This window comes from Rhodococcus sp. SORGH_AS_0303 (assembly GCF_030819335.1).
Lineage (GTDB): Bacteria > Actinomycetota > Actinomycetes > Mycobacteriales > Mycobacteriaceae > Rhodococcoides.
Window position 1 is genome coordinate 1,258,602 of sequence record NZ_JAUTBO010000001.1, and the last position, 115,343, is coordinate 1,373,944.

The 115,343-nt window shown below is 68.3% G+C and carries 106 protein-coding genes, 2 pseudogenes and 1 riboswitch (1 of these 109 only partly in view); of the genes and pseudogenes, 50 read left to right on the plus strand and 58 right to left on the minus strand.

All coding sequences use genetic code 11. The annotated features are described in order from the left end of the window. The 5 genes and pseudogenes from mmsA to QE449_RS05875 all read left to right on the plus strand — a co-directional run. On the plus strand, positions 1-777 hold the 3' portion of the coding sequence (gene mmsA, locus QE449_RS05855) for a multiple monosaccharide ABC transporter ATP-binding protein (RefSeq protein ID WP_285184593.1). 762 nt of this gene lie to the left of the window's left edge; the window shows 777 of its 1,539 coding nt (coding positions 763-1,539); its start codon lies off the left edge, out of view; it ends in the stop codon at positions 775-777. Then, positions 774-2,108 (plus strand): multiple monosaccharide ABC transporter permease, encoded by a 1,335-nt coding sequence (mmsB, locus tag QE449_RS05860; protein WP_222649590.1) that lies wholly within the window; start codon positions 774-776, stop codon positions 2,106-2,108. The genes mmsA and mmsB overlap by 4 nt, the downstream gene beginning before the upstream one ends. An 84-nt stretch (positions 2,109-2,192) precedes the next feature. Next, a pseudogene (locus tag QE449_RS05865) lies at positions 2,193-2,783 on the plus strand (LacI family DNA-binding transcriptional regulator); the annotation flags it as partial. 133 nt (positions 2,784-2,916) lie between these two features. Continuing rightward, complete coding sequence (locus tag QE449_RS05870) at positions 2,917-3,180, plus strand: substrate-binding domain-containing protein (RefSeq protein ID WP_307109687.1); 264 nt, start codon at positions 2,917-2,919, stop codon at positions 3,178-3,180. 61 nt (positions 3,181-3,241) lie between these two features. Further along, a complete protein-coding gene (locus tag QE449_RS05875) occupies positions 3,242-4,987 on the plus strand; it encodes a TerD family protein (RefSeq protein WP_307108437.1) in 1,746 nt (581 codons plus the stop codon). Between the two features lie 81 nt (positions 4,988-5,068). Here the strand turns inward: QE449_RS05875 and QE449_RS05880 are convergent, their stop codons facing one another. The 8 genes from QE449_RS05880 to QE449_RS05915 all read right to left on the minus strand — a co-directional run bounded on the left by QE449_RS05880 (position 5,069) and on the right by QE449_RS05915 (position 13,272). Then, positions 5,069-5,776: an HD domain-containing protein gene (locus QE449_RS05880; RefSeq protein WP_307108438.1), complete on the minus strand. Its 708-nt coding sequence runs from the start codon at positions 5,774-5,776 to the stop codon at positions 5,069-5,071. A 20-nt stretch (positions 5,777-5,796) separates the two neighbouring features. After that, complete coding sequence (locus QE449_RS05885; RefSeq protein WP_307108439.1) at positions 5,797-7,137, minus strand: hypothetical protein; 1,341 nt, start codon at positions 7,135-7,137, stop codon at positions 5,797-5,799. Between the two features lie 132 nt (positions 7,138-7,269). Then, on the minus strand, positions 7,270-8,085 hold the full coding sequence (locus tag QE449_RS05890) for a CoA ester lyase (protein ID WP_307108440.1): 816 nt from the start codon (positions 8,083-8,085) through the stop codon (positions 7,270-7,272). Next, positions 8,082-9,245, minus strand: coding sequence for an acyl-CoA dehydrogenase family protein (locus tag QE449_RS05895; RefSeq protein ID WP_307108441.1), 1,164 nt, complete (start codon positions 9,243-9,245; stop codon positions 8,082-8,084). Before QE449_RS05895 ends, QE449_RS05890 begins: the two co-directional genes overlap by 4 nt. 26 nt (positions 9,246-9,271) lie before the next feature. Further along, on the minus strand, positions 9,272-10,642 hold the full coding sequence (locus QE449_RS05900) for an MmgE/PrpD family protein (RefSeq protein ID WP_222639093.1): 1,371 nt from the start codon (positions 10,640-10,642) through the stop codon (positions 9,272-9,274). After that, on the minus strand, positions 10,639-11,853 hold the full coding sequence (locus QE449_RS05905; protein WP_204868763.1) for a CaiB/BaiF CoA-transferase family protein: 1,215 nt from the start codon (positions 11,851-11,853) through the stop codon (positions 10,639-10,641). Before QE449_RS05905 ends, QE449_RS05900 begins: the two co-directional genes overlap by 4 nt. Continuing rightward, the gene (locus tag QE449_RS05910) at positions 11,850-12,401 is read right to left on the minus strand and encodes a MaoC family dehydratase (protein ID WP_027504875.1); all 552 of its coding nucleotides are present in this window, start codon (positions 12,399-12,401) and stop codon (positions 11,850-11,852) included. Before QE449_RS05910 ends, QE449_RS05905 begins: the two co-directional genes overlap by 4 nt. 136 nt (positions 12,402-12,537) lie before the next feature. Continuing rightward, positions 12,538-13,272 carry a FadR/GntR family transcriptional regulator gene (locus QE449_RS05915; protein ID WP_027504876.1) on the minus strand — a complete coding sequence of 245 codons (735 nt, stop codon included), beginning with the start codon at positions 13,270-13,272 and terminating at the stop codon, positions 12,538-12,540. A 370-nt stretch (positions 13,273-13,642) separates the two neighbouring features. On the opposite strand from QE449_RS05915, the gene QE449_RS05920 reads away from it, so the two are divergent. The 7 genes from QE449_RS05920 (at position 13,643) to QE449_RS05950 (ending at position 22,451) form a co-directional block, all read left to right on the plus strand. Continuing rightward, positions 13,643-15,724, plus strand: coding sequence for a hydantoinase/oxoprolinase family protein (locus tag QE449_RS05920; protein WP_307108442.1), 2,082 nt, complete (start codon positions 13,643-13,645; stop codon positions 15,722-15,724). Then, positions 15,721-17,538, plus strand: a complete 1,818-nt coding sequence (locus tag QE449_RS05925) for a hydantoinase B/oxoprolinase family protein (protein ID WP_082042838.1) — start codon at positions 15,721-15,723, stop codon at positions 17,536-17,538. The genes QE449_RS05920 and QE449_RS05925 overlap by 4 nt, the downstream gene beginning before the upstream one ends. Continuing rightward, the gene (locus QE449_RS05930) at positions 17,484-18,794 is read left to right on the plus strand and encodes an amidase (protein WP_307108443.1); all 1,311 of its coding nucleotides are present in this window, start codon (positions 17,484-17,486) and stop codon (positions 18,792-18,794) included. Before QE449_RS05925 ends, QE449_RS05930 begins: the two co-directional genes overlap by 55 nt. Positions 18,795-18,970: 176 nt before the next feature. Beyond that, positions 18,971-19,987 carry an ABC transporter substrate-binding protein gene (locus tag QE449_RS05935; RefSeq protein ID WP_027504879.1) on the plus strand — a complete coding sequence of 339 codons (1,017 nt, stop codon included), beginning with the start codon at positions 18,971-18,973 and terminating at the stop codon, positions 19,985-19,987. 27 nt (positions 19,988-20,014) lie between these two features. Then, entirely contained in the window at positions 20,015-20,824 is an 810-nt protein-coding gene (locus tag QE449_RS05940; RefSeq protein ID WP_307108444.1) for an ABC transporter ATP-binding protein, read from the plus strand. Further along, complete coding sequence (locus QE449_RS05945) at positions 20,821-21,633, plus strand: ABC transporter permease (protein WP_027504881.1); 813 nt, start codon at positions 20,821-20,823, stop codon at positions 21,631-21,633. The genes QE449_RS05940 and QE449_RS05945 overlap by 4 nt, the downstream gene beginning before the upstream one ends. Before the next feature lie 11 nt (positions 21,634-21,644). Beyond that, positions 21,645-22,451, plus strand: coding sequence for an ABC transporter permease (locus tag QE449_RS05950; RefSeq protein ID WP_307108445.1), 807 nt, complete (start codon positions 21,645-21,647; stop codon positions 22,449-22,451). A gap of 16 nt (positions 22,452-22,467) precedes the next feature. Here QE449_RS05950 and QE449_RS05955 read toward each other — a convergent pair whose 3' ends face one another. The 9 genes from QE449_RS05955 to QE449_RS05995 all read right to left on the minus strand — a co-directional run bounded on the left by QE449_RS05955 (position 22,468) and on the right by QE449_RS05995 (position 29,579). After that, positions 22,468-22,851: a DUF1801 domain-containing protein gene (locus tag QE449_RS05955; protein WP_307108446.1), complete on the minus strand. Its 384-nt coding sequence runs from the start codon at positions 22,849-22,851 to the stop codon at positions 22,468-22,470. Positions 22,852-22,924: 73 nt separating this feature from the next. Continuing rightward, positions 22,925-23,389 (minus strand): hypothetical protein, encoded by a 465-nt coding sequence (locus QE449_RS05960; protein WP_027504884.1) that lies wholly within the window; start codon positions 23,387-23,389, stop codon positions 22,925-22,927. A gap of 195 nt (positions 23,390-23,584) precedes the next feature. Continuing rightward, entirely contained in the window at positions 23,585-24,010 is a 426-nt protein-coding gene (locus QE449_RS05965) for a DUF4262 domain-containing protein (protein WP_056695792.1), read from the minus strand. Between the two features lie 202 nt (positions 24,011-24,212). Continuing rightward, a complete protein-coding gene (locus QE449_RS05970) occupies positions 24,213-24,974 on the minus strand; it encodes an HpcH/HpaI aldolase/citrate lyase family protein (protein WP_307108447.1) in 762 nt (253 codons plus the stop codon). Positions 24,975-24,984: 10 nt separating this feature from the next. Then, entirely contained in the window at positions 24,985-25,947 is a 963-nt protein-coding gene (locus QE449_RS05975) for an aldo/keto reductase (RefSeq protein ID WP_307108448.1), read from the minus strand. Continuing rightward, the gene (locus QE449_RS05980; protein ID WP_307108449.1) at positions 25,944-26,777 is read right to left on the minus strand and encodes an ATP-binding cassette domain-containing protein; all 834 of its coding nucleotides are present in this window, start codon (positions 26,775-26,777) and stop codon (positions 25,944-25,946) included. The genes QE449_RS05975 and QE449_RS05980 overlap by 4 nt, the downstream gene beginning before the upstream one ends. After that, complete coding sequence (locus tag QE449_RS05985; protein WP_051613142.1) at positions 26,774-27,601, minus strand: ABC transporter ATP-binding protein; 828 nt, start codon at positions 27,599-27,601, stop codon at positions 26,774-26,776. The genes QE449_RS05980 and QE449_RS05985 overlap by 4 nt, the downstream gene beginning before the upstream one ends. Position 27,602: 1 nt before the next feature. Further along, entirely contained in the window at positions 27,603-28,544 is a 942-nt protein-coding gene (locus QE449_RS05990; protein ID WP_042575606.1) for an ABC transporter permease, read from the minus strand. Then, complete coding sequence (locus QE449_RS05995) at positions 28,545-29,579, minus strand: ABC transporter permease (RefSeq protein ID WP_307108450.1); 1,035 nt, start codon at positions 29,577-29,579, stop codon at positions 28,545-28,547. Between the two features lie 241 nt (positions 29,580-29,820). Between QE449_RS05995 and QE449_RS06000 the strand changes: the two genes are divergently transcribed. The 5 genes from QE449_RS06000 to QE449_RS06020 all read left to right on the plus strand — a co-directional run bounded on the left by QE449_RS06000 (position 29,821) and on the right by QE449_RS06020 (position 36,284). Next, positions 29,821-31,398, plus strand: coding sequence for an ABC transporter substrate-binding protein (locus tag QE449_RS06000; RefSeq protein ID WP_307108451.1), 1,578 nt, complete (start codon positions 29,821-29,823; stop codon positions 31,396-31,398). Between the two features lie 14 nt (positions 31,399-31,412). Continuing rightward, positions 31,413-32,594 carry an exo-alpha-sialidase gene (locus QE449_RS06005; protein WP_307108452.1) on the plus strand — a complete coding sequence of 394 codons (1,182 nt, stop codon included), beginning with the start codon at positions 31,413-31,415 and terminating at the stop codon, positions 32,592-32,594. After that, the gene (locus tag QE449_RS06010; RefSeq protein WP_307108453.1) at positions 32,582-33,265 is read left to right on the plus strand and encodes an SDR family NAD(P)-dependent oxidoreductase; all 684 of its coding nucleotides are present in this window, start codon (positions 32,582-32,584) and stop codon (positions 33,263-33,265) included. The genes QE449_RS06005 and QE449_RS06010 overlap by 13 nt, the downstream gene beginning before the upstream one ends. Positions 33,266-33,341: 76 nt before the next feature. After that, positions 33,342-35,507, plus strand: a complete 2,166-nt coding sequence (gene pdxA / locus QE449_RS06015; RefSeq protein WP_307108454.1) for a 4-hydroxythreonine-4-phosphate dehydrogenase PdxA — start codon at positions 33,342-33,344, stop codon at positions 35,505-35,507. Between the two features lie 9 nt (positions 35,508-35,516). Next, positions 35,517-36,284 (plus strand): DeoR/GlpR family DNA-binding transcription regulator, encoded by a 768-nt coding sequence (locus tag QE449_RS06020; protein ID WP_285184611.1) that lies wholly within the window; start codon positions 35,517-35,519, stop codon positions 36,282-36,284. A gap of 85 nt (positions 36,285-36,369) precedes the next feature. Here the strand turns inward: QE449_RS06020 and QE449_RS06025 are convergent, their stop codons facing one another. From QE449_RS06025 to QE449_RS06050, 6 genes are all read right to left on the minus strand, one after another. Further along, positions 36,370-36,618: a LuxR C-terminal-related transcriptional regulator gene (locus QE449_RS06025; protein WP_027504894.1), complete on the minus strand. Its 249-nt coding sequence runs from the start codon at positions 36,616-36,618 to the stop codon at positions 36,370-36,372. A gap of 214 nt (positions 36,619-36,832) precedes the next feature. Then, positions 36,833-37,642 (minus strand): alpha/beta fold hydrolase, encoded by an 810-nt coding sequence (locus QE449_RS06030; protein ID WP_307108455.1) that lies wholly within the window; start codon positions 37,640-37,642, stop codon positions 36,833-36,835. A 5-nt stretch (positions 37,643-37,647) separates the two neighbouring features. Next, on the minus strand, positions 37,648-39,087 hold the full coding sequence (locus QE449_RS06035; protein WP_307108456.1) for a GntP family permease: 1,440 nt from the start codon (positions 39,085-39,087) through the stop codon (positions 37,648-37,650). A 28-nt stretch (positions 39,088-39,115) separates the two neighbouring features. Further along, positions 39,116-39,748 carry a bifunctional 4-hydroxy-2-oxoglutarate aldolase/2-dehydro-3-deoxy-phosphogluconate aldolase gene (locus tag QE449_RS06040; RefSeq protein ID WP_037184881.1) on the minus strand — a complete coding sequence of 211 codons (633 nt, stop codon included), beginning with the start codon at positions 39,746-39,748 and terminating at the stop codon, positions 39,116-39,118. Then, the gene (locus QE449_RS06045; protein WP_307108457.1) at positions 39,745-41,355 is read right to left on the minus strand and encodes an amidohydrolase family protein; all 1,611 of its coding nucleotides are present in this window, start codon (positions 41,353-41,355) and stop codon (positions 39,745-39,747) included. The genes QE449_RS06040 and QE449_RS06045 overlap by 4 nt, the downstream gene beginning before the upstream one ends. Positions 41,356-41,357: 2 nt before the next feature. Next, positions 41,358-42,629, minus strand: coding sequence for an amino acid deaminase (locus QE449_RS06050; protein WP_307108458.1), 1,272 nt, complete (start codon positions 42,627-42,629; stop codon positions 41,358-41,360). 127 nt (positions 42,630-42,756) lie between these two features. Here QE449_RS06050 and QE449_RS06055 point away from each other — a divergent pair, with 127 nt between their 5' ends. From QE449_RS06055 to QE449_RS06075, 5 genes are read left to right on the plus strand one after another with little or no spacing between them, the layout of a single operon-like run. After that, positions 42,757-43,773, plus strand: coding sequence for a sugar kinase (locus QE449_RS06055; protein WP_307108459.1), 1,017 nt, complete (start codon positions 42,757-42,759; stop codon positions 43,771-43,773). Then, complete coding sequence (locus QE449_RS06060) at positions 43,770-44,534, plus strand: IclR family transcriptional regulator (RefSeq protein ID WP_307108460.1); 765 nt, start codon at positions 43,770-43,772, stop codon at positions 44,532-44,534. Before QE449_RS06055 ends, QE449_RS06060 begins: the two co-directional genes overlap by 4 nt. Continuing rightward, positions 44,531-44,932: a RidA family protein gene (locus tag QE449_RS06065; protein WP_027504901.1), complete on the plus strand. Its 402-nt coding sequence runs from the start codon at positions 44,531-44,533 to the stop codon at positions 44,930-44,932. The genes QE449_RS06060 and QE449_RS06065 overlap by 4 nt, the downstream gene beginning before the upstream one ends. A 33-nt stretch (positions 44,933-44,965) precedes the next feature. Further along, entirely contained in the window at positions 44,966-46,309 is a 1,344-nt protein-coding gene (locus tag QE449_RS06070) for a DUF2254 domain-containing protein (protein ID WP_307108461.1), read from the plus strand. 21 nt (positions 46,310-46,330) lie between these two features. Beyond that, on the plus strand, positions 46,331-47,011 hold the full coding sequence (locus tag QE449_RS06075; protein ID WP_307108462.1) for a DUF998 domain-containing protein: 681 nt from the start codon (positions 46,331-46,333) through the stop codon (positions 47,009-47,011). Here the strand turns inward: QE449_RS06075 and QE449_RS06080 are convergent. Genes QE449_RS06080 through QE449_RS06090 form a run of 3 tightly spaced genes read right to left on the minus strand, consistent with a single transcriptional unit; the run spans position 46,973 to position 50,202 of the window. Continuing rightward, positions 46,973-48,661 (minus strand): alpha/beta-hydrolase family protein, encoded by a 1,689-nt coding sequence (locus QE449_RS06080; RefSeq protein ID WP_307108463.1) that lies wholly within the window; start codon positions 48,659-48,661, stop codon positions 46,973-46,975. The two genes, QE449_RS06075 and QE449_RS06080, sit on opposite strands and share 39 nt — an antisense overlap. A gap of 9 nt (positions 48,662-48,670) precedes the next feature. Then, positions 48,671-49,120, minus strand: a complete 450-nt coding sequence (locus tag QE449_RS06085; protein WP_051613146.1) for an SRPBCC family protein — start codon at positions 49,118-49,120, stop codon at positions 48,671-48,673. 41 nt (positions 49,121-49,161) lie between these two features. Next, entirely contained in the window at positions 49,162-50,202 is a 1,041-nt protein-coding gene (locus QE449_RS06090) for a ferredoxin--NADP reductase (protein ID WP_307108464.1), read from the minus strand. A gap of 113 nt (positions 50,203-50,315) precedes the next feature. On the opposite strand from QE449_RS06090, the gene QE449_RS06095 reads away from it, so the two are divergent. Genes QE449_RS06095 through QE449_RS06120 form a run of 6 tightly spaced genes read left to right on the plus strand, consistent with a single transcriptional unit; the run spans position 50,316 to position 56,526 of the window. After that, positions 50,316-51,359, plus strand: a complete 1,044-nt coding sequence (locus QE449_RS06095; RefSeq protein ID WP_307108465.1) for an alpha/beta hydrolase — start codon at positions 50,316-50,318, stop codon at positions 51,357-51,359. Further along, the gene (locus QE449_RS06100) at positions 51,359-52,228 is read left to right on the plus strand and encodes an SDR family NAD(P)-dependent oxidoreductase (RefSeq protein ID WP_307108466.1); all 870 of its coding nucleotides are present in this window, start codon (positions 51,359-51,361) and stop codon (positions 52,226-52,228) included. Before QE449_RS06095 ends, QE449_RS06100 begins: the two co-directional genes overlap by 1 nt. A 2-nt stretch (positions 52,229-52,230) precedes the next feature. Continuing rightward, entirely contained in the window at positions 52,231-53,151 is a 921-nt protein-coding gene (locus QE449_RS06105) for a hypothetical protein (RefSeq protein WP_027504905.1), read from the plus strand. Further along, on the plus strand, positions 53,148-54,641 hold the full coding sequence (locus tag QE449_RS06110; protein WP_222632788.1) for an NAD(P)/FAD-dependent oxidoreductase: 1,494 nt from the start codon (positions 53,148-53,150) through the stop codon (positions 54,639-54,641). Before QE449_RS06105 ends, QE449_RS06110 begins: the two co-directional genes overlap by 4 nt. Before the next feature lie 44 nt (positions 54,642-54,685). After that, positions 54,686-55,444 carry a MerR family transcriptional regulator gene (locus tag QE449_RS06115; RefSeq protein ID WP_222632787.1) on the plus strand — a complete coding sequence of 253 codons (759 nt, stop codon included), beginning with the start codon at positions 54,686-54,688 and terminating at the stop codon, positions 55,442-55,444. A gap of 35 nt (positions 55,445-55,479) precedes the next feature. Continuing rightward, positions 55,480-56,526, plus strand: a complete 1,047-nt coding sequence (locus QE449_RS06120) for an SMP-30/gluconolactonase/LRE family protein (protein WP_307108467.1) — start codon at positions 55,480-55,482, stop codon at positions 56,524-56,526. A gap of 292 nt (positions 56,527-56,818) precedes the next feature. Here the strand turns inward: QE449_RS06120 and QE449_RS06125 are convergent, their stop codons facing one another. Next, positions 56,819-57,040, minus strand: coding sequence for a hypothetical protein (locus tag QE449_RS06125; RefSeq protein ID WP_307108468.1), 222 nt, complete (start codon positions 57,038-57,040; stop codon positions 56,819-56,821). Positions 57,041-57,157: 117 nt separating this feature from the next. Then, entirely contained in the window at positions 57,158-57,604 is a 447-nt protein-coding gene (locus QE449_RS06130) for a DUF3558 domain-containing protein (protein ID WP_051613148.1), read from the minus strand. Between the two features lie 320 nt (positions 57,605-57,924). On the opposite strand from QE449_RS06130, the gene QE449_RS06135 reads away from it, so the two are divergent. Continuing rightward, positions 57,925-58,290, plus strand: a complete 366-nt coding sequence (locus tag QE449_RS06135) for a hypothetical protein (RefSeq protein ID WP_307108469.1) — start codon at positions 57,925-57,927, stop codon at positions 58,288-58,290. Between the two features lies 1 nt (position 58,291). Here the strand turns inward: QE449_RS06135 and QE449_RS06140 are convergent, their stop codons facing one another. Continuing rightward, positions 58,292-58,945, minus strand: coding sequence for an NUDIX domain-containing protein (locus QE449_RS06140; RefSeq protein WP_307108470.1), 654 nt, complete (start codon positions 58,943-58,945; stop codon positions 58,292-58,294). A 61-nt stretch (positions 58,946-59,006) separates the two neighbouring features. Here QE449_RS06140 and QE449_RS06145 point away from each other — a divergent pair, with 61 nt between their 5' ends. Continuing rightward, positions 59,007-59,930: an ADP-ribosylglycohydrolase family protein gene (locus tag QE449_RS06145; RefSeq protein ID WP_307108471.1), complete on the plus strand. Its 924-nt coding sequence runs from the start codon at positions 59,007-59,009 to the stop codon at positions 59,928-59,930. After that, entirely contained in the window at positions 59,927-60,436 is a 510-nt protein-coding gene (locus QE449_RS06150) for an O-acetyl-ADP-ribose deacetylase (RefSeq protein ID WP_056448287.1), read from the plus strand. Before QE449_RS06145 ends, QE449_RS06150 begins: the two co-directional genes overlap by 4 nt. A 4-nt stretch (positions 60,437-60,440) precedes the next feature. On the opposite strand, the gene QE449_RS06155 is transcribed toward QE449_RS06150, so the two are convergent. From QE449_RS06155 to gabT, 4 genes are all read right to left on the minus strand, one after another. Further along, positions 60,441-60,866, minus strand: a complete 426-nt coding sequence (locus tag QE449_RS06155) for a DoxX family membrane protein (protein WP_056448542.1) — start codon at positions 60,864-60,866, stop codon at positions 60,441-60,443. A 10-nt stretch (positions 60,867-60,876) separates the two neighbouring features. Next, a complete protein-coding gene (locus QE449_RS06160) occupies positions 60,877-61,122 on the minus strand; it encodes a hypothetical protein (protein ID WP_027504915.1) in 246 nt (81 codons plus the stop codon). 87 nt (positions 61,123-61,209) lie between these two features. Beyond that, the gene (locus tag QE449_RS06165) at positions 61,210-62,664 is read right to left on the minus strand and encodes an NAD-dependent succinate-semialdehyde dehydrogenase (RefSeq protein ID WP_307108472.1); all 1,455 of its coding nucleotides are present in this window, start codon (positions 62,662-62,664) and stop codon (positions 61,210-61,212) included. After that, positions 62,661-64,007 carry a 4-aminobutyrate--2-oxoglutarate transaminase gene (gene gabT, locus QE449_RS06170; RefSeq protein WP_307108473.1) on the minus strand — a complete coding sequence of 449 codons (1,347 nt, stop codon included), beginning with the start codon at positions 64,005-64,007 and terminating at the stop codon, positions 62,661-62,663. Before gabT ends, QE449_RS06165 begins: the two co-directional genes overlap by 4 nt. Positions 64,008-64,362: 355 nt before the next feature. On the opposite strand from gabT, the gene QE449_RS06175 reads away from it, so the two are divergent. From QE449_RS06175 to QE449_RS06185, 3 genes are all read left to right on the plus strand, one after another. Further along, complete coding sequence (locus tag QE449_RS06175; RefSeq protein WP_307108474.1) at positions 64,363-65,883, plus strand: PucR family transcriptional regulator; 1,521 nt, start codon at positions 64,363-64,365, stop codon at positions 65,881-65,883. Positions 65,884-66,064: 181 nt separating this feature from the next. Then, entirely contained in the window at positions 66,065-66,538 is a 474-nt protein-coding gene (locus tag QE449_RS06180; RefSeq protein ID WP_222649548.1) for an OsmC family protein, read from the plus strand. 136 nt (positions 66,539-66,674) lie between these two features. Beyond that, complete coding sequence (locus QE449_RS06185; protein ID WP_307108475.1) at positions 66,675-67,085, plus strand: SRPBCC family protein; 411 nt, start codon at positions 66,675-66,677, stop codon at positions 67,083-67,085. On the opposite strand, the gene QE449_RS06190 is transcribed toward QE449_RS06185, so the two are convergent. Beyond that, complete coding sequence (locus QE449_RS06190) at positions 67,078-67,788, minus strand: alpha/beta fold hydrolase (protein WP_307108476.1); 711 nt, start codon at positions 67,786-67,788, stop codon at positions 67,078-67,080. The two genes, QE449_RS06185 and QE449_RS06190, sit on opposite strands and share 8 nt — an antisense overlap. A 161-nt stretch (positions 67,789-67,949) precedes the next feature. Here QE449_RS06190 and QE449_RS06195 point away from each other — a divergent pair, with 161 nt between their 5' ends. Beyond that, positions 67,950-68,156: a hypothetical protein gene (locus QE449_RS06195; protein ID WP_027504928.1), complete on the plus strand. Its 207-nt coding sequence runs from the start codon at positions 67,950-67,952 to the stop codon at positions 68,154-68,156. A gap of 98 nt (positions 68,157-68,254) precedes the next feature. Here the strand turns inward: QE449_RS06195 and QE449_RS06200 are convergent, their stop codons facing one another. Genes QE449_RS06200 through QE449_RS06210 form a run of 3 tightly spaced genes read right to left on the minus strand, consistent with a single transcriptional unit; the run spans position 68,255 to position 72,269 of the window. Continuing rightward, positions 68,255-68,905 carry a DedA family protein gene (locus QE449_RS06200; protein WP_222645872.1) on the minus strand — a complete coding sequence of 217 codons (651 nt, stop codon included), beginning with the start codon at positions 68,903-68,905 and terminating at the stop codon, positions 68,255-68,257. A gap of 20 nt (positions 68,906-68,925) precedes the next feature. Continuing rightward, positions 68,926-71,199 (minus strand): excinuclease ABC subunit UvrA, encoded by a 2,274-nt coding sequence (locus QE449_RS06205; protein ID WP_307108477.1) that lies wholly within the window; start codon positions 71,197-71,199, stop codon positions 68,926-68,928. 32 nt (positions 71,200-71,231) lie between these two features. Beyond that, positions 71,232-72,269, minus strand: coding sequence for a GTP pyrophosphokinase family protein (locus tag QE449_RS06210; RefSeq protein WP_056448346.1), 1,038 nt, complete (start codon positions 72,267-72,269; stop codon positions 71,232-71,234). 36 nt (positions 72,270-72,305) lie between these two features. Here QE449_RS06210 and QE449_RS06215 point away from each other — a divergent pair, with 36 nt between their 5' ends. Then, positions 72,306-72,755, plus strand: coding sequence for a hypothetical protein (locus QE449_RS06215; protein WP_307108478.1), 450 nt, complete (start codon positions 72,306-72,308; stop codon positions 72,753-72,755). On the opposite strand, the gene QE449_RS06220 is transcribed toward QE449_RS06215, so the two are convergent. The 3 genes from QE449_RS06220 to QE449_RS06230 all read right to left on the minus strand — a co-directional run bounded on the left by QE449_RS06220 (position 72,752) and on the right by QE449_RS06230 (position 75,331). Further along, on the minus strand, positions 72,752-74,113 hold the full coding sequence (locus QE449_RS06220) for a dicarboxylate/amino acid:cation symporter (protein WP_056448351.1): 1,362 nt from the start codon (positions 74,111-74,113) through the stop codon (positions 72,752-72,754). The two genes, QE449_RS06215 and QE449_RS06220, sit on opposite strands and share 4 nt — an antisense overlap. 187 nt (positions 74,114-74,300) lie before the next feature. Beyond that, positions 74,301-74,612, minus strand: coding sequence for an AzlD domain-containing protein (locus QE449_RS06225; RefSeq protein ID WP_307108479.1), 312 nt, complete (start codon positions 74,610-74,612; stop codon positions 74,301-74,303). After that, complete coding sequence (locus tag QE449_RS06230; RefSeq protein ID WP_307108480.1) at positions 74,609-75,331, minus strand: AzlC family ABC transporter permease; 723 nt, start codon at positions 75,329-75,331, stop codon at positions 74,609-74,611. Before QE449_RS06230 ends, QE449_RS06225 begins: the two co-directional genes overlap by 4 nt. A gap of 74 nt (positions 75,332-75,405) precedes the next feature. Between QE449_RS06230 and QE449_RS06235 the strand changes: the two genes are divergently transcribed. Further along, a complete protein-coding gene (locus QE449_RS06235) occupies positions 75,406-75,960 on the plus strand; it encodes a helix-turn-helix domain-containing protein (protein ID WP_056448549.1) in 555 nt (184 codons plus the stop codon). Here the strand turns inward: QE449_RS06235 and QE449_RS06240 are convergent. The 3 genes from QE449_RS06240 to QE449_RS06250 are packed head-to-tail and all read right to left on the minus strand — an operon-like array spanning position 75,944 to position 79,759. Then, a complete protein-coding gene (locus tag QE449_RS06240) occupies positions 75,944-76,894 on the minus strand; it encodes an asparaginase (RefSeq protein ID WP_307108481.1) in 951 nt (316 codons plus the stop codon). The genes QE449_RS06235 and QE449_RS06240 overlap by 17 nt on opposite strands. Next, complete coding sequence (locus QE449_RS06245) at positions 76,891-78,354, minus strand: amino acid permease (protein ID WP_222639145.1); 1,464 nt, start codon at positions 78,352-78,354, stop codon at positions 76,891-76,893. Before QE449_RS06245 ends, QE449_RS06240 begins: the two co-directional genes overlap by 4 nt. 7 nt (positions 78,355-78,361) lie before the next feature. After that, positions 78,362-79,759 carry an aspartate ammonia-lyase gene (locus tag QE449_RS06250; protein ID WP_056448361.1) on the minus strand — a complete coding sequence of 466 codons (1,398 nt, stop codon included), beginning with the start codon at positions 79,757-79,759 and terminating at the stop codon, positions 78,362-78,364. Positions 79,760-79,916: 157 nt separating this feature from the next. Between QE449_RS06250 and recC the strand changes: the two genes are divergently transcribed. The 5 genes and pseudogenes from recC to QE449_RS06275 all read left to right on the plus strand — a co-directional run bounded on the left by recC (position 79,917) and on the right by QE449_RS06275 (position 91,146). After that, positions 79,917-83,252: an exodeoxyribonuclease V subunit gamma gene (gene recC / locus QE449_RS06255; RefSeq protein WP_307108482.1), complete on the plus strand. Its 3,336-nt coding sequence runs from the start codon at positions 79,917-79,919 to the stop codon at positions 83,250-83,252. Between the two features lie 25 nt (positions 83,253-83,277). Beyond that, positions 83,278-86,592 carry a UvrD-helicase domain-containing protein gene (locus QE449_RS06260; protein WP_307108483.1) on the plus strand — a complete coding sequence of 1,105 codons (3,315 nt, stop codon included), beginning with the start codon at positions 83,278-83,280 and terminating at the stop codon, positions 86,590-86,592. Positions 86,593-86,597: 5 nt separating this feature from the next. Further along, positions 86,598-88,467, plus strand: a pseudogene (gene recD / locus QE449_RS06265) (exodeoxyribonuclease V subunit alpha). A 203-nt stretch (positions 88,468-88,670) separates the two neighbouring features. Next, positions 88,671-90,113, plus strand: a complete 1,443-nt coding sequence (locus tag QE449_RS06270) for a hypothetical protein (protein ID WP_307108484.1) — start codon at positions 88,671-88,673, stop codon at positions 90,111-90,113. A 46-nt stretch (positions 90,114-90,159) separates the two neighbouring features. After that, the gene (locus tag QE449_RS06275) at positions 90,160-91,146 is read left to right on the plus strand and encodes a hypothetical protein (protein ID WP_307108485.1); all 987 of its coding nucleotides are present in this window, start codon (positions 90,160-90,162) and stop codon (positions 91,144-91,146) included. Positions 91,147-91,150: 4 nt separating this feature from the next. On the opposite strand, the gene QE449_RS06280 is transcribed toward QE449_RS06275, so the two are convergent. The 3 genes from QE449_RS06280 to QE449_RS06290 form a co-directional block, all read right to left on the minus strand. Further along, positions 91,151-92,587, minus strand: a complete 1,437-nt coding sequence (locus tag QE449_RS06280; RefSeq protein ID WP_307108486.1) for a DUF2079 domain-containing protein — start codon at positions 92,585-92,587, stop codon at positions 91,151-91,153. Positions 92,588-92,681: 94 nt separating this feature from the next. Further along, positions 92,682-93,485 (minus strand): ABC transporter permease, encoded by an 804-nt coding sequence (locus QE449_RS06285; RefSeq protein ID WP_027504944.1) that lies wholly within the window; start codon positions 93,483-93,485, stop codon positions 92,682-92,684. Then, positions 93,482-94,489, minus strand: a complete 1,008-nt coding sequence (locus QE449_RS06290) for an ATP-binding cassette domain-containing protein (protein WP_307108487.1) — start codon at positions 94,487-94,489, stop codon at positions 93,482-93,484. Before QE449_RS06290 ends, QE449_RS06285 begins: the two co-directional genes overlap by 4 nt. Positions 94,490-94,678: 189 nt before the next feature. Between QE449_RS06290 and QE449_RS06295 the strand changes: the two genes are divergently transcribed. Then, positions 94,679-95,860, plus strand: a complete 1,182-nt coding sequence (locus QE449_RS06295; RefSeq protein ID WP_307091880.1) for an NAD(P)/FAD-dependent oxidoreductase — start codon at positions 94,679-94,681, stop codon at positions 95,858-95,860. Positions 95,861-95,901: 41 nt separating this feature from the next. On the opposite strand, the gene malQ is transcribed toward QE449_RS06295, so the two are convergent. Then, on the minus strand, positions 95,902-98,001 hold the full coding sequence (gene malQ / locus QE449_RS06300) for a 4-alpha-glucanotransferase (protein WP_307091882.1): 2,100 nt from the start codon (positions 97,999-98,001) through the stop codon (positions 95,902-95,904). A gap of 109 nt (positions 98,002-98,110) precedes the next feature. On the opposite strand from malQ, the gene QE449_RS06305 reads away from it, so the two are divergent. The 4 genes from QE449_RS06305 (at position 98,111) to QE449_RS06320 (ending at position 101,585) form a co-directional block, all read left to right on the plus strand. Further along, positions 98,111-99,211 (plus strand): hypothetical protein, encoded by a 1,101-nt coding sequence (locus QE449_RS06305; RefSeq protein ID WP_307091884.1) that lies wholly within the window; start codon positions 98,111-98,113, stop codon positions 99,209-99,211. A gap of 106 nt (positions 99,212-99,317) precedes the next feature. Further along, positions 99,318-100,706 carry an OFA family MFS transporter gene (locus QE449_RS06310; protein WP_307091886.1) on the plus strand — a complete coding sequence of 463 codons (1,389 nt, stop codon included), beginning with the start codon at positions 99,318-99,320 and terminating at the stop codon, positions 100,704-100,706. Continuing rightward, on the plus strand, positions 100,703-100,828 hold the full coding sequence (locus QE449_RS06315) for a hypothetical protein (RefSeq protein ID WP_307091888.1): 126 nt from the start codon (positions 100,703-100,705) through the stop codon (positions 100,826-100,828). The genes QE449_RS06310 and QE449_RS06315 overlap by 4 nt, the downstream gene beginning before the upstream one ends. Next, on the plus strand, positions 100,821-101,585 hold the full coding sequence (locus tag QE449_RS06320; RefSeq protein WP_307108488.1) for a YqjF family protein: 765 nt from the start codon (positions 100,821-100,823) through the stop codon (positions 101,583-101,585). The genes QE449_RS06315 and QE449_RS06320 overlap by 8 nt, the downstream gene beginning before the upstream one ends. On the opposite strand, the gene QE449_RS06325 is transcribed toward QE449_RS06320, so the two are convergent. From QE449_RS06325 to QE449_RS06370, 10 genes are all read right to left on the minus strand, one after another. After that, positions 101,582-102,805: an SfnB family sulfur acquisition oxidoreductase gene (locus tag QE449_RS06325; protein WP_307091890.1), complete on the minus strand. Its 1,224-nt coding sequence runs from the start codon at positions 102,803-102,805 to the stop codon at positions 101,582-101,584. The two genes, QE449_RS06320 and QE449_RS06325, sit on opposite strands and share 4 nt — an antisense overlap. Further along, a complete protein-coding gene (locus tag QE449_RS06330) occupies positions 102,802-103,983 on the minus strand; it encodes an LLM class flavin-dependent oxidoreductase (protein ID WP_307091892.1) in 1,182 nt (393 codons plus the stop codon). The genes QE449_RS06325 and QE449_RS06330 overlap by 4 nt, the downstream gene beginning before the upstream one ends. Positions 103,984-104,048: 65 nt before the next feature. Continuing rightward, on the minus strand, positions 104,049-105,194 hold the full coding sequence (locus QE449_RS06335) for an alkaline phosphatase family protein (RefSeq protein WP_307091894.1): 1,146 nt from the start codon (positions 105,192-105,194) through the stop codon (positions 104,049-104,051). Between the two features lie 31 nt (positions 105,195-105,225). After that, positions 105,226-106,599, minus strand: a complete 1,374-nt coding sequence (locus QE449_RS06340) for a hypothetical protein (RefSeq protein WP_056448399.1) — start codon at positions 106,597-106,599, stop codon at positions 105,226-105,228. A gap of 47 nt (positions 106,600-106,646) precedes the next feature. Beyond that, positions 106,647-106,940: a GNAT family N-acetyltransferase gene (locus tag QE449_RS06345; RefSeq protein ID WP_027504953.1), complete on the minus strand. Its 294-nt coding sequence runs from the start codon at positions 106,938-106,940 to the stop codon at positions 106,647-106,649. 9 nt (positions 106,941-106,949) lie between these two features. Continuing rightward, a complete protein-coding gene (locus QE449_RS06350) occupies positions 106,950-107,696 on the minus strand; it encodes an ABC transporter ATP-binding protein (protein ID WP_307108489.1) in 747 nt (248 codons plus the stop codon). Continuing rightward, entirely contained in the window at positions 107,693-108,487 is a 795-nt protein-coding gene (locus QE449_RS06355; RefSeq protein ID WP_307091899.1) for an ABC transporter permease, read from the minus strand. Before QE449_RS06355 ends, QE449_RS06350 begins: the two co-directional genes overlap by 4 nt. Beyond that, positions 108,465-109,499 carry an ABC transporter substrate-binding protein gene (locus QE449_RS06360; RefSeq protein ID WP_056448409.1) on the minus strand — a complete coding sequence of 345 codons (1,035 nt, stop codon included), beginning with the start codon at positions 109,497-109,499 and terminating at the stop codon, positions 108,465-108,467. Before QE449_RS06360 ends, QE449_RS06355 begins: the two co-directional genes overlap by 23 nt. Next, positions 109,496-110,248, minus strand: coding sequence for a TenA family protein (locus QE449_RS06365; RefSeq protein WP_307091902.1), 753 nt, complete (start codon positions 110,246-110,248; stop codon positions 109,496-109,498). The genes QE449_RS06360 and QE449_RS06365 overlap by 4 nt, the downstream gene beginning before the upstream one ends. Next, a riboswitch (TPP riboswitch) is annotated at positions 110,242-110,337 on the minus strand. Its footprint overlaps the gene before it by 7 nt. 29 nt (positions 110,338-110,366) lie before the next feature. Further along, on the minus strand, positions 110,367-111,764 hold the full coding sequence (locus QE449_RS06370) for a sugar porter family MFS transporter (RefSeq protein ID WP_027504958.1): 1,398 nt from the start codon (positions 111,762-111,764) through the stop codon (positions 110,367-110,369). 148 nt (positions 111,765-111,912) lie between these two features. Here QE449_RS06370 and QE449_RS06375 point away from each other — a divergent pair, with 148 nt between their 5' ends. Together QE449_RS06375 and QE449_RS06380 are read left to right on the plus strand one after the other, a co-directional pair. Further along, positions 111,913-112,302: an SRPBCC family protein gene (locus tag QE449_RS06375; protein ID WP_222632754.1), complete on the plus strand. Its 390-nt coding sequence runs from the start codon at positions 111,913-111,915 to the stop codon at positions 112,300-112,302. Positions 112,303-112,348: 46 nt separating this feature from the next. Further along, positions 112,349-113,893 (plus strand): carboxylesterase/lipase family protein, encoded by a 1,545-nt coding sequence (locus QE449_RS06380; protein ID WP_056448415.1) that lies wholly within the window; start codon positions 112,349-112,351, stop codon positions 113,891-113,893. A gap of 6 nt (positions 113,894-113,899) precedes the next feature. On the opposite strand, the gene QE449_RS06385 is transcribed toward QE449_RS06380, so the two are convergent. Continuing rightward, on the minus strand, positions 113,900-114,199 hold the full coding sequence (locus QE449_RS06385) for a DUF1540 domain-containing protein (protein WP_027504961.1): 300 nt from the start codon (positions 114,197-114,199) through the stop codon (positions 113,900-113,902). Positions 114,200-114,366: 167 nt separating this feature from the next. Between QE449_RS06385 and QE449_RS06390 the strand changes: the two genes are divergently transcribed. Then, complete coding sequence (locus QE449_RS06390; RefSeq protein WP_307091906.1) at positions 114,367-115,341, plus strand: LppP/LprE family lipoprotein; 975 nt, start codon at positions 114,367-114,369, stop codon at positions 115,339-115,341. Positions 115,342-115,343: the final 2 nt, after the last annotated feature.

The window sequence follows — 115,343 nt, forward strand, 5'->3', positions numbered from 1 at the left end:
TCCACGGTGGGAGAGGAGGTGCTGCGGATCGAGGACTGGACCGTGCACAGCCCCACCCAGCACGGTCGGACCGTCGTGGACAAGGCGAATCTGACGCTCCGTCGCGGGGAGATCGTCGGTCTCGCCGGGCTGATGGGTGCCGGCCGCACGGAACTGGCCATGAGCGTCTTCGGGCGCAGCTACGGCACGGATATTTCCGGACGGTTGTACAAGTACGGCAAAGAGATTCACGTCAAGTCCGTCAACGACGCGATCGAGCACGGTCTCGCGTACGCGACCGAGGATCGCAAGCGTTACGGCCTCAATCTGATCGACGACATCAAGCGCAACATCTCCACCGCGGCCCTGGACAAGTTGGTCGCACACGGATTCGTCGACGACAACCACGAGTACGAGGTTGCCGAGGGCTTCCGCAAGAGCATGAACATCAAGGCTCCCAACGTGGAGGCCGTCGTCGGCAAGCTGTCCGGCGGCAACCAGCAGAAGGTCGTGTTGAGCAAGTGGATCTTCAGTGATCCGGACGTGCTCATTCTCGACGAGCCGACGCGAGGAATCGACGTCGGCGCCAAGTTCGAAATCTATTCGATCATCAACAGCCTCGCCGATGCAGGCAAGGCCGTTCTCGTGATCTCGTCCGAGCTGCCCGAACTGTTGGGGCTGTGCGATCGGATCTACGCGCTGTCCGCAGGCCGCATCACCGGTGAGGTGACTCGGGAGGACGCAACGCAGGAATCTCTCATGCATCTCATGACCCGTGGAACAGGAGTACTTCGATGAATCAGCTGTCGACCGTCCGGGGGCTGCTCACGCGAAACCTCCGCCAGAGCGGAATTTTCATCGCCTTCGCGTTGATCATCCTGCTCTTCACCGCGCTCACCGGTGGACAACTTCTGGTGCCGCAGAACATCAGCAACATGGTGGTGCAGAACTCCTACATCCTGATCCTGGCCATCGGCATGGTCGTGATCATCATCGCCGGCCACATCGACCTGTCGGTGGGATCGGTGGTCGCGGCCACCGGCGCCATCGCGGGTGTCCTCATGGTTCAACAGAACGTGCCATGGCCGCTGGCAGTGCTGATCACGCTGGTCGTGGGCGGACTGATCGGAGCGTGGCAGGGCTACTGGGTCGCGTACTTCGGCATCCCCGCGTTCATCGTCACGCTGGCCGGCATGCTCGTCTTCCGCGCCGTCACCCTCATCGTGCTGGGCAACCAGGGCATCGGGCCGTTCCCCGGACCGGTGCGGACGCTGTCCAACGGCTTCCTCCCCGGATTCCTCGGCAACGTCGGCCTCGGACCCCTGGGCGGAGCCGACATCTTCACGCTGCTGGTCGCCATCGCTGCCATCGTCGGAATCGTGTTCAGCCAGTGGCGGACCCGCATGGGCCGGCAGAAGTACGGTCAGGTCGTCGATGCGTTGCCGCTGTTCATCGCCAAGCTCACCTTCGCCGGACTTCTCGTGCTCGCCATTGCTGTTCAGCTGGCGCGCTTCAAGAACCTGCCGTACGTCTTGATCCTCCTCGCCGTGCTCGTCATGGGGTACTCCACGCTGGCCGGTCGAACGGTGTTCGGTCGCCACGTCTACGCCATCGGCGGCAACATCCACGCCGCATCGCTGTCGGGCATCAAGGTCAAGCCGGTCACGTTCTGGCTCTTCGTCAACATGGGTGTGCTGTCGGCCCTGGCGGGAATCATCTTCGCCGGGCGACTCAACCAGGCCGGCCCCACTGCGGGTAACGGATTCGAGCTCGACGCCATCGCGGCCGCCTTCATCGGTGGTGCAGCGGTGCAGGGCGGTGTCGGTCGCATCGTCGGCGCTCTGACCGGCGGACTGATCATCGCCGTCATCAACAGCGGAATGTCCCTCATCGGATCACCCAGCGAGCGAGTCCAGTTGGTCAAGGGCCTCGTCCTTCTCGCGGCCGTCGCCTTCGACATCTGGACGAAGCGTCGAGCCGCCAGCGGACGCGGGGGTGGACCGGACAAGGCCGAGAAACCGGCACCGTCCACTTACATGGGTCTCCCGGTTCCGGCCGAGATGTTGGGCGGTTCCACCGACACGAAAGCTGCCCCCGCAGCCACCGCGTCGCCGCCCGTGTCGAGGTAGATCGGCGCGGCGGGGCAGAACCTGCGATCCTGGACGACGGACGAGTGAACTGGGGGGACTGTGACGCCGATTCGAGGGCCGGCCATGACGGACGTGGCCAAACTTGCCGGGGTGTCCCATCAGACCGTCTCGCGGGTGATCAACGGTCATCCCCACGTCACCGACGCGACCAGGGCGCGGGTCACGCAGGCCATCACCCAGCTGGGCTATCGGCCCAACACCGCGGCTCGGGCTCTGGTCACCGGAAGCAACCGCACCATCGGCATCGTCGCGACGGGAGTTGCTCTGCACGGACCGGTCTCGACGCTGTACAGCGTCGAGCGGGCCGCCCGGCACGCCGGCTACTCGGTGCTGGTGGGGGTTCCGACCTCGCTGGAGGAGGACGCCATCAACGCGTGCGTTCGGAGTCTGCACAAGCAGGGTGTCGACGGTGTGGTGGTGGTCGCGCCGCTGCGCACCGACAACGGCGACATCGCGGGGCTGGCCGGCGAACTGCCGCTCGTCGCGGTCGAGGGGTCGCCCGCCGGAGATCTCGCGGTGGTGTCCGTCGACCAGGTCCTCGGAGCGAGGGACGCCACGTCGCATCTCCTGGAACTCGGGCACCGAGAGGTGTGGCACGTAGCCGGGCCTCTGGGGTGGTACGAGGCCGCGGACCGGGTGAGCGGGTGGCGGTCGGTGCAGGAGGAGCGGGGGATCGATCCGCCGCCGATGATGAACGGGGACTGGACCGCCCGGTCGGGCTACGCCGCCGGCACCGTCCTCGCGCAGATCAAGGGTGTCACCGCCGTGTTCGCGGGGAAACGACTCCATGGCGCTCGGAGTGCTGCGCGCGCTCGACGCCCACGGGCGGCGGGTTCCCGAGGACATCAGCCTGGTCGGTTTCGACGATGTTCCGGACGCCGAGTTCTACTCACCTCCGCTCACCACGATCCGCCAGGAGTTCAGCGAGGTGGGCGTGCGGAGCGTCGAGATCCTGCTCGAGCAGATCGAGTCCGGGAAGTCGAGCACCCGACGCTTCAGCATCGCCCCCAGCCTGGTCACCCGAGCGAGCACGGCTGCGCCGGACAACTGAGATGTCGTAGTCGTCGTGCATAGTGACCGGGCAGTCTGTTTCCTCACGAAGGTGGATGTCCATGCGCAGTGCAACCTCGGTGCCCGACGACCGCTGGGTCGTGGTCGACGTCGAGACGTCAGGGCTGAAGGCGAACCGTGACCGGGTGCTGAGTGTTGCTGCCCTGACGCTGGACGATCACGGACGCGTCGCGAGTGAGATGTCGACTCTCGTCAATCCCGGGTGCGATCCCGGCCCGGTCCACATCCACAAGCTGACACCCGCGCGGTTGGCCGGCGCTCCGCGCTTCGAGGACATCGCGCCGCAGCTCATGTCGATGCTCGACGGACGCACGATGGTGGCGCACAACGCGAGCTTCGATCACGGATTTCTGAAGCTCGAATCCATGCGCGCCGGTCTGGACATGCCGACGCGTCAGAGGTTGTGCACGTTGGCTCTGTCCCGACGACTCCAGCCCGACCTCTCGAATCACAAGCTGTCCACCCTCGCCGCGCACTGGAAGGTGATGCAGTCGCGGGCGCACGACGCCTACGACGATGCCCACGTCCTGGCGCAGATCTTCACCCACAGCTCTCGGCTGGCACGCTCACTCGATCTGCCACTTCCCGTCGTCACCTGCAGTGACCGCCTGACGCTCTACCCGGACTCCATCCCTCGAACACAGTGCCCCTGGGAGAACCCCGGACGGCTCGACGTCGCACACGGGCTGGTTCAAGGAATGCGCGTCGTCATCAGCGGCGAGACGCGCATCCCACGACTCCGTCTGGCCGAGCAGTTGACCGAGGCCGGCCTCGACGTCATGAACTCCGTCAGCAGGTACACCAGTGTCGTCGTCTGTACCGATCCCGCGTCGGAGAGTGTGAAGGTGACTCGGGCTCGCTCACAGGGCATTCCGGTGATCACGGAGCACGTGCTGCACGATCTGGTGCGCGTCGTTCGCCCCGGCACCCGGAAGGGCCCACGGAAGCCCGTCGTGGCGACGATGCCTCTGCCCGCGCCGTCCGCCGCACCGTGGGCGACTCGCCGTGTCCTGGTGATGGGAGGCTCCCACGCGGAGTCCGTGCTCATGCGGTCGCGACTGATCCAGCTGGGAGCCACCCCCGCCGTCAATCTGAGTGCGGGCGTGACCGACGTACTCCTGCTCTCCCACGGCGACGGTGACCCGCGCATGCCACGCGTACGGGAACGACAGCTGACGACACTGTCCTCGATCGACGTGGACAGGGCTTTGAACCTCGACGAGGTGACGCCGCGCGCCGAGGTCATCACCCGGCCGTCGATGGCCCCGCTCGTTCCGCGCGGAGGCGTCGTCGATCTGCCGGAGAACACCACTGTGGTGACGGTGGACGCATCGTGGCGCGCCGCCGACACAGATCCCATCGCCGTCGACGTGGTCGCATTCCTGACGACAGCGGATGAGGTGGTGTCCAGCGACGAGGACTTCGTGTTCTACAACGCCCCGTCCACGTCCGACGGGGCCGTGGTGCTGTCCCTCGACGGGGACAGTGAGCAGGGCGTCCGCATCGACCTGAGTGTCGTGCCGGACGACATCGAGCGCATCGTGATCGCCGCAGCGATCGAGAACGAGCACACCTTCGGTGATGTCGGTGCCGTGTCGATCTCGCTCTCCACGCCTGAATCGCGCGTCGCCACTGCAGTGTTGGACGCCGCGACCACCGAGCGGAGCCTCATTCTGACCGAGATCTACCGACGGGGCACCGCATGGAGGTGTCGAGCAGTGGGGCAGGGGTACGACGACGGCCTCGCGGATCTGGCGACTCGGTACGGGGTCGTCGTCGACGACTGATTCGCGCCCGCATCAGCCGTCCGCGCGCGGCGCAACCCTCGCGGCTGACCGGAAGTCGAGCGGATCGGAGGAGGCGGGACGTCAGCCCGCCGTCTGTTCCTTGATCGACGCCAGGTGACCGCGCAGATTCGCCATTCCGTCCGCCGTCAGTCCGAGCGCCTCGCCGTGCTCTGTGGCCGCCGCCTCGACGATCTCGACGAGCGGCGCGTACTTGCTCAGCAGCTTCGTGCGCTTGGCGTCGTCCGCGAGATACTCGAGACTGCCGGCGTTGTCGACGAAGTCGGACACCTTGACCAGAAAGACCTTCGGGTCGCGGATCACGGTCGTCACGTGTTCGACGTACTGCGCGGCACGGTCCTCGCCGGTGCGCGGCGGGGTGGTGACGGCCTCGATGAGGCGTGCGACCTCCGCACCGAAGTGTGCCTCGAGTGCGCCGAGAGCCTGGCTCCCGCCGAGTAGATCGACGATGCGGTCGGACTGATCCTCGACGGTGTCGTGCAGGGCTGTGGCCACGAGTACGTCGAGATCAGCACATCCGTACCTCATGAGGCGCAGCACGTTTCGAGACGGGTGCGTGATGTACGGATCGTTGATCTGATCGCCGCGAGTGGTGCGGCGCTGCATCAGATGGGCGTAGGACGCCACGGCGAAAGCATCCTCGAGCGGTGAGGTCTCCATTCCTCGACCGCGTGCCTCGTACCGGATGGCGTGGGCGAGCAGTGACGGGTCCATCTCCTTCAACGGCACGTCATTCAGTGCGCGAGTGAGGGCGTCGGACGTCGATGTCATGGGGTCCTCTCGTGGGACTATCAGGAGGTGCGGGGGAGTTCGTCGACGAACTCGTACGAGCAGCCCAGCGCACTGCGCTCATCGGTCACGCCGTTCTGCCGGAACCACGCGACGCACGCGTTGGCGATGAGCTGGGTGTCGCGGCTGAACAGATAACCGTCCGTGCAGTCGTCGAAGTGGTCGTCGTGATGCCAGTGGTCCAGCTCCAACCCCTCGACACCATGGTCGACCAGTCGGAGTCGCTGGAGAACGGCTCGCGATCGGCGCACCATGTACACGCCGTCGTCGAGGACGTGGATCTGCGCGTTGAACACGTCCCCCTCGTCGTCGGGGTCGTAGTCGCTGGGACCGAGTTCGATGATCAGGCCGGCGGGCTTGTCGAACATCGATTCCATCAACCATGCTGCGGTGCCCTCGGAGTCGTCGACGGGCAGAACTCGGCCGTATCCGTCGGTGATGTTGTCGAGGAGTCCACCGCGGGGCAAGGGAGCGATCCATGCGTCGATGGCGTCGCCGTTCCTCCGTAGGTTCGCAACGCCGTCGTCGGTCAACCAGGCGGGGCCGTGGAAGAACTGCTCGACGCCCGACATGCCGTCCGAGTTGGTGTACTTCGCGTACCAGTTGTCCAGGTCGACATCCTTGTCGGTGACGACGACGCATCTGGTGCCGTCGATGCGGAGTGCGTACTGCCACTCCGGGATTGCCGTCGGCCGATTGTCGACGCGCGGACGAGAGTGCTCTCGTTTCCATACCGCGGTCTCGATCGTCCTGATGCGTGTGATGGACCACGCATTGCTGATGGCATGGAGGGATTTGGCGGTGAGTTGGCAGGCCCAGGAGACGTCCCAGTCGCGCCTCGACACGATGATGTGCCGACGCCCGTTGTCGGCGACGACGACGTCCGCGCGTTCCCTGGACCGGAAGTAGTCGGACAGCTCCACGTCATCGACGAGCTCGTCGTACGGCTCGATTTCGATGATGACGGTGTACCGCGTGCCCTCACTCGCCGGCAGTCGGCGAGTGCGGGGGAGGCGACTGTCGGCTATGTGCGGGCTGGCGGACCAGAGGTCCGATCGGCTCGTCTCGACGCCGAGGACGGTCCACTCCTCTGCCAGCCTGTCGACGGCGTGGAGGGCGGCCTGTCCGGAGACCCACCAGCCGCTGCCGGGTACGTCGAGGACGACGCGTGCGTGACCGAGTAGGGACCGGTCGATCCTGGCCGCGTCGTCACCGACCAGGTGCAACAACCGGAGGTACTCGTCCGGTTCGATCTGGTCGAAGGGCCGGTCGATCTCGACGGCGACGGTGAATCCGGGATTGCCGGCGGGGATACCGCCCAAGCCGCGACTGTCGTGGTCCATGGGTTCTCGATTCTGTGCGAACAGCTAGCTCGACGTCGGAGAACCGAGCGTCGGTGGCAGGAATCATCCGTCTGCCTACTCACTGTTTACAGCAGGGCACCGACATGTTTCGGGCCCGAACCCACTTGCCCTCTACGCGCGCTCCATCACCCGTCGTGCCCGCTTCGCGACTGCCTCGTCAATGAGGTGACCGTCCTGGTCGACCCCGGCCCCACCGGACTCGAGGGCGGAGAGCACGGCGCGTGCTCGGGTGACGTCCTCGGGCGTGGGCTCGAACACCGCGCGCGCCGCCGGGACCTGGGCCGGGTGGATGCACGCGCGGCCCACGAAGCCGAGACGCGACAGCGACTGCGTGTCCGCGGTGAACGCGTCGAGGTCGCGGAAGTTGCGGGACACGGCCCCCAGCGGGGGGAGGAGGCCTGCGGCGGCGCTGGCCGCGACCACCTGTGACCGCGCGAACAGCAGCGCGCTGGGGTCCGATTCGCCGTCGATACCGAGGTCGACGGCGAGATCGGCCTCACCGATCTGCAGGAAGCGCACGCGGGGTCCTTGCGCGATGGCGAGCGCGTCGAACAGCGCCGCACCCGTCTCGAGCAACGGCGACACCGCGGCGTGTGGACACACGCCGGCGAGCACCCGATCGGCGATCGCGATCTCCTCGGGTGACCCCACCTTGGGGAGCCACACCCCGGTCAGCCGGGCATGCGCCACCGCGCGAATGTCGGCCTCCTGCAGCGGGCCCGGGTTGACGCGCACCCACACCTCGACGTCACCGGGCTCGCACGTAGCGACCCAGGCGGCCACCTCCGCGCGTGCGGAGTCCTTGTCCCGCAGAGCGACTGCATCCTCGAGATCGAGCACGACGGCGTCCGCACCCGAGGCGAGCGCCTTGTCGAAGCGGGCCGGCATGTCGCCGGGGACGTAGAGGTAGGTGAGCGCCCCACTCACCCGATCACGCTCGATCCCGCGACCAACGACTTCGCGATGACGGTGCGCATGATGTCGTTGGTTCCCTCGCCGATGGCCATGAGCGGCGCGTCGCGGTAGAGACGCTCGACGACGAACTCGGTCGAGTAGCCGTAGCCGCCGTGAATGCGCATGGCCTCGAGGCTGGCGGTGATGGCGGCCTCCGACGCGAAGTACTTGGCCATGCCCGCCTCCATGTCGACGCGCTTGCCCGAATCTGCCTGCGATGCAGCCCAGTAGGTCATGAGTCGGGCCGCCTGCAGCTGCGTGGCGATGTCGGCGATCTTCAACTGGATCGCCTGGAACTCGGCGATAGGCTGCCCGAAGGCGGTGCGCTCCTTCGCGTACTGCAGCGCGGCGTCGTAGGCCGCCTGCGCGATTCCCACACTGCGACCCGCGATGTTGAGTCGACCGATCTCGAGTCCAGACAACGCCTGCTGCAGTCCACGGCCCTCGACGCCGCCGAGGAGTGCGTCGACCGGCACCCGAACGTTGTCGAAGCTGATCTCACACGACTCGGTGCCCTTGTAACCGAGCTTGCCCATGTCACGCTGGACCTCGAAACCCTCACTGGTGGTGTCGATGAGCAGCAGGCTCATGCCCTTGTGGGAAGGGGTGGCGGAGGTGTCGGTCTTCACCAGCACGGGCAGGACGTTCGCATGCCGCGCGTTGGTGATCCACGTCTTCGCGCCGTTCACGACGTAGTGGTCGCCGTCGCGCTTGGCGGTGGTCTTGATGCCCTGCAGGTCCGTGCCCGCACCTGGCTCGGTGAGGCCGACGCCGGTGCGCCACTCACCCGTGGCCAGCTTCGGGAGGAGAGACTGCTTCTGCTCGTCCGTGCCGTGCTTGGCGATCATCCAGCACGAGAGGTTGTGGCTGCCGACGATGCCGGCAATGCCCATCCATCCACGCGCCAACTCCTCGTAGACGAGAGTGAAGGAGACCTTGTCGAGTTCGAGGCCGCCGTACTCCTCCGGCGTCGTGATCCCGAACAGGCCCATGGCCTTCATGTGGTCGACGATCTCCGTGGGGTAGCGGCCGGTCTTCTCCCATTCGTTCGCGACCGGGACGATCTCCTTGTCCACGAAGGTGCGCAATGCCTTACGGAACGCCGTCTGCTGTTCGTCGTACGTGAAATCCATGGTGGTGTCCTTCTTCCAGGCGAGGGTCAGGGGGCGGGCGCGATGGCCGCGGCGAGATCGAGCACGGCGGAGAGGTCGTGTTCGTCGGCGAGTCCGAGAACGCGATCGGCGAGTTCGTCCGCACGAGCGTCGTGGCCGCAGTTGCCGAGAAACTTCTCCCGCAGTGCCGCGTCGTCGAGTGGGAATGCGGCACTGCCGCGACTTCCGCCGACGTCTCCCACGAGCACACGGCCGTCGGCGAGGGTGATGGTGGCGTGTCCGGGAGCGGCGGCCGCGGGCCCGTCGGTGGGACGTTCGACGACGCGGACCGTGCGCGCCGTCGTCAGCACGTCGGCTCGGGCGATCGACGCGTCGGTGTAGGTGGAGACGTCGACTGCCCCGTCGCGCAGCAACGCGGCCACGCTCCACGGCAGATCGAACTTGCCGTCGTACGTGCTGCGCGGGGAGGCGACGCCCGTGTTGGGTCCGCACACGAACGGGGTGGAGTCCGGGTGGACCAGCACTTCGATGTCACGGATGTCGTCGACGTGGACGTCGTGGCCCGCGACAGCGGCGGACACCGCGTCGAGGGTGACGTGCATCAGCTGGCAACTGGGGTAAGGCTTGATGCCAATCCCCATTGCTTCCCAGCGGGTTCCGAATCCGTCGGTCAGAACGGTCAGGTCGACGGGTCGATCGGTGAGTGCCGCATAGACGCCCCGTCGCCCTTCCAACACGGAGCCCGGTCCGGTGGCGCCGGCGGCTGCGAGGCGGGTGGCCAGGATGCCGTTGAAGCTGGCCGTGCCGGGGTGCAGCGCTTTCGTGTCGGCATCGGTGTCGAGGAACTCGAGGAGACCGGAGCTCGACGATCCAGCGATGCCGAGCGCATGGACCAGAGTCTCACTGTCGAACTTCCCGAGCCGCCCGGCGACGACGGCCGCGGCGAACGGGCCCACCGCCGCGGTCGCGTGGATCCCCCGAGCGTGGAACCCGTGGGGACTGACAGCGCCCAGTCGGCAGGCCGTCTCGAGGCCGAGTGTCGCGGCTGTGAGTACCTCGGCACCGGTGGCGTGGGTCTGCTGGCCGACGGCGAAGGCTGCCGGCAGGGTGACGGCGGTGGCGTGGACGAGCGCCCCGGCGTGCGTGTCGTCGAAGTCGAGCGCGTGCACCAGAACGCCGGTGGCCAGGGCGGCGGCCGGCGCGGACAGGGCGCGGGTTCCCGTCAACGGGCGGGCCTCGGGAGGGCCGCCCAGACCGTCGGCGACGGTCCATGCGGCGCGTCCGTGGCCCAGACGCTGCGCGGCCACCGCGGTACCCACCGAATCGAGCAGGTGACGAGCGGTCGCGTGCCGCACGGCCGGCGGCACATCGTCGAGGGTCACTCCCGTCGCCCACTCGGACAGCACTGTGGAGGTCACGCGTGTGCCTCGGCCGTCACCTCGCCGAAGGCGCCGCTACGGCGCAGGCTGGCGATGGTCTCCTCGTCGTAGCCGAGGTCGGCCACGATCTCCTCGAGGTTCTCCCCGCGCTGCGGTGCACGTCGGTATTCGGGACGCTGCGGCCCGAAGTTGACGGGGGAGGCGAGTTGGCGCACCGTGTCGTACACCGGGTGCTCGGTCTCGACGATGAGATTGCGTGCGAGCGTGTGGGGTTCGGTGAGCGCGTGCGCCACGTCGTTGATCGGTCCGGACGGAACGCCTGCCGGGCCCAGCAGCGACAACCAATGTGCGACGGTGTCGGTGGCGAACACGTCCTCCAACATCGGCAGCAGAACGTCCTTGTTCTGCCCCCGCAGGGAAAAGCTCGCGAAGCGAGGATCGGCACCGAGATCGGGTCGGCCGATGGCGACGACGAGCCGTTCCCAGAACTTCTCCTTGGCGCAGCCGACGATGAGCCAGCCGTCCGTGGCCTCGAAGGCCTGGAACGGGACCAGCGACGGGTGGGCCGAATTCTTGGTTCGCACCGGCTCGAAACCCGCGTTGAGATGCCACGTCGCGGGATACGTCAACAGCGACATCGCGGTGTCGTACAGCGACACGTCGCAGTCCCCGCCGACACCGTCGCGCCGCGCGGCGTGCAGACCGGAGAGCAGGCTGATCGCGGCGACGAACCCGCCCGAGTAGTCCACCAGCGAGAGACCGGATTTGGTGGGTGGGCCGTCGGGATCACCGGTGACGCTCATCCAGCCCGCGAGTCCCTGCAGGATGTAGTCGTAGCCGGGTTCCTTCGCGCGCGGACCGGTCATACCGAACCCGGTCAGGCTGCAGCAGACGATGGCCGGGTTGAGGTGTTTGAGATCGTCGTACGTGATGCCGATCTTGGCGGGTACGTCACCGCGCAGGTTCGAATAGACTGCGTCGCTAGATTTCACGAGGTCCTCGAAGACAGAGCGCCCGGCGGGTGTGGAGAGATCGAGCGACAGACTGCGCTTGTTGCGGTTGAACGTCTCGAAGAAGAGCGAGTCCTCGCCCTCGTTGAACGGCGGCACGTACCGGCCGACGTCACCGCCGACGTTGGGGTCCTCGATCTTGATGACGTCGGCACCGAGATCAGCGAGGTGAAGACTGCCGAACGGGCCTGCGCCGTACTGTTCCAGCGAGATGATGCGGACATCCTCGAGTGGTTTCATCGTGCGTCGCCTTTCGTGTCGGACGGCAGCTGCAGCGGACCGCTCTGCGCCTCCGGGAAGTAGTTCTGGCCGATGCCGCTCTCACGCGTCGCCACCATGACGGAGCGCTTCCACGAGATCACCTCCACGCCATCCTGATTGAGGCCACGGGTGATCATCGAGACGATGCCGGCATAGGGGCGGGACTCGGAGAGTCGCAGGCCCGTGCAGATGCTCTCTGCGTACAGCGTGTCGCCCTCGTACACGGGGTGAGACATCTTGATGTCGGTGAACGCGAGATTGGAGATCGCGTTCTGGCTCATGTCGAGTACGGAGATGCCGAGAATCACCGCAACCGTGAAGCCCGAGTTCACGATGACGCGCCCCTCGGTGATCGGGTTCTGCGCCGCGAGATGTGCGTTGAAATGGTTCTGGTTCGTGTTCATCGACAGCAGCGTGATCCAAGTGTTGTCGGCCTGCGAGACGGTGCGTCCCAGAGGGTGTTGGTAGACGTCACCCACCACGTAATCCTCGAAGAAGCGCCCTAGAACGGCCGGATGGACTGCCACGGTGTCTCCCTGTGTCGGTCGGCGATGCCTGCACCTGAACCATAAACATCAGATGATTAGACCGTCAAGGGGGAGTTCTGACCGGATCTGCGAGATCTGATGCGGTCAATTCTCACGAAAGAGCAGATGTTTGGTGCTACTGAGTGCGCAGCTTGTCCATCTGTCGGTAGGAGCCGCCCAGATGGTCGAGGTGGCGACGCATCATGTCCATCGCGGACATCGAGTCGCCCGCGGCGACGACGTCGAGAATCGCCCGATGGTCGTGGTCGACGCACTGCCAGAAGCCCTCCGGCGCGTGATCACGACCGAAACGCTTCGACAGCACCCGGAACACCGGTGCCGTGATGAGTTCGAGCAGGGGATTCTGCGCAGCGCGCAGCAGGACGAGGTGGAACTCCTGGTTCTTGACGAAGGTCTCCGGCCCCTGGGCGTCGGTGGGATCGAAGATCGAGGCGCGCAGTTGATCGAGGTGGTCCTCGGTGCGGCGGAAGGCGGCCATGCCCGCCGCAGGCACCTCCATGAGGTTGCGTACCTCCATCAGCTGGTCGACAGTGACGGCATCGGCCGTGGTCATGAGCGCGACACCGGTTTCGAGGTGCTCGCTGATGTGGCCGACGCTGGGCACCGCCACGAAGCTGCCGCCCGTGACGCCGCGAGTGGTGAGGATCAAATTCTGGCTAGCCAACGACCGTAGGGCTTCGCGGATGGTGCTCCGGCCGACGCCGAACTCCGCCGTCAGTTCCGTGTCGCTGGGGAGGCGCTCACCCGGCTGCAGTTCGCCCGACAGGATGCGGTCGCGCAGTCGTGTCGCGAGTGCGGCGTAGGCCGGCGTGCTCTTGGCGCTCGGATCGGCGGTCGAGGATTCGGGCACTGAGGCGGGCCTCTCGGTCGGTCGTCCGGCTCGTGACGACGGGCGATCACGTGGGGCGACGGTGGCGGAACAGCACGAGCGTAGCGCGAGCGACTGCGGCGAGCAGCGGCATCCGAAGATCGGGCACCATGGCAATACATCGGCTGTTTAGGGTGTCGGATGCCGTCGAGTGGGACTGAAGGGCACCTGACGAGGCGTCACCTGCCCAAAACATCAGAGGTATTGCATTCGGGCACAGGGTGGCGCACTATGACTCGGGTCACCTTCGCAGGGTGCATAGAGACCCCGCACGGACTCCCGGACTGCAGCGACGCGTCCCGGTCGTCCCACTCCTGCTCCCCACGTGAGAGCCGACAGAATTGGATGGCACATGAAACGAATCGGAGTCGACGTCGGTGGAACCTTCACCGACCTCGTGTTGTGGGACGACGACGGCACCGTGGTGGTGCACAAGACGCCGTCGACCAACCACGATCCCTCGATCGGCACGATGGACGGCATCGCTGTCCTGGCCAAGCGGGCCGGAATCGACCCGGCCGAGATCGACATGTTCTTCCACGGCACGACGGTGGCCACCAACATCGTCCTCGAGCACAACGGGTGCGACGTCGGAATGATCACGACGGAGGGGTTCCGCGACCTCCTGCACATCGCGCGCAAGAAGCGACCCCTGAACTACTCCAACTACCAGGATCTGCCGTGGCAGAAGTGGCAACTGGTACCGCGGCGGAACCGGCGCGTCGTTCCGGAGCGTATCGACGCCTCCGGCGCCGTCCTGACACCCCTGGACGAAGATGCTGTGCGGGAACAGGTTCGGCTCCTGCGCGAGCGAGGTGTCGACGCCATCGCCGTCGCTTTTCTGCACTCCTACCGCAACCCGACCCACGAGCAGCGGGTCAAGGCGATCATCGCCGAGGAGTTCCCCGGCGTCTTCGTGTCGCTGTCCAGTGAGGTCGCTCCGCAGTACCGCGAGTACGAGCGCTTCTCCACCGCCGCGCTCAATGCGTTCATCGGGCCGAAGACGTCGCAGTACATCGAGAACCTCGCACAGAAGGCGAGCGCGGCACAAGTCGGCGAGGACGTGCACCTCATGACCTCCGCCGGCGGACTGGTCACCTCCCGGAGCGCCAGTGAGATTCCCGTGTCACTGCTGACCAGCGGTGTGGTCGCCGGTCTCCTCGGCGGCTGCGCCATCGGCAAGGCGTCGGGCTTCCCCAGCGTCATCACCCTCGACGTCGGCGGCACCTCGGCGGACGTGGGAGTGGCGCCCGACGGCGCACTGCGGATGAAGCACCTCCTGGACACCCGCATCGGCGACTACCACGCGATGGTGCCGATGGCGGAGGTCGACACCATCGGCGCCGGCGGTGGCTCCATCGCGGTGGTCGACGACGGCGGCATGTTCCGCGTCGGACCGCGCAGCGCCGGTGCCGTTCCCGGACCTGCGTGCTACGGCCACGGCGGTACCGAGCCGACCTCGACCGACGCGATGGTCATGATGGGGTGGCTGCGCGAGAACAGTTTCCTGTCCGGCACCATGCGGGTTCAGCCGGAACTCGCCCGCACCGCCATCCAGTCCCACATCGCCGACAAGCTGGACGCGCCTCTCGACGAGGCGGCGATGGGCATCTTCAAGATCCTCGCGCACTCCATGACGGAAGCCATCAGCCTGCACTCGGTGCGCAAGGGGTACGACCCCCGCGACTTCTCCCTCATCGCGGAAGGTGGAGCAGGGCCGCTGTTCGCGTGGCAGATCGCCGATCAGCTCGGTATCCCGCGCGTCATCGTGCCCGGCCACCCCGGCATCACGTCCGCGGTCGGTCTGCTCACCACCGACATCCGCTACGAGGAGCCCACCACGGTGTGGACCTCGTCGGCCGACCCGGACATCGAGCTGCTGCGTCAGCAGGTCGAGCGGCTGTCCGAGCAGGCAGTGGCCCAGTTGCGGGCGGACGGGGTTGCACCGGAGAACATCTCGCTCGAGCGCAGCGTCGACTGCCGCTACGTGGGGCAAGGGTACGAGCTCCGCGTGCAGGCACCCGACGGCGAGATCGACGACGTCTGGGTTAAGACGACGGCCGAGGCCTTCCACGAGGCGCACGGGCGCACGTACTCCCAGCGCTTCGACGACAAACCCGTGCAGCTGATCAACGTCCGTGTCACGGGCGTCGGTGCGGTGCCTCACGTGCGCATCGCCGACATCGAGAAGGGCACCGCCGACGCTTCCGCCGCGATCAAGACCACGGCCCGCGCGCTCTTCTGGAAGGACGACACCGCGAAGCCCGAATGGGTCGAGACCCCGGTGTACGAGCGATCGCTCCTGCTGGCGGGCAACCGGTTCGACGGACCCGCCATCGTCGAGCAGTTCGACTCGACCACCATCGTCGGAATGAATCAGCACGCCACCGTCGACGCCGTCGGCCACATCATCATCGAGAGGAACCTCGCATGAGCAAGACGCTGATGCCCACCACCGGAGTCTCGTTGGCGGGTGACTCCACGCGCACGTGGAACGACGTTGAGGTCGATCCGATCACGCTGCGGGTGATCGGCGGTGCTCTGCAGTCGATGGCCAAGGAGATGGCCCAGGTGCTCTACCGGATGGCGTACTCCAGCCTCATCCGCGAGTCGGAGGACCTCGGCGCCGGCATCTTCGACATCAACGGGCGTGAGCTGTGCGAGTCGGATTCCACACCGATGCACTGCGGTTCGATCCCCGCCTACATCCGGGGTGTCAACCGCAGGCTCGCGGGAACGTACGAGCCGGGTGACGTGATCCTGCACAACCATCCGTACCACGGCGCCGCACACTCGCCGGACTACGGCGTCATCATCCCGATCTTCTGGCAGGGCGAACACATCGGCTTCGCGGGCTGCACCGGCCACGTCTCCGACGTGGGGGGCAACTTCCCCGGACTGTGCATGGACGTCGTCGACGTGTGGGCCGAGGGCAAGCTCATGGACTCGATGAAGATCTACCAGGCGGGCGTCCGCAACGACTACCTCATCCAGCACATTCTCGACAACGTCCGCACCCCCGAGCAGAACCGTGGCGACCTCGAGGCCCTCATTGCGTGCTCGCGGATCGGCGAGAAGCGCTTCACGGAGCTGCTCGAGAAGTACGGTCTCGACACCGTCATGAGTGCGGGCGAACGGTGGATGGACTACTCCGAGTCCATGCTGCGTGCCAAGATTCGTGAGATCCCCGACGGCAGCTATGAGGCACCCATCGGGTACCTGGACGACGACGGCAAGAACCGCGACGAGCCGCTGAAGGTGGCCGTGCGGGTGCAGGTCGAGGGGGAGGACATCCTGATCGACCTCACCGGCTCCAACAGTCAGGTCCCCACCGCGTTCAACGTCCCCTTCGAGGGGTCGGTCCTCCCGGTCGCGGTCTCGGCCATCCGGACCATCCTGTTGGACGAGGACCTCACCGAGGACTTCGTTCCGCAGAACGACGGCTGCTTCCGACCCGTCAAGGCGTACGCACCCGAGGGCACCATCTTCAACCCGGACTTCCCGGCGTCGTGCTTCGCGCGGTTCTCTCAGGTGAACCGTGTGTTCGACTCGATCAATCTCGCTCTCGCACCGGTCCTTCCGGACCATGCGATCGCAGGGTCGTCCGCGGCGCTGTGTGCCATCGCGTACTCCGGCATCGCGCCCGACGGCGAGTCGTACTGGGTGTACATCGAGATCAACGAGGGGTCGTACGGCGGCCGCAACGGCAAGGACGGCATGGACGCCGTCGACGCGCTGATGGCCAACACCCGCAACAACCCCATCGAGGAGCTCGAGCTCAACCATGCCATGCGGGCGCTGCGCTACGAGCTGCGCGACGAGGCACCGGCTCCCGGCAAGTGGCGTGGCGGTATCGGGAGTGTGCGCAAGTGGTTGATGGAGACCGACACGTTCCTGGGCTCCGAGGCGGACAACCGATCGGATCCGCCGGCGGGAGCTCTCGGTGGGCACCAGGGCGTCTCGGGTGCGTTCACTCGTAACGCCGGGACCGACCGCGAGGAGGTGCTCTACTCCAAGGTGACCCAGGAGACCATTCGTGCCGGGGAGACCCTGGAGATCAAGCTCCCGTCCGGTGGCGGCTTCGGCGATCCCTTCGAGCGCGACCCGTTCCAGGTGCTGAGCGACGTCTGGGACGAGTACCTCACCGAGGAGGACGCGCGACGCGATTACGGTGTGGTCGTGAACACCGCATCGTGGACCGTCGACGAGGACGCGACGGCGGAGCTGCGAGCGCGGAGCGCAGCCTGACCGAGAGTGGGGGACAGGCCGGTGAGACACCGGACCTGTCCCCGCTCGCTCTCGACCGTCGGTTGGGGAGCGTCATCCGGTGGATCGATGCACCCCCGGCCGGCGAGGGGCCTCTCGCGGGTAAGACCGTCGGGGTCAAGGACAACATCGACGTCGCCGGCATCGAGACCACCTGTGCCTCGGCCTACTTCACCGACCACCGGGCGGACCACGACGCTGACGTGGTGACACGCCTGCGTGCGGCCGGCGCTCGGGTGACCGCGAAACTGAACATGGCCGAGTTCGCCGTCGGCGTGACGTCGCAGAACTCGGCCGCGGGGCCGTCCCGCAACCCGTGGGACCTCGGCCGGGTTCCGGGTGGCTCCAGCGGAGGCTCCGGTATCGCCGTCGCGGCGGGAATCGTGGACGCTGCGCTGGGTACCGACACCGGCGGTTCGGTCCGACTGCCCGCCGCTGCGTGCGGTGTCACCGGCCTGCGTCCGAGTAGAGGGTCGATCAGCACGGCCGGTGTTCACCCCGTCAGCGAGGAGTTCGACACGGTGGGCCCGATGGCGCGCACGGTCGGGGAGGTGGCCGCCCTGTTCGACGCACTGTCCTCCCGCTCGACCGAGAACGTCACGGGCACAGTCCGTGTCGGAGTGCCGGACGTGTTCATCTCCTCCGACCTGGACGAGGGTGTGGCCCGTACCGTCCGAAACGCCGTGAGCCTGTTCGCCGAGCTGGACGTGACGATCGTTCCCGTGTCGCTGCCCTTCGCGGCCGACGCCCAGGACATCGTCTACACGATCGTCTACAGCGATCTCGCGCGTCACCATCGAGCGAGGCTGCGTACGCAACCGTCCCTGTTCCAGGCGGCAACCAGAGAACGAATCATGCTGGGACTCGGCATCACCGACGAGGATCGCGCCGCGGCGCACGAGGCGGGCGAACGGTTCCGAGCCCTGCTGCGTCCGGTCCTCGAGGACGTCGACCTGGTGCTGACCCCGACGATGCCCGTGGACGTGCCGCCCCTCGCCGGCGGAGACGACGTGGTCGCCCTGTCTCGACGGATGGGTCAGTTCACCTATCCGTGGTCGTTGCACGACGGACCGACTCTCGCGCTGCCGGTGGGGTTCCACCCACTGTCGGGGATGCCGGTCGGTGCCCAGCTCACCGCTGCGCGAGGTCGAGAGGGTGTGCTCTTCGAGGCAGGGATGCGGTATCAGGGCACGACGGACTGGCACGAGCGACGCCCTGGCCCGCCATACATCAGATGATTGAGCGGTAATTGTCGGAATCGCGGTGATAAATCACCACGAACGCTGTCAATCATCGTATGTATCCCGTAAAGTCGGTGTTGCGTGGATTTCCAACCGCACTGCAGCCGAACGGATCAGGCGTCGGAGACGCCTCTCGTGGTCCGTCACCACATCGACCAGCCAGCGAGGAACAGATGTACAGACGCAGAGTCGCGCCGCTCCTGGCGGTACTCGGACTGACCGTCGGACTGACCGCCTGCAGTTCGGGACCGGGCCGCGACGCAGACCCCGCGAACCCCGTCACCATCGACGTGACGGTGTCGGCTGCCGCCGAGATCTACAGCATCCCGTGGCTCGTTGCACAGAAGCAGGGACTGTTCGAGAAGTACGGCGTCATCGTCGAGAACATCGTTCCGGGCAAAGGCGGCAGCGCGACCATGCGCACCCTCCTCGACGGCAACATCCCCATCGGTGAGGTCAGCTACCCCTCCATCGTGCAGGCCGACGCCGGTGGGTCCGAGCTGCGTATCGTGGGTGGCGGTACCCAGGGTCCGTATCCGATGAATTTCTATGCGCTGGCGTCGAACTCGGCGGTCGACTCGATCGACGACGTCCGCCGGTGGGCGTACACGCGACCGAACTCCGCGTCGGACGCGCTCACCCGATTATTGCCCTCCCTCGCCGGCGCAGATCCTGCGCGGATCGAGCGCGTGTCGTCGGGTGGAATCGGGGAGGGGTTGGCCCTGCTCGAAGCGGGTTCCGTCGACATCGCCCTGATTCCGTCCATCGTCGCCGAACAGCGGCCGGAGGACTTCAAGCTCATCGTCAGCAGCCCCGACTATATGAAGAGATTCCTGCAGTCGACCATCACCACGACCAAGGACTACGCCGCGAGCAACCCCGGCGTCGTCCGCGCCATCAACCACGGGTACACCGACGCGGTCGCCTCGATCAAGGCAGACCCCGTCGCAGCCGCCCGAATCTATGCGGACTACACAGGATTCGACGTCGAGTCGGCCACCGCCGTCGTCGAACGTGCCTCGTCCGTGGACACCTGGGGCGGCGGATTCGACGCGGCATCCGTCGAGGCCGCCCAGTCGGGTGTGGACGCGTCGGGCAGCGACCGTGTGCCCGATTTCTGCACCCTGTTCGATCCCGAGTTCCTCGCCCCCGACGTCGACGCCGACGTTCCCGGCAACTGCCCCGCCTGACCTGCTCCTCGAGAAGAAGGTATCGACGTGACCCACGCTGCGACCAGACCCCGACCCGAGACGTCGTCGGCCATAGCCATCGCCTCCTCGGTCTCCCGACACTTCGGTGACGTGACCGCCCTGCACGAGATCGACCTGACCATCGGGCGCGGTGAGTTCGTGTCGATCGTCGGTCCGAGTGGATGCGGGAAGTCGACACTTCTCGAGATCTTCGCAGGCCTGCAGGATCATGACAGCGGTACGGTGACCATCGACGACCAGCCGATGAGTGGACCGCGCACCAAGACGGCAGTGATCTTCCAGGAGTCCGCGACGTTGCCGTGGCGCACCATTCGCGACAACGTCGCCTTCGCACTCGAAGTGCGGGGAGTCGGCAAGAAGGAGCGCCGCGAGCGCGCGGACCAGTTGCTGGCGACCGTCGGGCTCGCGCGATTCGGCGACCACTACCCGACGCAGCTGTCGGGCGGTATGCGACAGCGCGTCGCCATCGCACGGTGCCTGTCGATGGAGCCCGATCTCGTTCTCGCCGACGAGCCCTTCGGCGCTCTCGACGAGCAGACCCGGCTCGTGATGTCCTACGAGTTGTTGAAGATCGTCGAGAAGCTCACCTGCGGAGTCCTGTTCATCACGCACAGCATCCAGGAGGCCGTGCTGCTCTCCGACCGCGTGCTCGTGATGAGCGCCCGCCCGGGCCGATTCATCGACGAGGTACCGATCGATCTGCCGCGGCCCCGGTCTGAGGACGTGCTGGCCAGTCCCGATGCCGTCGCGTTGCACGAGCGCATCTGGTCGACGCTGCGGGACGAGGCCAAGAAGACGATGAGCATCGAGCCGTGAGCACCACCGAACGCAGCTCCGTCGTTCCCGGTTATCTGCGGCCGGCACCCGCCACGTCACTGGGGTTACCGGCGTGGGGGTGGACGGTGGTCATCCTGGTCGCTGCATTGGTGGCCGTCGACATCGCGGCACGATTCTTCGCGTCCCCCCTCGACATCGTTCCGGTGTCCGACATGTTCTTCACCGCCCTCCGACTGTTGACCGACACGGACTTCCTCGTCGACGCTCTCGGGCGGACGCTCGGCATCATCGTGGTCGCGTTCGTGCTCAGTTCCGTGTCCGGGGTGGCCGCGGCCTACGTCCTGTGGCGATTCGAGCTGTGGGACAGAGCGTTCCAGCCGTACCTGAACGTGTACTACGCGGTGCCCACCTTCGCGCTCTACCCGATCATGGTGGTGCTGTTCGGTGCCGGCGTCGCACCCATCGCCATCCTGTCGACCATCTTCGCGTTCGGTGTGGTGGCCCTCAACGCGCGCACTGGCTTCAACGCCGTGTCGCCCATCGTCACCAAACTGGGCACCACGCTGATGCTCAGCCGCTGGCAGTACTTTCGGTCGATTCTCTTACCGTACGCGTTGCCCAACATCGTGACAGGCCTCAAGCTGGGGCTCTCCTACGCGATCATCTCGGTGCTCGCCAGCGAGTTCATCCTGTCCACACAGGGTCTCGGGCATTTCATCTCCATCGCGTACGACAGCTTCGACATCGCCGACATGTACGCAGGCATCCTCGTGGTCGCGGCCATCGCCCTGATCGCGACGTTCGGCATCTCCGCCGCCCTCAACCGATTCGATTGGAGGCGTCGCTGATGAGTCGCTCCGTGGCCACTCTGCCCCCGACCATCGCCGCGCCGGCCGTAGCGCCCCGGCGTCGAGGTGTGCACACCGCACGTCGTGTGGTGCCGCCGCTCGTGGTGGCAGTGCTCGCCGTGGTGATCTGGTGGGTGTCGGCTGTCGTCGCCGACAGTCTGATTTTCCCGACGCCGCTCGAGGCGATGCGATCCTTGGTCGCCGATCTCGGGAATCCGGACTTCCGTGCCAACGTGCTCGATTCGCTCCGCATCCTGGTGCTCGCCTTCCTGGGCAGCACGATCGTCGGGTCGCTCCTGGGCCTCGCGCTCGGGCTCACCCCGTTCTGGGCCCGCACGGTGGTCCCGATCTTCTATGCGATCAACAGCATCCCGAAGATCGTGCTCTACCCGATCTTCCTGTCGTTCCTGGGTATCGGGGAGCTGAGCCGCGCGGGCTTCGCGTTCTACGCGGCCTTCATTCCCATGTTCCTGGTCGCCGTGGAGAGCACGGCGTCCGTGCAGCGGATCCACCTGAAGATGGCCGCGTCCCTGCAGGTGAGTTGGCCACGGCTGGTGCGGCAGATCGTCGTTCCGTCGGTGCTGCCCTCGCTCGCGACGGGTATGCGCATGACGTTCGGTCTGGCGTTCCTGGGTCTACTTCTCGCTGAGATGTTCTCGGCATCGAGCGGCATCGGGTACGAACTGTTGCGCAACGTCAGCCTGATCCGCATGGAGAACATCATGGGAACCGTGGTGCTGATCCTGGTGATGGCGCTGCCGCCCACCATGGCGTTGCAGTGGTTAGAGAACCGGGTGACGTCCAAGTACGGGGGCTGAGTGTAGGGCTGCGGGGCTATCTCTTGCGCGACTCGGCCTTCGTGTTCCGATTCCGCTCGATCGCCGCACGGACCAGTCCGGCTAATGCCTCCGCGTCGACGACGTCACCTTCGAAGAGTTCGTACGAGCGCCGCTGCTTCCCGCCGAGCTCACCGTTGAAGATGCCCTTCGGGTCGTCCAGCGACGCCCCGTACTGGAAGCCGAGCTTCACTTTCGCTTTGAAGATGTCGCCGACGATGAGCGGCCCGTCGAGATCCCGGGCGGGGGAGCCCATGTACTTCCAGCCCTCGATGATGCCGTCGTCCACCGACAGAATTACCCGTCGTGCTTCCGCCAGGGCGTCACCGCGCCAGTCGGGGTGTCGGGCGATCAGGCCGTCGATCTCGGCACTCGGTTCCATGGCTGCTCCTCCGTCCACTGCGCGATCACAGTAGTACGGCGGCTCCGATCCGAAGTGACTCGCTGCGTTCAGGTCAGCTCAACGTCATGTACGGCGTCCACACCGTGAACGAGTGACCCATCGAGGAACAGTTCAGCGATCCCTTGAAGCCGATGTAGCAGGTGGCCCCGCCGTAGCTGAGCGAGCCACCGAGGGGAGTGCTCCCGGCACGCCCACGCGGGCCGCCGATCCCGAAGGTCGGGTGAGCCGGGAACCACGGCACGTCGATCGCCACGTCGTAGACCACGGGGGCGAAGGGGATCTGGGTGAGGTACTCGCCGCCCGGAAGATCGCAACCCACGACCCCCGCCGGGGTGATGGAACAGTTGGCGGCGCCGGTGGAGAAGTACGCGACATCGCCCTGCAGGAAGGCCGCCGGATCGACGGGCACCGGTGCGGGGTAGTCGACCGCGGACGCGGTGCCGGCACCGACGACGGACATCGTCGCGGCAGTGATGCCGACGAACGCGGCTCCGGCGAGCTTCGTGAGCGAGCGCATGAGGATCCTCTCGGGTGGTCTGGTGTCCTCAGTGTGTCTGCATCTCCGGGCGACTCGTTACTCGGCCGAATGGTTTGTGACCATTTCGTTGTTCTTCCGCGCTGGGCGTGGTGTCCCTTTCCTCCGATGTCGGACGCGGGAACCCGCTCGACAGGGCGGACAGTGGAACACCACGCCCGGGTCAGGCCCGAACCGTCATACCCACCCCACGCCCATCAGTGGCTGGTGGTGGGCACAGATGGAGTACTCGGGCTCCCACGGGAAGTGGCCGTCGACGTCCGGCCACACCAGTTGCAGCGCAGTGAAGTCCGAGTACAGCGCACCGGTGACCACCATGTCCGCGGTATTGACGGCCTGAATGACCACGATGTCCGGTTCGTCGCCGGTCGCACTGCGGATCGTGATCCCGGACGACAGTGCGAGACCGGCGACCATCTGCGACGCCATGTCGTGGAGCAGGCTCCCCGACAGATGGAACGGCAGTCCGTAGACGATCAGTTCGGGCAACGACCTGCTGGTGAGGCCCGTCGTGTACGCGACGTCGGGTACCTCGTGATCCGACCCGGCCACGGCGGTCACCGCCCACCCGTGGCGCGCGATCTTCCTCTTGATGTCCGGCACTGAGACGCACCCTCTGCACATAGTTTCCCCCCGGAAGTCGATGCGGAGGAGGAAGGTAACGCGGCGGTACGACAGGCGGTGCAGCTCTGGTCGTGGTGTTCCACGTGCGTGTCCTGCGCGCGGGATCCCGCTCGCACGGCTCACGAGTGGAACACCAGGCCCACTCGCGCTCCTCTCGGCGCGGATCGCTCGACCGGAACCCCTACCCCCGCGCAGCCTTCAGGTGCCCCTCGGACACAGCTTTGAGGTGGGTGAGGTCCGAGGCCACGGTCGCGAAGGTGTAGCCCTGCGCCAGGCGCTTCGCCGCGACCTCGCCGGAGGGGGTGTGGATGCCGGCCGCGATCCCTGCCGCGGCGGCTGCTTCCTGCACACGCACGAGTGCCGCGTCGAACACGTCGTCCACGGAGCTGTCCGAGGGGGAGGCGCCACCGACGGCGATGCGCAGGTCCGACGGCCCGACGTACACGCCGTCGAGTCCGGGCACGGCGCAGATGGCCTCGACGTTCTCGAGGCCGTCGGGGGTCTCGATCATCGCGAGCACGACGACACTGTCGTTCGCGTCGGCGGGAAGCGGTCCGACGCGCAGCTGTGAGCGCATCGGACCGTATGAGCGCACGCCGGCAGGGGGATAGCGCACGTAGGAGACGGCGCGGGCGGCGTCCTCGGCGGTGTCGATCAGCGGCACGATGACGCCGCGCGCACCGGCGTCGAGTGCTTTGCCGATGTAGGTCTGGTCGTTGGACTCGACCCGCACGAGTCCGGCCGGGCCCTGAGCCGCGTCGATGGCGGTGAGGCCGCGCAGCATCCCGTCGTAACCGATGAGGCCGTGCTGCAGATCGAGGCAGATGTAGTCCCACCCGACGTGGGCGAGCCACTCGGTGGAGACGGGGGAGTCGATGACGGACCAGTAGCCCAGTGCCCGTTCACGGGAACGGATGCGACGGGCGAAATCGGCGGCAGACATGAAAGGTTTCCTATCGGTTGTAGGCAGGCATCGGACCGCGCAGTGCCGCACCGACCTCGTCGCACGCGGCGACGACGTCGTCGGACAACGGACCGCGGCCCAGTGCGTCGATGTTGGCCTGCAGGTGGCTGGTCTTGGAGCCGCCCAACAGAATCGGTCCGGTGAGGGGCTTCGATCGCAACCAGCGCAGGGCGAGCTCGGTGAGCGGCATGCCGGCGTCCGACGCCACCGCGGACAAGCGCGTGATCGCGTCGAAGATCTGGGTGTTCCAGTACCGCTCGCGGTACATCTCGGCCAGCCGCGAATCGCCGAACCGTCCCTCGCCGGGAGCTTCGTCGAACGAGTGCTTGCCGGTGAGGAGTCCGCCGCCCAACGGGTTGTAGACCATCGTGGTGATACCGCTGACGGCGGCGAACTCGGCGTACTCCTCCTCGACGCGGCGGGCCAGCAGGTTGTAGAGCTGCTGCGCGACGACGGGCCGCGGCGCACCCACCTCGTCGCACACGCGATTCACCTCGGCGATCTGCCAGGCGGCGAAATTCGAGACGCCGAGCGCTCCCACCTTGCCCTCGGCCACGAGCTTCGCGACGGTCCCGAGGGTGTCCTCGAGCGACGACGCGCGGTCGGGCTGGTGCAGGTAGAAGAGGTCGACGTGGTCGGTGCCGAGCCGGCGCAGGCTGGCCTCGAGTCCGAGCCGCAGCCCCTCGGGCGACAGGGGCGAGTGGCCGTCGGCGTCGCCGAGGAACATGCCGCCCTTGGTGGCGAGGGTGATCTCGTCGCGTCGACCGGCGAGCAACTGCGCGAGGATGCGTTCGGACTCTCCGCCCGCGTACCCGTTGGCGGTGTCGATGTGGGTGATGCCGGCGTCGAGTGCCGTGTCGAGCAGAGCGCGCGACCCGTCGAGATCGACAGTGTCACCGAAGGTCATGGTGCCCAGCACCATCGGGCCGAAAGGCAGGGAGCCGAACATCATGCGGGTACTCCAGAGGTAGGTGCCGGTCGACCCGACAGAACGTAGCGCGGCTTGACGCCCTCCATCGTGGAGGGGTCGAGCGCCGCGGCGCGCAGTGCCGCCGTGTACGGGTGCTGCGGGTTGGTCAGAACGTCTGTGGTGGCGCCGCTCTCGACCACGCCGACCTTGCGCATCACGACGACGTTATCGCTGATCTCCCGCACCACGCCGAGGTTGTGCGAGATGAAGACGTACGTGATGCCGGTGTCGTGCTGGATGGTGCGCAGCAGGTCGAGCACCTGCGCCTGCACCGACACGTCGAGCGCACTGGTGGCCTCGTCGCACACGAGGATCTCGGGTTCGGACGCCAGGGCACGCGCGATGCCGATGCGCTGACGCTGGCCCCCCGAGAACTCGCCGGGACGGCGGTGCAAAGACGACGCCGGCAGCTGGACCTGGTCGATCAGCTCGGCGGCACGTCGGGCCCGGTCCGCCTTGGAGCGAACACCTTTGAGGCGCAGCGGCTCACCGACGATGTCGACGGCCGTGAGATGCGGATCCAGCGAACCGTACGGGTCCTGGAAGACCATCTGCACGCGCGAGCGGAAGGGCTTGAGGGCCCGCTCCTTCATCCCGGCGATGTCGACCCCGTCGACGAGGATCCGTCCCGACGTCGGTGTCAGCAGCCGGACGATGGCCTTGGCGATGGTCGACTTCCCGCAGCCGGACTCGCCGACGATCGCGAGGGTCTCGCCCTTGTCGACGCTGAAGCTGACACCGTCGACAGCGCGGAAGGTGCCGGTGGCGACGGGATACTCGACGACCAGGTCGTCGACGGTCAACAGGCTCATGCCGGGACTCCTTGATCGGCGGGTGCGCCCGACCAGGTGCCCAGCTGGGGGACCGCGTCGAGAAGCTTCTTGGTGTAGGCGTTCTGGGGATTGCGGACCATCGACTGGGCGTCGCCGCTCTCGACGAACCGGCCCGACTTCATGACGTGGATCCGGTCGGACATCAGCCGGGCCACACCCAGGTCGTGGGTGATGAGCAGCATGCCGATGCCGGTGCGCTCCTGCAGTTCGAGCATGAGGTCGAGGATGCTGGCCTGGACGGTGACGTCGAGTGCACTGGTGGGCTCGTCGGCGACGATGAGGTCGGGATCGGCGGCCAGGGCACATGCGATGAGGACACGCTGCAACATGCCGCCCGACAACTGGTGTGGGTACCTGTTCAGCTGGTCCGCCGGGTTGACGATGTGGACCTGATCGAGCAGCTCGACGGCGCGGGTGGTCTGCGCGGACTTGCCGCGGACACCGCTGTGGTGGATGGCCTCTCGCAGCTGCGACCCCACCGTGTGGACAGGGGAGAGGGCCGTCATCGGGTCCTGGGGAATCAGGGCGATGTCGGCACCTCGGATCTTCCGCAGCGCCTTGTCGTCGCCGAGGATGTCGGTGCCCTTCCAGCGTGCGCGGCCGGAGAGGACCGCGAGATCGTCGGGCAGCAGCCCCAGGATCCCCATCGCGGTGGTCGACTTGCCGGAGCCGGATTCGCCGATGATGCAGACGGTCTCGCCCGGCGCGATGTCGAAGGAGACCCCGTCGACGGCGCGGACGATGCCGTTGTCGGTGACCAGCTCGATCTGCAGTTCGTCGACGGTGAGCAGTGACTCGGTCATGTCAGGCCTTCTTTCCCGAGATGGCGAAGCGCCCCAGCAGAGCCTTCAGGCCCGAGCCGGCGGGACGGTCGCGCAGACCGTCGCCGAGGAGGTTGACGCCGATGACGAGGAGCACGATGACGAGGCCCGGCAGGGTGACCAGCCACCACGACGTCGTGATGTAGTCCTGTCCGTCGGAGATGATGCGGCCCCACGTGGCGAACGGCCGCTGCGGTCCGGCGCCCAGGTAGCTCAGGGCGGACTCCAGGAGCACCGCCTGGGCGAGGAGGAGCAGCACCACCAGCGAGGTCTGCTTGATGACGTTCGGGATGATGTGGCGGGTGAGGATGGCGACCTTGCCGAGTCCGAGTACCCGCGACGCGGCGACGTAGGGCTTCTCGCGCTCCACGAGCACCAGAGAGCGTGTCAGGCGAGCGATTTCGGGCCACTGGGCGATCGCGATGACGAACGTGATGACCGGGATGGACGGCCCGAAGAGGGCGACGACGAGGAGCAGCATCATGAGCAGCGGCAGGGACAGCTGCGCTTCGAGCAACCGGCTGATGACGGTGTCGACCCAGCCGCCGAAGTAGCCGGCCATGGAGCCGAGGGTCAGGCCGATGAGTCCGGAGACCAGCACGGCGAGGATGCCGACGAGCAGTGACACCTGGCCGCCGTACAGAACGCGGGCGAGCAGGTCGCGTCCGAGCTGATCGGTTCCGAACAGGTGGCCGTCGGTGAGCGGTGCGAGACGGCGGGCACCGAGGTCGGTGGCGTCCGGATCCTGCAGCGGCAGTACGCGAGCGAACGCGACGGGGAGGATCACGACGAGTGCGCAGACGCTGCCCACCCAGATCTTCAGTCGGCTGTCGCGGGCGCGCCGAGTGGAGCCTGCCTTGGCGATGTCCTTCGCGGTGACCGCCGACGGGCGCTCCGCCTGCGGGGGCTCGAGTGTTGTGGTCATCTAGGACGTTCCCTTCCCCAGGCGGACACGGGGGTCCAGAAGCGGGTAGCAGAGGTCGACGAGGAGCTGGACGAGGACGGCGAGCACCGCGGTGACGAGCACGGTGGCCTGGATGAGGGGGTAGTCGCGGGTCTCGAGCGCGCGGACGACGAGCGATCCGACACCGGGCCAGGCGAACACGACCTCGACCACCACGACACCGTTGAGCATCGACGCGAAGCGTGTGCCGAGGGCAGTGAGAACTGGGATGGACGAGTTGCGCAGGGCGTAGCGCCAGATGAGTTTCCGCTCCGACACACCGCGTGCGCGCGCCACCGTCGCGTACTGGGACCCGAAGGCGCCGACCATCTCCCGACGCACCATGCGGGAGATCAGGGCGATCTGCAGGATGGCGACGGTGACCATGGGCAGGACGAGCGACGACCACGTGGCGAAGCCGGCGGCCGGGAAGATCGGGATCACCACGGCGAAGATGGTGATGAGCATCAGGCCCGTCCAGAAGTCGGGCATCGACTGTCCGGCGATCGTGACGACGTTGGCGCCCAGTTCGCGGCGGGTGTCCGCGCGGCGTGCCATCCAGACGCCGAGGGGGATGGCGAGCAGTGTCGTCAGTCCGATCGAGGCGACGGTGAGCGTCAGTGTGTAGGGGAGGCGATCGAGCACCACGTCGAAGGCGGGCGCCTGGAACGAGTACGACGTTCCGAGATCGAGCTGCAGCAGTCCCTGCAGGTACTTCAGGTACTGCGTGATGATCGACTGGTCGAGACCCATGCTCTGGCGGATCCGCTCGATGTCCTCGCTGGAGGCCAGCGGGCCCGCCATCGCGTAGGCGGGATCGCCGGGTGCGAGACGGATCAGCACGAACACCGTGGTGAGCGTCAGGAAGATCGCGAGCGCGCTCTGACCGAGCCGCTTGACGATGTAGCGCGCCGTGCCCGCGGACTTCGACTTCGTCTTCGCGGGTTCGGCGGCCGGCACGTCGGCGGGCGTGATCATGCCGGCGGTCACCGGGTCACCGTCCGTCGGACCGCGCATGTGTTCGTGGTGTGCATCGAACGACCTTTCGGGAGACGCCTCTGCGCTGGCTGGTCACGAGCGCGGGCTTCGATGTAACTCAGCTCACAATGGCACTTGTGCGCGAATCACGCAAGTAGCAATTCGTAGTTGCGTGTTGTGTGCAGACCTGCGTACAGTCCAGGTGTGCTTGCGGTCACAGTGCAGCTCCGCTCCTGACCCGCAGCCCTCATGACGCTCGAAGCTCGAAGAGAGGTCGACGATGACCAGATCGCCGTTCAACCAGCAGTTCTCCCGCCGCAATCTCCTGCGCGGCGGGATGCTGCTCGGTGGTGGCGTGGTGTTGGGCGCGGGTGCCAGTGCGTGCGCCACGCCTACCGGCACACCGGGCCCGACCACGGTGAGCCTGGCGCTCAACAGGTCGCTGGTGAGCCTGGACAACAAGCTCAACCAGTTCGACGCCGCCCTCACGGTGCAGCGCGGCGTGCGCCAGGCCCTCACCGAGATCGACGCGAACCTGAAGCCGCAGCTCGTCCTCGCCGACCGCTTCGATCTGGTCGAGCCCACCCGCTGGTTCGTCCACCTGCGGCAGGGTGCCGTGTACTCCGACGGCTCGCCCGTGCAGGTGCAGGACGTCGCCACGGCCATCCGGATGTACAGCGAGGTCGACGGATCGTTCGTCGGCGGCTTCTTCCCCGAATGGCCGACGGTCGAGCAGATGGACGACACCAGCTTCTCGTTGCTGACCACCAAGCCCGTTCCGGTGCTCGACTACCTGATGTCCAACATCCTCATCACGCCGGCGGCCGACAACAAGCCCGAGGAACTGCAGACCGGGCTCGGCTCCGGCCCGTACGTCGTGACGTCGGCTGACCGCGGTACCGGCAACTACACGCTCGAACGCAACACCTCCTACTGGGGCCCGGCGCCGAACATCGAGACGGTGCGCGTGCGCTTCGTCCCCGAGGAGTCCTCGCGCGTCGTCACGCTGCGCAGCGGCGAGGTGGACGTCATCGACTCCATCACGCCCGACGCGGCGGACCAGCTCGAGGGCCTGTCGAACGTCGTGGTCGATCGTGTCGACGGCGTGCGGCTCAATCAGCTCTTCTACAACTTCCGCAAGCCTGCCGACCATCCGCTCGCCGATGCTCGGGTGCGCCGCGCGCTGACGTACGCCATCAACGGTTCGGCGCTGATCGACCAGGTGATGCAGGGATCGGCGACCGCGTCCAAGGGCGTCATCCCGGCGATCCTCGACGGCGCTATCGAGACCGGGGAGTACACGTACGACCCGGCACGGGCGCGTGGCGAGCTCGACGCGCTCGGCATCTCCGATCTGCAACTCAAGATCATCTGGGAGTCCGGCGAGTTCGCGGCCGACACCGACATCATGGAGTCGGTCGTCCAGATGTTCTCGGCGATCGGCGTCCGCACCACATTGCAACAGTTCGAGCCGGGCGGCGACATCATGCAGTGGCGTCAGGGCAAGGCGGGCGACTGGGACATCCTGGGCAACGGATTTCCAAGTCCGACCGGGCTCGCGATCACCATCATGCAGGGCATGTACGCCGGCACCCCGGAGAAGGAACAGACCCGAGACACGTACCACGGGTACATGTTCCCCGAGATCGCTGCGGCCATCGCGCGTGCTTCCGAGGAGGTCGACGAGACCCGACGCACTCAGCTTCTCGCCGACGCGCAGCGCCAGATCTGGGACACCGTGCCCTGTCTGTGGTCCTTCGTTCCCAAGTCGGTGATGGCGCGTCGCGAACGCATCCAGGATGTGACCCTGCGTCCCACCAACTCCTACAACCTGTCCGCCGCGACACTCGTCCGTTGATCGAGGAGATCCCCGTGACCACCACACTGGATGCCGACGGCATCGTCCGCCCCACCGCCGAGCCCGGGCGCCGTGATGCGCTGTTGACCCCGCCCGAGGTGCAGAACCACGCGGCCAATCTGGCTGTGCTGCCGGACGGTTCACTTGCGTGCGTCTGGTTCGCCGGCACACAGGAGGGCGTTCCGGACATCAGCGTGTGGTTCTCCCGACGGGACGGCGACGAGTGGTCGCAGCCGATCCGGCTGTCGGACGACGGGACGCGGTCGGAGCAAAATCCCGTGCTGAACGTGCGTGAGTCCGGTGAGATCTGGCTGCTGTGGACCTCGCAACACGCCGGCAATCAGGACACCGCACGGGTGCTGCGGCGGAGCTCGCCCGACGGCGGGCGCACCTGGGGCGAGACCGACGTCCTCATCCCGGAGACCGAGGCCGGTGGCGTGTTCGTGCGCCAGCCCATGGTCACGCTGCCGTCCGGCCGAATTCTGTTGCCCGTCTTCCACTGTGTCCGCATCGAGGGACGCAAGTGGGTGGGCGACCGCGATTACTCCGGCGTCATGGTGTCGGACGACGACGGTGCCACGTGGCGCGAGGTGGTCGTTCCCGACAGCATCGGCTGCGTCCACATGAACATCGGCCGCCTGTCCGACGGCCAGCTCGTCGCGCTCTACCGCAGCCGGTGGGCGGACCACGTCTACCGTTCCGTCTCCGACGACGACGGTGACACGTGGAGCGCTCCCGTCCCCACCGAGCTGCCCAACAACAATTCGTCGGTGCAGTTCGTCGTGCTGGCCGACGATCGACTCGCCCTGGTGTACAACGAGTCCAGTCGTGAGGACGCCACGGCGCGTCGACTGTCGCTGTACGACGAGATCGACGATCACGGCATCGCGGACAAGCAGGAAACGGTCGAGGAGGACTCGCCTCTGGACGACGGCGACCCGCGGCATGCCTTCTGGGGCGCACCCCGAGCCCCGATGGCCCTGGCGATCTCATCCGATCGCGGTGTCACCTGGCCGGTGCGCCGGAACCTCGAGGAGGGCGACGGGTACTGCCTGTCGAACAACTCCCGCGACGGACTGAACCGCGAGTTCTCGTACCCGTCCATCGTGGCCGACGGCCCGACGCTGCACGTGGCCTTCACGCGCTTTCGTCAGGCCATCGAGTACTGCGAGGTGCAGCCGGAGTGGCTGTCGTGAAGCACGCCGTCGTCACGGGCGTCAGCTCCGGAATCGGTGCGGCCACGGCAACCTCGCTTCTCGACGACGGGTGGCGTGTCACCGGGCTGAGTCGTCGGAAACCGGAGATCGAGCACGAGAACCTGACGTGGGTCGAGTCCGACCTGGGTGATCTGGACTCGGTGGCGGAGATCGCGTCGGGTCTGTCCGCGGTCGACGCCGTCGTTCACGCTGCGGGACTGCAGCGTTCGGCTCCGCTCGGGTCGCTGAACGTCGACGACCTCCGCGACATGTGGCAGGTCCATGTCGCCGCGGCCGAGGTCCTGGTGAACGGCGTGGTCGACGCTCTGGAACCCGGTGCCCGAGTCGTTCTCGTCGGAAGTCGCACCATGACCGGCAATGCCGGCAAGAGCCAGTACGTCGCCACGAAGTCCGCGCTGACGGGCATGGCACGGTCGTGGGCCATGGAACTGGTGTCCCGCGGCATCACCGTCAACGTCGTTGCGCCCGGGCCCACGGACACCGCCATGCTGGGGGATCCGTCGCGCGCGCACACTCCGCCCAAGCTCCCGCCTCTCGGAGCCTTCATCGACCCGTCGGAGGTCGCGGGGCTCATCCGCTTCCTGCTCGGCCCTCTCGGCCGCAACATCACCGGCCAGGCGATCGTGCAGTGCGCGGGAGCGTCGTTGTGAACCACCTGCGCGAAACACGCAATTGGGCTACAGTTGTATGCGTGGTTCGCGCAACAAGGGGAAGGGTGGTACGAGGATGACCTCACTCGTCGTACTGGCCGACGACCTCTCGGGCGCCGCGGAGGTCGCCGGGGTGTTCCTCGACCGCACGTCCGATGTGTCTCTGACCCTTGATGCCGTGATCGGTTCCGCCACAGTGTCTGTCGTGGACCTCGATACCCGAGCGCTGGCTGCCGAGCAGGCGGAATCGTTGGTGTCCTCTGCACTGCGTTCCGTACCCGCAGGCGCACGCGTGCTCGCGAAGATCGACTCGCTTCTGCGCGGGAACGTCGCCGCCACGGTGCGCGCGTTGTCGGTCCGCGGGCCGGTGGTCGTCGCGGGCGGTCTGCCACTGCTGGACCGCGTCGTCCGTGGCGGCGTGCTCCACGTCGACGGAGCGCCGCTGGGCGACACCGACCTGTGGCACGCCGAGTCCGGCGAGCCCCCGGAGTCGGTGCCGCACATGCTCGATGCTCCGCTCGTCACCATCGACACGCTCTCCGGCGCGGCCGGGGTCGTCGTGTGCGACATCGAGTCCGACGCCGATCTCGATGCGGTGGTGGCGGCAGTGGCGGAGAGGCCCGACATGATCCTGGTGGGTACCTCGGCCCTCGCTGCCGCCGTCGCCCGCGGTCTCGACGGGTCGGCCGAGCCTCGGACCGTTGCTTGCACAGGCGATCCCGTCCTCGTCGTCGTGGGCACCGCCTCCTCGGTCGCCGTCGAGCAGGTTCGTCGTCTCGTCGAGGACGGGGTGCGGCTGCTCACCGTGGACGCGGGTGACGTGCTTGCCGGCCTCGCCGACGCACGGGAGCTCTCCTCCGCCCTGCGTGACGGCTCGGTCGCGCTCACCGTGACCGGGTCCGTGGACGTCGCGCGTACCCGTGACCTGTCCGTCACCCTGGCCGAGTACGTCCGAGCCGGCACCGACGGACTGTCGGTCGACCTCGCCCTCACCGGCGGTGAGACGGCACGGGCCGTCATCACCGCGCTCGGCATCGACACCCTGCGCCCGCTCGGGCATGTGCACTACGGCGCTGTCGTGTCCGTCGACCCGCGGGGCCGACGCGTCGTCACGCGGCCGGGCAGTTTCGGTGACCGAGACAGCCTGTCTGCCATCCACTCCTACCTCACCGGCGGCTCGCCGGACACCACGCTTCGACCGAAGGGCACAGCCATGACATCGACCGATCTCCCGACCCTCGACCTGCCCGTCGTGGCCCTGACGATGGGCGACGGCGCGGGCATCGGCCCCGAGGTCATCGTCCCCGCCGTGCTCGACGCCAAGGTGGCGGGGTGGTGCAAGCCCGTCGTCATCGGTGACGCGGCGCGTCTGCGACTCGCGGCCGACGTGCTGGGTGTGCAGTGCGACATCGTCTCGATCGAGCGCATCGCTGATGCCGAGTTCACCAGCGGGCGCATCAACGTCATCGACCTCGGGTTGCTGCCCGCGGATCTGGCCTGGGGCGAGCTGTCCGCAGTGGCGGGACATGCTGCCTACGAATACATCCGTGTCGCAGCCGAACTGGCCGTCGCAGGTGACGTCCAGGCGATCTGCACCGCGCCGCTCAACAAGGAGGCGCTGCACGCCGCCGGACACATCTTCCCCGGTCACACCGAGCTGCTCGCGCACCTCACCGGTACCGAGGAGGTGTCGATGATGCTCTCGACGCCCAAGCTCAAGGTCATCCACGTGACCACCCACATCGGACTGCTCGACGCCGTCGCGAAGATCGAGCCGGGTCTCGTCGAGCGGACCGTCCGCCGCGGGTACGAGGCGCTGGTGCGATCGGGCAACAGCAACCCGAAGATCGGCCTGTGCGGTATCAACCCGCATGCCGGCGAGAACGGCCTGTTCGGGTACGGCGAGGAGGATCAGAAGATCGTGCCGGCCGTCGAGAAGCTGCAGGCCGACGGAATCGACGCCGTCGGACCGCTGCCCGCCGACACCGCCTTCTTCCTCGCGGGTCGCGGTGACTACGACCTCATCGTCGCTATGTACCACGACCAGGGCCACGGACCGGTCAAGGTTCTCGGCATCGAGGCCGGCGTGAACATCACCGTGGGACTCCCCGTCATCCGTACCTCCGTGGATCACGGCACCGCGTTCGACATCGCGGGCAAGGGCATCGCCGAGGCCGGCAGCATGGTGGAAGCCCTGCGACAGGCCGCCGAACTGGCGACCAGCACCGCCGACGTCGGCTAGGTTTCGGGTATGGCGCTCAGGGAGTCACAGGCGCGGCGCGCGGAGATCGTCCGCCTGGCCAAGACGAGTGGTCTGGCGAGTGTGGAAGACCTGTCCGTGCAGTTCGGCGTGACGGCCTCGACCATTCGTCGGGATCTGTCGCAGCTGACCGCCGAGGGGCTTCTCGCGCGCACCTACGGTGGCGCGATCGCGCTCGACCCACACCCCGAGTCGTCGCTGCGACAGCGTGCGGTCGAGGGCTTCGACGCCAAGCGTTCGATCGCGAAGTGGGCTGCGGGAGAGGTGCGCCCGGGCGAGACGGTGCTTCTCGACGCCGGCACCACCGTCGGTGCCATGGGGGAGTACCTCCGTGACTCGACGGGCCTCACGGTCATCGCCGCGGGTCTCACTGCGCTCGAGGCGCTGGCGGATGCCGACGACGTCCGCGTCGAGTGCCTGGGCGGTACGTTGCGTCACCTGTCGCAGGGATTCGTCGGGCCGCTCGCCGAGGCGTCGTTGGCACGGGTGTCCTTCGACCGCGCCTTCCTCGGTGCGGACGCGGTCACCGCCGACCGCGGCATCTGCGAGGCCGAGCTGGAGCAGACGCGGCTCAAGGAGTTGATGATCGAACGCGCCGGCACGGTCTACGTGCTCGCGCACGCGGCGAAGCTGGGTCAGCGTCCGTTCCACGCCTGGGCACCACTCCCCGAGGGCGTCACCCTGGTCACGGATGCCGGCGCGACCGAGGAGCAGGTGCAACCCTTCCGCGATGCCGGGTTCATCGTCGTCGTGGTGTGACCGGTGGAGGTTCTGCTCCCCTCGGCGCCCTGTCGCGCGGGATCCCGCCGATAGGTGGCGTGAGCGGAGCGAAAGCACCAGCGGATTACAGCTCGTCCAACCCCACGTGACCGTCCTGCAGTGCTCGGGCGACCAGCGAGGCCTTGGACCCGGCCGAGCGGCCTACCGCCTCGTACTTCTCGCGAATGCGCGCGATGTGGGTGTTGACCGTGGCGGGGGAGATGAAGAGCGACCGTGCGACGGTGCCCTTCGAGTCGCTGATGATCCACGCCCGCAGGACCTCCACCTCCCGCACGCTGAGGGCCGGTCTCACGATGTCGTCGTCGGTCATCATTGCCTGCATCTGTATCGGTCCCCCTGCTCGACGCAGCAGCGCTGCGCTGCTGTTCTGGGAGGACCGTACGTTTTGTTCCGGGCAGCTCGGTAGCCACGACTTCGGGGGCCCCCGACGTCGGGGGCATGCTTCGCAGAGCTCACCATCTGCGGACTGTGACCGGTCCATGCAATCAGACGACGGGCATCTTCACTGTCCGTCGCGCAGACGACAGTCAGTACCCGATGCCGCGCAGGAAGGTCAGCACGGCCTCGTTCACCTCACGTGGACGGTCCATGTTCGCGGCGTGGCCGCTGTCGATCAGCGCGACCTGACCCTGCGCGGTGTCGCGCGCGGTGACAACTGCGTGATCCGAGGGCCAGAACTGGCTGTTCCGTCCCGCGATCATGAGGATCGGTACGTCCGCGGCCCGGATGTCCGCGCGCCAGTCCTGGCGGGCGTGGTCGTCGAGAAGTGCTCTCATGGGCGGTGTCTCGGACGACACCATTCTGGGCATCGACCGCAGGCGCAGAATCAGTTTCGCGACGGGGAGGAGCGAGGCGAATGTCGAGGGTCCGTGTCCCGTGGCGGGAATGCCCTTCGCGAAGAACCCGTCGACGGTGGCGTCGGTCAGACCGTAGAAGCCGTGCGGCCACGAGGCGTCGTTGATCATCTTCGGCGTCTGATCGACCGAGACGACACCGCGGACCCTCGACGTCCCGGTCGTACGGATGTAGGACCAGACGGTGCTCGCGCCCATGGAGCCACCCATCAGCACGGCAGTCTCGACGCCCACCGCGGTGAGGAAGTTGTCGAGGTCCCGGCCGTGCCGCGCCATGGTGGCGCCGTGATCGGGTGCCTCGGAGTCGCCGTGGCCGCGCCGGTCGAGCGCGAGCACGCGATACCCGGCCCGCACGAGCGCATCCTGTTGGAACACCCACGTGGTCGCCGGAGCGCCGAACCCGGCGACCAGGACGACGACGCGACCGCTGCCCTCGTCGAGGTAGCTCAGGGTCACGTCGTCGTCCGTCACGAAGGTGGGCATGATCGTCAGCTTACGATCGCGAACAACACCCCTGCCACGGCGAAGCTGACGACCGACAGCACGGTCTCCAACACGGTCCACGTCTGCAGCGTCTGCTTGACGGTGAGGTTGAAGAACTTGGCGATGATCCAGAACCCGCCGTCGTTGACGTGGCTCAGGATGATGGAGCCGGCAGCGATGGCCATGGCGATGAGCGCGACCGACATCTGCGAGTAGTCCTGCGCCGCGACGAGCGGTCCGACGATGCCACCGGTCGTGACGATGGCGACGGTGGCCGACCCCTGCGCGATGCGCAAAGCGCAACTGATGATGTAGGCGAGCACGATGATCGGCAGTCCCGCCGCGGACATGGTGTCCGCGAGTGCGGTGCCGATGCCGGTGGCCGAGATGACCTTGCCGAAGAACGCGCCGGCCCCGACGACGAGGAGCAGCATGCCGACCGGGCGGAGCGATTCGCCGGTGAGAGTGGACAACTCCTGCACCGTCGAACCGCGGCGGATGCCCAGGACGTAGAACGCGATGAGCACCGCGATGAGCAGAGCGACCGCGGGGGTGCCGAAGAACGTGAGGACCTGGAGCAGGTTGCCCTCGTCGAGCAGAATGGTGCCGAACGTGGCGCCGAGGATGAGCACCAGGGGCACCGCGATGATGGCGCCGATGGTCGCGACGGACGGGGGAGTGGTGACCACGGGACGCTTCGTCTCGACGGCGGTGCCACCCGACGTGTGCGGTCCGTCGTCGTCGGCATCGTTGACGAAGTCCTCGGGCACCTCGACGATGATGCGCTTGCCGATGTAGCTGCCCCACACGAGACCTGCCGCGATGAAACCGGGGATGCCGCAGATGAAGCCCATGAGAATCAGCCAGCCCAGGTTGACCTCGAGCAGGCCGCCCAGAGCGACGGGACCGGGGTGCGGAGGCAGGAACGCGTGCGTCATCGACAGGCCCGCGAGCATCGGAAGTGCATACAACACCAACGACTTTCCGCCGTGTCGCGCCGCGACGTAGACGAGCGGGGCGAGAACGAAGATGCCGATGTCGAAGAAGACGGGGATGCCGAAGATGAGGCCGAGCAGACCCATCGCGATGGGTGCGCCGCGATCACCGAAGACGCCGAGGAGCTTGGCGGTGAGTGCCTGCGCACCACCGGACCTCTCGAGGATGGCGCCGAGAACGGTGCCCAGTCCGATGATCACGGCGATGTGGCCGAGGATGCCACCGAAGCCCGTCTCGAGAATCGAGTCGCCGCTCTTGATGGCGGTACCCACGATCTGCGACACCGGGAGACCTGCTGCGACAGCGAGTCCCAGGCCGACGATGAGGAGGGCGATGAACGGTTCGAGCTTGACCTTGATGATGACGACGAGCAGGACCGCGATCGCGATACCGCACAGAACGAGGAGTCCGGGAGTGGACGTCCTCAACCAGTCGACGACGGAACCCATGAGGTTGCCTTTCGAAGTGTGTGGAGAGTCAGCGGGAGAGTGAGTGGACGAACGAGGTGGCGCGAGCGGTGATGTCGTCCCAGAGCCCGGCCGCGACCGCGGCCGGTGGAACGACGTCGGTGCCCGCGGTGACGGCGACGGCGCCGCGGGCGAGGTAGTCGGCGGCATTGTCGGCATTGACGCCGCCGGACGGAACGAGGGGGACGTCGGGGAACGGTCCGCGGAGATCACCGAAGTAGCTGGGGCCGAACAGCTTCGCGGGGAAAACCTTCACCGCGGCGGCGCCCAGATCGAGCGCCGCCATGATCTCGGTGGGCGTGAGCGCGCCCATCATGACGGGCACGTCCCGTTCGTGCGCCACCGCGGCGACGTCGGGACGCAGTCCGGGAGTGACGAGGAAGCGTGCGCCGGCGTCGATCGCGGCGCGCGCCTGGTCACCCGTCATCACGGTGCCCGCGCCCATCACGGCGCCGGACGACGCCGCGGCGCGCAGGCAGTCCAGCACGTTGGGTGTGGTGAAGGTCAGCTCGACGGCGCGTAGTCCGCCGGCCACGAGGGCATCCGCCAACGCCGCGGGATCGGGGATGGACGGGGCGCGGACCACGACGAGCGCGCGGTCCTCGAGAATCGTCGCAAGTGCGTCATCGAAACGGGTCGTCATGAGGTTCTTCCGTGAGAGGTGCGGCGGAGGGAGCGGCCGGCGAGTGTCCCGGTAGGGACGCCGTCGCGCACGGCGAAGGAGCCGTTGACGAGAACGTGCGCGATGCCGACGGCCTGCTGCTTGGGGTGGTCGAAAGTGGCGGTGTCCCGGACGGTGGCCGGATCGAAGACCACGAGATCTGCTGCGTGGCCCTCGCGGACGAGACCACGATCGGTGAGACCGAGTCGTGCGCCGGGCCGTCCCGTGAGGTGATGGACGCAGTCCTCGAGCGACATCAGGCCCTCGTCGCGGACGTAGTGACCGAGGTAGCGCGGGAACGTGCCCCAGGCCCGCGGATGCGGACGCTCGCCCACCAGGATGGCGTCGCTGCCGCCCATGTGGTGGGGATGCACCATGATGGCGCGCACGTTCTCCTCGTGCCCGACGTGCTGCAGGATGGTGGTGCTCAACGCATCTCGCTGGAGCACGTCGAAGAACACGTCGACGGGTGCGCGGCCCTCCTCGGTCGCGATGTCGAGGACGGTCTTCCCGACGTAGCGGTCGAGATCCGCGTTCGCGACGCCGCTGAGCTGGATCGTCTCCCATTCCACCGTGACGCCGTGGCAGCCGTCCGAGCCGTAGCGATTCACGTCGTCGGTGATGCGGCGCCGCACGTCGGGATCGTCGAGACGGCCCAGCGCCGCATCGGGTCCGCCGGACATTGCCCAGCTGGGCAGCAGCGCGGACAGGGTGGTGGCGCCGGGCAGGTAGGGATAGGTGTCGAGCGTGATGTCGCACCCGTCGTCGATCGCGGCGTCGACCATGTCGAGGAACTCGCCGGCGCGGCCCTTATTTTCGCCGAAGTTCATGGTGGCGTGGGTCAGGTGCAGGGCGCAGCCGGTCTCACGGGAGAGGTCGATCATCTCCCGGTATGCGCCGAGAGCGTTCTTGCCGTAGGAGCGGGTGTGCGGAGCGTAGAAGCCGCCGAACTCGGCGACGACCTCGCACAGCGCGCGAAGTTCGCCCGTATCGGCATACATCCCGGGCGTGTAGGTCAGTCCGCTGGACATTCCGACTGCGCCCTCGGACATGCCTTGTGCCACCAGCTCTCGCATGTGCTCGACCTCGGCGGCGGTCGCAGGACGCTGATCCGCCCCGACCGCCAGATATCGCAGCGTTCCCTGCGGCACCAGGTACGCGGCGTTGGGGGTGATGCCCCGGTCGAGCCGGTCCAGATACTCGGCGACCGAGCGCCACGTGATGTCGAGATCGGTGGGATTGCCGTTCCACCCGGAGATCTGACGGCGGATCACCGCGAGCGTCTCGTCGGAGACGGGTGCGTAGGAGAGGCCGTCCTGACCGAGCACCTCGGTGGTGACGCCCTGGGTGATCTTCGGAACGTGTCCAGGTGCGGTCAGCAGGCCGAGGTCGGAGTGGGCGTGCATGTCGATGAAACCCGGTGCGACGACGTGGCCCCGTGGCACGTCGACGACGGTCTGCGCGTCGGCGACAGTGCCCGGTGCCGCGACCCGCGTGATGCGTCCGTCGTCGACGAGAACGTCGGCGCGGACTCGGTCGGACCCGGTGCCGTCGACGACGTCACCGCCGCGAAAGAGGATGTCCGCCATGATCAGAAGAGGGTGTGGACGAGGTCGACGATGCGCGGGTTCGCCGCGTCGGCGTCGTCGACGACCGGAAGCAGACGCCACTTGTCGAACGCCGTGCAGGGATGCGACAGGCCGAGCCGTGCGACCGTCCCGACGGGAACGTCGTCGCGGGCCGTGCCCGGCGTCCGGAGGAAGGCGTGCTGATCGTTGAGCGCCGAGATGTGGTGCCCCGCCTCCGCGTCCCGGCCGCCGATGCGCTGCGGTGTCGGCAGCCCCTCGTCGAACGGGAAGTCACGCTTGCCCGCATCGAGCAGTGCGAGTTCGGGTTCCGGACGCGACACCACCCGCGCCCAGCCGTGCATCGCGGAGGACAGGTGCTCCTCGCCGACGCGGGAGGCGATGAGCGGGGAGATGTCGGCGTAGAAGCCGTCGTCGTGCACCACGTAGGCGCCCGAGCGCAGCACGACGGCTGTGTGCTCGTCGACGACCGACGAGAGCCGCTCGACCACCAGGTCCTGGTAGGCGCTCCCGCCCGCGGTGACGATCGCCCGTCCCTCGTACAGGCCGTCGGCGGCGAGACCGGCGTGCAGGGCGGCGACCTCGTCGAGGTAGGCGCGCACGGCGTCCAGACCGGCGGGTGTGCGGTCGTGGGCCAGCGCGCCCTCGTATCCGCCCACGCCCGCGAGGGTCACCGACGGCGACGAGGAGATCGCGGCCGCGACGCGTCGCGCCTCGTCCACGCTGCGTGCCCCGGTGCGGCCGTGCGGCCCACCGAGTTCGACGATCACCGGGATCGGTCGTGTCACGGCGCCCAGGATCTCCGTCATGCGTGCCACGGTGTCGACACTGTCTGCCCAGCAGACGAACTCGACGTCGTCGTGAGCGTCGAGATCCGCCGAGATCCAACGGAGCGTCACCGGGTCGATCAGGGCATTGGCGAGAAGGATGCGCTGCACGCCGAACGCGCGAGCGAGCTGCACCTGCCACCCGGTGGCGAGGGTGATTCCCCAACTGCCCGCCTCGAGCTGCTCGGCCCACAGCTGCGGCGCCATCGTGGTCTTGCCGTGCGGTGCCAGACGCATGCCGGCCGCATCGGCCCACCGCGCCATCACATCGATGTTCGACGTGAGGTGGCGGCGATCCAGCGTGACGACCGGGGTCGCGAACTCGGCGAGAGTGGGCGCCGTCGCCAGATAGTCGCGCACGGTGAGGCCCCACGCGGCGGGTGGGACGGACTTGTACTCGGGGCCGAGAGTGCGGTCGTGCAGCGCCTCGACGGCAGCCTTGTCGATCATCGAATCCTCCTGCGCCGGATATGGCGCCGTAGCGTTGCGTATTTTGCAACGCTGATTGCAAACTGTGTTCGGTGTCGTTAGTCTGCAACGAACAGGGACAACTCGCAAGACATCGAAGGGAATTGATGTGAGATCACCCGGCGCGGCGACTCCACGGGTGGTGTGTGTCGGTGAGGGACTCGTGGTCATGGTCGCTCAGCCCGGCCCCCTCGAACACTCGGACACGTTCGAGCGGTCGGCCGGGGGAGCCGAGGCGAACGTCGCGCGGGTCCTCGCCCAGTTGGACGTTGAGGCGTCCTGGCTCTCGCGCGTCGGTGACGACGGCTTCGGCCGCTACCTGACGGAAACGCTGCGCGCGAGTGGGGTGGACACGTCGGCGGTGATCGTCGACCAGACCCGCACCACCGGGATGTACGTCAAGGAGCGTGGTTCGGGCAGCGGTCATGCGTCCGACCTACCCGCCGGGGAGAGCCGAATGACCTACTTCCGCAGCGGTTCCGCCGCCAGTGCGCTGTGTGTCGACGATGTCGTCGGTGCGACGCAGATGCTCGCGGCGGCCGACCTCGTGCACGTCAGCGGCATCACGCTCGCCCTGTCGGACACCGCGCGCGACGCTGCGGCCGCGCTGGCGTCGTCGCCCGGTCTGCTGAGTTTCGACCTCAACCACCGTCCCCGACTCTGGACCGCCGAGAGCGCCGATGTGGTTCTTGCAGAGCAGGTCCGACGCAGTGACATCGTGCTGATGGGCGCCGACGAAGCACACGCGGTGTTCGGTACCGGAGACCCCGACGCGCTGCGTGGCCTGTTCCCCGAGCCGCGCCGCCTGGTGATCAAGAACGACGCCCACGTGGTCGTGGGATTCGACGGCGCCGAGCGTGTCGACGTCCCGGCCCTGCGGTTGTCGGTGGTCGAGAAGATCGGTGCGGGAGACGCGTTCGCCGGTGGCTACCTGGCCGGTGTCCTCCGCGGCGACGATCAGCAGCGTGCGATCAAGCTGGGGCACCTGTGCGCCGCCGGCGCCCTCACCGCGCACGGCGACGCCGCCCATCTGCTTCCGCTGCACCGTCTCGATGCACTGGTGACATCCTCGGACGAGGAGTGGTCGAGCATCGACTACGACGCCGAGAGGGGAATCGCCGTATGAGTCAGAGTGTGTCCCGCGCGCTCAGCCTGCTCCGGGTGCTGGCGGACGGTCCGCGATCGCTGGACGAGTTGGCTGCCCACCTCGACGTGCACAAGACCACGGTCCTGCGACTGCTGCGGGCGATGGAGGCGGAGCGGTTCGTCCAGCACGACCACGAACACCGGTATCGCCTGGGATCGACACTGTTCGAACTGTCCAATCGCTCGTTGGAGCAGCGCGACATCCGGACGTTGGCGCGGCCGCATCTGGCGACACTGAACGCAGAGACCAAGCAGACGATCCATCTCGCCACCTACGAGTCGGGGGAGGCCGTCTACATCGACAAGTTCGACGCCACCCAGAGCGTGCGGATGTACTCGCGTGTCGGACGCCCGGCACCGTTGCACTGCACCGCCGTCGGCAAGATCCTGATCTCCGGACTGCCTGCGGACGAGCAACTCCGCGTCGCCCATCGCATCGAGTACACCCGCTTCACCGACCGCACCATCGACACGCCCGAGCGCTACCTCGAGGAACTGGCCCTCGTGACCCGTCAGGGATACGCCGAGGACCACGAGGAACACGAGTCGTTCGTCAACTGCATCGGCGTGCCGGTGCGCGACGGGACCGGCTCGATCGTGGCCGCGGTGTCGATGTCCGTGCCCGACATGCTGCTCGACCACGCCCGCGTCCTCGGCACCTTGCCGCAGGTGCGCGCGGTGGCCGAGACCATCTCCGCCGAACTCGGCTGGAGTCCGACCCCGACGAAGGAACCCGCATGACCGACAAGATCGCCGTCCTCACGACCGACGCGCCTGCACCCGCCCACACCTTCTCGCAGGGCGTGCGCAAGGGCCCGTTCGTCCAGGTGTCCGGGCAGGGACCCGTCGACCCGGCGACCAACGAGTACCTGTACCCCGGCGACGTCGCGGCGCAGACCACGCGGACGCTGACCAACGTCAAGGCCATCGTCGAGGCGAGCGGTGCAACCTTCGACGACGTCGTGATGCTGCGGGTGTACCTGACGAAGCGTGAGGACTTCGCCGTCATGAACGAGGCGTACGGCGCCTTCGTGCTCGAGCATACGAAGGGTGACGTCCTGCCCAGTCGCACAACGGTCTTCACAGGACTCCCGCGCGAGGAGATGCTCGTCGAGATCGACGCGATCGCGGTGGTCTGACACGTCGACCCACCGTCAGGGCACCATGAACCCATGAGACGACGGTGGGTACGGCTGCAGGGCACGTTCTGGTTCGTTCCCGCGGTCATGGGCGTCGTCGCCGTCGTCCTGGCTCAACTCCTGGTCGCCCTGGACCGGTGGCTCCTCGATCGGGGCATCGGGATCGGCGGGTCGCTGCTCTATCACGTGGGCGCGAGTGGCAGCCGGGACATCCTCGGCGCCATCGGCGGGTCGATGCTCGGCGTGGCGGCGACGTCCTTCTCCATCACCATCTCCGTTCTCGCGACGGCCAGTTCGACCTACGGCCCGCGACTGGTGCGGAACTTCATGGCGGACCGCGGGAACCAGGTGGTGCTCGGCATCTTCGGAGCGACCTTCCTCTACGCACTGATGGTGCTGCGCTCGATCCGGTCGCTCGACTCGGACGGCGACGTCTTCGTACCCGACATCGCGGTGAACGTCGCCGTGCTCCTCGCGGTGCTCGACGTGGGCGTCCTGGTGTACTTCATCCACCACATAGCCCAGTCGATCCAGGTGGCGACGCTGTCCTCGCGAGTGCGCGACGAACTCTCCGCAGCCGTCGACGAGCTCTACCCGACGGAGCCGCCGCCCGACGCGGCGTCGGATTCCGAGGTGACGCTGCCCGAGCACGTCGACACGGTGCGTGCTCCGCGTTCCGGAGTCGTCGTCGACGTGGACGAGGACGCGGCGTTGTCCTCGGCCGTCGACGCCGATGCCGTCGTGGTGCTGCTCTGCAGACCGGGTGAGCACGTGATCGAGGGAGACGCCATCGCGGAGTTCCGACGGTGGAGCGGATCCGCCTCCGCGTCGCACCTGCGCGAGATCGAGTCCGCGGTCGAGATCGGCGACGAGCGGACTCCGCAGCACGACATCGAGTTCGCCGTCGAGCAGCTGGCCGAGATGGCGGTGCGGGCTCTGTCCTCGGGTACCAACGACCCGTACACGGCTCGCAATGCCCTGGACGATCTGTCCGTCGGGATGGCGACTCTCGTCGGCCGTCCGCCGCCGTGTGGTGCCCGGACCGACGATGCCGGGACGGTACGGATCGTTCTGCGTCGGGTGCCCGTGGTCGACCTGATCGACCACGCACTCGGCGCGGTACGGATCTACGCGATGGCGAGCCCCATGGTGGTCGCTGCCGGTATCCGGATGGCGGAGCGGCTCGGTGCGGCAGCGACCGCGACCGCGTCGATCGACCGCGTCCGGTACCACCTCGACCTCCTCGACGAGGCGTGTCGGCGGGAGATGACGGATCCGGCAGGGCGGGCCTCGTGCCTCGACCAGATCGACCGTGCGCGTGAGCGTCTCCCGACGGTCGCCGTGTCCGGCTCACCGTCAGGCACAGTGGAGTCGTAGATCCGCTGCCGAAAGGACCCTGTGCAGACCCGCCTCGCCTCCCTCGGGCTTCTTTCCATCCTGCTCGGCGCCGCGACGGTCGTCGTCCTCGATGTCGTCACCGCGCTCGGGTCGCCGTCGCATCTGCGCCGCACCATCAGCGAGTACGGGTTGGGCGCGCAGCAATGGGTGTTCACGGCCGGGGTGCTGCTCCTCGCCGTCGGGTCCGGCGCCGTTCTCGTCGCTGCCGTCCGGCGGTCGTTACTGCGCGCGTCGTCGGTCGCCGCGGTGGCGATGACACTGTGGACGGTGGGACTCGTCGCCGTGGTCGCGGTTCCCAAGCAGGACTGGAGCAACGACGCGACGCTCGGACTCGGCGGCGCGGTGCACCGCGCGGGCGCCGCGGTCGCGTTCGTCAGCATCCCGGTGGCAGTGATCGCCCTCGCCGCGCGGTGGATCCGGTCGAGCGAGTGGGCCCGTCACGCCCGACGGACGTTCGTGCTGGGTGTGCTGTCCGTCGTGGCCATCGCGCCCATCGGGTACGCGTTGCTCGTCGGCATGACCACCTCGACACCGTGGTACCGCGTCGTCACCCTCGGCCACGTCGAACGGATCCTCGTCGTCGTGGAGGTGATCGCGCTGATCTCGCTCGCGTGGTGGGTCCGCGCGAGCGCGCTCAGGGAGTCACCGCATCGCGTCGGTGACGCGGTCCACCAGCTCTGAGTCGTCGACGTCCAGAATGGGCGCCCACATGGAGGCCGCATCGGCGCCGTAGGCGTGACCGTGGCCTTCCGGCACCTCGGCGGCGAGCGCCATGTCGAGCGTCACCTGCCAGAAGGTGACGAGAGGGATCCACGTCATCCCCTTGTCGACGTCGACGCCGCGCGGCTCCCGGAGCCAGTCCGGCTTGCCGAACAGCAGGTCGAACGACCACCATACGATCGGATCGCTCGGGTGCTGCCAGTACACGATGCGCGGGCTCTCCCAGTCCACCAGACCGGGTGCGTCGAGATCGGACGGCTCCGCGGCGAAGCGGACGTTCTGCCCGCCGTAGATCACGGGCATGATCTCGGGGCTGCCCGGGTCCCGTGAGTCGGTGACACGCGACCACTGCTCGGAGAAGTTGGGCGTCCCCACCCACAGCGCGCCGTCGGTGCGCGCCAGCATGTCCTGCACTCCGGAGAAGGCGTCCTGGCCGCCGTACGACCCGAGCGATTCACCGAACGTGAGGAGCTTCGGGCGGTCGTTCTCGGGACGGTCCTGCACGCGCTGGTAGACGGCCTCGAAGACGGCGCGGCCCGCGATGAGCGGGGTGTCGCGATCGGCGAGGAACGCCAACGGACTGGGCAGGTACGAGTACTGGACCGCCGCAATCGCCGTGTCGCCGCCGGCGAGGTACTCGAGTGAGGACGCGACGGACGCGTTGACCCACCCTCGACCGGTGGTCGTCGCGATCGCCAGGTACTTGCGATCGAAGGCGCCGGTTCGGTCCAGTTCGGCGACGAGTCGGTCGGCGAGCGAGTCGACGGTGTCCCGGCCGAGGCCGAGCCCGTCGGCGTCGACGGACTTGCGTCCCGCATAGACCCGGATCGGGGTGAGGGCGGGCCGTCCCGTGACGGATGCGATCTGGTCCGACGTCGGGCCGCCCGCGACGAAGGTGCGCCCCTCGCGGCCCAGGGTGTCCCACTCCTCGTTCGACTCGGGCGAGCCCGACCGTTCGGGCGCCGACGGCGGTTCCACGCCCTCGGCGCTCCCGGTGTCGGCCGCAGCGGCGGACCCGTTGGAGATGCGTGAGATCCCGGTGGCAAGGAGCCCCTCGACGGCGAACACCAGCACCACACCGACGGCGACGACGGCGAGACCGCGCGAGACGGGCGGCGGGAGAACACGACCGATCAGTGCGATGAGAAGGTCTGTGACGCGGCGGATTCCGCGTGCCAGCGTGATCACCAGGACGACGACGATCGCGGCGACGACGAAGACTCCGGCGTAGTCCCACGACTGGCTCGGTTCGATGCCCACGAGTTCGCGGGAGATGTTCTGCCACCACGCCCCGAGGACTAGGAACAGCGGGAGCACGACGACTGCGGCGGCGCCGATCGCGTACCAGCCCCACCGCCTCAGTCGTTCGGGCCACTCGCGAGTGAGCTCCATCCGCCGGACGCCCCACACGACGAGAACGCCGACGCCGTAACCGCATGCGACCGAGAGGCCCGTGGCGACGGCCTGCAGGTACCACGGTCGGGGGAGAAGCGACGGGGACATCGACCAGCAGTAGAAGACCAGTCCGACGACGAGGCCGATCGGCTCGAAGCGGGAACACCACCGCCACAGTGCGGTGGCAATGCGTCCTCGCTGGTCCTTCGTGGTCACCGGGTGAGTCTAGGTGCTGCGCGGCGACTCCAACCGGGAGCGCAGGGTGCGATCGGTGACGGAGATCCCCTGGTTGATGAAGGGTTCGACCACCTTCGCGAGTGCCTTGCCCGTGAACCCGCCGGGGAACTCGTAGCGGAACTCGACGTCGGCGACGCAGTGTCCGTCGTCCACGGGGGTGACCACCCAGCGAGAACTGGTCTCGAAACCCTTCACCGACGACAACGCGATGACGGAACCGTCGACCCACTCGACGATGTCCACCGTGGAGTGCAGAGCTTTGGGTCCGAGCTTCATCTCGGCGTCGAAGCGATCGCCGGTGCCGCGCGACACCGGTCCGACGGGGACGAACGAGGTGACGCCGAACATCCAGTCCGGCACGTTCTCGTACGAGGACAGGTAGTCGAAGGTCGCCGACGCCGGTGCGGCGATCTCGACGTGCTTGGTGATGACGGGCATGAGGTCTCCTGGTGCGGCTGTGGTGTGAGGGATTCGGTCGGTCAGTCGATGCGGATGGTGAGAGCGTCGGACACGGGCACCGACTGGCAGGCCAGGCGCACTCCCCGGTCGAGCTCGTACTGATCCAGCGTGTCGTTGACGCGCATGTGCACGTCACCGCTGACGAGAGTGAACGCGCAGGCGCCGCAGTTGCCCTCGCGGCACACGAACGGGGCGTCGATTCCCTCGGCGAGCATGGCGTCGAGCAGCACGGTGTCGGGTGCGCAGTGGAACGAGTGATCGTCGCCCTCGACCTCCGCGGACACGGGAACGCCCGTGGCCGAGGACGTCTCGACGAGGGTGGTGTGGAACGGGTCGGTGGTGATCGACGTGAACACCTCACGGTGGATGTTCTCGGGCGACACCCCCGCCGCGAGGAGCCCCTGCTGCGCCACCTCCATGAACGGCTCCGGCCCGCAGAGGTACGCGTCGGCGTCGGCGATGCCGGAGACGGCGTCGGTGAGACCGGTGGCAGTGGGCAGGCCCGACGCCGACTCGTGCCAGTGCCGCACCGTGAGGCGGTCCGGATGCTGCTGCTGCAGATCGTCGAGGGTGGCGGCGAACATGACCGAGTCCGGATCTCTGTTCGCGTAGAACAACACGACCCGTCCGTCGTGCGACGCCAACGCGGTCTTGAGGATGGACATCACGGGCGTGATGCCGCTGCCGGCGGCGACCAGGACGAGCGGGCGATCCCATCGCGCGGGAACGAAGGTGCCCGCGGGAGCCAGTGTCGTCAGTGCGGATCCTGCCGTCGCGGTGTCGCACAACCAGGTGGACCCGAGGCCGCCCGCGGTGCGCTTGACGGAGATCGCGGGGCGCTCGCCGGTGTCGGGACTGCTCGACAACGAGTAGCACCGTGCGGCGGAACCGCCGTCGCTCAGAGGAATTTCGACCGTGAGGAACTGGCCCGGGCGGTAGCGCAGAGCCTTGCCGTCGGCGGTGGACAGGACCAACGTCACCGCGTCCGCCGTCTCGCGGATCACCTCGTCGACCTGCAGTCGGAGTGTGCGGACGGCGGTGTCCGCGGAGTCGATCGCCACGATGTCTTCCCCTCGTCGGCCGGGTGTGTCCGGCACTCCGGACTACACCGAAGATTGTTTCATTGAACTATAGGCCATTGACAAATGGCACAGTCATCCGTGACGCTTCCGGCATGACATCGACGCGTCCGATCCCCGAGCGGGGGTCCCTGCGGTCCCGCGCCGCGGCCCGAGTCACGCAGTCGACCTTGCGACCGATCGCGTCCCGACTGCCGTTCGGGCGCGGCGGCGAACGCGTCGCCCGCATCCTCGTCGAGGTGGCCATGCGTGCCTGCGGCGGAATCGCACCCGGCACGGTCGTCCGCACCGTGCGCGAGGACGGTGTGGTCGGGGAGTGGGTCGACACCCGGGCAGGCCGGAGGCCGGTCGAAGATGGGGCAGGCCGGAGGCCGGTCGAAGATCGGGCAGGCCGGAGTCCGGTCGAAGGTGGGGACGGTTCCGTGGACACCGCCGGCCCGATCCTCTATCTGCACGGCAGCGCGTACGCGATCTGTTCCGCACGGACGCACCGCGGCTTGGCGTCGCGGCTCTCCCGCGCGACGCAGCGTCCGGTCTTCGTGGTCGACTACCGACTCGCCCCCGAGTTCCCTTTCCCCGCCGCAGCCGACGACGTCGAGCGGGCGTACCGCTGGCTGCTGTCGAGCGGCCACGCACCCGAGTCGGTCGTCGTGGCCGGTGACTCGGCGGGCGGTCACCTCGCGCTGGACCTGGTGCTGGACAACGCCCGACGATCGGTTCCGCAGCCGAGTGCGGTCCTCCTGTTCTCGCCGTTGATCGATCTGACCTTCACCCTCGCGCAGAACCGGGAGCGCATCCGTCGCGACCCGATGATCTCCGCAGCGGCGGCGCGGGCACTCACCGCGCTCTACACACGCGGCGAGGATCCCGACGGGCGGCGCCTACGACTCGCGGTCGAGGCGGGAACGGCACTGCCGCACTTCGTGGTTCAGGCCGGCGGTGCGGAGATGCTCGTTGCCGACGCCGAGCACCTGCGCGATCTGGTGGTCGATGCCGGTGGCACCTGCACGCTCGAGATCTGGCCCGACCAGATGCACGTGTTCCAGGCTCTGCCGCGCATCAGCCCGGAAGCGGACCGGGCACTCGCCCGCGCCGCACATGCCCTGACAGCCCTCCATCGAACAGAGACGAGACACTGATGTTCTCTCGATCCAGACCACGCCTCACTCACGGGGCGGACGCCGTGGTCACCGGCGCCGGCAGTGGCATCGGCCGCGCCTTCGCGCTCGAGATCGCCCGCCGCGGTGGCCGCGTCGTCTGCGCGGACATCTCGCTCGAACGCGCCGAGGAGACGGTGCGGATGCTCGACGGCCCCGGCTTCGCCGTCCAGTGCGACGTCGCCGTGCAGTCGCAGGTCGAGGATCTCGCGCTGTTCGCCGAACTGGAGTTCGGTGGCGCGCCGACGCTCGTGATCAACAACGCCGGCGTCGGCATCGGTGGCAAGCCAGTGGGCGACATCGGGTTCGAGGACTGGAACTGGGCGCTCGGCATCAACCTGTGGGGAGTGGTCCACGGATGCGAGACGTTCGTTCCGCTGCTCCGTACCGCGGGTCGCGGCGGCATCATCAACGTGGCTTCGGCCGCGGGATTCGCCGCGGCACCGACGATGGGGCCCTACAACGTCGGCAAGGCGGGCGTCATGTCGCTGTCCGAGACTCTGGCGGCGGAACTGTCCGGGTCGGATGTCCACGTGACCGTGCTGTGCCCGACCTTCGTCAAGACCAACGTCGCGGTCGACGGTCGCATCACCGAGCGCTCCACGGAACTCGCGCAGAAGTTGATGCGATGGACCGGCTTCTCACCCGAGCGGATCGCCGTCACCACGCTCGACGCGCACGACAGGAACCGCCTCTACGTCGTGCCCCAGCTCGACGCGAAAGCCATCTGGCTGACGAAACGGCTCCTCCCCACCCTCTACACCCGCGGAGCAGGGCTGCTCGACCGCCTGCTCCCCGGCGAGCCCGCCCCACAGTCCCTTCCCGCTGTTTCCGCCTCGACAGGAGTATGACGATGGCCTTCGACTTCGACGCCATGCTGGACAAGATCAAGGACCGCCAGTGGTCCCTCGCGGACATCGACTGGGACGCCCCCGGTGCCGAGATGATCCCGCCCGAGCAGCACGCCAAGCTCAAGCCGTTCCTGTCCGACCTCATGTGGATCGAGAACGTCGGCGCGCGCGGATTCGCCGCGATGGCACGCAAGGCGCCCACCGAGACGCTGCGCGAGATCTACCGTTACTTCCACGCGGAGGAGCAGAAGCACGCGAATGCCGAACTGGCACTGATGCGTCGCTGGGGCATGCTCGAGAACGACGAGATCCCGCAGCCGAACGTCAACGTCAAGCTGATCATCGACTGGCTCGACAAGTACTCGGATCAGACGCCGCTCGCCGTGCTCGGCACCGTCATCCCGATGCTCGAGGTCGCGCTCGACGGTGCGCTGGTCAAGTTCATCGTCGACGAGATCGACGACCCGGTCTGCCAGGAAGTGTTCAAGCGCATCAACGCCGACGAGTCGCGGCACCTCGCCGTCGACTTCGAGGTCATCGATCTGCTGGGCCACGCGAAGATGCGCCGCATTCTCGTCGAGACGATCGGCGCCTGGATGCATCCGTCGCTCATCATCGGCACCCTGCGGTACATCCCACTGCTGAACAAGATGCGGGACAACATCGTCGAGATGGGTGTCGACGAGGAGCGCCTCTACACCGCGATGAAGCGCTTCAAGAAGGTGGGCGAGCGCAGCGAGTTCCCGAAGCGTCTGCCGATGTACCGCTTCATCAGCTGGCACGGGAGCGTCGTCATCAACCGCGACCACCCGTACCACAAGTTCGCCGACTCGATGGTGACGCTGACGGCCAAGTACCCGAAGCGGCTGCTGCGCCCGCAGCCCACGTGGTCCAAGGAACTCACGTACGAGCCCGTCGCATGACCGAGATTCTCTCCACCGCCATCATCGGAGGCGGATTCGCCGGCATCGGTGCCGCGATCCGGCTGCAGCAACGGGGGATTCGCGACATCGCCATCCTCGAACGCGGCACACGTGCCGGTGGGACCTGGCGTGACAACACGTATCCCGGTGCAGCCTGCGACATTCCGTCCCGCCTGTACTCGTACAGCTTCGCCCCCAATCCGGACTGGTCGCACACCTACTCCGGGAGTGCGGAGATCCTGGGCTACATCGACTCGATGGTCGAGAAGTTCGAGCTGAGCCGCTACCTCCGGTTCGGTCACACCGTCGTGGACGTCACCTGGCACGAGTCCCGGTCGCTCTGGGAGATCTCGGTCCAGGACCGGGAACCCGTCCTCGCCCGCACCGTCGTGATGGCGTCGGGACCGCTGGCGAACGTCAGCCTGCCCAAGATCCGCGGCGTCGAGACCTTCGCGGGAGCGAAGATCCACAGCGCCCGGTGGGACCACGACTACGACTTCGCCGGCAAGAAGGTCGCCGTCGTCGGCACCGGAGCCAGCGGCGTGCAGATCGTTCCCGAGCTGGTGAAGGTCGCCGAGTCGGTCAAGGTCTTCCAGCGCACGCCGGGGTGGGTGCTGCCCCGCACCAACTTCCGCACCCGCGGACTGACTCGCGAGATCTACCGCCGCGTGCCCTTCAGTCAGAGCGTCGCGCGCAAGGCCTGGTTCTGGGGCCACGAGTCGGTCGCCCTCGGGGTCGTCTGGAACTCGCCGCTCACGCGCGTGGTGGAGGGAGTGTCGAAGCTGCACCTACGCAGTCAGGTTCCGGATCCGTGGCTGCGGCGCCAGCTGACGCCGGAGTTCCGCGCCGGCTGCAAGCGCCTGCTGATGACCAGCAAGTACTACCCGGCGCTGCAGAAGGACAACTGCACGCTCGTCACCTGGCCCATCGCACAGATCTCCGAGAAGGGAATCCGCACGGTCGAGGGAGTCGAGCATCAGTTCGACGCGATCGTCTTCGCCACCGGGTTCGACGTCTCCAAGACCGGGTCGCCGATCCCCATCACCGGGCGCGACGGGCGCGTCCTCGCCGACGAGTGGAGCCGGGGAGCGCACGCCTACAAGTCGATCGCGGTGTCCGGGTACCCGAACATGTACTTCACGTTCGGGCCCAACTCCGGACCCGGCCACAGCTCCGCCCTGGTCTACATGGAGGCGCAGATCGACTACCTGGTCGATGCCATCGCCACCGCCGTGAACCAGAACTTCGTGCTCGACGTCCGCGCCTCGGTGCAGGCCGAGTACAACGCGGACCTGCAGCAGCGGCTGACCAAGACGACGTGGAACTCGGGGTGCTCGAGCTGGTACCTCACCGAGGACGGTTTCAACGCCACGATGTTCCCGGGCTTCGCCACGCAGTACGTCAAGCAGCTCGAGACGGTGCTGTTGCCGGACTACTCGGTGACGGCGGCAGCGACGGCACCGGTCGACGAGGTCGTCGCCGCGGTGTGACCGAGCGTTAGTCTGGAGGTCCGGCCGAGTGGAGGAGTGAGTCGATGACCGAGTACCGCATCGACGAACTGGCTCATGCCGCGGGCACGACCTCGCGCAACGTCCGGGCCTACCGTGAGCGTGGACTGCTCCCGCCCCCGCGTAAGCGGGGGCGGGTCGGCATCTACGACGACTCGCACCTCGCCCGGCTGCGACTGATCGACATCCTGCTCCAGCGCGGCTACACGACCACACACATCAGCGACTTCATCGATGGCTGGGAGAGCGGCAAGGACCTCACCGAGGTTCTCGGTCTGCAGCGCGCCCTCACCGAGCCGTGGTCGACGACCGGCGAGGTGCAGTCGGTCTCCGTCGACGAGGCGCGGCAGATGCTCGGCGACCCCGACGGCGTCCAGCTGTCCAGGCTCGTGGAGTACGGACTCGCGCGTGTCGACGGTGACCGGTGCACATTCACCGATCCGAAGCTGTTGCAGGGCTTCACCTCCCTCGCGACCTACGGCTTCGGGATCCGCGAGGTCATGGACATCCACGAACGGCTCCATGCGGCCGTCGACGGAATGTCCAAGGACATGATCTCGACTGTGAAGAGTCACATCGTCGACCGCTACGGCGAGGGTTGGATTCCCGAGGGTGACGACGTCCTCCGAGCCACCGAGATGTTGCAGATCATGCGCACTCTCGCAGTCGATTCCGTGCATTCGTTGCTCGGCCGCACACTCGACCGCAACCTGCAGGAGCAGCTCGGCGAGTACCTCGAGGTCGCCATCGACAACACCTCTCGTTCGGACCGTCACACAGCCTGACCTCGCTTTTCGGACCAATGGGGCATGGTGGAGTCATGAACCGCACCAGACTGTCCGCCGCTGTCGCCCTCGCCGGCGCCACCGCCCTCGTTCTGACCAGTTGCTCGTCGTCGAGCGAGGAGGGGCAGGCGACGCCGGCGTCCTCCAGCGCTGCTCCGGCGTCCTCCAGCACTGCTCCGTCGTCGTCGGCGGCGAGTACGTCCTCGGGCGCCGCCTCGAACGCCACCGTCTACACGTTGCCGGGAACCGGCGTGTTCCCCGAGGGCATCACCGCCGACGACGACACCTTCTACGTCTCGTCGACCTCCGACGGCGCCATCTTCCGCGGCACGGTCGGCAACACCACCGTCGAACCGTTCCTCCCCGGTGGACAGGACGGTCGCACCGGCGCGGCGGGACTGGACGTCGACGGGGACGACGACGAGAACACCCTCGTCGTGGCGGGCGGTGCGACCGGCACCGTCTGGATCTACGACGCCGAGTCCGGCGCACTGCGCGGGAAGTTCACCAACGGGCTCGGCCAGGACGCCACCTTCCTCAACGACGTCGTCATCGCCGACAACGGCGACGCCTTCATCACCGACTCGCGCAACCCCACGCTGTGGCGCATCCCGGCGAACGCCACCGGTGAGGGCCGATTGGAGCCGTTCGTCGACTTCACCGGATCCCCGTTCGCGTACGGCGAGGGCTTCAACGCCAACGGCATCGTCGAGGCGGACGACGACAACGCATTGGTGATCGTGCAGTCCAGCACCGGCAACCTGTACCGCGTGGCCCGCGACTCCAAGGCCGTCACGCAGGTGGACCTCGGCGGCGCGACACTTCAGAACGGCGATGGCATGGAGATGGAGGACGACACGCTCTACGTGGTTCGCAACCGCGACAGCCTCATCGCCACAGTCGATCTCGACGACGACGGCAACCGTGGGCGGGTGACCGGTGAGATCACCGACCCCAGCTTCGCCTACCCCACCACCGTCGCCGACGTCGACGATCAGCTGCTGGTGGTCAACAGCCAGTTCGACAAGCGTGGGGGCACTCCGGTGGAGCCCTTCACCGTGGTCGGTGTGCCTGAGCGGTAGGGGTCGGGCTTGGGGTGTGCGCTGGTTGCGTGTGGGGCGGTCGGTCGGTCGGTGCGTGTGCGACGGTGGTTGGCGGCTCGTAGCGGGTGTGTGCATGGGTTGCGTGGTGCGCACACCCCTTTCCGCCGGTGGAGCGGGGTGTGGGTGGCTGGAAGTAGTGCGGGTCGGTCGGCTGGGTGGTGCTTACCGTTGGTTGGCGGCTCGTAGCGGTGGTGTGCACGGGTTGCGTGGTGCGCACATCCCTTTCCGCCGGTGGAGCGGGGTGTGGGTGGCTGGAAGTAGTGCGGGTCGGTCAGCGAGGGCCGGTGTTGGCGATGCGGGACGTCGAGTCGTCCTCCGTTTCCTGGTACCCGCGACCCGCTTCGAGGAAGGCCTCGCGGAGGTTGGTGACGGCGGTGATGTGGGCCGCGAGCACGGAGCTCAGTGAACCCTCCGGGCCGTGGGTGAGGTCGGAGTACTTGCGCTCCAACGCGAGTCCGGAGGGCAGAGTTCCAAAACCACCGCGGACGTTCATACTGCTCGCAAGATGCGCGACGGAAGTCAGACCGTCGATGTAGTCGTCACACGCTGACGCGCACCGTGCCGCTTGCTCTGGCGTTGTCTCGAGCTCAGCCGTCATGGCTAGTCCTTGTCATGTCGGTAGATAAGAGGACAACACGTTGCTCGACCCGAGTGCGGCAACGCATGGATCGGTCTCCGCTGCGTGGGTGAGCTTCGTGTCGATGAGGATCGCGATTGTGCCGCGTTTCCAGTCGAATGCCACCACGCAACTGCGCGACGGGTCAGCATTCTCGGCGAGTCGGAAAGACACGGCGGCGGTGCGACCCGCGACGTCGACCTCACGGAGTTCCGTGTAGGTCGGATTGCTCCGGAACTCGTCGAGCGTGCGGGTTGTGGCTTGAACGTCCAGGAAGAATGAATCGCCCGCCCACGCGCAGGACTTCCATTGGCCCGAATTCAGTGGGCCACCGTCGTCCTTCGTCGCCGGATCTGCCCCCGCCGCCCGGATGGCCTCGTCGGGTACCACGGTGCAGGGGTCGAAGAGTTCCATCGCGACCGGCTCGGCGGTGCCGCTCACCCCACCGCACCCGGTGAGTGACGCGACGACTGCCGCGACAGCGAGTACCCCACAGTTCCTGCGCACACGTCGTTGGACGCACGCTCCGCTCCTGCGGTTCCGTGCTCCCACTGCACACAACGGTGTCCCCACGGGCACATCCGACCATCCGGAACCGTTCTGTGTGCAGAAATGCGCGCCGGGAACCGAGCGGGTGGTTGCGGCGTCGAACGCTGTACCGCGCCACGGCGGACGATCGGAAGGCCTTCACCATGCACTCGACCACTCTGCCCGTTCCTTCCAGCGGTATTGGAAGTCTGACCAACGCAACATCATTGGCCGTGCTCGTCGCGTTCGCGACCCAGTGTGCGGTGGCGTGTGTCGCCGCGATCGCGGGATTCGGCGCCGTCGTCGTCAGTGCCCTCGCTGCCTTCGCGAGTGCGGACGAGTCGCCTGGCGCGATGTTCGTGGGCTCACTCGCCGATGCGTGGGCGTTCGTTCTCGTCGTCGCTGCGGTGGGGCACGGGGTGCTCGCGACGATGATCGTGCAACGCCGACGTTCGGCACGCATCGTCGTGACGGCAGTGGCCCTCGTGTGGGCGGTGGCGCTGGTGCACTCCCCGATGGTGTGGCCGTTGGTGGTGGTGCAGGCGGGTTCTGCGCTGGCGTGGTGGATCCCGACGCCACGGCGCCCGACCCCCAACTGACTCACACGAGCAGCGCGGCGATGGACCCGGCAAACGTCTCGTCGGGCCTGCGTTCGTAGAGCTCGGCGGGGCGTCCGCCCGCAGCCGACGTGGTGGCGCCCGTACCGACCAGCGCCCCGATCACATGACGGCGGAAGGTGTCCTTGCGCAGCGGGCGGTCGAACACGGTCTCGTACAGGGTGCGCAGATCGAGCAGCGTGAAGGTGGTCCCCAGCAGGTGCGACGGATCAGGACGGGTGAGGTAGCGAGACCGCAGGTCGCCCACGGCGGCCGACACCATGTCGGCATGGTCGAAGGCCATCGGTTCCACAGGCCGATCCGCCTCGACGGCCAGGAGATCGGTGCCGGAAGGCAGGGAGTCGGTGGGCGCCTCCGCGCAGTGCGCCATCGACAGGACCCATCCTCGATCGTCGCGGTCGGGAGCGTCGAACATCCGGATCTGATGGAACTCGACGCCGTCGATGCCGGCCTTGGTGCTCAACGCGCGCCTCGCCGCATCGGCGAGTGTCTCGCCCGGATGCAGGAATGTGCCGGGAAGTGCAGCTCCCCAGGGTGATTCCACCGTCACCACGTTCAGCGTTCCGCCGTGGACGGTGAGAACGGCGACGTCGACAGCGACGGACGGTCGTGGGTACGTCGTCAGATCGGAGGGCATGGGTTGCAGCTTAGCGCAGTGGTGCGTTATGTTTAGCGCACAAACGAGCAAAGGGGACGACATGAAGCTGACCGACGAACAGAAGAACCGCGCCGAGGGCGTCGTGCTCGGCACCGCAGCCGGTGACGCACTGGGCGCCGGATACGAGTTCGGCTACCCGACGCCCGAGACGGTGATCGACATGATCGGCGGCGGCACCTTCGACTGGGCGCCCGGCGAGTGGACGGACGACACGTCGATGGCCCTCTGCATCGCCGAGGCGCTGGTGGAGGGCCGGGGACTCGACGGCGTCGCGGCGAACTTCGTGGCCTGGATCGACACGAACCCGGCGGACGTCGGTATCCAGACGCGCACGGTGTTGTCCCGGCGCAGCAGGTCGGCTACCGAGATGACCGCCGTCGCCGCAGGACTGTCCGGCAGGACAGGTGGCAACGGTTCGCTGATGAGAACTGCCCCGGTGGCGCTGGCGTATCTCGACGACCCGGATCAGCTCTCGGTGGCCGCTGCGCAGATCAGCGCCCTGACGCACAGTGATCCGCAGGCGGGGGAGGCATGCCAGATCTGGAGTGCCGGCATCCGGCACGCCGTCCTGCACGGCACCTACGACGGCATCTCGCTGTACCTCGACGCGGCGGAGCCGTCGGTGCGCGACACCTGGGCGCCGTTGCTCGACGCCGCGGAGAAGGGGCGCCCGTCGGACTTCGACAGGAACGGGTGGGTGGTGCACGCGCTCCAGACGGCCTGGTCGGCCATCACGACCACCGAGGAGAACGTGGACCAGCTGACAGCGGCGCTGGAGGCGTGTGTCCGCGCGGGCGGCGACACCGACACCACCGCGGCCATAGCCGGTGGGCTTCTCGGCGCACGCTGGGGCGCCTCGGTGATCCCCGAGGCGTGGACCACGATCCTGCACGGGTACCCCGGACGACGAGCCGCGGACCTCGCGGATCTGGGACGTCGCCTCGCAGAAGGAGCAGCAGCATGAGTGTCATCGATGTGGTCACCGGAGACATCACCACCGTGCGCGCGGACGTGATCGTCAATGCCGCCAACTCGACCCTCCTCGGTGGAGGCGGGGTGGACGGCGCCATCCACCGCGCAGGCGGACGAGAGATCCTCGACGCCTGCAAGATTCTGCGGGCGACGACCCTTCCGAACGGACTCGACACGGGTGCCGCCGTCGCGACGCCCGCAGGCCGCCTGCCGGCGAGGTGGGTCGTCCACACCGTGGGGCCGCGGTACTCGGCGCGCGAGGACCGCTCGCCGATCCTGCGCGCAGCGTACGAGCGCTCCCTTCTCCTGGCTCACTCGCTCGGAGCATCCTCGATCGCGTTCCCGCTCATCTCGGGCGGTGCGTACGGATGGCCGGTGGAGCTTGCGGTCGCCGAACAGGTGCGCGCGGTGACGTCGGCGCCCGTGTCCGTGGATCTCGTGACCCTGGTGGCCTACTCGGCCGAGGTGCACCGCATGACGACGCGGGCCGTCGGCTGACCGGTCATCGCCGACGTGCTCGCCACGCCGACCAGGCGCCGGTGGCCCACAGAGCCCAGATCACCAGCAATGGCTGGAACAGCAGCCGGATACCTCGTGCCCGATCGGTGTCCAGCCCGAAAGCGTCTGTGTGCGTGACGAACTGAGAGATATTGCCCGGGAACACGGCGACGAAGAACAGCGCCGTGACCCACCCCACCGCCACCCGGTACCGCGTCAGGGCGACGAGAGCCAGGCCCAGCACCACCTCGACGACACCCGATGCGACCACCACGAGATCGGTGTCGAGCGGCATCCACGTCGGTACCTGCGCGGCGAACTCCTGCCGGGCCCAGAACAGGTGGCTCAGTCCGGCGAACACCAGGAACGCGCCGAGGACGAGACGCCCGACGATACGAGGCACGGTCGCAGGGGCGGGGCGCGTGGTCATGCCTGCCACCCTACGAGGCGCCGCGCTGCCGGTCCGGTCGGCCGAGAACGCGGCCCAGCTCCTCGTGCGCGTAGACCCTGTTCTCGCAGTAGACGGCGCCGCCGACGCACTCCTCGTCGTCGCAGTCGCAGAATCTGTACGGCTCCGCGTTCCAGCGGCTGCCGTACTGCGACCCCGGCTCCGCGACGAGTGCGGCGACCTCGCGCACCGTCCTCTGCTCGCTGCGTCTGCGCTGCCCCCGGCGATGTCCGCCCATGTCCGTCCCCCCGTTGTCGGTGGCGTCACGCTAGGGGAGGGGTACGACAGGTGCCGGCTGCTGTGGGATCTATCGGTGGAACCGGAACTACTGGAAAGCCACGTACTTCGTGTCGAGGTACTCGTCGATGCCCTCGGTGCCACCCTCACTGCCGAGACCGGACTGCTTGACTCCGCCGAACGGGGCCGCGACATCGGACACGACACCCCGGTTCACGCCCACCATGCCGCTCGCGATCTTGTCCGAGACACGCAGTGCCCGATCGAGATCGCGGGTGTAGATGTACGCGGCAAGGCCGTACTCGGTGTCGTTGGCGGCATCGACGGCGTCCTGCTCGGCCACGAAACTCGTGATGGCCGCGACGGGTCCGAAGATCTCCTCGCGCACGATGCGTGCGGACGCCGGAACCTCGTCGAGCACGGTGGGTTCGAAGAACCAGCCCGGGCCGTCGATGACGTGACCACCCGTGCGCACCCGGGCGCCGGCGGCGACCGCATCGTCGACGAGGGATCGCACGTTGGTGCGCTGCTTCTCGTTCACCAACGGCCCCACGTTCGTCCCGTCGCTCGAGCCGGGCCCGACGGTGAGCGCCGCGATCCGTGCGGTGAGCTTCTCCGTGAACTCCTCGCGGACGCTCTCGGCGACGATGAGCCGGTTGGCAGCCGTGCAGGCCTCTCCACCGTTGCGCATCTTCGCCGCCATGGCACCGTCGACGGCGGCATCGATGTCGGCATCGTCGAAGACCACGAACGGCGCGTTACCACCGAGTTCCATCGACGTACGCAGAACGTTGCGCGCCGACTGCTCGATGAGGATCTTGCCCACGCGCGTGGAACCCGTGAAGGTGACCTTGCGGAGTCGCTCGTCGGCGAGCAGGGGCTCGGTGACCGCGGGAGCGTTCGACGCGGGAAGTACCGACAGGACCCCGGCCGGCAGCCCGGCGCCCGCCATGATCTCGGCGAGCAGCAGCATCGTCAGCGGCGTGTCCTCGGCCGGCTTCACCAGCACCGTGCACCCGGCCGCCAGGGCGGGGCCGATCTTGCGGGTTCCCATGGCCAGCGGGAAGTTCCACGGAGTCACCGCGAGAACGGGACCCACCGGAACCTTCGTGACGAGGATGCGGCCCGCGCCGGACGGAGACTGCGTGTAGCGGCCCTGGATGCGCACCGCCTCCTCGCTGAACCAGCGGAGGAACTCGGCGCCGTACGTCACCTCGCCGCGGCTCTCGGGGAGGGCCTTGCCCATCTCGAGAGTCATGAGGAGCGCGAGATCCTCTGTGCGCTCGATCACCGCTTCCCACGCTGCGCGCAGGATCATCGACCGCGTCCGAGGTGCGGTCGCCGCCCACTCGTCCTGCACGGCGACGGCGCTGTCGAGTGCCCGCAGTGCGTCCTTCTCACCGGCATCGGCGACGCGGGCCAGCACGTCACCGGTGGCGGGATCGTGCACCGCGAACGTGCCGCCGTCCGCGGCGTCGACGAACGCGCCGTCGATCCACAGACCGGTGGGTATGGACGCGAGCAAGGCGGCAGAGTCGGTCACTGTGCCGCCAGCGTTCGAATCGTGTTCTCCAGCACCGTCATCGCGTCGTCGAGAAGCTCGTCGCTGATCACGAGGGGAGGCAGTAACCGGATGACGTTGCCGTACGTCCCGCAGGTGAGCAGTACGACGCCCTCCGCGAGAGCATGCGCCGCGATGGCCTTGGTGATGACGGGATCCGGGGTGTCGGTGCCTGGCTGGACGAGCTCGATGGCGAGCATCGCACCGCGTCCGCGGACGTCGCCGATCACGGAGGTCTCCTCGGCGAGGGCGCGCAGGCGAGGCACGGCGAGGGACTCGATGTGGCGGGCGCGTCCGGACAGGTCGAGAGCGGTCATGGTCTCGATGGCAGCGAGGGCAGCAGCGCAGGCCACCGGGTTGCCTCCGTACGTTCCGCCGAGCCCGCCCGCGTGGACGAGGTCGAGGAGATCCGCGCGTCCGGTGATGGCCGACAACGGCATTCCGCCTGCCATTCCCTTCGCCATCGTGATGATGTCGGGCACGATTCCCTCGTCGTCGCTCGCGAACCACGACCCGGTTCGACAGAACCCGGTCTGTACCTCGTCGGCGATGAACACGACGCCGTTCTTCCGCGCCCAGGTCTGCAGAGTCGGCAGGAATCCGGGTGCGGGAACGATGAAGCCGCCCTCGCCCTGGATGGGCTCGATGATGATGGCGGCCACCGCGTCGGCGCCGATCTGCTTCTCCATGCGGTCGATCGAGGCCAGTGCGGCCTGCTCACCTGTCAGCCCCGGCTGGTCGCGGTAGGGGTACGACATCGGCATCCGGTAGATCTCCGGTGCGAAGGGCCCGAAGTTCGCCTTGTACGGCATGGTCTTCGCCGTCAGCGCCATCGTCAGGTTCGTCCTGCCGTGGTACGCGTGATCGAAGGCCACGACGGCGTCGCGGCCGGTCGCCAGTCGCGCGACCTTGATCGCGTTCTCGACGGCCTCTGCGCCCGAATTGAACAGAACGCTGCGCTTCTCGTGGTCACCCGGGGTCAGCTCGGCGAGCTTCTCCGCGACGGCGATGTAGCCCTCGTACGGAGTCACCATGAAGCAGGTGTGCGTGAAGTGGCCGACCTGCTCCCGGACTGCCTCAGCGACAGCGGGATCGGAGGCGCCGACACTCGTGACGGCGATCCCGGCGCCGAGGTCGATCATCGAGTTGCCGTCCACGTCGACGATCACGCCGCCGTCGGCATCGGCTGCGTAGACGGGGACGCTGGACCCGACGCCGGCCGCGACCGAGGCGCGCCGGCGGGAGGTGAGCTCCTGCGACCGGGGGCCGGGGAGCTCGGTGACCAGTGCCCGCTTCTGCGGGAGGCGGTACGTGATGTCGTTCATGGGTTCCTTCGGGACAGCAGCTGGGTCGTGCGAGCTCTCGAGATGTTGGGGCGTCGGGCTCGGAGGAGACGGGAGAGGCGCCGACGATCTCCCCGGTGACCGAATTGTTCGATTCGAGGGTTCGGGTGACGAGCTGGCGATGAACTTGCCGTCGATGTAGGTACGGAGCACGTCGTGCGACACGAAGTACCTCTCCGTCGAGGCGGCTGGGTGGTTCGATCAGTGTGCGCCTGACACGCCGGATCGGCAGCGGACAAAACGATGATTCGAGCGTGCTCGAGCACTCCGAGTTGTCCAGTGCGGCGCCAGGGTGTTCTGTTACAGCGGGAGCTTCCTGCGTGGAAAGGGGTACGCCGTGACCGTGTCGGTCCGCTGGGTTCTGGCGCAGAAGTCGCTCGCGCTCGAGCTCCGCGCCGGCGCGAACGGCCTGGACCGCGAGGTGTCGTTCGTGCACACCACCGAACTGTCGGAGCCGTTCCGGTGGTTGTCCGGCGGCGAACTGCTGCTCACCACCGGACTCCGGCTGCCGGCGACGACGAGTGAGCGCGTGGCCTATCTGGAAGGCCTCCACAACGCGGGGGTGGCCGCGGTGGGATTCGGCACGGGCCTCTCGTTCGCGGAGGTGCCGTCCGACCTCGTGGACGCCGCTGATCGGCTGGGTCTGCCCGTCCTGGAGGTCCCCTTGCCCACTCCGTTCGCGGCGGTGGTCACGCTGGTCATGAACAGGCTGGCCGAGCAGCAGTACGACGCCGTGGTCCGGGCGTCACGGGCGCAACCGCGGATGACCCGCGCCGTGGTCGCCGGGGGCGCCGCCGCGATCATCCGCGAATTGGCGACGGCCACGTCGTCCGCGGTCGTGTTGCTCGACGACACCGGCAGGGTGCTCGAACAGCGCCCACGCGGCGGCGGGTCCGGTGTGCTGGACGAGATCCGCACTCTCGCCGCCGAACGCGGAACCGGGTCCAGCCGGGTCTCGGTGACTCCGGCGGGCATCTCGATCAGTGTGCAGCGCATCGCCGTCGGCTCGGCCACGCACGGCCACGTGGCGGTGGTGGGCCCGGTGCTGGGGAACGTCGACCACATTCTCGTGGGCCACGCTGCGTCGTTGTTGGCGCTCGACTTCGAGAAGCCGGCGCGGGTGCAGTCGGCGCAGGACAAGCTCAACTCGGTGGCACTGAGCCTCGTGCTGTCCGATCTCGACGGCCTGGCACCCGTGTGGGCGCAGATCGATCTGGCCGCGGGGGCCGACGGCACCGTGCGCGCCGTGACCGTCGATGCCGACACGCTCTCGCGAGCCCAGCGTGTCGAGGCCGCGATGGCGACGCACAGCGCAGCGGCAGGTCGTCAGCTGTTTGCTCGGCGGTGGTCGGCGCGGGTGACCCTGGTGGTGCGCGGAACGGACGACGCAGAGTTCGCGGCATCGACGATCGCCGGTCTGGACATCTCGGAACGTCGGCGGCTCCGAGTGGGAATCAGTGCGCCGCATCCTGTCCCGCAGCTCGCGCAGGCGGTGGAGGAGAGTCGGCTGGCGGCGTCGTCCGCCGCAGCCGGCGCCGATCCCGTGGAGTTCGGCTCGTTGGTGGGTGGTGTCCTGATGGCGCACGCCTCGACGCGTCAGGCCCTCGCTACCGTCGGCGACGCGACCATCGCGCCCCTCGAGAAGTACGACGCCGCCAACGGGACCGACCTGGTGGCGTCTCTCCGTGCGTTCCTGGAGGCGAACGGCCACTGGGAGTCGGCAGCGTCCATTCTCGGGGTGCACCGACACACTCTGCGCAGCAGAGTCTCTCGCATCGAGGCAACGGTGTCGTGCTCCCTCGACGATGCTCGCGTGCGCGCCGAGCTGCTGCTCGCCCTCATCGCGCGCGGGACTTGACGCCGGCGGGGCTGCGGGGCGTACGAGATTCGCGTGTGGATGCCGGGCACGCGCACCGCTGGAACGTCGGATACGTGCTCGCTGGCCGGTCAGCTCGGCGCGGTGCCGTGAGAGGACGGCCCGAGAATCTGGGTGATCGCAACCCTGGCCCGAGCGTGGACGGTGCACGACCGTGGAGACCATGACTTCCACCATTCGCACCTCCGTCGTTCCCTTCGTCGTGGAGGCGTCCGGTACCGGCGTCGCCCAGCACCTCGTCGTCGAGGGCACGGCCGGGCACGAGTTCGACGCCGACGCGTACCCGGCCTTCGGCGGCAAGGACGAGGCGCCGAGTCCGTTGTTCTACGCACTCGGTGCGCTGACCTCGTGCAACCAGGTCACCGCCACCCTCGTCGCCAAGGACCTCGGCATCACGCTGGGAAAGTTCAGCTTCCGTGTGCAGGGTGATCTGGACACCGCCGTCCTGGTGACCGGCGCCGAAGGGAACTCGAACTTCGACACCGTCACCGTCGAGGCGACGGTGGAGACCGACGCGACCGGTGATGCGTTCGATCACTTCGTCGCGGAGGTCGAGCGTCGCTGCCCCGTGACGCAGCTGTTCGTGCGCAGCGGTGTGGGCTTCGTGAACACCTGGACGCGCGCCGAGCCGGCCTGACGAGCCATCCCGGGCCTCCAGGGCTTCGCAGGCTTTCCTGGCCTCGCGAGTACGTCCGAAGTGTCGTCGCATCGCCGCTGATCACGACACTGTGGACGTACTCGCGGAGAGCCTGCTGCGTGGCTACGCTCCTACGATGATCAGTCGACATGTGAGTGTGGTGATCACGGCACCGCCCGAGGCGGTGTACGGCTACCTGGCCGATGTGGACAACCTCACTGCCTGGGCCGCAGGACTCGCATCGGGCTTCACCCGCGACGGTGACGACTTGCTGGCCGAGTCACCGATGGGCACGGTCCGGGTGCGGTTCGTCCCGCGCAACGCTTTCGGGGTGCTGGATCACGACGTGACGCTGCCCGACGGCACCGTCGTGAACAACCCGCTGCGGGTGCTCGCCCATCCGGACGGCGCCGAGGTGGTGTTCACGGTTCGGCAACTGGACATGACCGACGACGAGTTCGAGCGGGACTGCGCCGCCGTCGCTGCTGATCTGGAGTCCGTGCGGGCGGTCTTCGGCCGACCTCGCTCCGGCACATCTATCACCTGAGCACCTGGATGACGGCAGCGGGATCGTCCGCCATCATCACGTGCCCGGCGTTCGGTATCTCGACGACCTCGACACCGGCCTGACGAAGCCGGCCGGTGTGCGTTGGTTCTCCCGTCCTCGATCCGTACAGGAGTGTTCTCGGCACGTGGGACGCGAGCAGGATGTCGAGAACGGTGGTATCCGGCGGGCCCACACAGAGGCCGACAGCACTGCGGTGGAGCGCGACCGGATCGGCCAGCCGAAGCGTCTCCGCCCACGCGGCGTCGGCCCGGGCGATGAGTGACGTCACTCCCTGTGTTGCGAAGTCCTCTTCCGACTGTCCCGCGATCTCGACACTCGCCTCGCCGTCGAAGGGGAGAAGGTTCGGCTCGAGGACGGTCAGTCCTCGTACGAGGTCGGGTCGTGCCCGCGACAGGACGATGGCGATGGATCCACCCATACTGTGTCCGACGACGTCGAGTCCGACGAGTTCGTGCTGATCCAGCATCCGGGCGACGGCGAGCGCGTGATCGTCCAGGGTGTAGCCGTCGGTCGGCACGTCGGCGCTGCTGCCGAAACCGAGCAGGTCCGGGAGCAACCGCAGGCGGTCGTCCAGTCCTGCGGCCACGGTCCCGAAGGCAGCGACACCCGCTGATCCGAGACCATGAAGGAACACGGTGGCTCGACGACGTTCGCCCGGCAATACCGCCGTGTGGAGGGTCATGGCGCCGAACCTACCGGGTCTCGCTCACTCGGCGGAACGCCCGATTCGTCGTAAATGGCGGCGCAGCCGGTGTTTTCAGCGCACTCTCAGGTCACGAGCCGTCGAGAAACGTACTGTCGACCGGGGTGCGCAGCGGGCGCATCGGTCGTCAGGAGGAAATCATGGCAGGCATCGCCGACAAGTTCGACAAGGCATACGCGGACAAGACGATCGAGGAACTGGCCGACGCGCCGGTCGCGGCCCTCAAGGGCGTCAGCGACGGCGATGCGGAGAAGTTGAAGGCTGCCTTCAACATCACCACGGTGCGCGATCTCGGCACCAACAAGTACTTCCTGTGGGCTCAGGCTGCGGCCACGCTCGCGCAGTAGGACCGTCACTACCCTCCGCGAGTACGTCCGAACTGTCGTGATCCTGGCTCCCACCACGGCAGTATCGGCGTACTCGCGGAGGTTGGTGCAGGGTGCGGTCAGGCGTCCGACCGTCGGCGCCGCCGGACGCGCTTGGTCACCAGCACCACCACCGCCACCGCGATGAGCCCGATGACGACGTACTGGAACACCGAGGCGTAATCCTCGACGTAGTGCCAGTTCTCCCCGAGGAAGTAGCCCGCGAGCACGAAGATCGTGTTCCACAGGAGGCTGCCGAGCGTCGTGTACAGCAGGAACTGCAGGACCGGCATCCCGGACACACCTGCGGGCACCGAGATGCCGGATCGCACGAGCGGAATCATCCGACCGAAGAACACGGCGGAGCGGCCGTGGCGCACGAACCATTCGTCGGCCTTGGTCAGATCGTCCGTGCTGACGAACGGCATCCTGTCCACGGCGGCGTACATACGGTCGCGGCCCAGCTTCTTGCCCAGCCAGTAGAGGCCGAGAGCGCCGAGCACCGATCCGAGCGTGGTCCAGAACAGTGCGCTCGCGAGGGAGAAGCCACCCTGCGACGCGGTGAACCCGGCCAGCGGGAGGATGATTTCGCTGGGCAGCGGTGGGAAGAAGTTCTCGGCGGCCACGGCGATGCCGGCGCCCGGCCCGCCGATGCTCTCCATCAGGCTGACGGCCCAGCCTGCGATTCCACCCAGTTCCGTACTGGCGGCAGCGGTGACGGTGTCGCTCATGCCCGCACTTTACCGGGGGTTTACTCCGCGAGAGCCCGCGCGAGGTGGGTGCCGGTGTGCGTCCGGGCCAGAACGAGCTCGTCGACGGTGCCCGTGAACACCACCTCGCCGCCGTCGTGACCCCCGTCGGGACCGAGGTCCACGACCCAGTCGGCGGCCGCGACGACGTCCATGTTGTGCTCGATCACGATGACCGATCGACCCTCGTCGACCATGCCGGACAGCAGTCCGACCAGGTTGTCCACGTCGGACGAGTGCAGTCCGGTGGTGGGCTCGTCGAGCACCAGGACCGGGGAGTTGCCCACGAGTTCCGTCGCGAGCTTGAGGCGCTGACGCTCGCCGCCGGACAGGGACGTCAGGTTCTGGCCCAGGGACAGATAACCGAGACCGACATCACTGCACCGCCGGAGTACGTCGCGCACCTTTCTCACGGTGAAGAACTCGCGGGCCTCGTCGACGGACATGTCGAAGACGTCGGCGATCGAGACGCCGTCGACGGTGTGCTTGATCGCGCCGGAGCGGAAGCGTCGACCCTGGCAGGTCTCGCACGTACTCGACACCGGGTCGGTGAAGCCGAGGTCGGTGAAGATCATGCCGGTGCCCTGACAGTCGGGGCAGGCTCCGTCCGAGTTCGGCGAGAACAGCGCTGCGGGTTGTCCCGTTCGCTTGGCGAAGTGTGCACGGATCGGATCGAGCAGTCCGGTGTAGGTGGCGGGGGAGGAGCGGCGCGAACCGCGGATGGGTGCCTGGTCGATGACCACCGCGTCGGGCCGGACGTCGCGGAGGTGGCCGTGGATCAGACTCGACTTGCCCGAGCCCGCGACACCGGTGACCGCCACGAGAACGCCGAGCGGGATGTCCACCGACACGTTCTTCAGATTGTGGCTGTCGGCGTTCTCGATGCGCATCCACCCGTTCGGAGTGCGCGGGGTGCGCCGCGATCGACCGTCTCGACGCAGCGTTGTCCCGGTACGCGTCTCGGACTGCCGCAGTTCGGGCCAGGTGCCCTCGAAGACCACCGTGCCGCCGTGCTTTCCGGCGCCAGGGCCGATCTCGACGATGCGGTCGGCGATGGCCATCACCTCCGCGTCGTGTTCGACGACGAGCACGGTGTTCCCCTTGTCGCGCAACGCGATCAGCATGTCGTTCAGCCGGTGCACGTCGCGCGGGTGCAGCCCGGTGGTGGGCTCGTCGAAGACGTACAGCATGTCGTTGAGCGTGGCGCCGAGGTGGCGCACCATCTTGATGCGCTGGGACTCGCCGCCCGACAGCGAGGACGTCGCACGATCGAGGCTCAGGTACCCGAGTCCGAGATCGACCAGTCGACGGAGCTGTGTCACCACCTCGCGGCGTGGGCCGTCCAGGTCGCCGAGCGCCCACGTGTCCATGACGTCGGCGAGGTCGGAGACCTGCATCGCGAACGCGTCGGGGATCGAGAGTCCCTCGAGCGTCGCGGCGTGCACCGTCTCGTTGAGGCGAGTTCCCCTGCAGGACGGGCACACTCCCCGCGTGACGATACGGTCGTACGCCTCCTTCGACTTGCCCTTCAACGCGTCGGCATCCTTGGAGAGATAGCTTCGACGGAACCGGGAGAGCAGCCCCTCGTACGTCTTGAACACGGCGTCCGGGTTGACCATCTCAACCTCGCCGGGCGACGCGTCGAAGAACAGGTGCCGCTCGCGCGGGGAGTACTGCTCGAGGGGAACGTCGAGATCGAACAGTCCCGAATCCGCGTACAGCCGGTAGGGCCACTTGCCGGGCAGGAAGTCCGGGTGCTTGACGGGGCCCTCACGCAACGACTTCGACTGATCCACCAACTCGTCGATGTCGATGACCTTCGCCTCGCCCAACCCCTCACACTCGGGACACATGCCGGCGGGATCGTTGAACGAGAACGCGTTGGCATAGCCGATGGACGGGGTGACTCCGCGCGACCACAGCATGCGGAGCCAGTCGCCGATGTCGGTGATGGTGCCGACGGTGGAGCGAGGGCTGCCGAAGAGGCGCTTCTGGTCGACGATGACGACGGCCGACAGGTTGGCGATGAGATCGGCGTCCGGCCGACCGTAGGACGGCAGGAAGGTCTGGGCGAACGCGCTGAACGTGGAGTTGATCTGCCGCTGCGCCTCCGCGGCGATCGTGTCGAACACGAGCGAGCTCTTCCCGGACCCCGAGACCCCGGCGAACACGATCAGCGACCGTTTGGGGAGATCGATGTCGATGTCACGCAGATTGTTCTCCCGCGCGCCGCGCACGGTGATGGTGGACAGAGCGTCGTTCGGTGGCGTCGTCACGCCGTAGGGATACCAGACCGAGCGGACACCCGTCAGCCGGACTGGCCCTGCAACTTGCTCAGTCGGTAGCGCAGCTTGCCCGGACGGTCACGCTCGGTGGTGAGCGAGGAGGTGCGCGCGATGTGGGCCTCGCCGAAGCGGTCCAGCAGGAGGTCGTCCACCATCCGCACCTGACCGGGGCGGTACTGGTAGTCCATGGCCGCCGTCACGTACTCGACTCGTGCGGGGTCGAGGGCCTCCTCGAGTTCCGCGCCCGTCGTGATCCCGTTCGCGTTGACGAGAGTCAGCAGCCACTCGTAGTGACCGCTCCGACTGGGGGTGTAGTCGGGAAGGAGGTCGGTGACGATGGTGCGCAGCTGATCGGCGGTGAGCTGGAGATCCATCCCGCGTGCGGCATCTGCCGCGCGCAGTTCCGTGATCTTCTCCTTGTGGTGCCGATCGGCGAGTTCGAACTGGGCGTCCGCGAGTTCGATCAGCCCCGCCGCGAGCGTGAACGCCCGGTCGATGGTGGGCGAACCCTGCGTGCGGGAATTCTTGAACCGGATGTCGTGCTCGATCTCCGCCCATGCGTGCTGCAGCACGGTGCGGATCTGCACCTCGAAGCCGAGGCCGGTGAACTGCTCGCATCCCGCCGGGACGCGGTCGCCGTCCGCACTGAGGATGAGGTGCCGTCCGGCATAGCCGAACACGCCGGACTCCTGGGCGAGGGACGACTTGTCGATGGTCTTGAGCAGCACGAAGTGCTTCGAGATGGCGTCCGCGACGCGGTCGATGTCCGACGTCAAATATGTGATGACGCGGATTCCGACGAGATCGGTGACCTCGGCGAGCGGATCGGTGAACTCGAGCGACCCGTCCTCACGGAGGCGGGCGAACTTGCCGGCAGCGGACTCCACGGACTTGGTACGTGCCTCGACGGCGTCGATGTCGATGTCCGCCTCGGAGACGAACGTCTCGACGGCGGCCGACAGCGCTGCCGTGGCCGCGGCGAAGTGATCCCACCGCGCGCGGTACTCCTCGACGGAGCTGTGCAGCCCTGACGGTGAGGGTGGGGACGAGGTGGGGCGCATGGTAAAGATTCTGCCCCACCATGGTCCAATGCTCGCGTGACGCTCCGTACGTACCGCGTTGTCGACTGGGACGCGACGCTCCTGATCCTGGCGTCCGCACTGATCCTGTTGGCCGCGTTGATCCTCGGCGTCTGGAAGTTTCGCCAGATGGCGACGTCCGAGAACGGGCAGGCGCACCCGTACGTGGACATCGCCCACAGGGCGGCGTTGATGTACTCGTTCGCGACTCTGGTCCTGGTGCCGCTGGTGCACTTCGGCGCCTGGCCGACGTGGGTGAATCTGGTCGCGTCGGGGGCTGTCGTCTTCTTCTTCGTCGCTGCGATCGTCAGCTACGTGGTGCACGGATTCCTGCGCGACACCGACAACCAGTTCGTCCGCCCGGTGCCGGGAACGCATGCGTTCATGTATGCGCTCGCGGCCACCGAGATCGGCGGACTACTGGTGTTGATCGTGGGTTTCGTGCGCGGGCCGCTGTTGGTGAGTTAGCGCGCGAGCTCCACGTCGTCGACGAACGGGTCGCCGTTGCGCGGGGCGTCGAACCGCTCCTGGTCCAGGATGCCTTCGCGCTTGGCGACGATGGCCGGGATCAGCGCCTGGCCGGTGACGTTGACGGCGGTGCGACCCATGTCGACGATCGGCTCGACCGCGAGCAGCAGACCGACACCGGCGAGCGGCAGGCCGAGCGTGGACAGCGTCAGGGTCAGCATGACCGTGGCACCGGTGGTGCCCGCCGTCGCCGCGGAGCCGATCACGGAGACGACCACGATGAGCAGATAGTCGGTGATCGTGAGATCGACGCCGTAGAACTGGGCGACGAAGATCGCGGCGATGGCCGGGTAGATGGCCGCGCACCCGTCCATCTTGGTGGTGGCACCGAGCGGAACCGCGAACGACGCGTACTCGCGGGGCACACCGAGATTGCGCTCGGTGACGCGCTGGGTCAGCGGCAGGGTGCCGATGGACGAGCGGGAGACGAAGCCGAGCTGCGTCGCGGGCCACACGCCCGAGTAGAAGTTGCGGATCGAGAGACCGTGCGCCCGAACGATGATCGGGTAGACGACGAAGAACACGATGGCGAGTCCGACGTACACCGAGACCGTGAAGACGCCCAGTGAGCCGATCGCGTCCCATCCGTACGTGGCGACGGCGTTGGCGATGAGCGCCGCCGTACCGATGGGGGCCAACCGGATGATCCACCACAGCACCTTCTGCACGATCGCGAGCAGAGAGGCGTTGAACGTCAGGAACGGCTCGGCCGCCTTGCCCACCTTCAGCGCGGCGATACCGATCGCCGCGGCGACGACGAGCAGCTGCAGGATGTTGAAGTTCAGTGTGGTGCTCAGTGCACCCTCGGTCTCGCTGGTGCGGGCGCCGAGCGCCAGGAAGTTGTTGGGAACCAGGCCGGTGAGGAAGGACCACCACGACCCTGTGCTCGACGGTTCCTTCCCGAGATCTGGCGAGACGCCGGTGCGCGAACCCGGTTGCGCGACAAGCCCGATGATGATGCCGACGATCACGGCGATGAACGCGGTGATGGCGAACCACAGCAGTGTCTGGCCTGCCAGGCGTGCCGCGTTGGTGACGGCGCGCAGGTTGGCGATGGAACTGACGATGGCCGTGAACACGAGGGGCACCACGGCGACGGTGAGCAGTTTGACGTAGCTCGATCCGATGGTCGACACCGTCTCGACGAGCCAGTTGGGGTTGCCGTCGGCGGCGTCGGGCATGGATCGGGCGATCAGTCCGACGATGACGCCGAGGATCAACCCGGCGACGATCTGGGGCCCGAACGACGTGAGCCAGTGCGGCAGTCGACGGGTGGGGGCAGCGCTGGGCGCGGACATGGTGGTGCCTTCCGAGAATGCTGGGGCGGCCGAGAACAACGGCCGAGAAAAAGGGTGCGCGGTGGACGAGTGGACCGGGGAGGAACACGGTCTATCGACAGATAGCGCTGGCCTGCAGGCGAAGGTCGACGTAGCGACGCGAGGTCAGGAGCAAGGGCACTCGGACGATGCTACGCCCGTGCTCGGGTCAGCTGACGCCGAGCCAGCGCAGGCCCGCGGTGACTGCCGCTGCGGCGACGACCACGAGCACGAAAGGCGCTCTGCGCCAGGCGAGAACAGCGGCGACGAGGACCCCGGCGGGGAGTGCGAGGCCCGCGTCACGGGGAAACGTCGAGGTCGCGACGAGGGCGACGAACACGACGGCGACCGCTGTGGTCATCGACTTCTCGGCCGACACGGACAGTTCCCGGCGCCCGCGCAGCGCGATCCCGATCAGGCGGAACGCGAACGTGCCGACGGCGAGTGCGGCGACACCCGCGAGAATGGCCCCGGTGCTCACGGGGCGTCGTTCCTACGCCCGTGTCGGAGCACGAACGGCATGACGGCGATCAGGGCGAGCACCACGGAGACGCCGGCGGGCACCACGACCCCAGCGGCGACGGCGACCACGGCGCCGACACCCGCGGCGATGCGTGTCACGCGATCGCGCAGGGAGGGCATCACGAGTGCGAGCAGGACGGCAGGAAAGGCGGCGTCGAGTCCGAGCGACTCCGCGCTCTCCACGCCGGCGCCGAGGCCTACACCGGCCAGCACGCCCAGATTCCACGCGAGGAAGAGGAACGCGCCGCAGAACCAGAACGAGAGGGTCCTGCCCCGCCTGGTGGTCGAGGCCATCGAGAAGGCGACCGACTCGTCGGTGACCAGATGGGCCCCGAGCAGTCGTACGGCGGGTCGCTCCCCGAGCAGCGGTGCCACCGAGAAGCTGAGCGGAAGCAGTCTGCCGTTGATGAGGAGCGCGCTGGAGACGGCCGCCAGAACGCTGCCGCCGCCGGTGAGCACTCCGACGAAGACGAACTGCGAGGCGCCCGCGAAGACCGCGATCGACAGGAGACAGGGGAGCCACCACGGCAGATCGGAGGCGACGGCGATCGCACCGAGCGAGGCACCGACCAGGGCATCGGCAAGGCACACCACGGCAATGTCCCGCACCGCCACGTCGGGGTCGTCCCGGAGCGTGAGCCACAGGGGTGTTCGCCATATCGAACGCATGGTGCTCATGGTGAACGGTCGCGGTGCCGTTCGTCAAGGCGAACGAGGGGAGTGTGAGACGAACACTGTGGCATCATGCAGTCATGTCCGACAGCGCACCCATCGCCGCGATCGCCGCGTCGCTCGTCCGGGAGCGTCGACGTACGGGCCTGTCTCTCGCCGAGGTGGCCCGGCGCGCGGGTATCGCGAAGTCGACCCTCTCCCAGCTCGAGTCGGGAACGGGCAATCCCAGCGTCGAGACGCTGTGGGCTCTGAGCGTGACGCTGAACGTGCCCTTCGCGCGCCTGGTGGAACCGCCGCGGCAGGAGGTCCGCCTGGTACGACGCGGTGAGGGTCCGTCGATCGCCGCGGAGTCGTCGGACTACACCGCGACACTGCTGTCGTCCTGCCCACCGACCGCGCGCCGCGACCTGTACCTGCTCGCCGCCGAGGTGGGGACGCCCCGGCTGTCCGATCCGCACATGCACGGGGTGATCGAACACGTGGTGGTGTCGTCCGGCCGGGCGGTGTGCGGGCCGGTGGACGCGACCGAGGAGCTGGGGCCGGGGGACTACCTGTCGTACCCCGGCGACGTGCCCCACGTGTTCGAGGCACTCGAGAACGGGACGACTGCGGTGATGGTCACCGAGCAGTACTGATCGAGGCCAGATCCGCTGTGACCGGCAGGCGGTTGCTCAGCAACGCGCACAGCAGGATTCGCGCCTGGGCGGGACTGAGGTCGCCCGCGGACACCGCACCGGCACGTACCAGGTCGGCGCCCCCTCCGCCGCCGCCGTAGGTGGTGACGACACCGCCGGACGGCACCCGCGTCGACAACATCACCGGGACACCGGCATCGGTACACCGGCGCACAGCGTCGACGACGGCGGCGTTCGCATTGCCCGCGCCCATCGCCTGCAGCACGATCCCGTCGGTGCGGGCGGACCGCAGGGCGTCGATGACGAGTCCGTCGACACCCGGGTAGAGCGCGACCACGTCGACCCGGATCCCGTCGATCGAACTGTCCGGCAGCGTCTCCCGCGGAACCGGGTCCACCGCCGGCGTTCCGGAGTAGGCATCGAGCGCGGTCGTGTGCGATTTCCGTACCCCGCGGGCCCGGAGAACGCGCGGGCCGAAGGCGACGAGTACACCGTGGCCCCGTCGCTCGGGATCGGCGGCCACGCGGAGCGCCGACTCGACGTTGTGCGGGCCGTCGCTCTCGACGTGGTCCGCGGTGCGTTGGGCGCCGGTGATCACGACGGGGCGAACGTCGGTGTGGGAGAGATCGACCAGCATCGCCGTCTCCTCGAGGGAGTCGGTGCCGTGCAGGACGACGACGCCGCTCACCGCGTCGTCACGCAGCGCCGCGGTGACGGCGCCGCGGACGGTGTCCATGTCGAGGAGCGACATCGCGGCACTGTCGACGCACAGGACGTCGGTGACTCGGACCCGGACTCCCACGCGGAGTCCGGCATCCACCAGGACGTCGTGGGCGTGACGGCCCGTGGTGCTGACACCGTCGGGGCCTACGCGGCTGGCGATGGTTCCGCCGGTGGTCAGGACGACGACCGTCGGCAGTGCGGGTGAACTCATCGGGCGACCGTTCCCCCTCCCGCACGGGCGCGCTCGCGGGCGAGCCGCTCGATGCCCGGGCGCGCTGCGCGCCAGCCGATGACCAGCGCGGGAACGATGACCAGGAGGGAGGCGAGCGTCCAGGTGCCGATCGGGTAGTCGAAGCCCATCAGGACCAGGACGACCACCAGGAAGACGAGGGTGGCGATGCCGGTGTACGGGGCGCCGAACAACCGGAAGGACGGCCGCGTCACCACGCCCTCCTTCGACAGGTGCCAGAGCTTGAGCTGGCACAACACGATCATGGCCCAGGCGCTGACGATGCCGAGCGCGGCGAGATTGAGCACGATCTCGAACGCCTGCTCGGGCACCACCGCGTTCAGCACCACTCCGAGCAGGGTAACCGCTGCCGTGAGCAGGATCCCGCCGTAGGGCACGCCGGCCTTGCTCATCTTCATCGCGAAGCGCGGCGCGCTGCCCGCCGCGGCCATCGATCGGAGGATGCGACCGGTCGAGTAGAGTCCGGCATTGAGCGAGGACAGCGCCGCCGTCAGGACGATGAGGTTCATGGCGGTGTCCGCGCCCTCGACTCCGATCGAGCCGAAGAACGTGACGAACGGGCTCTCACCCGCGCGGTAGGCGGAGTAGGGCAGCAGGAGCGACAGCAGCAGCACGGACCCGACGTAGAAGACCGCGATGCGGATGATGACGGTGTTGATCGCCTTCGGAATGACCTTCTCGGGGTTCGGCGTCTCGCCCGCGGCGGTGCCGACCAGCTCGATGGAGGCGTAGGCGAACACGACGCCCTGGATGATGACGACGGCGGGCAGCAGACCGTTGGGGATCAGCCCGCCGTTGTCGGCGATCATCGACAGGCCCTGCTCCTGGTTCGGTGTCCCCTTGACGAGGAGATAGAGGCCGATGCACAGGAACGCCACCAGGGCGAGCACCTTGATCAGGGCGAACCAGAACTCCAGCTCGCCGAAGACTTTGACCGACACCAGGTTCAGGGACAGAACCAGCAGCAGTGCAGCGAGGGCGAAGACCCACTGCGGTACCGACGCGATCGGGTCCCAGTAGCGGCCGAAGAAGTTCATGTAGAGCGCCACGGCGGTCACGTCTACGACGGCGGTCATCGACCAGTTGAGCCAGTACAGCCACCCGGAGACGAAGGCGGCCTTCTCCCCGAAGAACTCGCGAGCGTAGGACACGAAGGACCCGGACGTGGGCCGGTGCAGCACCAGTTCGCCGAGCGCCCGAAGGATGAGGAAAGCGAAGAACCCGCATACCGCGTACGCGATGACGAGTGCCGGGCCGGCCTGCGCCAGACGTCCGCCTGCACCCATGAAGAGGCCGGTTCCGATGGCGCCGCCGATGGCGATCATCTGGACCTGCCGCGTTTTCAGGCCTTTGTGATAGCCGTCGTTCTCGGCGGCGTGGAGGGCGTCGTCGGCGCCGTGCTGATCGGTGGTCGTGGTCATCGGGTCCTCAGTTCTGGAGGTTCGCGAGATGTTCGGGGCGGAGCAGTTCTTCGAGACGTGTCGCTGTCAGGAGGCCGCGTTCGAGCACCAGCTCCGCGACTCCTCGTCCGCTCTCGAGTGCCTCCTTGGCGATCTCGGTGGCGGCCTGGTATCCGATGTGCGGGTTGAGTGCCGTGACCAGTCCGATGGAGTGTTCGACGCTGTCTCGCAGGTGGGCCTCGTGCGCGGTGATCCCCACGACGCACTTGTCCGCGAGCGTCCGGCAGGCCGCACCCAGGTGCGTCATGCCGGAGGTGAGCGACTCCATGATGATGGGCTCGAAGGCGTTGAGCTGCAGCTGACCTGCCTCGGCCGCCATCGTGATGGTGACGTCCTGACCGATGACCTGGAAGGCCACCTGGTTGAGCACCTCGGGGATGACGGGGTTGACCTTGCCGGGCATGATCGACGAGCCCGCCTGTACTGCGGGCAGGTCGATCTCGCCGAACCCTGCACGCGGTCCCGAGGAGAGGAGGCGGAGGTCGTTGCACACCTTCGACAGCTTCACGGCGCACCGCTTGAGTACTCCCGAGAGATGCACGAACTGACCGACGTCCTGCGTGGCCTCGACGAGATCCGTCGCGCTGACGAGGGGGAGTGCGGTGATCTCGCGGAGGTGCCGGACCGCTGCCTCGCGGTAGCCGGGGGCGGCGTTGAGTCCGGTACCGATCGCGGTGGCGCCGATGTTGATCTCGTGCACCAACAGTGACGCCTCCTCGAGGCGGGCGCGGTCCTCGTCGATCATGACGGCGAACGTGCCGAACTCCTGGCCCAGTGTCATCGGCACGGCGTCCTGCAACTGGGTCCTGCCCATCTTGACGATGGAGCGGAACTCCTCTGCCTTCGCGCGGAAGGCGTCCTGCAGGATGCGCATCGACTCGGACAGTTCGGCCACCGCGAGGATCGTCGCGATGTTGCAGGCGGTGGGGTAGACGTCGTTGGTCGACTGGCCGAGGTTGACGTGCTCGTTGGGGTGCAGGTGCGCGTACTCGCCGGGACGGTGGCCGAGCAGCACCAGCGCGCGGTTGGCGATGACCTCGTTGGCGTTCATGTTGGTCGACGTGCCGGCGCCGCCCTGGATCACGTCGACGACGAACTGGTCGTGCCACCGGCCGTCCAGGATCTCGCGGGCGGCCTGCAGGATCGCGTCGCCGCGCACCTCGTCGAGAAGACCCAGTTCGATGTTGGCCGCCGCGGCCGCGTACTTCACGGCGGCGAGCGCGCGGATCAGCTTGGTGTTCGACGAGATCGGTCGTCCGGTGATGGGGAAGTTCTCGGTGGCGCGCAGAGTGTGGATGCCCCACAGCACGTCGGCGGGCACCTCGCGCTCTCCCAGCAGGTCGTGCTCGGTACGGGTGGCGGCCACGGCGTTCTCCTTCGCTTGCTGTCAGGCTGTCTGACAGGTTGAGTGTGAACCACGGCACAGTGGATGTCAATGGTGATCTGTCGGAGCCGGGCGCTACGGTCGGGTCGACACCGGACCCTACGGTCGGTGGGACACCACGACGTTCCAGGAGGGCCACGTGCTCGAGCTCCACCGCGCCGAACGCGCGAGCACGTTGGCCACCGGTCTCGCGACGCTGCTCGCCGAGCCCCTCGCGGACGCCTTCGCCGCAGACGTCGTCGCGGTCCCGGCGAAGGGCGTGGAGCGGTGGCTCCGACAACGGCTCTCCCTCTCGTTGGGGGCGGCAGGAGTGTCGGACGGCATCGCGGCGAACATCGACTTCCCGTCGCCCGGCCGCCTGGTCGACGACGTCCTGGCCGTGGTGACGGGCGTGGACGCCGACTCGGATCCGTGGGCCGCGGGCCCGTTGCTGTGGACTGTCCTACGCGTGATCGACGAGTGTTCGACCGAACCCTGGTGCTCGGTTCTCTCCCGGAGCATCGGCGGTGCGGCGGCGGCGGCCGACGATCACCGCCGTGGTCGACGCTGGTCCACCGCGTCCCACGTGTCTGGGCTCTTCCGTTCGTATGCCGCACAACGGCCCTCGATGATCGTCGACTGGGCGGCCGGTGCCGACACGGACGGCGCCGGTGCCCCGCTCGCGCCGGATCTCCTGTGGCAGGCGGAGCTGTGGCGCCGGGTGCGGGAGCGCATCGGGGTGCCCGGCCCCGCGGAGAGACTGGACCCGGTCTGCGACGCCCTCGCCGAGGACGGGTCGACGCTCGATCTTCCGTCGCGCCTGTCCCTGTTCGGGGCGACCCGTCTCACCACCCTGCAGCGACGCGTGCTGCGGGCGGTGGCCTATCACCGCGACGTCCATCTGTGGCTGCCACACCCCAGCCCGGTCTCGTGGGCTGCGACGTCCCGCCGTGCGGGCGCCGGGTCGGTGCGGCGTGTCGACGCGCCGCCGGTGTCGACGGCGGGTCATCCCCTGCTGGTGAGCCTCGGCCGCGACGTGCGCGAGTTGCAACCGCTTCTCGAACCGACGGCAGATGCGGACCGCCATCTCCCCGATCCGGAGCGGTCCGACGCGCGGCGTGTCGAGGCGTCGACGACCGTCCTGAGGCGGATGCAGAACGACATCGTGGCCGACCGCGCCCCGGCCGCGCCCGACGTCCCGGGGATGGACGACAGCGTGCAGATCCACGCCTGCCACGGCCCCGCCCGGCAGGTCGACGTGCTGCGCGACACCTTGCTGCACCTCTTCCAGGACGATCCGACGCTCGAACCGCGCGACGTCCTGATCATGTGCCCGGACGTGGACACCTTCGCTCCGCTCGTGCGAGCGGCCTTCGGGAACGAGGGCGCGGTGGGCGATCCCTCGGCGCACCCGGCGCACGGACTCCGCGTGCGGCTGGCGGATCGGGGGCTCCGGCGCACCAATCCCGTGCTCGACGTGATCGCGGCGATGATCGAGATGGCAGGGGACCGCGTCACCGCGTCGCAGATGCTCGATCTCGCTGCGTCCGAGGCTGTGCGGACCCGGTTCCGCTTCTCCGACGACGATCTCGAACGGCTCGCCGAGTGGACACGGGTGTCCGGTGCGCGTTGGGGCATCGACTCTGTGCAGCGAGAGTTGTTCGGTCTGGGCGACTTTCGTCAGAACACGTTCACCGCGGCCATGGACCGACTGCTGCTCGGCGCCGCTGCCGACGAGACCACGGGGGACTGGCTGGGCCTGGCTCTTCCCGTGGACGACGTCGACGGGAACGACATCGATCTCGCCGGTCGGTACGCAGAACTGGTCGACCGGGTCTCTGTCGTGTTGCGCGGTATGCGGGGCGAGCATCCGGTCCGGACGTGGCGCGCGAGCCTGATCCGAGCGATCGACCTGCTCACCGAGGTCGGGCCGGCAGACGTCCGACATCGGGTCGACGCGCTGCGGGAACTGTCCGCCGCGCTGGAACACGGTGACGACATCTCCCTGCAGCTCGCCGACATCCGGTCGATGTTGCGCGATCGCCTGGCCGGGCGCCCGACGCGATCGAACTTCCGCACCGGAGAACTGACGGTGTGCACCATGGTCCCGATGCGGTCGGTGCCGCACCGGGTGGTGGTGTTGCTCGGGCTCGACGACGACGTCTTCCCGCGCGCCGGCCACCTCGACGGCGACGACGTCCTCGCACGCGGTGCGCTGATCGGCGAGCGTGACATCCGCAGCGAGGACCGTCAGCTGCTGCTCGACGCCCTCATGTCGGCCGGCGAGAAATTGGTTCTCTTCCACACCGGGGCGAATCCGGTGTCGGGTGCCCACGAACCTCCCGCCATCCCGTTGTCCGAGGTCATCGAGGTCGTGGCGGCCACGGCGGGGGTCGAGAACAACCGCGCGGTCACGCGGCACCCGCTGCAGCCGTTCGATCCGTCGATCTTCGACGGCAGCGCTCCCGCCGGGTTCGACAGTGCCGCGCTCGCGGGCGCGGTGGCGGCGAGCGCTCCCTTCGTTCCGCGGCAGCCGTTCCTCGATGGTCCGCTTCCAGCGCGAGACTCCGCGGACGTGGCGTTGGCGGAGCTGGTGGCGTTCGTGCAGAGCCCCGTCACCGCGTTCGTGCGGCAGCGACTGAAGGTGGGTCTGTCGGGGCGGGACGACGACGTCGTCGACGCCCTCGCCGTGGAGCTGGACGCGCTGTCGGCCTGGGACATCGGAGAGCGCATGCTGTCGGCGCTCCTGACCGGTGTGGAACTGGCCGACTTCCGGGCCGCGGAGTGGCGGCGCGGAACGCTGCCGCCCTTCGCGCAGGGTGCGCGCCTGCTCGAGCAGATCGAGAACGATGTGGTGCCCATCGCCGACGCGGCGGCCGAGATCCACGTCGGGCCGCCGGAGAGTGTGGACGTCGTCGTGGATCTGGACGGGGGACGGCGGCTCACGGGCACCGTTCCCGGGGTGCACGGCACCACCGTGGCGCGCACGTCCTATTCGAGGATGGCCCCGAAGCGGCGACTGGAGGCCTGGATCCACCTGCTGGCGGTCGCGGCGCAGAGTGGCTCGGACGGGTGGACGGCGGTCACCACCGCGCGGGGTCGGTCCTCACGGCCCGTGTCGCGGTCGACCCTCACGACACCCGAGGACGCCCGCGCGGTTCTGGCAGAGCTGGCGGACCTGCGCGACCGCGGTCTGCGCGAGCCACTGCCTCTGGCGCTGAAGTCCGGGGAGGCGTACGCCGCCAGAGTCGTTCGGGGAAGCAGCGAGGAGATGGCCCTCACGGCGGCAGCTCAGCAGTTCTCGGATCGGTTCGGCGACGTCACGGAGCCGGCGGTACTTCTGGTGCACGGAAGCGGAGTCGACTTCGGGCAGTGGACAGCGATTCATCCGGCCGCCGACGAGGCGGCGTGGTCGGCCGACGGCACGCGCTTCGGTGTGCTCGCGCGACGAGTGTGGCAGCCGTTGCTCACCCACGAGAGCATGGAGCAGCGATGAGCGCTCCCGAAGGTATGGAGCAGCGATGAGCACGTTCGATCTGACGGGGCCGCTCCCGCTGGGCACCACCGTGCTCGAGGCGAGCGCCGGCACGGGCAAGACCTACGCCATCGTGGGCCTCGCCGCCCGCTACGTCGCCGAGGGCGTCACCGACATCGCGGGCGTACTGCTGGTGACGTTCAGCAAGGGCGCGACGCGCGAGCTTCGCGAACGCACGCGTGCACGCTTCGCCGAGGTCGCGGCCGCCCTGGCGGATCCGTCGGCGGCCCGTACGGGCGGTGACGAGCTGATCGCACTGCTCGCCGACGTCGACGACGACGAGGTGGTGCTGCGGCGCACTCGGCTGCTGACGGCGCTGTCGGAGTTCGACGCCGGGACGATCGCCACGACGCACAGCTTCTGCCAACGCATGCTCGACGGACTCGGGATCGCGGGTGAGCGGGAGCCGGACGCGACCTTCGTCGAGTCCGTGGACGATCTCGTCGACGACGTGGTCGACGACCTGTATCTACGTCGCTACAGCGCAGAGGTCGGTTCGCCGCCACTGACCGTCGCGCAGGCGCGCACGGTGGCCCGGGCCGCGGTCTCGGACCGGCGGGCCGTGCTCAGTCCGGACGCTCCCGACGACACGGCGGCCGGTCAGCGGGTCGCGGTGGCCCGCGAGGCGCGGGAGGAGACCGAGCGCCGGAAGCGGAGGCTCGGAGTCCGTGACTTCGACGACCTCCTCGAACTCCTGCACGGCGTGCTGTCGGACGAGACGCACGGCCCGGCCGCGTGCGCGCGTGTCCGCGAGAAGTTCACGGTGGTGCTCGTCGACGAGTTCCAGGACACCGACCCGCTGCAGTGGTCCATCCTGCGGAGGGCGTTCCACGGGCACTGCACCCTGGTTCTCGTCGGTGATCCCAAGCAGGCCATCTATGCGTTCCGCGGCGCCGAGGTGCTCAGCTACCTCGACGCGGTCGCGGTGGCGGACCGGCATCTGGCACTCACCACCAACTGGCGGAGCGACGCGGCCGTGATCGGCTCGCTCGCGCACCTGTACGAGGGTGCCGCACTGGGACATCCCGACATCGTCGTCACTCCGGTGACGGCATCGCACCGGGAACCTCGGCTGCTGGCCGCCACGACGCGGGACCCGCTGCCTCCAGTGCGCCTGCGCGTGTTCGGTCGAACGGGCTCCGGTCCGCTGAACAACAAGGGCCTCCCGGCCACCGAGAAGGTTCGACTGCGTATCGCCGACGACGTCGCGCAGGACATCGTCGCGCTTCTCGACGGCGACGCGACGCTGACGGTCGACGGCGCGTCGCCGCGGCCTGTCGCTCCCGGAGACATCGCCGTGCTCGTCCGGTCGGGCAGACAGGCCGAGCAGGTGCGGTCCGCTCTCGAGCGCGCCGGCGTGCCGTCCGTGCTGTACGGCGGCTCGTCGGTGTTCGCCACCGAGTCCGCGGCGCACTGGCTGCTGCTCCTGCAGGCACTGGAACAACCGCACCGTGCCGACGTCGTGCGGCGCGCCGCGCTCACACCGTTGCTCGGATGGTCGGCTCGCAGCCTCGACGAGGGTGGCGACGCCGCGACCTCCGCACTGAGTGCGCGCTGCCGCGAGTGGTCCGCGCTCGTCACAGGGGTGGGCTTCGCGGCGATGGTCGAGAATCTCACCGGATCCACCGAGCTCCAGAAACGTCTGTTGGCAACCGAATCCGGTGAACGCGATCTGACGGACCTGCGGCACGTCGCGCAACTCGTCCAGCGCGAGTCGCTCGAGGGCGGACACGGGGTGACCTCGTTGACCCGCTGGCTGGCCGACCGGATCCAGGACCCCACGAGCGGCGCTGTGGCCGACCGCAGCCGACGGCTCGACAGCGATGCCGAGGCCGTGCAGGTGGCCACGGTGCACGCGATGAAGGGGTTGGAGTTCCCGATCGTGTACGTCCCGTTCGCGTGGGGTGCCGCCGGATCGTTCGATCCGGACACCCTGCTCTTCCACGATGACGAGGGTGCGCGTGTGCGCGACGTCGGTGGGTCCTCCACTCCGGGGTACCGCGAACGCAAGCAGCGCCACGACGAGGAGGCGGCGGGCGAGGAGATGCGCCTCCTCTACGTCGCTCTGACCCGCGCGCAGTGCCGTCTGGTGCTGTGGTGGGCACCGACGGCGATCACGGCGGCGTCCCCGTTGCATCGACTGCTCTTCGGCAGAGTGCCCGGCATCGCGGAACCGGAGTCGACGGTGCGCCTGCAGGACGATGCCTCCGCGGCGACGACCCTGCAGTCGCGCTGCGGCAGCGCGATCGGCGTCGAGGCGGTGCAGGACGTGACGGTGGTGGCCCGGCCCGCGCGGACGTCCGAGAGAAGCGGTGGCGCACTGGCCGTCGCGCACTTCGACCGGAGGCTGGACACCGCGTGGCGGCGAACGTCCTACTCTGCGCTGACCGCGGGCGCGCACGATCAGCCGGTCGAGGTCGTCGAATCCGAGGACCCGATACTCGGCGACGAACCGGTGGAGGACCCGTTCGCGGCAGGTGTGGGCGCGGGGGCCCCCTCGCTCATGAACGGTCTGCCCGCGGGAGCCGCGTTCGGCACCCTGGTGCACGAGATTCTCGAGTACGTCGACACCTCCGTCGACGATCTGCCTGCAGAGGTGCAGCGCCGGTGTGTCGAGGCCGTCTCGGCACACGGTGCCGACATCGACGCGGATCATCTCTCTCGGGCGCTGACGGCCGTCCTGCGCACGCCCCTGGACTTCGGCGCGGCGGGCACCGGCACGCTCGCCGAGGTCCACCCGTCGAACAGGCTCGCCGAGATGGACTTCGAGATCCCGTTGTCGGGCGGTGACCACGCCGCGACGGCGCACGTGACCGTGCACGCCGTCGCCGACCTCGTGGCGGACCACCTCGCTTCGGACGACGTGCTCGCGGCCTATCCGCAGCGGATGCGCCGACTCGACGACCGGACGCTCCGGGGCTACCTCACCGGCAGTGTCGACACGGTCCTGCGTGTCGGGTCGTCCGACGATTCCCGCTACGTGGTGGTGGACTACAAGACCAATCGCATCAGAAGTGGCGACCTCACCGTCGACGACTTCACGGTCGAGGACATGGCCGGCGAGATGATGGAGTCGCACTATCCGCTGCAGGCACTGCTCTATTCCGTTGCGCTGCATCGTTATCTCCGGTGGCGTCGGCCCGGGTACGACCCCCGCGTGCACCTCGGAGGAGTGCAGTACCACTTCGTCCGCGGCATGATCGGCCCGGACACTCCGCCCGGGCGCGGGGTCTTCTCCTGGGCGCCGTCCCCCGATCTCGTGACGGCGCTGTCCGATCTGCTCGCAGGAGTCCGGTCGTGACCGCGGTGTACCCGGGCGCTGTCGCGCAGCGCGGCAAGGGAGTGCTGCGCGCGTTCAACGACGTCGGCGTCCTCACCGCGGCCGACGTGCACGTCGCCCTCCGACTCGGCGCACTCGGCGGGGAACGGGACGAACTGGCGCTGTTCGCCGTGGCACTCGCCGTGCGCGCGGTCCGCGTCGGCTCGGTGTGCCTGGACCTGACCCGCCTGCGCGACGTCACGGCCGACGACGGGGTCGACACGGACGCTCTGCCGTGGCCGGACGACGCGGCGGTCGTGGCCGCCCTCCGGGCGAGCCCACTCGTCCTGGGCGGGGAGAGCGGTCCGCTGCGACCGGTGCTCGTGGTGGACACCGCGGACGGCCCGTTGCTCTACCTGCAGCGGTACTACCTGCAGGAGAAAGTGATCCGGGACGTGCTGGCGGCGCGCGCACTCGACGCGCCGGCCGTCGACGTGGAGGCGGTGCGGCACGGACTGGCCACCTACTTCCCGAGCACCGAGGTGCCCGACAGGCAGCGCATCGCGGCGGCACTCGCGGCGACCGGGTGGACCACCGTCATCGCGGGCGGCCCCGGAACGGGCAAGACGCACACGGTCGCTCGTATTCTCGCTCTGCTCACCGCCGTGCACGGCCCCGGTCTACGGATCGGGCTCGCCGCGCCGACCGGGAAAGCGGCTGCGCGACTGCAGGAGTCGGTGGCCGAGCAGGCACCGGAACTGGGACTGCGAGACGACATCCCGGCGATGACGGTGCATCGGCTGCTGGGCTGGCAGCCCGGCAGCCGCAGTCGGTTCCGCCACGACGCACACAACAGGCTCCCGTACGACGTGGTCGTCGTCGACGAGACGTCCATGGTGTCGTCCACACTGATGAGCCGACTCATGGAGGCGGTCCGCGCCGACACCAGGCTCGTACTGGTCGGCGATCCCGACCAGCTGACCTCGGTGGACGCGGGCGCGGTGTTGGCCGACCTGGTCGCGCGGCCGGTGACGGCGGCGTTGCCGGAGGTGGTCACTGCCCTGGTGGGCGCCGACCTCGGGTCCGTCCCTGCGGCGGGGGACTCGTCGGAGAAGAGTCTCTCGACGGGCGAGGTGCGCCGACTCGCCGCGGGCACCGTGCGACTGAGCCGCGGGCGTCGGTTCGGCGGTGTCATCGCCGATCTCGCCGTCGCTGTGCGTGACGGCGACGAGGACGAGGTGGTGCGCCTGCTGAACTCGGGCGATCCCGCCCTCGAGTTCGGTCCGCGGTCCGACGTGTCGTCGCTCGAACGCGATGTGGTCTCGACCGCCCGGGCCGTGACCGCGGCCGCCCGCGTCCGGTGATGCGGCCGCGGCCCTCGCTGCTCTCGAGCGGCACCGCCTGTTGTGCGCGCACCGTGAGGGCCCCTCCGGTGTGGATCACTGGGCACGGTGGGCGATGGACCGCGTGGGCGCCGACACCTCGACCTTCCTCGACGCCGCACAGTGGTATCTCGGGCAACCGCTCCTGGTGACGACGAACGACCACGACAACCGTATCTACAACGGCGACACCGGCGTGGTCGTCGACGACGGACACGGCGGCGTGGTCGCCGCGTTCGCGCGCGGGTCGACTCCGTTCCTCGTTCATCCCAGCAGGCTGTCGGCCGTGCAGACGGTGTACGCCATGACGATTCACCGCAGTCAGGGAAGCCAGTACGACACCGTGTCGGTGGTCATCCCGGACGAGACGTCGTCGCTGTTGACGAGGGAACTGCTGTACACGGCCATCACGCGCGCCCGCCGCACCGTGCGCATCATCGGCAGCGAGGAGTCGGTGCGCGCCGGTGTCCGTCGCCGGGTGCTGCGGGCCAGCGGACTGCGTCGCGACTCGCCGGTGCCCTTCGGTCACTCCTGATCCACCCCGCGCGCGGCGTCTCGTGGCAGTCGGTTGTCCGAGCACTGCCCGCACGTCGTGCGTGTGCGCTATATTCTCCTCGACTGCGGTCGGGGGGACCGTTACAGGCGGTGAAAACAGGACGGGGGACAGGGTATGAGGAGTCGTCACCACCTGCCTGTCGTCCGGTCCACCTCGGCACCGAGCTGCGACGAGCTCGCCTAGTGTCCACATTCCTCACCCCGGGCGTCGAACACGAACCGCGACCGCACCGCCGCGGGTTGTTCGGCTCGCACCCCGGGACCACCGAGAGCGAGGATCGGCGGGTCCTGTCCGGCGCTCTCCCCGTCCGACACCGCATCGTGATCGCCGACATCGGTCTCGGCGTGGATCTCGGCACCGATGCGTTGGCCGGGATGTCCGCCGCGGTCGGCGAGCGTCGGCCGGGGGGCGTGATCGCCTGGGATCTGGCCGGTGAGGCCACCGGGCACGGTGCCGCCGCGCAGATCGCCGAGGACGTCGAGGCCCTGGTGGCACCCGAGTGCGATCCGCGAGCACTGTCCCACTACGTCGACACCCGGCCCGAAGGGCACGATGCTCTCGGAGCGGATGCGTCGCTGCAGGACCCGCACGCCATCGAGGCCGTTCTGACCGTCCTGACGCACCACCGGCAGACCGTCGTCGTGCACGCCCGCAGCGACGAGCCGTACTTCGTCGCGATGATCGACGACGCGGACTCGATCGTCGTCCCGATTCCCCATTCCGAGGCCGCCGCACTGCGCGTCGTGGCACTGATGGACTCGCTCCGCGGCAGCGGCCGCGACACCTGGTCGGATCGCATCGTCGTCGTCAAACACGATGCGGTACATGCCGGTTCGCGGTCCGGCTCCACGGATCTGCGACGCGTGCTCGGGGATGCGGGCGTCCGCACCGTGCTGGACGTGCCGTCCATGTCGGACTCCGATGCGGACGTTCGCCGCGCCTGGTCGCACGTCGCCGCCGTCGTGATGCGGACGCGCGGGCCCGTACGCCCGATCGTTCCCGACGCGCACCCGGGTCTGCACGCCGACGACCACACACCCTCCTTCGACAGCACGACGGCGACACTGCGCGCGCGCTCTGCCGACACCCGGCCGAGTCGTCGCAGCGGGCGACTTCCCGCCCTCGCCGCCCTCGGTGCCCTTCTCGTCGCGGGAGGACTCGGCACCGCCGTCATGATGCAGCGCGCCCCCGCGGATTCCGCACCGGTGCCGGTCGCCACCGCGGGTGTCGGTGCGAGCGCGGCCGATCAGACCGCGTCGGCGGCGCCGCCGATCGATGCGGCCCGCGCGAGTGGTCCCGCCGTGATCGTGCGCTACGACGATCTGTACTACCGAGATCGCGACGCCGCAGCGGCCGCAGCGCTCTGGGATCTGTCCGACACGGCCGGTGTGGACGCCACGGTGGCCGATCTGCAGCGATCCATCGACGCGGTGGACCCGGCGATACGGCACCGCATCGACGTGGCGTCCACCTCCGACCCGCTCGTCTTCGACGCCGTCCTGACACTCACGGTTCCGGACGGCCGGGAGTTCCGGTACGACCAGCAGTTCACGGTGCGGGAGGACGACGACGGCTTCGCCATCGTCCGCAAGATCGACTGCACCGGCGTCTGTCCCGCTCCGTGACCCGTCTTCCGGCCCTCCTCCCGCCACGACTCGAGAGAGACACACGATGACGCACCGCGCGCCCGTACGCCGCCGACGCACAGTGGGATCCGGTCTGGCCGTGAGTGCGATGGCCGTGGGTGCCTGGGGGCTGGTGACCTGCGCGTCCGTCCTCGTCGCTCCCGCGGCGTCCGCTGCCCCGACATCGGTGAACGACGAACCGAACACGGCGGCGGAGAAGGTCGCCGAGAGCAGGCGTCGCGACGAGTTGTCGCAGAAGGAGCGCGCGGCAGAGGACGCGGAACGCGAACGCCAGGAGAAGGAAGCGAAGCAGGCAGCCGACGACCTCGCGGCGCAGGAAGCCGACGAGCGGAGAGAGCGGCGAGAGGACCAGGCCGCAGCCGTGCAGAACGGCACCGCGCCGGCGCCGGCACCGTTCGTCTTCCAGCTTCCGCCGCTTCCGTTCGAGATCCCCGGCGTCACGCCGCCCGCCCCGGCGGTCACGGCACCCGAGCCGGTCGCGCCGCCGGTCGACACGGCACCGCCGCCCCCCGCGACGGCCCCGGCTCCAGTGGTCGACGACGTCGCCGACGTCGTCGAGGTCGAGGAGGCTCCCGCGCCGACGCCGGCCGTCACGGCACCTGCCGCGCCGGCACCGGTTCCCGAGCCGGACCCCGCACCGTCGCGCCCCGACCCGACACCGGGTCCCGGCCCCGCGCCGCTCCCCGCCACTCCCCAGGTGCAGTCCGGTGGTCATGGGCCGCACACCGGCCCCGATCCGGATCGCGACCCGATCGATCCTCCGTCGCCGCCTCCCGGTGACGACGACGAGCCCCGTCAGCCGTCGCCGAGAGCTGCGACGATGAGCAACCCGGCTCCGCCGTCGGTGAGCAACCCGGCTCCGCCGTCGGTGAGCAACCCGGCTCCGCCGTCGGCGAGCAACCCGGCTCCGCTGTCGGCGAGCGACACCGCGCCGCAGTCGGTACAGCCGTCCGGAGAAGGTCGGCATGCGGCACCCGACCCGGGCTGGACGAATCCCGTTCCCGGACGCTGACCCGTCATCGACGAAGTACGAGGATGCCGTTCACGTCGGAGACGACCGAGTAACCGTCCGCGAGAGCTGCACTGATCGCCGTGTTGTCGCCCGACTCGTCCTTGGGCCACCCGGCGGGCCGGCCGATGTTCACGACGATCCAGTCCGGTGTCGTGGAATCGGTCTCCCGCTGCGGGAACACCGAGACGGGGTGGTCGGACACGAACTGCGGGACCAGGTTGTTGGAGGCCGACACGCGGTCCCCTGGCGGTATGGATGCCGACACGGCTCTCGCGGTGGTCACCTGCGGGTCGACGCGCCACCCGTCGGCGTCGGCGAGCCGAGCCAGCGGCTGGAAGGGCAGCGCGACCAGAGCGACGGCGGCGACGGCGGCGAGCACCACTCTCTGGGCACGCGGTGACAGGTGCATGTCGCGCCGACCGCGAATGAGTGCATCGATCAACGCGGCGAACAGGATCGGCATCAGGATCGCGTTGTAATGAAAGATCGGCTTCCAGAAATTGGTGTTGTCGCTGAGGAACCGCCATGCGACGGTGGGTACTGCCACCAGCGTCAACGGTGACCGCAGTGCTGCGAAGCCGGTGACGGCCAACAGCAGTAGCACGGTCGCGGCACGCGAGTCCCCGCTGACGAGACCGTGTGTCGTGTCGGCGATGCCCTCACCGAGGGGCGGAAGTTTCGAACCCTGACCGTAGGCGTCGTCGGCGCTCAGCAGCGGTATGACCACCGTGATGGCCAGCACGATCCACGCCGCGCCCCACGCGGCCGTCGCCAGGCCCAGAATCCGTGTGCGACCCGTGGTCCACCAGGCGATCAGGGCGCCGATCACGATGACGGTCAGCCCCATGTCCTCCTTGACGAAGACGAGCGGGAGCGTCCACGCCACCGCGGCACGCCAGTGCCCCTGGCCGAGCGCTGCCATGGCGAAGGCCAGCATCGGGACGCCGAAGGCGATCTCGTGGAAGTCGAAGTTCAGTGCCGACTGCAGGCCCCACGACAGTCCGTAGCCGAGGGCCACCACGATGCCCGCGACGGTGCCGAGGCTGCGGCACGCCCACCGGGAGAGGGGCACGACACCCACGGCGAACAGGACGCCCTGGGCGATCAGCAGGGTCTCGGGGACAGGGGCGAGTCGGTAGAAGGGCGCGAGCAGTGCGGTGATCGGAGAGAAGTGATCACCGAGCGTGTTGTAGCCCGTGCCCAGCAGATCCGACGTCGGCGCGTCGAGGCGTGCGTACGAGGCGATCTGCTGCACGAAGATGCCGAGGTCGAAACCGGAGGTGCGCAGCTGGTGCTGACCGACGACGGACAGTGCGCTGTAGAGCGGGGCGAGCAGGAGGAAGGCGATCGCCGGGACCGCGATGTCCGCGCGGCGGGCGCGACGCAGCATCTCCTGCGGTCGGCGCGCCCCGCCGGACGGGGCGGCCGCTGCAGTCTCCACAGAAGGTCTGGTTGCCGTCACAGGAGATAATTTCTACACGAACTTCGTGTGATCAGGCTGTGAACGCGAGGTGCGGCCGCCCCGGCTCAGCACGTCAGCGGCTCACCGCCTTGGTGTAGCGATGGATGGCGAACGGTACGAAGACGATCAGGATGAGGATCGACCATCCCACCGTCGCGAGCACCGGGTGTTGGAGTGGCCACGCGTCCGGAGGCGGCATCGTCGGGTTCGTGTTCCCGAACAGCACCCGGCTCGCTTGCGTGATGGCGGAGACAGGATTCCACTCGGCGATGGGTTGCAGGATCCCGGGCAGATCCTGACTCTGCACGAACGTGTTGGCGATGAACGTCAGCGGGAAGATGACGATGAAGCTGGCGTTGTTGAACACCTCGGGCGTCCGGATCCACAGTCCGATCACCGCCATCACCCAGGACAGTGCGTAGGCGAAGAGCAGCAGCAGCCCGAATCCCGCCGCGGCCTCCCAGAACGACGACCGGATGCGCCAGCCGACCAGCAGACCGGTCAGGGACATCACGACCAGGCTGATGACGTTGATGACGATGTCGCTGCTGGTCCGTCCGACGAGCACCGCGGACGGAGCCATGGGCAGGGAGCGGAAGCGGTCGATGATGCCCTTCTGCATGTCCTCCGCGAGCCCGAGGCCGGTCCACGTGGACCCGAAGATGACGGTCTGCGCGAAGATGCCGGCGATGAGGAACTCGCGGTAGGACATGCCGGGGATCTCGATGGCCGACCCGAAGATGTACGCGAAGACCAGGACGAACATGATCGGCGACAGCAGCGTGAAGACGATGAGGTCGGGAACGCGCTTGATCTTGATGAGGTTGCGTCGGGCGATGGTCGCGCCGTCGCTCAGCGCCGTGGTGGGTGAGTTCATCGGGCCGTCTCCTGTCCGCTGGGCTGCTGGTCGGCCGCGTCGGGCCGGGTCGACGTCTGGCCGGTGAGAGTGAGGAAGACGTCGTCGAGGCTGGGCTTGCCCAGCGAGGCGTCGGCAGGGGTGACGCCGTTCTCGCGGAGCAGGACCAGCGCGTCGACGAACGTGGTGGTCCCGTCGTCCGCACCGACCGTGAGCCGCCGGGACGCGGCATCGGAGGTGACCTGACCCGGTGCGAAACGCTCCATGACGCCCTGCGCCGTCGTCAGATCGCCGTCCGTGTCGAAGGCGAACTCCAGCCTGGCTCCGCCCACTCGCGACTTCAGTTCGTCGGCGGTGCCGCGCTCGATGACGCGACCACGATCGATCACCGCGATCTCGTCGGCCAGCTGGTCCGCTTCCTCGAGGTACTGGGTGGTGAGGAGCAGGGTCGTCCCGCCCTGCACCAGTTCCTCGATCACCGACCACAGCTCGAGGCGGGCGCGAGGATCGAGCCCGGTGGTGGGCTCGTCGAGGAAGAGGACCGGTGGATCGGCGACGAGGGCGCCCGCCAGGTCCAGGCGTCGGCGCATCCCACCCGAGTAGCCCTTGACCGGCCGGTCGGCCGCCTTGACGAGGTCGAACCGTTCGAGCAGTTCACGTGCCCGATCACGGCTGCGCTTCTTCCCGAGGTGGTACAGCCGGCCGACCATGTCGAGGTTCTCGAAGCCCGTCAGATACTCGTCCACCGCGGAGTACTGCCCCGAGACGCCGATGCGTGAGCGGAGTTCCGCCGCGTCGGCGACGACGTCGAGGCCCGCCACCCGTGCGGTGCCGGCGTCGGCCCGCAGCAGTGTGGTGAGCACGCGGATGGTGGTGGTCTTCCCGGCTCCGTTGGGCCCGAGCAGTGCCATGACCGTGCCCTCGGGCACCTCGAGATCGAGACCGTCGAGTGCGTCGACGCCCCCGTACCGTTTGACGAGGCCGACCGCGCTGATGGCGGTGGCACCCGAACTGCGTGAGGCCATGAGACTTCCCTTCCGGACGTGACACGACGATGCGCCCGTCGGATGTGACTCGGCCGAGCGTCGGAACTCATCACAGCACGCAGGTACGACACGGTCGGGTTTCCGCGGAGTCCGCATCGGCTACTCCCTGTGCAGGTGACGCGCGGCCCGACTCGGTCGGCGCGCACGGCTCATGAAGAGGGGTACAACGTGTCCGAGTACGACTACGTCATCGTCGGTGGAGGAATGGTGGCCGACAACGCCGCCAAGGGGATCCGCGAGCACGACGAGAACGGCACCATCCTCGTCGTCGGCTCCGACGTCGACGGTCCCTACACCCGCCCCGCGCTGAGCAAGAAGTTGTGGACCGACGCGGAGTTCACCACCGACGAGGTGCCGTTGGGCACCGAGGAGACGGGTGCGACGCTGGTGCTGTCGACGACGGTCACGTCGATCGATCGCGACGCCCGCACGGTGACCACCGACAAGGGGGACACCCACCACTACGGATCGCTGTTGCTGGCGACCGGGGCGACCCCGACGACGCTGGACCTGCGTCCGTCCGAGCGGGTCGTCTACTTCCGCACCTTCGCGGACTACCGGCGCCTGCGGGCGCTGGCGACGGAGGGCACCCGCATCGTCGTGGTGGGCGGTGGTTACATCGGCACCGAGATCGCCGCGGCGCTCGCGCAGAACAAGGTCACCGTCACCCTGGTGAGCAGTGACGACGTGGTGGGCGGCCACATGTTCCCCGCGGACCTCGCGTCGGTGTTCCAGCAGGACTTCGAGGACCACGGCGTCACGGTCCGCACGGGTGTGAAGGTCGACTCCGGTGCGCAGCAGGGCAATGCGGTGTCGCTGACCCTCAGCGACGGTTCCACGATCGATGCCGACGCGGTGGTCTTCGGGCTCGGCGTGACGCCGAACACCGACCTCGCGGAGCAGTCGGGGCTCGACGTCGACAACGGCATCGTGGTCGACGAGTTCCTGCGCACGGCGGACGAGCACGTCTACGCCGCGGGCGACGTCGCCAACTACCCCGACGCGATCCTGGGCCGTCGTCGCATCGAGCACGTGGACAACGCCAACAGCATGGGAAAGACGGTCGGCAAGATCATGGCCGGCTCCACCGAGCCGTACACGTACACGCCGTACTTCTACTCCGACGTGTTCGACAACGGTTACCAGGCGGTGGGCACGATGAGCACCGACCTCAGGACGGTCGAGGACTGGAAGACGCCCGGCAAGGAGGGTGTCGTGTACTACCTCGACGACGACTCCGTGCTGCGCGGTGTGCTGATGTGGAACGTGTGGGAAGGACTCGACACCGCGCGCGAGATGCTGAAGAGCGGCGAGAAGCGCGACGACGAGTCCCTGCTCGGCGCGATCTGACGACCACCCTCACCCCGCCGCGTCGGCGGGGTGAGGGCGTCTCAGTACTGCACCAACGGGTCCGCGCGCCGCAGGTCCTCCACCGAGACCGCGCGGCCCGTGGCGTCGGCGAGGGGAACGCGCCAGTTCCGATACTGGGTCTCGTCGGTTCCCGGCTGGTTCTGGATGCGGTGCTCGCCGACCATGTCCACCAGTGCCACTCCGATGAGCAGGGACGGGCTGCGCTGGATCAGCCGGTACAGCGCCGCGACCGTCTCCCCGGTGGACGCACCGTCCGCGAGCAGGCCACGCTCGCGCGCGAGATCCAGCACGGACTCACGCTGTTCCTCGTCCTGCGCACGCTCCTCGTCGACGGCTCTCTCGAGGAGGCCGAGCCGCGATCGCAGATCGATGTGCTCACCCGCCAGGTACCCGGCGGTGGGCGGCAGGTCGTGGGTGGTCACCGAGGTCAGGCACAGCTCGCGGTACTTCTCCGGAGCGATGGGGCCGTCGTCGTCCCGCTCGAACCACAGGATGGACGTGCCCAGCACGCCCCGCTCGGCCAGGTAGTCCTGGACGACGGGTTCGAAGACGCCGAGATCCTCACCGATGACCACGGCGCCGGCCAGTTCCGCCTCGAGCGCGAGGATGCCGATGAGCGCCTCGTGGTCGTACGTGACATAGGTGCCGCCCGCGGGAGTCTCGGCATCGGTGGGGATCCACCAGAGCCGGAACAGTCCGAGGATGTGGTCGACCCGCAGCCCGCCCGCGTGCTTGAGCACGGTGCGCAGCATGTCGCGATACGGTGCGTACCCGAGTTCGGCCAGTCGGTCGGGCCGCCAGGGTGGCTGGTTCCACTGCTGCCCTTGCTGATTGAAGTCGTCCGGGGGAGCGCCGACGGTCACGCCCTCGGCCAGTGCGGAACCCAGGGACCAGGCGTCGGCACCCGAGAGCTGCACTCCCACAGCCAGATCGTGCACGACACCGATGGCCATTCCGGCCCGGTGCGCGGTGGCCTGCGCCTCGGCCAGCTGCTCGTCGCAGATCCACTGGAGCCAGCTGTGGAACTCGATGCGATGCGCGAGTTTCGCCTGCTGCCGCTGGACCCACGGCGTGCCGGGGGCGGCGGCCTTCGTCTGCCATCGCGTGTCGTCCGGCGACAGCTTCTCCGTCAGTGCGCACCACGTCGCGAAGTTGTGCAGGCCCACGCCCTCCGCGGCGCGGAACTCGTCGAACGCGGCCTGGCGGGACGCGCTCCGCGGAACGAGGAAGATCGCTTCGAGCGCGCGGAGTTTCGCGCGCAGAGATTTGTCCCTGTCCAGATCGTCCGTGCGACCGTCGGCGCGGTGCAGTCGGCGCGCGGTGTCGCGGATGCGGGCATACCTGTCGCGCGGCAGCATCGCTGTCTCGCGGATGTTCTCGACGCGGATGTAGAGCGGATTGAAGAATCGACGGGTGGTCGGCAGATAGGGCGAGGCCTCGATCGGTGGCCGCGGCGCCGCGGCGTGCAACGGATTGACCAGGACGTAGTCCGCCCCGTGCTCGCCGCCCAGGATCGCCGCCATGTCGGCCAGATCGGCCAGATCGCCGATGCCCCACGACTGTGCGGACCGGATGGAGTAGAGCTGCGCCAGCACGCCCCATCGTTGACGATCGGACAGTGCCTCGGCGGTGGACAGACGGGCCGGCGTGACGACCAGCGTGCACGACGCCTCGAGACCGTCGTCCCCCTCCGCGCGCAGCGTGTGCCATCCGAGCGGGAGATCGACCGGGACGGCGAACGTGGCTCGGCCGACGAGGGCGCCGTCGATCTCGCGGGGGTCGACCCAGACGTCCTGCTGAGCCGCCTCGCGCGTGCCGCCGTCCTCGAGCTCGACGGTGACCGTCACGGACGTCCCGTGCGGCACGTGGACGGGAACGTGGTGGTCCTTGCCGGACGTGACCACGACGACCGCCGGCACGGTGCGCCGCCAGGGTGCCTCGTCGTGATCGACGATCGCGGTCTCGATGTCGTCGTCGCTGTCGACGGGCACGTCGAGCGCCGTCAGGACCGAGCGGAGGGTGGATTCACCGACGTCGCGGCGGGCCTTGTCCCACCCCTCGTACGACGTGGCGACGCCGTGGAGCCCGGCGAGGTGGCGTAGTCGTTCGATGTTCGTCACGCTTCGATGGTAGTGCCGCGCGGGGGTGGCCGCGGACGTGAGAACCGTGTCCCGACTCGATCTGGAACACTGGTGGCACCTGCAGAATCGGTGGGGGAGGTGGAGAACGGTGACGAGTGACCCCGCGGACATACGTGCCCGTCGAGCGGACACCGTGCGGACCATCGCCGAGTCGACGCGCATCGAGTCGGACCGGTCCGGACGCGCTCACGAGCCGCTGTCCGACCGCGCCGCGCTGCTCGTCGCACTGGGTCGTCTCGACGAGGAGACGCGCGGCATCGCGCTCACGCGCCTGCGCGCCGGCCGGAAGTTCCCCGCACTGGGCGGATTCGGCACCCTGCGGCTGATCACGGAGGAGCTGCACTGGATCGACGGTCGCACGGCCGTACTGCGCACCGGGCCCACGCGCCTGGCTCTGCTGCAACGGCACGTGCTGCTCGAACGTCGACTGGGGTCGTACCGCACGCGGTTCGTGATGAGTTCCGGTCACTACGCGTCGGGGGTCCGCGCGATCCGCCGGGAGCGGCGCGAGGGCATCCACCTCGACGTCGACCAGCGCACCGCCCTCTTCGAGGCGTTGCGGCACACGCCGACTCCGCTCGGTGTCGGACCCGGTCCACTCTCGCGAGCCCGAGGGATCCTCGGCGGCGCCGCGGCGGAGCGCCTCGACACGCTGCACGCGCGGGGCGCCGACGTCGTCCGCACCCTCGCGGGCACGGACGCGGATCGGTTCGCCGATCGCTACGACACCCTGCTGTTCCTCGCCGGGATGTACCACGACCGGATCCTCTCCTCGCGGATCTGGCGCTCGGACCTGTTCGCGGTGGCCCGGGCGCAGCTCGACCCGGGAACCGAACTGGTGCAGATCGCAGTGGACGTGGTCGCACTCGCCCAGTTGGACGCGGAACTCACCGCGGCCTTCGAGGCGCAGGGGGACACGGTGGACGAGGAGGGTCGACGCGAGGTGCTCGTGCGCCGAGCCGATCTCATCCCGGTGTGGGATCAGGTGATCGACCGGGTCGCCGCGTTGTCACGCGTGGTCGACGAGATCGCGGTGGCGGAGATCGAGCACCGGAGCCTGGACGCCGTGCAGCGCACCGTGGGCCTCGACCAGCGCATCGACGATCTCATCTCCCGGTCCGGTACGCGGGAGATCTCGGCCGACAACACCCATTCGGTGTCCGATCAGATCTCGCGGGACACGCTCTGACGTGCGCCCGTGCCTTCGTCCTGTTTGGAACGAGTCGGATCGGTGAAAGTACGGTAGTACGCGGTCGACCTCTGAGCGCGTGACCCGCGCCGGAAGGACGACCTCCATGCCAGCAGTACTCGAACGCGCCCGTATCGTCGCGCCACCGGGATGGAGCCGTTGGCTCATTCCGCCGGCCGCCCTCGCGATTCATCTCGCGATCGGCCAGGCCTACGCGTGGAGCGTGTTCAAGGCCGCCATCTCCTCCGACACCGCCATGGGACTGAGCGGGACGATGACCGCGATCCCGTTCCAGCTGGCCATCGTCATGCTCGGCCTCTCCGCAGCCGTGCTCGGGACGAAGGTGGAGACGCACGGTCCGCGGTGGGCCATGACGATGTCGCTCCTCTTCTTCTGCTCCGGGCTGCTCATCTCCGCCCTCGGCATGAGCCTCGACCAGTTCTGGTTGGTGATCGTCGGATACGGACTCGTCGGCGGCATCGGCCTCGGCATCGGGTACATCTCCCCGGTCTCCACGCTGATCAAGTGGTTCCCCGATCGCCCGGGCATGGCGACGGGTATCGCGATCATGGGATTCGGCGGCGGCGCCCTGGTGGCCTCGCCCCTGACCACCAAGCTCCTGTCCGCGTACGGCGGCAACACCGATGCGTCGATCGCCACGACGTTCCTCACGCTCGGCCTCGGCTACGCCGTCTTCATGGCGCTCGGCGTCGTGCTGATCCGGGTTCCCGCCGACGACTGGAAGCCGGCCGGGTGGACGCCACCGCAGACCCCGGCGGGTCAGCACACCGCACGCGTGTCCGCGGCGAACGCCGTCAAGACCCCGCAGTTCTGGTTGCTGTGGATCGTGTTGTGCTTCAACGTCACCGCCGGCATCGGTATCCTCGAGCGCGCCGCGGGCATCTACACCGACTTCTTTCCCGACCCCACCGCCCCGGAATCCGTGGTGGCAGCGGCCGCGGGCTTCGTCGCATTCCTCTCGCTGACGAACATGCTCGGCCGGTTCGTGTGGTCGTCGGTGTCCGACCTGGTGGGTCGCAAGAACATCTATCGTCTCTACCTCGGTGTGGGCGCGCTTCTCTACCTGTACATCTCGCTCTTCACGAACACGAACAAGGTCCTGTTCCTCGTCAGCGCGATGGTGATCCTGTCGTTCTACGGTGCAGGCTTCGCCACGGCGCCCGCCTACCTGCGTGACCTGTTCGGTACCTATCAGGTCGGTGCCATCCACGGACGACTGTTGACGGCCTGGTCGGTCGCGGGCGTGCTCGGACCACTGATCGTCAACGCGATCGCCGACCTCGGCGAGGAGGGAACCACCGGACGGTACGTTCCCGCGTTCGTGACGATGATCGTCCTGCTGTCCATCGGCTTCATCGCGAACGAACTGATCAAGCCCGTGGATCCGAAGTACTCGGAGCCGGACCCGGAGGCGACGACGCCGGGCACTGTGACCGACGAGGGCACGAACGACAAGAACGAGGCGACGGTATGAGCGAGACGGAGCAGGGCGCGCGTGTGCCCGTCGTGGTGGTGTCCTGGCTGTGGGTCGGGGTTCCCTTCGCCTGGGGTGTCTACGAGCTGATCCTCAAGGCCAAGAACCTCTTCGGTGCGTGACCGGAGCGTCGATCTCTGGCCTCGCCCGCCTGTTCTGCCGCGCCCCGTGATCATGGACCAGCGGTGGGAACGCCTCGTGTTCATGCACTGGCGTGTCGCCCCGGACGTCGTCGCGCCGTTGCTGCCTCGCGGCATCGTCCCCGACACGATGGACGGGTACACCTATGTCGGACTGATCGGCTTCGAGATGGTGGGGGCCGGGTTGGGGTACGGCCGACCGGTACCGCGACTCGGAACCTTCGGCGAGATCAACGTGCGGCTCTACAGCCGCGACGGTGACGGTCGCCGAGGGGTCGTGTTCCGTTCTCTCGACGCCACCCGTGCCGCAGTGGTGCTGGCCACGAACGCGGCGGGGGTGCGGTATCGCTGGTCGCACATCGACATCGTCGACGACGGTGATCCTCGGAACCGGGTCGTCGGCTACCGCTCTCGTCGACTGGCACCGCCGCACCGTGGTGCGACGACGGACTTCACCGTGTCCCCCGGCGACACCGACATGTCCGACGATCCGCTGTCGGTGTTCCTCACCGCTCGGTGGGGGATGCACACGTCCGTCGCGGGCCGACCCGTCTTCGTCCCCAACACCCACCGCCGGTGGCCGCTGCGCGCGGCGACCCTGGTGCGCTGCGACGACCAGCTCATGGCCGCGGCGGGCGTGGGGGACCTGGCCGCCCGTCCGCCGGACTCCGTGCTGTACTCCGACGGTGTCCGGACGCAGTTCGGCCGTCCCTACGCCGCGACACCGGTGCGCGACTAGATCAGTCCGTGGCGCGGCGGGTGCGCCCCGGTCAGCGCGTACCGGCCGACGTGCTGAGTCTTCCATCGCACAGGGTCGTGGAGCGTGTGGGTCCTCGCGTCGCGCCACAGCCTGTCCAGCCGTAGAGAGGCTGCGGCACTGCGAGTTCCGCCCGCGTCGAACAGTGCCGTGGTGGCGTCGAGGGACGCACGCGCCGAGGCGACCTTGGCCGCTGCTGTCGCGATGGAGGCCGCCGCGGCGCTGTCCGTTGTGAGCTCGCGCTCGGCCACGTCGATCGCCTCGCCGGCCTCGCGCACGAGCGCCTCGGCCCCGCGCACCCCGATCTCCACCTCGCCGAACTGCTGCAGCAGCAACGGATCCCGGTCGGCCGTCGCCACGTCGGCGTCCACCGGAGGGCGAGCGACGACCACGACGTCGCGAGCGGTGTCGACGGCGGCGCGGGCGATGCCGGCATCGATGGCGGCGTGCAGCAGCTGAGCGCGCGCCCCGTAGGTGGTCGCGTCGTCGAAGAGGGCGGAGTACGGCACGAGGGAGTCGGTGGGCACCACGACGTCCGTCAGGGTCACGGTGCCGCTGGCCGTCGTGCGCTGCCCGAGCCCGTCCCAGTCGTCCTCGACGAGCACCCCGGGTGCGTCCGCCGGGATGTAGGCCAGCACCTTCCGGCTCTGATCACCCTGCTCGCCGGGGCCCGCCTGCACGCCGCGGACCACCAACCAGTGTGCGAAGAGCGCGCCCGTCGAGTAGTACTTGGTGCCGTTCAGCGACGAGGTGCCGTCCGGACGGGACGTCACCGTGGTCCGGTCGACCGCGATGGAGGGTGTGCCGCGCTCGCTCTGGGCGTTGGCGAAGCGGCGACCGGCGAGGGCCTCGGCGAAGAAGCGTCGCTGTTGCTCCGTCGATCCCTGTCGCCGCAGCGCGTCGAGGAAGGTCATGTGGCTCTGCGGTATCTGCGCGATGCTGGCGTCCCCGCGAGCGAGCGAGAGGAACACCGAGGCGAGGGTGCGCGCCGAGACCGGCCTGCCGCCGAACTCCGCGGGCACGGTGATGCCCAGCAGCCCCGACGCGGACAGCAGGTCCAGTTCCGGGCCGGGCAGCCGTCGATCGCGGTCACGTTCGATCGCGGACGGGGCGATCTTCGCCCCGAGCGCGGCGGCGACGGCCAGCGCAGCGTCGTCGTCGAGCACTGGCGGCAGGGTCTTCGGGCCGGGTTCGGTGGTCATCGGGCGGGGAGGAACGGGGTGTGGCCCGTGGCGCGTGCCGCGGCGCCGCCGGAGAACAATCCGCGGCTGCGCAGCTGGGGGATGACACCCTCGCCGAACCAGTACAGCTCCTCGAGGTGTGGATAACCGGAGAGAACGAACTCGTCGATGCCGACGGCCGCGTACTCCGCGATGCGATCGGCCACCTCGGTGTGGCTCCCGACGAGGGCCGTTCCGGCTCCGCCGCGCACCAGGCCGACACCGGCCCACAGGTTGGGGGAGATCTCGAGTGCGCGCGGGTCCTTCCAGGACCCGGTCCTGCGGCTCTCCTCGTGCAGGGCGAGCATCGCGCGCTGGCCCACCGACTCGCTCCGCGCCAGGTTGGACTGCGCCGTCGCGACGGCGTCCTCGCCGAGCGCCTCGACGAGCGCGCCAGCCTGCTTCCAGGCCTCCTCGGACGTGTCGCGGGTGATCACATGCAGGCGGATGCCGAAGCGCACGGTGCGTCCGCGCTCGGCCGCGAGTCCGCGGATCCACTCGATCTTCTTCGCCACGGCCGCGGTCGGCTCACCCCACGTGAGATAGACGTCGGAGTGGTCCGCCGCCACCGGGCCCGCAGCGGGAGAGGAGCCGCCGAAGTACAGCGGAGGCGTGGGGTCGGGGAGGAACGGCAGCGACGCGTCCTCGACCTGGATGTGCGTGCCCTGGTGCGTCACCGACTCGCCGCGCCAGAGGCCGCGGACGATGGTGAGGAACTCGTCCGTGCGGGCGTACCGCTCGTCCTTGGACAGGTGATCGCCGTACTGACGCTGCTCGTGAGCCTCGCCCCCGGTGACGACGTTGAGCAGGAGTCGGCCGGGCGCATGGTTGCTGAACGTCGCCGACATCTGCGCCGCGAGGGTCGGGCTGATCAGACCCGGTCGGAAGGCGATGAGGAATGCGAGCTTCTCGGTCTCGCGGGCGAGCATCGCCGTGGTGAGCCACGCGTCCTCGCACCACGCGCCGGCCGGGGTGAGTGCACCGGTGAAGCCGAACTCCTCGGCCGCGCGGCCGATGGACGACAGGTACCCGATGCTCGCGCGACGATCTCCGCCCGCGGCGCCGACTCGCGTGCCGTGTCCGCCGCCGACGATCGACCTGCTGTCGCCGTAGGTGGGAAGGAACCAGTGCAGGGCGAGAGAAGAGTTGTCGAGGGTCACTCGTCCCACCGTAGGACCGTCGCGGCGCCCCGCGAAGCGTTGGAATCAGGTTGATTCTCGGCGTGTCAGCCCCGTGCCACGAGGAGAGGAACGGTCATCTCGACGTCGGTCAGGGAGCCGTGATGGCCGGGCAGCGCCGACTGGTTCGGTTCGGCCCCGCGGCGGATCAGGGCGCCGTCGCCGAGAGCCAGAGCCAGGACGTCACCGATGCACGCCGCGACGTCGGGGCGCACGGACGGCCCGAACCAGCCCCGGGAGACCGCATCGTCGCGGCCCACCACCAGGTGGTCCGGACCCAGGGTCTCCCGCCAGGCATCGAGCACCGTGGCAGCGGCGCCGGCGTCGGCGAAGACGTGGCGCGCGCGGGGTTCGCCGCAGATCATCCGGACGTCGGCGGTGAGCGCGGGCGTCGCGTCGATGTCCACGCGGGTGCCGATCTGCACCATCCCGTGATCGGCGGTGACGATCAGCGCTGCGTCGGAGGGCAACTCGCCGAGGATGCCGGCGACGATGGTGTCGACCTGAGTCAGCTCGTGGCGCCACGCGTCGGAGTCCGGCCCGCGCACGTGGCCGGTGAGGTCGAGTTCGGACCAGTACGAGTAGACGAGGGACCGCCGGCCGCGCCGCAGCGCGCGCGAGGTCTCGGCGACGAGGTCGCCCGCGGACACCGACGCGGAGAAGTCCCCGCCGCGCAGCACGGCGCGGGTGAGCCCGGACTCGCGCTGGTAGGACGGCGCGATGCGAGTGACGGACACCCCGTCCGCCGCGGCGCGCTCGAACACGGTGTCGCGAGGTTGGAACTGTTCAGGAACGAGCTCGGCGAGCAGATCGACGCGGGGTCCCTGACCGTGCAGACGCCAGTGCAGCGGATTCATCGGACGGTCGAAGCCGGGCACGGCGGTGAGGTAGCCGACGATGCCGTGCTCACCGGGCGTGCGTCCGGTGCCCAGTGACGCCAACGACGTCGCGGTGGTGGACGGGAACGTGGCGGTGACGACCCGCTCGGTGAGCGAGGAGAGTGTCGGCGCTGCCGAGGCGTGCGCCGCCAACTGTCGAGCTCCGAGGCCGTCGACCAGCAGTACGCAGACCCGCCGGACCCCGGACAACCCCAGCCCGACGGTGTCGGACTCACCGGGGACGCCGAGTGCGCCGAGCACCGACGGCAGAAGATCGGACAGGCTGTCGCCGCCGTAGCGCGGAGTGGTCACCACACATCGAAGGCTATCGGCAGCACCCTTCTCGTCAGTCGAAGAGGCTGTCACCGGTTCCGCCGGCGAGGTCGGTCCCGAACAGGTCGAGCTGGGAGCCGGACGACCGCGTCGGTCCGTCGACGCGGTCGGCGGCCAGACGCCGGTGCGCGGAGGTGAGGAGCGCGGAGGTGGTGCGCCAGACCCGCGCATCGAGACCGGCCGACGCGGCGACTCGCGGATCGGTGTCGTCGAGCGTGCGATCGAGGGCGGAGAGCTCGCACTCGCGCGCCACGTCCAGGAAGCGGACGACGCGCGTGCGATCGTGTCCGCACGCGTTCAGCACCTCTTCGACGTCGATGTCGGCGCCGCGCTCCCACACTGCCTCGGCGATCGCGCGCAGTGCCTCGGGAATCGCCGGACCGCCGTGCTCGTCCGTCCCGTCACCCGCGTCGTACTCGGGCGTCGGTTCACCGAACGCGTCGAGGTAGGGCCGCGCCCCGAGCCCGGCCCGGAGATGCTCGGCGGCCTCGCCGGCGAACTTCTCCATGACGGCCAGCATGTCGGCCACGTGCTGCGGGACGAACGGCACCACCGTGACGTCGATGGTGGCGACGATGCGATCCTCGTCCAGCAGCACCTTGACGTGCGGCCACCGGCGATTGACGTCGTTGACGACCGACAGTGCTCGCGCCTCGTCGGTGACGCCGGCCGCGAGCGGCGCGAGGATCTGTACGAACGGTGCCTCCGGGGTGGGGCACAGGTAGAGCCAGGCCGGCCCGAGACGGAACGGGTAGTCGCCGTCCTCGTCGGGGTGCGGCACGAACCCGAGGATGTGCAGGAGCGTCTGCTCGATGATCTCGAGACGGGCCTCGGGACCGGACGTGCGGACCGGCCGCAGCGGGTCGAACGGGACAGGGTCGGACGGCGGCGCGTCCTCGGGGTCCGTGGACGACGCGCCGAACCGGTCCTCGATCACGGGGCCGCACAGGTCACCGTCCAGCTCGAGGAACGACGGATGCGGGACACCCCACACCGAGTGCAGGACGCGGACAGCGGCGTCGGCGAGTTGGTCGGCGTAGCGCCGCGGGCGATCGACGAACCAGTTCACCGGCTCGTCGTCGCGGCGAGCGGTGTGCGGGAGCGACGGCGGCGGCGCGAACCCGAACTGCTCCAGCAGTGCGCGCCCCTCGGACGTCCACCGGCGGTGCTCGGCGAGGTACTCGTCCGCCAGCACCTCGCACCGGACCGTCTCGTCGTCCCATCCGTAGAACTGCAGGCACGGCGGAACCGGATCGGAGTCGGCGTGCGGGCACGCGAGCACCAGAGAGTGTCCCGCCGGCATCCCGTCGAGGTGATCGGCGAGCAGGGTGCGGAACCGGCTCCAGGCGGCCTCGGGCGAGAGGTCGACACTGTTCAGGTCGTTCATGGGGCGACCGTAACGCGGCCCACCGACACGGTGTCGCGAGTCCCGGCTCACACGGTCAGATCGGCGTACTCCTCGTGCGTCTCGACGAAGTGGTGCACGTAGGAGCACGACGGGACGATCTTCAGCCCCGCGGCGCGTGTGTCGTCGAGTGCGTGACGCACCAGGACGGCCGCGAGTCCGCGGCCGCGGAACTCGGGAAGCGTCACGGTGTGGTCGAAGTCCCGGACCGTCGGATCGGTCTGCCGATACTCGGCGTAGCCGGCGACCTCCTCACCGACGAGGATCTCGAAACGCTGACGATCGGGATGGTGCTCCACGCGGGTGTCGTCTGTGTCTGCCATGGACCGAACCTACTCGCCCGCGCCGGGACGAGGGCCCGTGCTTCCGAGGGCGTCCAGCAGTGCGCGTTCGTAGGTCGCGAACTCCCGCGTGGTGGCGGTCTCGGCGCGTCGCGGCCGCGGCAGATCGATGCTCACGTCGGCGACCACCCGCGCGGGCCGCGGCGACAGCACGACGACCCGGTCCGACACCTGCACCGCCTCCCGGATGTCGTGGGTGATCATCAGGACCGTCCAGCGGTACCGCTGCCACACCTCCTGCATCCAGTCCTGCATGGCCGTCCTGGTCAGCGAGTCGAGAGCGCCGAACGGCTCGTCCAGCAGCAGGACGTCGCGTCCCTGCACGACGGTCCGGAGCAGTGCGGCCCGCTGCCGCATCCCGCCGGACAGCAACGAGGGGCGTGCGTCCTCGAAGCCGTCGAGGCCGAAGACCGGGAACAGGTCGCGGGCCCGGCTCCGCGCCTGCGCCTTCGGAACCCCCTGCACCTCCAGCCCGAGTGCGGTGTTCGCCAGAACCGAACGCCACGGGAACAACAGGTCCTTCTGCGGCATGTACGCGCAGCGCGGTGTCACCACGGTGCCGCTGTCCGCGGTGTCGAGACCGGCGAGGAGGGTGAACAGCGTGCTCTTGCCGCAGCCGCTCGGGCCGACGATCGACACGAACTGTCCCCCCTCGACGGCGAGGTCGATCCCGTCCAGTACCGGTGTGCCCGGGTAGGACTTGCGCACCGAGGTCAGCTCCAGAACAGGATCCGTCATCGCGTCCCTTCCTTCGCCGCGAGCGCCCACGGCGCGAGAAGCCGCTCGGCCACGAACGTGAGGAGGAAGAGTGCGATGCTGCACACCGCCGTGACCACGACCGCGGCCAGCACGAGATCCGTGCGGAACGCGTTCTTCTGCTGCGCCATGTAGATGCCCAGACCCGACGTGGCGCCGACGTACTCGGAGAAGACGGCACCGACGACGGCGTAGGTGATCCCGATGCGGAGCGCGGTGAAGAAGCGCGGCAGCGCGGACGGGAGCCGGACGTACCGGAACTGTTGTCGCCGTGACGCTCCCATGCTGCGCAGCAGTGCGTCGGACTCCTTGTCCGCGGAGGCGAATCCCTCGATCAGGCCGAGGGTCATCGGGAAGAACGTCACCAGCGCGATCACCAGGAGCTTGGGGAGGATGCCGAATCCGAACCAGATGATCATCAGGGGAGCGACGGCGATGACCGGCAGCGTCTGCGACACCACGAGCAGGGGAACGACGGCGCGGCGCAGCCACGGCGAGAAGTCCACGGCCGTGGCGATGATCCACGAGATCGTCAGGGAGACGGCGAAACCGAGCAGAGTGACCTGAACGGTGGACGATGCGTGACCCGCGATGACGGCACGGTTCGTCCAGCCCTGATCGACGACGCGGGCGGGGGAGGGGAGTACGCGCGGCGAGATGCCGCTGACGACCACGTACACCTGCCAGGCCGCCACGAGGCCCGCCGCGAGCAGCAGCGCCGGCGCGTACCGCCCCACCTGTCCGCCGCGCTCAGCCCTGATCGAGGTACTCATCGGTGAAGTAGGTCGACCAGTCGGGCTCGGTGGTCAGCGGTGCGCCGTCGGGCCCGGCCAGGACACCGGCGTCGAACAGGAACTTCGAGTACCCGGACCATCGCTCCAGGGTCTGCGTCCCGACGCGGCCGTTCTCGTCGAGCATGTAGTCCTCCGCCAGCATGCGCTGACTCTCGACGACCAGGTCCTCGTCGGGAAATGCTCCCGGGTTGGCGTCGATCAGATCGCGCGCGCCCGCGTCGGGATCGTCGGCGGCCTTCTGGTAACCCTTCTGCAAGGCCTGCACGAACTGTCGCGCCTGTTCGGGGTGCTCGGCCATCCACTCGTCACCGCCGTCGACGACGATCGCGTACGAGTCGGGGAAGCCGAAGTCGGTGTAGTCGAAGTACGTCATCGGGGTTCCGGCCCGCTCGGCCTCGAGACCCTCCCACGCGAAGTAGGAGACGGTGAAGTCCGCGGTACCGGAGTAGACCGCCTCGTACGCGGACGTCCCGAGCACCACGGTCTCGAAATCGCCGGTGCCACCGTCGTTCTCGATCACCTTGCGGAGGGTGGCCTCCTCGCCCGCATCGCCGAACCCGGCGTAGGTCCGCCCGTCCAGGTCTCGGGGGCTCCGGATGTCCTGCCGGTCGGCGCGGACGCCGATGCCGGTGGCCCAGTGCTGCAGCGGCGCCATCACCGAGGTCACCTTCGCACCGGCAGCGCGGGCGTAGGTGGCGGAGCTGTGGAAGCTGATCCCGAACTCGGCGTTGCCGGAGTCGATCAGCGTGTCGGGGGACGTCGAGTTGTACGGCAGGATCTCGACGTTCAGCCCGGCGTCCGCGAAGTAGCCCTCCTGCTGGGCGACGAACAGGCCCGTGTGGTTCGTGTTGGGTGTCCAGTCGAGCGCGAAGCGGATCGTGTTCGCGTCGGAGGCATCGGACGTGGCGCAGCCCGCGAGACCCGCGGCGGCGACGAGCGACACGGTGAGCAGAGCCGCGACGCGCCCGACCCTCGTGTGCCGCGCCCTCATGCGTCCGACCCCGAAGCAGGCCAGGGCACGGTGTTCAGGGCGGTGTCCCAGAACAGCAGTTCGTAGCGCATCGCCACGACGAACGCGTCACTCATCCGCTGTCGTTCGGCCGGGCCGGCCACCTCGGCAGCCGCGTCGACGAGCTCGCGGGCGCGCGCGGCGGAGGTCTGGAAGTCCTCGGCGTCGTACGTCGTCACCCACCGGGCGTACGGGTGGTGCGGATCAGCGTCGAGCACGGCGCGGGCCGAGGCCGCGAGTCCGCGGCCGACCTCGGCGTAGATCCAGAAACAGGGGAGCGCGGCCGCGGCGCCGACGGCGTAGGTGTCGGTCGCCGCCGTCGCCGTGAGGAACGAGACGTACCCGAGGCACGCCTGGCTGTGCTCGACCGGCTTCTCCGACGGACCGCCGAGTGCGACGTCGGCGAGAAGGCTGGTGTGCAACGACTTCTCGACCGTCGCGGCCGTCGCCGCCGACGTGGCCCAGAACGCTCCGGCCTCCGGATCGACTGCGCGCGAGGACAGGAGGGCCAAGGCCTTCGCGTATCCCTCGAGGTAGAGGCCGTCCTGCTCGATGTACGTCCGGAACGACGTGATCGGCAGGGTGCCGTCGCCGAGTCGGGTGAGGAACTCGAGATCGCCGATCCGGGCCCGCAGGCCTGCCGTGCGGTCCCAGAGGAAGTCGGTGAAGCGTGTGAGGTCGGCTGCATCCGTGGTGGAGGCAGCGTCGACCGCATGGTCGTACGGCGTCATGGCCGTGACATCCCTTCGTCAGAATTACCTGCATCAGGTTCTCGGGTGTGGTCTCAGCCTCGCGACGCGAAGCACCCCGTGTCAGAACTCGCCGACCATAGCACCGGCGGTCGTGCGGCTACTTCATGTCCTCCAGTTCCATGCCCTTCGTCTCGGGGATCTTGGACTTCACGAAGAAGAACGACAGGGCGGCGAAGAGTGCGAAGCCGCCGTAGACGATGGAGAGTCCGACCATCTCGGTGAGCGACGGGAACAGCAGCGAGATGACGAAGTTGGCCACCCAGTTCGCGGCCGTACCGATGCCGAGAGCCATGGCGCGCATACGGTTCGGGAACATCTCGCCGAGCAGGACCCACATGATCGGTCCCCACGTCGACGCGAAGAAGATCACGAACAGGTTCGCTCCGATCAGCGCCACGACGCCCCAGGGATCGGGCAGGGAGACCTCGTCGCCGGTGCCGATCTGCTGGGAGAACGCGATCGCCGCCATGAGGAGACCGACGAACATACCGATGGAGCCGGCCATGAGCAGGTTGCGCCGACCCACCCGGTCGACGAAGAGAATGGCCACGAACGTCATGGCCACGTTGATCACGGAGGTGATGACCGACGTGGTGAAGGACTGACTCTCGGTGAAGCCCACCGACTTCCACAGTGTGGTGGAGTAGTAGAAGATCGCGTTGATACCGACGAACTGCTGCAGGACGGCCATGATGATGCCGACCCACACCAGCGGCTGCAGACCGAAGCGCGGACCGCGGATGTCGGCGAACGACGAGCGCTGCTCCTTGCGCAGAGTCAGGCGGATCTCGTGGATGCGCTCGTTGGGGTGCTTCTCGCCGGTGATGTTCGCGAGAATCTGCGCGGCCTCCTCGTCGAGGTGCTTGCCCACGAGGTAACGCGGCGACTCGGGGATGAGCAACGCGAGGACGCCGTAGACGACGGCCGGGATCACGCCGACGATGAACATCCATCGCCAGGCCTCGAGGCCGAGCCACAGGTCGTTGGACGCACCGTCCGCACGATCCGCCAGCACGGCGTCCGAGAGCAGTGCGGCGAAGATGCCGATGGTGATGGCCAGCTGCTGCAGCGACGCGAGGCTGCCGCGCATCCGGGCCGGCGAGATCTCCGCGATGTACGCGGGGGCGATCACCGACGCGATGCCGATGCCGAGACCGCCGAGCACACGCCACAGCATCAGGTCGGGAACGCTGAAGGCCAGACCCGAGCCGACCGACGAGATGATGAAGAGTGCGGACCCGAGCAGCATCACCTTCTTGCGTCCCCACCGGTCGGCCAGTCCGCCGGCGAACCAGGCGCCCGCCGCGCACCCGAGCAGGGCGATCGCGACGGTGAAGCCGGTGAGGAACTCGCCGAGGGCGAATCTGCCCTGGATGGAGTCGACGGCGCCGTTGATGACGGAACTGTCGAAACCGAAGAGGAAGCCGCCGACGGCGGCCGCAATGGTCACGCCGATGACTTTGGCCGTGTGATTGGCCGATGCCTGTGTGGTCATCCTTGTCCACCTACATGTCGGCCACCGGCCGCGCCGGTCGATGGCGGAGGAGTTTCGCTTGGTTCGGACCCTACGCCCGGCGCGACCGCTGTGGAGCGGCGACCTGACGGCAGTTTGAGCAGCGCCGGAACGGTGAATCCCGCCGGTCATGAAGAAGACTCTGCGACGCACCGGCGACGCCTCCGCCGACGTCGCGTGGGAGCGGTACATGGACCTGTCGCTCTGGTCGACGTGGGCACCGCAGATCATGGGGGTCGACGCGTCCACCGACCGTCTCGCCGCCGGCACGACCGGCACGGTGCGCGGGCCCCTCGGCGTGCGGGTGTCCTTCGAGGTCCACTCCGTGGACGAGGCCGCACGGGTGTGGTCGTGGCGCGCGTGGATCGGCGCTCCGAGTGCCGGGCTCACCCTGGAACACGGTGTCGACAGCGCGGGGTCGGGCTCGTCGACGTGGTTGGTCGTGGACGGTCTGGCACCGCTCGTCCTCGGCTACTCTCCAGCGGCCCTGTTCGCGCTCGGTCGACTGGTGACAGCGTGACGACCATCGGGGTCCGATCCCCGCACTCCCTGTAACGTCGGTCCTCGTGGGGGCAACCGAGAGCAGCCATGTCGTCTCGTCGCGCGACGGTGAGATCCGCGGCTACGGGCACGGCGACGTGGTCAGTTGGAAGGGCATCCCGTTCGCGGCGCCACCCGTGGCGGAGCACCGATTCCGCGCACCACGCCCACCGGAGCCGTGGGACGGTGTCCGCGACGGCAGGACCTTCGGTGCGATGGCACCGCAGGGCCGCGACGGCCCGATTCCCATGGACTCGTCCATCCCGATGGACGAGGACTGCCTGACTCTCAACGTCTGGGCCCCGACACCGGACGGCATCTCCCGTCCGGTGATGGTGTGGATCCACGGCGGCGCCTACGTCCTGGGATCATCTGCGCAACGGATCTACAACGGGCGCAACCTGTCCCGCCTCGGTGAGGTGGTGGTGGTGACCGTCAACTACCGGGTGGGAGCGCTGGGGTGGTTGGACCTGTCGTCGTTCGACACCGACGGCAGCGTCTTCGAGACCAATCTCGGGCTCCGCGACCAGATCGCGGCGCTCACGTGGGTGCGCGACTGCATCGCCGCGTTCGGCGGCGACCCGACCAACGTCACCGTCTTCGGTGAGTCGTCCGGTGGCGCGTCGGTGACCACTCTCATGACGTCACCGCACGCGGAAGGTCTGTTCCACAAGGCGATCGCCCAGAGTTCCCCGGCCACCTCGGTGTACGGCCCGGAACGCGCGCGCACCGTCGCGCAGCGATTCCTCGAACTCGTCGATCTGCCCGCGGAGCGTGCCGAGGAGCTGCGGACGATGCCGGTGGAGAGGTTGGTCGACGCAGCCGAGAAGCTGGTCTACGAGGTTCCCGAGAAGGTGCCCGGCACATTGGGATTCGCACCCGTCGTCGACGGTGACGTGGTGCCCCGGTATCCGGTGGCCGCGTTCCAGAAGGGCTTCTCGCACGACGTCCCGCTCATCATCGGGTCGAATCACGACGAGGCATCGGTGTTCCGCCTGATGAAGTCGCCGTTGATGCCCGTCACCTCGGACACGGTGAGCACGATGTTCGAGGCGATCGCCGTCGATCATCCCGATCTCTCACCGGCTCGTATCGCCGACATCCTCTCCGCGTACCCGGATCTGCCGAAGAGTGCGGGCGCGCTGGCCCTCTCGCGCGACGCAGGGTTCCGGATGCCGAGCCTGTGGATCGCGGAGGCCCATTGCCGACGAGCGCCGACGTTCGTCTACCGCTTCGATCACGCGACACCCGTGCTGCGTGCGGCGCGTATCGGCGCCGGTCACGCCACCGAGTTGCCGTACGTCTTCGGCAATTTCGGGACCTTCGACCGGGACCCGACCTTCTGGCTGGGTGGGCGCAAGGCAGCGCAGCAGGTCTCCCGGCGAATTCAGCGACGCTGGGTGGCGTTCGCGTGGCACGGGGTTCCTGCTGCGCTGGACGGGTCGAAGCACTGGGCGCCCTACGACGAGCGTCGTCGCACTCTCGTCATCGACGGGCGTGATGCTCTGGTCGAGGATCCGGACCGTGAGCTGCGCGAGATCTGGGGCGAGAAGGTGCTCGGCTTCAGCTGAGGTTCGTCAGGCCTTGCTGTAGGTGAGGCAGTTCGCGGTGTCCGACGACTCGCCGGCGCCGATGCGGACCGCTGCCGCGCTGCACTCGAGGTTGTCGTTGAACGAGCAGTCGACGCGCTGGCACGCACCGACCTGGGTGGAGACGGTGTCGAGACCGCCCTTGGTGCTCAAGGGAATGAACGTGCCGCAATCGGCCGTTCCGTTCGAGCCTCCGACATTGATGGCGAATGCGTGGCATCCGTCGTGGTTGTACGAACAGGCGCTGACACTGCACTCACTGACGCGGGGCATTTCGAGGGAAGTCATGACGATGACGGTAATACGCGAAAAGCGTCTCCACCAGCAAGGTCAGGCTGACCTAGATATGGTCACCCTTTCTACAACAATGATGTTTCCTATTCTTTCGGGTCACGGATCGATGACGAATTCGTCGACGACGTAACGATCGGTCTGTTCGCTCGGATGGACCGATCATGAGACGAACACTTCTCGCGACCCTGGCCGTCACCGTGCTGTTCGCGAGCGGGTGCTCCGACTCCGGCCAGGGCTCCGCGGCGCCACCTCCTCCGACCACCACCACGACCTCGACAGCGGTGGGTCCGGCACCGGGTACGGAACCCGCGTCGTCGGCCGCGCCGGAACCGTCGACCGCGTGTGTGGAGGACTCCGTCGTGGCGGCGGGCATCGAATCGCTGCCACAGTTCTTCGGCAGTGGTTGGCGGCTCGTCCGCCAGGGCGATCCCTGCGCGACGCTGTCGTGGGCGCTCGCGGCGCTCGACGGGGGCACGGGGTCGAGTCCGTGGACCGTCTTGTTCTTCCACGACGACACCTATCTCGGTACCGCCACCGCGTTGCCGTACTCGTTCACCGACGTCGCCTCGCAGACCGACGACACGGTCACGGTGTCGTACGGGTGGCTCCGGGAGGGTGAGTCCACCTCGCAGCAGTCCGGCGGACCCGGGTTAGTCCGCTACACCTGGAACGGATCGTCCGTGGTGATGCTGGACGACCTGCCGCAGGAGGTGGTGGACGGCAACAGGCAGACCCCTGCGGATCCGTGCCTGGACGACGACGTGATCGACGCGGCGATCGCCTCGCTGCCGACGTTCTCCGGCAGCGGGTGGACGCTCGCCGGTCAGGGCGATGCCTGCAGCACGCTGGCATGGGCGCTGGCCGTGCCCGACGGTGCGACCGGTTCGAGCCCCACGACGGTGCTGTTCTTCCACGACGGCGCGTATCTCGGAACGGCGACCGCCCGTCCGTACGCGTTCACCGACATCGATCCGTATGCGCAGCTGGACGACACGGTGACGGTGTCGTACCGATGGCTCAGGGACGGAGAAGCGACCGCGGAGGTCTCCGGCGGACCGGCGCTGGTCCGTTATCGCTGGAACGGCTCGTCGGTGGACATGCTCGACTCCCTGCCTCCCGAGGTGGCGAACGGCTGAAT

Coding starts and splice junctions, on each gene's coding strand:
- QE449_RS06360 (WP_056448409.1), bottom strand. CDS start 109,499: ATGAGGGCGCGGCACACGAGGGTCGGGCGCGTCGCGGCTCTGCTCACC.
- QE449_RS05990 (WP_042575606.1), bottom strand. CDS start 28,544: ATGACCACAACACTCGAGCCCCCGCAGGCGGAGCGCCCGTCGGCGGTC.
- QE449_RS06035 (WP_307108456.1), bottom strand. CDS start 39,087: ATGGGTTCCGTCGTCGACTGGTTGAGGACGTCCACTCCCGGACTCCTC.
- QE449_RS06220 (WP_056448351.1), bottom strand. CDS start 74,113: ATGTCCGCGCCCAGCGCTGCCCCCACCCGTCGACTGCCGCACTGGCTC.
- QE449_RS05955 (WP_307108446.1), bottom strand. CDS start 22,851: ATGGAACCGAGTGCCGAGATCGACGGCCTGATCGCCCGACACCCCGAC.
- QE449_RS06185 (WP_307108475.1), top strand. CDS start 66,675: ATGATCAGTCGACATGTGAGTGTGGTGATCACGGCACCGCCCGAGGCG.
- QE449_RS06240 (WP_307108481.1), bottom strand. CDS start 76,894: ATGAGTTCACCCGCACTGCCGACGGTCGTCGTCCTGACCACCGGCGGA.
- QE449_RS06160 (WP_027504915.1), bottom strand. CDS start 61,122: ATGGGCGGACATCGCCGGGGGCAGCGCAGACGCAGCGAGCAGAGGACG.
- QE449_RS05980 (WP_307108449.1), bottom strand. CDS start 26,777: ATGAGCCTGTTGACCGTCGACGACCTGGTCGTCGAGTATCCCGTCGCC.
- QE449_RS06285 (WP_027504944.1), bottom strand. CDS start 93,485: ATGAACTCACCCACCACGGCGCTGAGCGACGGCGCGACCATCGCCCGA.
- QE449_RS06145 (WP_307108471.1), top strand. CDS start 59,007: ATGAAGCTGACCGACGAACAGAAGAACCGCGCCGAGGGCGTCGTGCTC.
- QE449_RS06340 (WP_056448399.1), bottom strand. CDS start 106,599: ATGAACGACCTGAACAGTGTCGACCTCTCGCCCGAGGCCGCCTGGAGC.
- QE449_RS06065 (WP_027504901.1), top strand. CDS start 44,531: ATGACCGACAAGATCGCCGTCCTCACGACCGACGCGCCTGCACCCGCC.
- QE449_RS06085 (WP_051613146.1), bottom strand. CDS start 49,120: ATGCCCGTCATCACCAAGCACGTCGAGATCGCCGCACCGGCGTCGGCG.
- QE449_RS05895 (WP_307108441.1), bottom strand. CDS start 9,245: ATGGATTTCACGTACGACGAACAGCAGACGGCGTTCCGTAAGGCATTG.
- QE449_RS06235 (WP_056448549.1), top strand. CDS start 75,406: ATGTCCGACAGCGCACCCATCGCCGCGATCGCCGCGTCGCTCGTCCGG.
- QE449_RS06150 (WP_056448287.1), top strand. CDS start 59,927: ATGAGTGTCATCGATGTGGTCACCGGAGACATCACCACCGTGCGCGCG.
- QE449_RS06125 (WP_307108468.1), bottom strand. CDS start 57,040: ATGAACGTCCGCGGTGGTTTTGGAACTCTGCCCTCCGGACTCGCGTTG.
- QE449_RS06190 (WP_307108476.1), bottom strand. CDS start 67,788: ATGACCCTCCACACGGCGGTATTGCCGGGCGAACGTCGTCGAGCCACC.
- QE449_RS06155 (WP_056448542.1), bottom strand. CDS start 60,866: ATGACCACGCGCCCCGCCCCTGCGACCGTGCCTCGTATCGTCGGGCGT.
- pdxA (WP_307108454.1), top strand. CDS start 33,342: ATGACCTCACTCGTCGTACTGGCCGACGACCTCTCGGGCGCCGCGGAG.
- QE449_RS06040 (WP_037184881.1), bottom strand. CDS start 39,748: ATGACGACCCGTTTCGATGACGCACTTGCGACGATTCTCGAGGACCGC.
- QE449_RS05975 (WP_307108448.1), bottom strand. CDS start 25,947: ATGATGTTCGGCTCCCTGCCTTTCGGCCCGATGGTGCTGGGCACCATG.
- QE449_RS05880 (WP_307108438.1), bottom strand. CDS start 5,776: ATGACATCGACGTCCGACGCCCTCACTCGCGCACTGAATGACGTGCCG.
- QE449_RS05935 (WP_027504879.1), top strand. CDS start 18,971: ATGTACAGACGCAGAGTCGCGCCGCTCCTGGCGGTACTCGGACTGACC.
- QE449_RS06325 (WP_307091890.1), bottom strand. CDS start 102,805: ATGACCACCGAACCCGGCCCGAAGACCCTGCCGCCAGTGCTCGACGAC.
- QE449_RS06245 (WP_222639145.1), bottom strand. CDS start 78,354: ATGACCACGACCACCGATCAGCACGGCGCCGACGACGCCCTCCACGCC.
- QE449_RS06375 (WP_222632754.1), top strand. CDS start 111,913: ATGAAGAAGACTCTGCGACGCACCGGCGACGCCTCCGCCGACGTCGCG.
- QE449_RS06260 (WP_307108483.1), top strand. CDS start 83,278: ATGAGCACGTTCGATCTGACGGGGCCGCTCCCGCTGGGCACCACCGTG.
- QE449_RS06355 (WP_307091899.1), bottom strand. CDS start 108,487: ATGAGTACCTCGATCAGGGCTGAGCGCGGCGGACAGGTGGGGCGGTAC.
- QE449_RS05870 (WP_307109687.1), top strand. CDS start 2,917: ATGGCGCTCGGAGTGCTGCGCGCGCTCGACGCCCACGGGCGGCGGGTT.
- QE449_RS06020 (WP_285184611.1), top strand. CDS start 35,517: ATGGCGCTCAGGGAGTCACAGGCGCGGCGCGCGGAGATCGTCCGCCTG.
- QE449_RS06385 (WP_027504961.1), bottom strand. CDS start 114,199: ATGACTTCCCTCGAAATGCCCCGCGTCAGTGAGTGCAGTGTCAGCGCC.
- QE449_RS06310 (WP_307091886.1), top strand. CDS start 99,318: ATGCCAGCAGTACTCGAACGCGCCCGTATCGTCGCGCCACCGGGATGG.
- QE449_RS05875 (WP_307108437.1), top strand. CDS start 3,242: ATGCGCAGTGCAACCTCGGTGCCCGACGACCGCTGGGTCGTGGTCGAC.
- QE449_RS06370 (WP_027504958.1), bottom strand. CDS start 111,764: ATGACCACACAGGCATCGGCCAATCACACGGCCAAAGTCATCGGCGTG.
- QE449_RS05920 (WP_307108442.1), top strand. CDS start 13,643: ATGAAACGAATCGGAGTCGACGTCGGTGGAACCTTCACCGACCTCGTG.
- QE449_RS06315 (WP_307091888.1), top strand. CDS start 100,703: ATGAGCGAGACGGAGCAGGGCGCGCGTGTGCCCGTCGTGGTGGTGTCC.
- QE449_RS05925 (WP_082042838.1), top strand. CDS start 15,721: ATGAGCAAGACGCTGATGCCCACCACCGGAGTCTCGTTGGCGGGTGAC.
- QE449_RS06200 (WP_222645872.1), bottom strand. CDS start 68,905: ATGAGCGACACCGTCACCGCTGCCGCCAGTACGGAACTGGGTGGAATC.
- QE449_RS06030 (WP_307108455.1), bottom strand. CDS start 37,642: ATGCCCACCTTCGTGACGGACGACGACGTGACCCTGAGCTACCTCGAC.
- QE449_RS06230 (WP_307108480.1), bottom strand. CDS start 75,331: ATGAGCACCATGCGTTCGATATGGCGAACACCCCTGTGGCTCACGCTC.
- QE449_RS06290 (WP_307108487.1), bottom strand. CDS start 94,489: ATGGCCTCACGCAGTTCGGGTGCCACCGCCATCAGCGCGGTCGGCCTC.
- QE449_RS06100 (WP_307108466.1), top strand. CDS start 51,359: ATGTTCTCTCGATCCAGACCACGCCTCACTCACGGGGCGGACGCCGTG.
- QE449_RS06045 (WP_307108457.1), bottom strand. CDS start 41,355: ATGGCGGACATCCTCTTTCGCGGCGGTGACGTCGTCGACGGCACCGGG.
- QE449_RS05985 (WP_051613142.1), bottom strand. CDS start 27,601: ATGACCGAGTCACTGCTCACCGTCGACGAACTGCAGATCGAGCTGGTC.
- QE449_RS06195 (WP_027504928.1), top strand. CDS start 67,950: ATGGCAGGCATCGCCGACAAGTTCGACAAGGCATACGCGGACAAGACG.
- gabT (WP_307108473.1), bottom strand. CDS start 64,007: ATGAACGACATCACGTACCGCCTCCCGCAGAAGCGGGCACTGGTCACC.
- QE449_RS06105 (WP_027504905.1), top strand. CDS start 52,231: ATGGCCTTCGACTTCGACGCCATGCTGGACAAGATCAAGGACCGCCAG.
- QE449_RS06350 (WP_307108489.1), bottom strand. CDS start 107,696: ATGACGGATCCTGTTCTGGAGCTGACCTCGGTGCGCAAGTCCTACCCG.
- QE449_RS06060 (WP_307108460.1), top strand. CDS start 43,770: ATGAGTCAGAGTGTGTCCCGCGCGCTCAGCCTGCTCCGGGTGCTGGCG.
- QE449_RS06345 (WP_027504953.1), bottom strand. CDS start 106,940: ATGGCAGACACAGACGACACCCGCGTGGAGCACCATCCCGATCGTCAG.
- QE449_RS06365 (WP_307091902.1), bottom strand. CDS start 110,248: ATGACGCCGTACGACCATGCGGTCGACGCTGCCTCCACCACGGATGCA.
- QE449_RS05905 (WP_204868763.1), bottom strand. CDS start 11,853: ATGAAACCACTCGAGGATGTCCGCATCATCTCGCTGGAACAGTACGGC.
- QE449_RS05885 (WP_307108439.1), bottom strand. CDS start 7,137: ATGGACCACGACAGTCGCGGCTTGGGCGGTATCCCCGCCGGCAATCCC.
- QE449_RS06140 (WP_307108470.1), bottom strand. CDS start 58,945: ATGCCCTCCGATCTGACGACGTACCCACGACCGTCCGTCGCTGTCGAC.
- QE449_RS06110 (WP_222632788.1), top strand. CDS start 53,148: ATGACCGAGATTCTCTCCACCGCCATCATCGGAGGCGGATTCGCCGGC.
- QE449_RS06275 (WP_307108485.1), top strand. CDS start 90,160: ATGACGCACCGCGCGCCCGTACGCCGCCGACGCACAGTGGGATCCGGT.
- QE449_RS06025 (WP_027504894.1), bottom strand. CDS start 36,618: ATGATGACCGACGACGACATCGTGAGACCGGCCCTCAGCGTGCGGGAG.
- QE449_RS05995 (WP_307108450.1), bottom strand. CDS start 29,579: ATGCGCGGTCCGACGGACGGTGACCCGGTGACCGCCGGCATGATCACG.
- QE449_RS06115 (WP_222632787.1), top strand. CDS start 54,686: ATGACCGAGTACCGCATCGACGAACTGGCTCATGCCGCGGGCACGACC.
- QE449_RS06050 (WP_307108458.1), bottom strand. CDS start 42,629: ATGATCGACAAGGCTGCCGTCGAGGCGCTGCACGACCGCACTCTCGGC.
- QE449_RS06070 (WP_307108461.1), top strand. CDS start 44,966: ATGAGACGACGGTGGGTACGGCTGCAGGGCACGTTCTGGTTCGTTCCC.
- QE449_RS06390 (WP_307091906.1), top strand. CDS start 114,367: ATGAGACGAACACTTCTCGCGACCCTGGCCGTCACCGTGCTGTTCGCG.
- QE449_RS06095 (WP_307108465.1), top strand. CDS start 50,316: ATGACATCGACGCGTCCGATCCCCGAGCGGGGGTCCCTGCGGTCCCGC.
- mmsB (WP_222649590.1), top strand. CDS start 774: ATGAATCAGCTGTCGACCGTCCGGGGGCTGCTCACGCGAAACCTCCGC.
- QE449_RS06000 (WP_307108451.1), top strand. CDS start 29,821: ATGACCAGATCGCCGTTCAACCAGCAGTTCTCCCGCCGCAATCTCCTG.
- QE449_RS06180 (WP_222649548.1), top strand. CDS start 66,065: ATGACTTCCACCATTCGCACCTCCGTCGTTCCCTTCGTCGTGGAGGCG.
- QE449_RS05970 (WP_307108447.1), bottom strand. CDS start 24,974: ATGTCTGCCGCCGATTTCGCCCGTCGCATCCGTTCCCGTGAACGGGCA.
- QE449_RS06210 (WP_056448346.1), bottom strand. CDS start 72,269: ATGCGCCCCACCTCGTCCCCACCCTCACCGTCAGGGCTGCACAGCTCC.
- QE449_RS06120 (WP_307108467.1), top strand. CDS start 55,480: ATGAACCGCACCAGACTGTCCGCCGCTGTCGCCCTCGCCGGCGCCACC.
- QE449_RS05960 (WP_027504884.1), bottom strand. CDS start 23,389: ATGCGCTCGCTCACGAAGCTCGCCGGAGCCGCGTTCGTCGGCATCACT.